Origin of the sequence: Pseudomonas sp. FP818 (assembly GCF_030687335.1) — a bacterium.
GTDB classification, from domain to species: domain Bacteria; phylum Pseudomonadota; class Gammaproteobacteria; order Pseudomonadales; family Pseudomonadaceae; genus Aquipseudomonas; species Aquipseudomonas shahriarae.
In genome coordinates this window covers 735,001-850,343 of record NZ_CP117427.1, presented here as the reverse complement: position 1 = coordinate 850,343, position 115,343 = coordinate 735,001, and the positions used below count along the sequence as shown (strand labels likewise).

At 59.4% G+C, this 115,343-nt stretch carries 93 protein-coding genes, 2 rRNA genes, 1 other RNA gene and 3 pseudogenes (2 of these 99 only partly in view); 47 read left to right on the top strand and 52 right to left on the bottom strand.

Going from position 1 to position 115,343, the window contains the following annotated elements:
* Nucleotides 1-521, bottom strand: partial view of an ATP-dependent zinc metalloprotease FtsH gene (ftsH, locus tag PSH80_RS03665; RefSeq protein ID WP_029298988.1) — the beginning only. 1,390 nt of this gene lie to the left of the window's left edge; only the first 521 of its 1,911 coding nucleotides appear in the window; its start codon is at nucleotides 519-521; the stop codon falls past the left edge of the window.
* A gap of 200 nt (nucleotides 522-721) precedes the next feature.
* Nucleotides 722-1,372, bottom strand: a complete 651-nt coding sequence (gene rlmE, locus PSH80_RS03660) for a 23S rRNA (uridine(2552)-2'-O)-methyltransferase RlmE (protein WP_038445965.1) — start codon at nucleotides 1,370-1,372, stop codon at nucleotides 722-724.
* 105 nt (nucleotides 1,373-1,477) lie between these two features.
* Between rlmE and PSH80_RS03655 the strand changes: the two genes are divergently transcribed.
* Nucleotides 1,478-1,786: a YhbY family RNA-binding protein gene (locus PSH80_RS03655; protein ID WP_029298992.1), complete on the top strand. Its 309-nt coding sequence runs from the start codon at nucleotides 1,478-1,480 to the stop codon at nucleotides 1,784-1,786.
* An 8-nt stretch (nucleotides 1,787-1,794) separates the two neighbouring features.
* Here the strand turns inward: PSH80_RS03655 and PSH80_RS03650 are convergent, their stop codons facing one another.
* From PSH80_RS03650 to grpE, 8 genes are all read right to left on the bottom strand, one after another.
* On the bottom strand, nucleotides 1,795-2,199 hold the full coding sequence (locus PSH80_RS03650; RefSeq protein ID WP_057444151.1) for a hypothetical protein: 405 nt from the start codon (nucleotides 2,197-2,199) through the stop codon (nucleotides 1,795-1,797).
* A 28-nt stretch (nucleotides 2,200-2,227) separates the two neighbouring features.
* On the bottom strand, nucleotides 2,228-2,704 hold the full coding sequence (greA, locus tag PSH80_RS03645; protein ID WP_032862903.1) for a transcription elongation factor GreA: 477 nt from the start codon (nucleotides 2,702-2,704) through the stop codon (nucleotides 2,228-2,230).
* Nucleotides 2,701-5,922, bottom strand: coding sequence for a carbamoyl-phosphate synthase large subunit (gene carB / locus PSH80_RS03640; RefSeq protein ID WP_057960660.1), 3,222 nt, complete (start codon nucleotides 5,920-5,922; stop codon nucleotides 2,701-2,703). The genes greA and carB overlap by 4 nt, the downstream gene beginning before the upstream one ends.
* Before the next feature lie 105 nt (nucleotides 5,923-6,027).
* Entirely contained in the window at nucleotides 6,028-7,164 is a 1,137-nt protein-coding gene (gene carA / locus PSH80_RS03635) for a glutamine-hydrolyzing carbamoyl-phosphate synthase small subunit (RefSeq protein WP_057440173.1), read from the bottom strand.
* A gap of 259 nt (nucleotides 7,165-7,423) precedes the next feature.
* Nucleotides 7,424-8,230, bottom strand: coding sequence for a 4-hydroxy-tetrahydrodipicolinate reductase (gene dapB / locus PSH80_RS03630; protein ID WP_057440174.1), 807 nt, complete (start codon nucleotides 8,228-8,230; stop codon nucleotides 7,424-7,426).
* A 10-nt stretch (nucleotides 8,231-8,240) separates the two neighbouring features.
* Nucleotides 8,241-9,365: a molecular chaperone DnaJ gene (gene dnaJ / locus PSH80_RS03625; protein ID WP_057440175.1), complete on the bottom strand. Its 1,125-nt coding sequence runs from the start codon at nucleotides 9,363-9,365 to the stop codon at nucleotides 8,241-8,243.
* Nucleotides 9,366-9,681: 316 nt separating this feature from the next.
* A complete protein-coding gene (dnaK, locus tag PSH80_RS03620) occupies nucleotides 9,682-11,604 on the bottom strand; it encodes a molecular chaperone DnaK (protein ID WP_057960662.1) in 1,923 nt (640 codons plus the stop codon).
* Between the two features lie 103 nt (nucleotides 11,605-11,707).
* Nucleotides 11,708-12,277: a nucleotide exchange factor GrpE gene (gene grpE / locus PSH80_RS03615; protein WP_038445951.1), complete on the bottom strand. Its 570-nt coding sequence runs from the start codon at nucleotides 12,275-12,277 to the stop codon at nucleotides 11,708-11,710.
* A 232-nt stretch (nucleotides 12,278-12,509) separates the two neighbouring features.
* On the opposite strand from grpE, the gene recN reads away from it, so the two are divergent.
* Nucleotides 12,510-14,183, top strand: a complete 1,674-nt coding sequence (recN, locus tag PSH80_RS03610) for a DNA repair protein RecN (protein ID WP_057440176.1) — start codon at nucleotides 12,510-12,512, stop codon at nucleotides 14,181-14,183.
* A gap of 96 nt (nucleotides 14,184-14,279) precedes the next feature.
* On the opposite strand, the gene fur is transcribed toward recN, so the two are convergent.
* The gene (fur, locus tag PSH80_RS03605) at nucleotides 14,280-14,684 is read right to left on the bottom strand and encodes a ferric iron uptake transcriptional regulator (protein WP_010562662.1); all 405 of its coding nucleotides are present in this window, start codon (nucleotides 14,682-14,684) and stop codon (nucleotides 14,280-14,282) included.
* Nucleotides 14,685-14,782: 98 nt separating this feature from the next.
* On the opposite strand from fur, the gene PSH80_RS03600 reads away from it, so the two are divergent.
* The gene (locus tag PSH80_RS03600) at nucleotides 14,783-15,310 is read left to right on the top strand and encodes an outer membrane protein assembly factor BamE (protein WP_128593141.1); all 528 of its coding nucleotides are present in this window, start codon (nucleotides 14,783-14,785) and stop codon (nucleotides 15,308-15,310) included.
* 61 nt (nucleotides 15,311-15,371) lie between these two features.
* On the opposite strand, the gene PSH80_RS03595 is transcribed toward PSH80_RS03600, so the two are convergent.
* Together PSH80_RS03595 and PSH80_RS03590 are read right to left on the bottom strand one after the other, a co-directional pair.
* On the bottom strand, nucleotides 15,372-15,686 hold the full coding sequence (locus PSH80_RS03595) for an RnfH family protein (protein WP_164844821.1): 315 nt from the start codon (nucleotides 15,684-15,686) through the stop codon (nucleotides 15,372-15,374).
* Entirely contained in the window at nucleotides 15,679-16,113 is a 435-nt protein-coding gene (locus PSH80_RS03590) for a type II toxin-antitoxin system RatA family toxin (protein ID WP_057440179.1), read from the bottom strand. Before PSH80_RS03590 ends, PSH80_RS03595 begins: the two co-directional genes overlap by 8 nt.
* 167 nt (nucleotides 16,114-16,280) lie before the next feature.
* Between PSH80_RS03590 and smpB the strand changes: the two genes are divergently transcribed.
* Nucleotides 16,281-16,763, top strand: coding sequence for an SsrA-binding protein SmpB (smpB, locus tag PSH80_RS03585; protein WP_029299012.1), 483 nt, complete (start codon nucleotides 16,281-16,283; stop codon nucleotides 16,761-16,763).
* 67 nt (nucleotides 16,764-16,830) lie between these two features.
* Here the strand turns inward: smpB and PSH80_RS03580 are convergent, their stop codons facing one another.
* The gene (locus PSH80_RS03580; RefSeq protein ID WP_057440180.1) at nucleotides 16,831-17,598 is read right to left on the bottom strand and encodes an FCD domain-containing protein; all 768 of its coding nucleotides are present in this window, start codon (nucleotides 17,596-17,598) and stop codon (nucleotides 16,831-16,833) included.
* Nucleotides 17,599-17,857: 259 nt separating this feature from the next.
* Between PSH80_RS03580 and PSH80_RS03575 the strand changes: the two genes are divergently transcribed.
* From PSH80_RS03575 to PSH80_RS03495, 17 genes and pseudogenes are all read left to right on the top strand, one after another.
* Nucleotides 17,858-19,552 (top strand): lactate permease LctP family transporter, encoded by a 1,695-nt coding sequence (locus PSH80_RS03575; RefSeq protein WP_057440181.1) that lies wholly within the window; start codon nucleotides 17,858-17,860, stop codon nucleotides 19,550-19,552.
* A 126-nt stretch (nucleotides 19,553-19,678) separates the two neighbouring features.
* Nucleotides 19,679-22,513, top strand: coding sequence for an FAD-binding and (Fe-S)-binding domain-containing protein (locus tag PSH80_RS03570; protein ID WP_305419237.1), 2,835 nt, complete (start codon nucleotides 19,679-19,681; stop codon nucleotides 22,511-22,513).
* A gap of 101 nt (nucleotides 22,514-22,614) precedes the next feature.
* Nucleotides 22,615-22,899, top strand: coding sequence for a hypothetical protein (locus PSH80_RS03565; protein ID WP_057440183.1), 285 nt, complete (start codon nucleotides 22,615-22,617; stop codon nucleotides 22,897-22,899).
* Nucleotides 22,900-23,001: 102 nt separating this feature from the next.
* Nucleotides 23,002-23,395: a transfer-messenger RNA gene (gene ssrA, locus PSH80_RS03560) on the top strand.
* Nucleotides 23,396-23,582: 187 nt separating this feature from the next.
* A complete protein-coding gene (locus tag PSH80_RS03555; RefSeq protein WP_305419234.1) occupies nucleotides 23,583-24,839 on the top strand; it encodes an integrase domain-containing protein in 1,257 nt (418 codons plus the stop codon).
* Nucleotides 24,840-25,006: 167 nt separating this feature from the next.
* The gene (locus tag PSH80_RS03550; protein ID WP_305419232.1) at nucleotides 25,007-27,508 is read left to right on the top strand and encodes an N-6 DNA methylase; all 2,502 of its coding nucleotides are present in this window, start codon (nucleotides 25,007-25,009) and stop codon (nucleotides 27,506-27,508) included.
* Nucleotides 27,501-28,829: a restriction endonuclease subunit S gene (locus PSH80_RS03545; RefSeq protein WP_305419230.1), complete on the top strand. Its 1,329-nt coding sequence runs from the start codon at nucleotides 27,501-27,503 to the stop codon at nucleotides 28,827-28,829. Before PSH80_RS03550 ends, PSH80_RS03545 begins: the two co-directional genes overlap by 8 nt.
* A complete protein-coding gene (locus PSH80_RS03540) occupies nucleotides 28,829-32,146 on the top strand; it encodes a type I restriction endonuclease subunit R (RefSeq protein ID WP_305419228.1) in 3,318 nt (1,105 codons plus the stop codon). The genes PSH80_RS03545 and PSH80_RS03540 overlap by 1 nt, the downstream gene beginning before the upstream one ends.
* Before the next feature lie 4 nt (nucleotides 32,147-32,150).
* Nucleotides 32,151-32,864 (top strand): M48 family metallopeptidase, encoded by a 714-nt coding sequence (locus PSH80_RS03535; protein ID WP_370693716.1) that lies wholly within the window; start codon nucleotides 32,151-32,153, stop codon nucleotides 32,862-32,864.
* A gap of 5 nt (nucleotides 32,865-32,869) precedes the next feature.
* Nucleotides 32,870-34,867, top strand: a complete 1,998-nt coding sequence (locus PSH80_RS03530) for an McrB family protein (RefSeq protein WP_305419224.1) — start codon at nucleotides 32,870-32,872, stop codon at nucleotides 34,865-34,867.
* Entirely contained in the window at nucleotides 34,791-35,252 is a 462-nt protein-coding gene (locus tag PSH80_RS03525; protein WP_305419223.1) for a hypothetical protein, read from the top strand. Before PSH80_RS03530 ends, PSH80_RS03525 begins: the two co-directional genes overlap by 77 nt.
* 15 nt (nucleotides 35,253-35,267) lie before the next feature.
* Nucleotides 35,268-36,623, top strand: a complete 1,356-nt coding sequence (locus PSH80_RS03520) for an McrC family protein (protein ID WP_305419222.1) — start codon at nucleotides 35,268-35,270, stop codon at nucleotides 36,621-36,623.
* 20 nt (nucleotides 36,624-36,643) lie between these two features.
* Nucleotides 36,644-36,964, top strand: a pseudogene (locus tag PSH80_RS03515) (integrase); the annotation flags it as partial.
* A 1,029-nt stretch (nucleotides 36,965-37,993) separates the two neighbouring features.
* The gene (locus PSH80_RS03510; RefSeq protein WP_305419220.1) at nucleotides 37,994-39,394 is read left to right on the top strand and encodes a YfjI family protein; all 1,401 of its coding nucleotides are present in this window, start codon (nucleotides 37,994-37,996) and stop codon (nucleotides 39,392-39,394) included.
* Nucleotides 39,378-39,737, top strand: coding sequence for a hypothetical protein (locus tag PSH80_RS03505; protein WP_305419218.1), 360 nt, complete (start codon nucleotides 39,378-39,380; stop codon nucleotides 39,735-39,737). The genes PSH80_RS03510 and PSH80_RS03505 overlap by 17 nt, the downstream gene beginning before the upstream one ends.
* Nucleotides 39,715-40,695, top strand: coding sequence for an integrase domain-containing protein (locus PSH80_RS03500; protein WP_305420535.1), 981 nt, complete (start codon nucleotides 39,715-39,717; stop codon nucleotides 40,693-40,695). The genes PSH80_RS03505 and PSH80_RS03500 overlap by 23 nt, the downstream gene beginning before the upstream one ends.
* On the top strand, nucleotides 40,692-40,988 hold the full coding sequence (locus tag PSH80_RS03495; protein WP_305419217.1) for a hypothetical protein: 297 nt from the start codon (nucleotides 40,692-40,694) through the stop codon (nucleotides 40,986-40,988). Before PSH80_RS03500 ends, PSH80_RS03495 begins: the two co-directional genes overlap by 4 nt.
* Before the next feature lie 287 nt (nucleotides 40,989-41,275).
* On the opposite strand, the gene PSH80_RS03490 is transcribed toward PSH80_RS03495, so the two are convergent.
* A complete protein-coding gene (locus tag PSH80_RS03490) occupies nucleotides 41,276-42,262 on the bottom strand; it encodes a hypothetical protein (RefSeq protein ID WP_305419216.1) in 987 nt (328 codons plus the stop codon).
* A 470-nt stretch (nucleotides 42,263-42,732) separates the two neighbouring features.
* On the bottom strand, nucleotides 42,733-43,902 hold the full coding sequence (locus PSH80_RS03485) for a hypothetical protein (protein ID WP_305419214.1): 1,170 nt from the start codon (nucleotides 43,900-43,902) through the stop codon (nucleotides 42,733-42,735).
* Between the two features lie 841 nt (nucleotides 43,903-44,743).
* On the opposite strand from PSH80_RS03485, the gene PSH80_RS03480 reads away from it, so the two are divergent.
* Nucleotides 44,744-45,466 carry a HEPN domain-containing protein gene (locus tag PSH80_RS03480; protein WP_305419212.1) on the top strand — a complete coding sequence of 241 codons (723 nt, stop codon included), beginning with the start codon at nucleotides 44,744-44,746 and terminating at the stop codon, nucleotides 45,464-45,466.
* Between the two features lie 178 nt (nucleotides 45,467-45,644).
* Here PSH80_RS03480 and PSH80_RS03475 read toward each other — a convergent pair whose 3' ends face one another.
* The 5 genes from PSH80_RS03475 to PSH80_RS03455 form a co-directional block, all read right to left on the bottom strand.
* Nucleotides 45,645-46,226: a hypothetical protein gene (locus tag PSH80_RS03475; RefSeq protein ID WP_305419210.1), complete on the bottom strand. Its 582-nt coding sequence runs from the start codon at nucleotides 46,224-46,226 to the stop codon at nucleotides 45,645-45,647.
* A gap of 125 nt (nucleotides 46,227-46,351) precedes the next feature.
* On the bottom strand, nucleotides 46,352-46,843 hold the full coding sequence (locus PSH80_RS03470) for a hypothetical protein (RefSeq protein WP_305419208.1): 492 nt from the start codon (nucleotides 46,841-46,843) through the stop codon (nucleotides 46,352-46,354).
* The gene (locus tag PSH80_RS03465; RefSeq protein ID WP_305419206.1) at nucleotides 46,840-48,024 is read right to left on the bottom strand and encodes a hypothetical protein; all 1,185 of its coding nucleotides are present in this window, start codon (nucleotides 48,022-48,024) and stop codon (nucleotides 46,840-46,842) included. The genes PSH80_RS03470 and PSH80_RS03465 overlap by 4 nt, the downstream gene beginning before the upstream one ends.
* 231 nt (nucleotides 48,025-48,255) lie before the next feature.
* Nucleotides 48,256-48,555: a hypothetical protein gene (locus PSH80_RS03460; protein ID WP_305419204.1), complete on the bottom strand. Its 300-nt coding sequence runs from the start codon at nucleotides 48,553-48,555 to the stop codon at nucleotides 48,256-48,258.
* Between the two features lie 275 nt (nucleotides 48,556-48,830).
* Nucleotides 48,831-49,685, bottom strand: coding sequence for an AraC family transcriptional regulator (locus PSH80_RS03455; protein WP_198818181.1), 855 nt, complete (start codon nucleotides 49,683-49,685; stop codon nucleotides 48,831-48,833).
* A gap of 157 nt (nucleotides 49,686-49,842) precedes the next feature.
* On the opposite strand from PSH80_RS03455, the gene PSH80_RS03450 reads away from it, so the two are divergent.
* The 9 genes from PSH80_RS03450 to PSH80_RS03410 all read left to right on the top strand — a co-directional run bounded on the left by PSH80_RS03450 (nucleotide 49,843) and on the right by PSH80_RS03410 (nucleotide 59,270).
* The gene (locus tag PSH80_RS03450) at nucleotides 49,843-50,454 is read left to right on the top strand and encodes a GNAT family N-acetyltransferase (protein ID WP_225923837.1); all 612 of its coding nucleotides are present in this window, start codon (nucleotides 49,843-49,845) and stop codon (nucleotides 50,452-50,454) included.
* Nucleotides 50,455-50,602: 148 nt separating this feature from the next.
* Nucleotides 50,603-51,652, top strand: a complete 1,050-nt coding sequence (selD, locus tag PSH80_RS03445) for a selenide, water dikinase SelD (protein ID WP_057960598.1) — start codon at nucleotides 50,603-50,605, stop codon at nucleotides 51,650-51,652.
* A gap of 1 nt (nucleotide 51,653) precedes the next feature.
* Entirely contained in the window at nucleotides 51,654-52,424 is a 771-nt protein-coding gene (locus PSH80_RS03440) for a sulfite exporter TauE/SafE family protein (protein WP_057960599.1), read from the top strand.
* A 73-nt stretch (nucleotides 52,425-52,497) separates the two neighbouring features.
* Entirely contained in the window at nucleotides 52,498-53,694 is a 1,197-nt protein-coding gene (locus tag PSH80_RS03435; protein ID WP_057960600.1) for a cysteine desulfurase family protein, read from the top strand.
* Nucleotides 53,691-54,632, top strand: coding sequence for a bifunctional oligoribonuclease/PAP phosphatase NrnA (locus tag PSH80_RS03430; protein ID WP_057960601.1), 942 nt, complete (start codon nucleotides 53,691-53,693; stop codon nucleotides 54,630-54,632). The genes PSH80_RS03435 and PSH80_RS03430 overlap by 4 nt, the downstream gene beginning before the upstream one ends.
* A gap of 262 nt (nucleotides 54,633-54,894) precedes the next feature.
* Nucleotides 54,895-56,238, top strand: a complete 1,344-nt coding sequence (locus tag PSH80_RS03425) for a gluconate:H+ symporter (protein WP_220172688.1) — start codon at nucleotides 54,895-54,897, stop codon at nucleotides 56,236-56,238.
* A gap of 26 nt (nucleotides 56,239-56,264) precedes the next feature.
* Nucleotides 56,265-57,620 carry a D-serine ammonia-lyase gene (locus tag PSH80_RS03420; protein WP_305419197.1) on the top strand — a complete coding sequence of 452 codons (1,356 nt, stop codon included), beginning with the start codon at nucleotides 56,265-56,267 and terminating at the stop codon, nucleotides 57,618-57,620.
* Between the two features lie 33 nt (nucleotides 57,621-57,653).
* Complete coding sequence (gene dsdC, locus PSH80_RS03415; RefSeq protein WP_057960604.1) at nucleotides 57,654-58,589, top strand: DNA-binding transcriptional regulator DsdC; 936 nt, start codon at nucleotides 57,654-57,656, stop codon at nucleotides 58,587-58,589.
* A 177-nt stretch (nucleotides 58,590-58,766) separates the two neighbouring features.
* Entirely contained in the window at nucleotides 58,767-59,270 is a 504-nt protein-coding gene (locus tag PSH80_RS03410) for a hypothetical protein (RefSeq protein WP_057960605.1), read from the top strand.
* On the opposite strand, the gene PSH80_RS03405 is transcribed toward PSH80_RS03410, so the two are convergent.
* The 3 genes from PSH80_RS03405 to PSH80_RS03395 form a co-directional block, all read right to left on the bottom strand.
* Nucleotides 59,267-60,469: a benzoate/H(+) symporter BenE family transporter gene (locus PSH80_RS03405; RefSeq protein WP_057960606.1), complete on the bottom strand. Its 1,203-nt coding sequence runs from the start codon at nucleotides 60,467-60,469 to the stop codon at nucleotides 59,267-59,269. The two genes, PSH80_RS03410 and PSH80_RS03405, sit on opposite strands and share 4 nt — an antisense overlap.
* A gap of 53 nt (nucleotides 60,470-60,522) precedes the next feature.
* The gene (locus PSH80_RS03400; protein WP_057960607.1) at nucleotides 60,523-62,025 is read right to left on the bottom strand and encodes a PLP-dependent aminotransferase family protein; all 1,503 of its coding nucleotides are present in this window, start codon (nucleotides 62,023-62,025) and stop codon (nucleotides 60,523-60,525) included.
* A 90-nt stretch (nucleotides 62,026-62,115) separates the two neighbouring features.
* Nucleotides 62,116-62,574: a GNAT family N-acetyltransferase gene (locus tag PSH80_RS03395; RefSeq protein ID WP_115127346.1), complete on the bottom strand. Its 459-nt coding sequence runs from the start codon at nucleotides 62,572-62,574 to the stop codon at nucleotides 62,116-62,118.
* A gap of 193 nt (nucleotides 62,575-62,767) precedes the next feature.
* Here PSH80_RS03395 and PSH80_RS03390 point away from each other — a divergent pair, with 193 nt between their 5' ends.
* Entirely contained in the window at nucleotides 62,768-64,180 is a 1,413-nt protein-coding gene (locus PSH80_RS03390; protein ID WP_305419195.1) for a glycosyltransferase family 39 protein, read from the top strand.
* Between the two features lie 3 nt (nucleotides 64,181-64,183).
* Here the strand turns inward: PSH80_RS03390 and PSH80_RS03385 are convergent, their stop codons facing one another.
* Complete coding sequence (locus tag PSH80_RS03385; protein ID WP_305419193.1) at nucleotides 64,184-65,407, bottom strand: OprD family porin; 1,224 nt, start codon at nucleotides 65,405-65,407, stop codon at nucleotides 64,184-64,186.
* 172 nt (nucleotides 65,408-65,579) lie between these two features.
* Between PSH80_RS03385 and PSH80_RS03380 the strand changes: the two genes are divergently transcribed.
* From PSH80_RS03380 to PSH80_RS27245, 5 genes and pseudogenes are all read left to right on the top strand, one after another.
* On the top strand, nucleotides 65,580-66,482 hold the full coding sequence (locus PSH80_RS03380) for a LysR substrate-binding domain-containing protein (RefSeq protein ID WP_305419191.1): 903 nt from the start codon (nucleotides 65,580-65,582) through the stop codon (nucleotides 66,480-66,482).
* A gap of 197 nt (nucleotides 66,483-66,679) precedes the next feature.
* Entirely contained in the window at nucleotides 66,680-68,119 is a 1,440-nt protein-coding gene (locus PSH80_RS03375) for a YfcC family protein (RefSeq protein WP_057440207.1), read from the top strand.
* A 19-nt stretch (nucleotides 68,120-68,138) separates the two neighbouring features.
* A complete protein-coding gene (locus PSH80_RS03370; protein ID WP_200660579.1) occupies nucleotides 68,139-69,959 on the top strand; it encodes a CocE/NonD family hydrolase in 1,821 nt (606 codons plus the stop codon).
* Between the two features lie 307 nt (nucleotides 69,960-70,266).
* Nucleotides 70,267-71,283: pseudogene (locus PSH80_RS27250) on the top strand (methyl-accepting chemotaxis protein); the annotation flags it as partial.
* Nucleotides 71,284-71,322: 39 nt separating this feature from the next.
* A complete protein-coding gene (locus PSH80_RS27245; RefSeq protein WP_370693730.1) occupies nucleotides 71,323-72,324 on the top strand; it encodes a methyl-accepting chemotaxis protein in 1,002 nt (333 codons plus the stop codon).
* Between the two features lie 18 nt (nucleotides 72,325-72,342).
* On the opposite strand, the gene PSH80_RS03360 is transcribed toward PSH80_RS27245, so the two are convergent.
* The 5 genes from PSH80_RS03360 to PSH80_RS03340 all read right to left on the bottom strand — a co-directional run bounded on the left by PSH80_RS03360 (nucleotide 72,343) and on the right by PSH80_RS03340 (nucleotide 77,034).
* Entirely contained in the window at nucleotides 72,343-72,711 is a 369-nt protein-coding gene (locus PSH80_RS03360) for a glyoxalase superfamily protein (RefSeq protein ID WP_057960612.1), read from the bottom strand.
* A gap of 89 nt (nucleotides 72,712-72,800) precedes the next feature.
* Entirely contained in the window at nucleotides 72,801-73,079 is a 279-nt protein-coding gene (locus tag PSH80_RS03355; protein WP_198800009.1) for a dermonecrotic toxin domain-containing protein, read from the bottom strand.
* A 199-nt stretch (nucleotides 73,080-73,278) separates the two neighbouring features.
* Nucleotides 73,279-74,742: an amidohydrolase family protein gene (locus PSH80_RS03350; protein WP_305419187.1), complete on the bottom strand. Its 1,464-nt coding sequence runs from the start codon at nucleotides 74,740-74,742 to the stop codon at nucleotides 73,279-73,281.
* A 1-nt stretch (nucleotide 74,743) separates the two neighbouring features.
* A complete protein-coding gene (locus tag PSH80_RS03345) occupies nucleotides 74,744-75,604 on the bottom strand; it encodes a MurR/RpiR family transcriptional regulator (protein WP_057960615.1) in 861 nt (286 codons plus the stop codon).
* Between the two features lie 26 nt (nucleotides 75,605-75,630).
* Complete coding sequence (locus PSH80_RS03340; protein ID WP_057440211.1) at nucleotides 75,631-77,034, bottom strand: gluconate:H+ symporter; 1,404 nt, start codon at nucleotides 77,032-77,034, stop codon at nucleotides 75,631-75,633.
* A gap of 195 nt (nucleotides 77,035-77,229) precedes the next feature.
* On the opposite strand from PSH80_RS03340, the gene PSH80_RS03335 reads away from it, so the two are divergent.
* Nucleotides 77,230-77,613, top strand: coding sequence for a lysozyme inhibitor LprI family protein (locus PSH80_RS03335; RefSeq protein ID WP_057960616.1), 384 nt, complete (start codon nucleotides 77,230-77,232; stop codon nucleotides 77,611-77,613).
* A 23-nt stretch (nucleotides 77,614-77,636) separates the two neighbouring features.
* Here the strand turns inward: PSH80_RS03335 and PSH80_RS03330 are convergent, their stop codons facing one another.
* The 4 genes from PSH80_RS03330 to PSH80_RS03315 form a co-directional block, all read right to left on the bottom strand.
* The gene (locus PSH80_RS03330; protein ID WP_057960617.1) at nucleotides 77,637-79,082 is read right to left on the bottom strand and encodes a SulP family inorganic anion transporter; all 1,446 of its coding nucleotides are present in this window, start codon (nucleotides 79,080-79,082) and stop codon (nucleotides 77,637-77,639) included.
* 76 nt (nucleotides 79,083-79,158) lie between these two features.
* Nucleotides 79,159-80,055 (bottom strand): LysR family transcriptional regulator, encoded by an 897-nt coding sequence (locus PSH80_RS03325; protein WP_115127336.1) that lies wholly within the window; start codon nucleotides 80,053-80,055, stop codon nucleotides 79,159-79,161.
* A 41-nt stretch (nucleotides 80,056-80,096) separates the two neighbouring features.
* The gene (locus tag PSH80_RS03320; protein ID WP_115127335.1) at nucleotides 80,097-80,687 is read right to left on the bottom strand and encodes an NAD(P)H-dependent oxidoreductase; all 591 of its coding nucleotides are present in this window, start codon (nucleotides 80,685-80,687) and stop codon (nucleotides 80,097-80,099) included.
* A 123-nt stretch (nucleotides 80,688-80,810) separates the two neighbouring features.
* On the bottom strand, nucleotides 80,811-81,575 hold the full coding sequence (locus PSH80_RS03315) for a sulfite exporter TauE/SafE family protein (RefSeq protein WP_305419181.1): 765 nt from the start codon (nucleotides 81,573-81,575) through the stop codon (nucleotides 80,811-80,813).
* A 191-nt stretch (nucleotides 81,576-81,766) separates the two neighbouring features.
* Between PSH80_RS03315 and PSH80_RS03310 the strand changes: the two genes are divergently transcribed.
* Complete coding sequence (locus tag PSH80_RS03310; protein WP_057960621.1) at nucleotides 81,767-82,663, top strand: LysR substrate-binding domain-containing protein; 897 nt, start codon at nucleotides 81,767-81,769, stop codon at nucleotides 82,661-82,663.
* On the opposite strand, the gene PSH80_RS03305 is transcribed toward PSH80_RS03310, so the two are convergent.
* Nucleotides 82,609-84,015 (bottom strand): amino acid permease, encoded by a 1,407-nt coding sequence (locus PSH80_RS03305; RefSeq protein WP_057439312.1) that lies wholly within the window; start codon nucleotides 84,013-84,015, stop codon nucleotides 82,609-82,611. The genes PSH80_RS03310 and PSH80_RS03305 overlap by 55 nt on opposite strands.
* 151 nt (nucleotides 84,016-84,166) lie before the next feature.
* A complete protein-coding gene (gene kynU / locus PSH80_RS03300) occupies nucleotides 84,167-85,417 on the bottom strand; it encodes a kynureninase (RefSeq protein ID WP_305419178.1) in 1,251 nt (416 codons plus the stop codon).
* Nucleotides 85,418-85,560: 143 nt separating this feature from the next.
* Between kynU and PSH80_RS03295 the strand changes: the two genes are divergently transcribed.
* A complete protein-coding gene (locus tag PSH80_RS03295; RefSeq protein ID WP_029299899.1) occupies nucleotides 85,561-86,034 on the top strand; it encodes an Lrp/AsnC family transcriptional regulator in 474 nt (157 codons plus the stop codon).
* A 153-nt stretch (nucleotides 86,035-86,187) separates the two neighbouring features.
* On the opposite strand, the gene catA is transcribed toward PSH80_RS03295, so the two are convergent.
* The 3 genes from catA to PSH80_RS03280 are packed head-to-tail and all read right to left on the bottom strand — an operon-like array spanning nucleotide 86,188 to nucleotide 88,591.
* Nucleotides 86,188-87,117, bottom strand: a complete 930-nt coding sequence (gene catA, locus PSH80_RS03290; RefSeq protein WP_057439314.1) for a catechol 1,2-dioxygenase — start codon at nucleotides 87,115-87,117, stop codon at nucleotides 86,188-86,190.
* Nucleotides 87,118-87,159: 42 nt separating this feature from the next.
* Nucleotides 87,160-87,450 carry a muconolactone Delta-isomerase gene (gene catC / locus PSH80_RS03285; protein ID WP_029299901.1) on the bottom strand — a complete coding sequence of 97 codons (291 nt, stop codon included), beginning with the start codon at nucleotides 87,448-87,450 and terminating at the stop codon, nucleotides 87,160-87,162.
* 13 nt (nucleotides 87,451-87,463) lie between these two features.
* The gene (locus PSH80_RS03280; protein ID WP_057439315.1) at nucleotides 87,464-88,591 is read right to left on the bottom strand and encodes a muconate cycloisomerase family protein; all 1,128 of its coding nucleotides are present in this window, start codon (nucleotides 88,589-88,591) and stop codon (nucleotides 87,464-87,466) included.
* 114 nt (nucleotides 88,592-88,705) lie between these two features.
* On the opposite strand from PSH80_RS03280, the gene PSH80_RS03275 reads away from it, so the two are divergent.
* On the top strand, nucleotides 88,706-89,581 hold the full coding sequence (locus PSH80_RS03275; RefSeq protein ID WP_057960624.1) for a LysR family transcriptional regulator: 876 nt from the start codon (nucleotides 88,706-88,708) through the stop codon (nucleotides 89,579-89,581).
* Nucleotides 89,582-89,625: 44 nt separating this feature from the next.
* On the opposite strand, the gene PSH80_RS03270 is transcribed toward PSH80_RS03275, so the two are convergent.
* On the bottom strand, nucleotides 89,626-90,627 hold the full coding sequence (locus tag PSH80_RS03270) for a helix-turn-helix domain-containing protein (protein WP_057439316.1): 1,002 nt from the start codon (nucleotides 90,625-90,627) through the stop codon (nucleotides 89,626-89,628).
* A 309-nt stretch (nucleotides 90,628-90,936) separates the two neighbouring features.
* On the opposite strand from PSH80_RS03270, the pseudogene antA reads away from it, so the two are divergent.
* The 4 genes and pseudogenes from antA to PSH80_RS03250 all read left to right on the top strand — a co-directional run bounded on the left by antA (nucleotide 90,937) and on the right by PSH80_RS03250 (nucleotide 95,363).
* A pseudogene (gene antA, locus PSH80_RS03265) lies at nucleotides 90,937-92,326 on the top strand (anthranilate 1,2-dioxygenase large subunit).
* Nucleotides 92,326-92,817 carry an anthranilate 1,2-dioxygenase small subunit gene (gene antB, locus PSH80_RS03260; RefSeq protein WP_057439317.1) on the top strand — a complete coding sequence of 164 codons (492 nt, stop codon included), beginning with the start codon at nucleotides 92,326-92,328 and terminating at the stop codon, nucleotides 92,815-92,817. Before antA ends, antB begins: the two are co-directional and overlap by 1 nt.
* Nucleotides 92,818-92,880: 63 nt before the next feature.
* Nucleotides 92,881-93,888, top strand: coding sequence for an anthranilate 1,2-dioxygenase electron transfer component AntC (gene antC / locus PSH80_RS03255; protein ID WP_057960626.1), 1,008 nt, complete (start codon nucleotides 92,881-92,883; stop codon nucleotides 93,886-93,888).
* 71 nt (nucleotides 93,889-93,959) lie between these two features.
* The gene (locus PSH80_RS03250; RefSeq protein ID WP_057439319.1) at nucleotides 93,960-95,363 is read left to right on the top strand and encodes an amino acid permease; all 1,404 of its coding nucleotides are present in this window, start codon (nucleotides 93,960-93,962) and stop codon (nucleotides 95,361-95,363) included.
* Nucleotides 95,364-95,569: 206 nt separating this feature from the next.
* Here PSH80_RS03250 and kynA read toward each other — a convergent pair whose 3' ends face one another.
* Both kynA and kynB read right to left on the bottom strand, forming a co-directional pair.
* The gene (gene kynA / locus PSH80_RS03245; protein WP_057960627.1) at nucleotides 95,570-96,427 is read right to left on the bottom strand and encodes a tryptophan 2,3-dioxygenase; all 858 of its coding nucleotides are present in this window, start codon (nucleotides 96,425-96,427) and stop codon (nucleotides 95,570-95,572) included.
* Nucleotides 96,424-97,074: an arylformamidase gene (gene kynB / locus PSH80_RS03240; RefSeq protein WP_057960628.1), complete on the bottom strand. Its 651-nt coding sequence runs from the start codon at nucleotides 97,072-97,074 to the stop codon at nucleotides 96,424-96,426. Before kynB ends, kynA begins: the two co-directional genes overlap by 4 nt.
* A 363-nt stretch (nucleotides 97,075-97,437) precedes the next feature.
* Here kynB and PSH80_RS03235 point away from each other — a divergent pair, with 363 nt between their 5' ends.
* Nucleotides 97,438-97,782 (top strand): cupin domain-containing protein, encoded by a 345-nt coding sequence (locus tag PSH80_RS03235; protein WP_057439321.1) that lies wholly within the window; start codon nucleotides 97,438-97,440, stop codon nucleotides 97,780-97,782.
* A gap of 48 nt (nucleotides 97,783-97,830) precedes the next feature.
* Here PSH80_RS03235 and mmsB read toward each other — a convergent pair whose 3' ends face one another.
* A complete protein-coding gene (gene mmsB / locus PSH80_RS03230; protein ID WP_305419170.1) occupies nucleotides 97,831-98,718 on the bottom strand; it encodes a 3-hydroxyisobutyrate dehydrogenase in 888 nt (295 codons plus the stop codon).
* Nucleotides 98,719-98,732: 14 nt separating this feature from the next.
* A complete protein-coding gene (locus PSH80_RS03225) occupies nucleotides 98,733-100,259 on the bottom strand; it encodes a CoA-acylating methylmalonate-semialdehyde dehydrogenase (protein ID WP_057439323.1) in 1,527 nt (508 codons plus the stop codon).
* Nucleotides 100,260-100,390: 131 nt separating this feature from the next.
* Here PSH80_RS03225 and PSH80_RS03220 point away from each other — a divergent pair, with 131 nt between their 5' ends.
* Nucleotides 100,391-101,338, top strand: a complete 948-nt coding sequence (locus PSH80_RS03220; protein ID WP_057439324.1) for a LysR family transcriptional regulator — start codon at nucleotides 100,391-100,393, stop codon at nucleotides 101,336-101,338.
* Between the two features lie 106 nt (nucleotides 101,339-101,444).
* Here PSH80_RS03220 and PSH80_RS03215 read toward each other — a convergent pair whose 3' ends face one another.
* The 8 genes from PSH80_RS03215 to PSH80_RS03180 all read right to left on the bottom strand — a co-directional run.
* Complete coding sequence (locus PSH80_RS03215; RefSeq protein WP_057960630.1) at nucleotides 101,445-101,960, bottom strand: OmpA family protein; 516 nt, start codon at nucleotides 101,958-101,960, stop codon at nucleotides 101,445-101,447.
* Nucleotides 101,941-103,209 (bottom strand): diguanylate cyclase domain-containing protein, encoded by a 1,269-nt coding sequence (locus PSH80_RS03210; protein ID WP_057960631.1) that lies wholly within the window; start codon nucleotides 103,207-103,209, stop codon nucleotides 101,941-101,943. Before PSH80_RS03210 ends, PSH80_RS03215 begins: the two co-directional genes overlap by 20 nt.
* Entirely contained in the window at nucleotides 103,206-103,778 is a 573-nt protein-coding gene (locus tag PSH80_RS03205; protein ID WP_057960632.1) for a YfiR family protein, read from the bottom strand. Before PSH80_RS03205 ends, PSH80_RS03210 begins: the two co-directional genes overlap by 4 nt.
* Before the next feature lie 139 nt (nucleotides 103,779-103,917).
* On the bottom strand, nucleotides 103,918-105,966 hold the full coding sequence (gene recD / locus PSH80_RS03200; protein ID WP_057960633.1) for an exodeoxyribonuclease V subunit alpha: 2,049 nt from the start codon (nucleotides 105,964-105,966) through the stop codon (nucleotides 103,918-103,920).
* A complete protein-coding gene (gene recB, locus PSH80_RS03195) occupies nucleotides 105,963-109,640 on the bottom strand; it encodes an exodeoxyribonuclease V subunit beta (protein ID WP_198800277.1) in 3,678 nt (1,225 codons plus the stop codon). The genes recD and recB overlap by 4 nt, the downstream gene beginning before the upstream one ends.
* Nucleotides 109,637-113,086: an exodeoxyribonuclease V subunit gamma gene (gene recC, locus PSH80_RS03190; RefSeq protein ID WP_305419161.1), complete on the bottom strand. Its 3,450-nt coding sequence runs from the start codon at nucleotides 113,084-113,086 to the stop codon at nucleotides 109,637-109,639. The genes recB and recC overlap by 4 nt, the downstream gene beginning before the upstream one ends.
* A gap of 155 nt (nucleotides 113,087-113,241) precedes the next feature.
* A 5S ribosomal RNA gene (rrf, locus tag PSH80_RS03185) occupies nucleotides 113,242-113,357 on the bottom strand.
* A 172-nt stretch (nucleotides 113,358-113,529) separates the two neighbouring features.
* Nucleotides 113,530-115,343 (bottom strand): 23S ribosomal RNA (locus PSH80_RS03180); it runs 1,071 nt beyond the window's last position.

Here is a 115,343-nt window from a genome sequence, read left to right as displayed (position 1 = left end):
CGCAGGAACTCGACCAACTCGCCAACTTCTTCCTTGGCTTCGTCGCAACCGGCAACGTCAGCCAGGGTGGTTTTTACCTGGTCTTCGGAAAGCAGGCGGGCCTTGCTCTTGCCGAAGCTCATCGGTCCGCCCTTGCCCCCTGCGCCGCCTTGCATCTGGCGCATGAAGAACATGAACACGGCGATAATCACCAGGATCGGGAAGCTGGCCACCAGGAGCTGGGTCCAGATGCTCTGCTGCTCAGGCTGCTTGCCCTCAACGACCACCTTGTTGTCCACCAGGTCGCCGATCAGACCATTGTCCTGGATCGCCGGACGGATGGTCTTGAAGCTGTCGCCATCGTTGCGCTTGCCAGTGATCACGTAGCCATCAACCGCTACGCGCTCGACCTTGCCATCCTTAACTTGCTGGATGAAGTCGGAATAGTTGAGGGTCTGCGGCTCGTTAGGGCTGGAGAAGTTGTTCATCACCGTCACCAGGACAGCCGCGATGATCAACCACAGGATCAGATTCTTTGCCATATCGTTCAATTAACTACCCTCTGAAGCAAGCTCCGCTACTGGCGCGCGCTTCGCATGATATTCACCGGCCTAACTTACTACATTACCTACAACTCTGGCAGGCGCCGTCTGTAACCCTTTGTGAAACTTTGACTACACAATATTCGTAAAGCTTCGTGACGAAAGCGATATAAAAAAACCTATCGACTCCCTTAAAACCTTTAAAGACGCTCATCACTGGCAGCGCCTTCGACACCGCGATAGCCGCGGCCCAGCAAATACTGCTCGCGAGACCTGTCCCTCGAGGAGTCAGGCTTGCGGGTCTGCACCTTGTCGAACAGCTTGCGCATGTTCTTGTGGTACTCGTCAAAACCTTCCCCAAGGAAGACCTTGACCAGAAAATCACCACCCGGACGCAGAACCCTTCCTGCCAGATCCAGTGCCAATTCGCACAGGAACATGGCGCGTGGCATATCCACGGCTGGTAATCCACTCATATTGGGGGCCATATCCGAAATCACAAGGTCTACCTGCGAATTTCCGACAGCCTCGAGGATCTGTGCCAGTACATCATCACGGGTAAAGTCGCCATGCACGAAGGTCACATCAGGGATGCTATCCATTTCCAGGATATCGGAAGCGATCAAACGGCCTTGCCCACCAATCAGACGACTGGTCACCTGGGACCAGCCACCGGGGGCTGCGCCGAGATCAATTACGCTCATGCCGGGACGGATCAACCGGTCCTTTTCCTGGATTTCCAGCAGCTTGTAGCTGGCCCGGGAACGGTAGCCATCCTTTTGCGCCTTTTTGACGTAAGGATCGTTGAAATGCTCTTTAAGCCAATTAAGGCTAGTTTTGGAACGGGCCACGGGCCACCTCGAAAATAAAACGGGTCGTGATTAACTGGGCGGTCCCGGACTCGCTCGGGTAAACTGGCCGCCGCTTTTTACAAGATCAGACGCAGGGGTCAGATTATGCCGCTCACTCAAGAGCAGAAGAAACAGTACAAATCCATTGGCCACCATCTGAAACCAGTTTTGATTGTGGCCGACAACGGTTTGACTGAAGGTGTGTTAGCCGAACTTGAACGCGCATTAGGCGATCACGAGCTGATCAAGATCAAGGTCAACATCCTTGATCGCGAAGCGCGCCTGGCCGCCATTGCAGAACTGTGCAAGGTGGGCAAAGCGGACCTGGTTCAGGTCATCGGCAAGATGGCGCTGCTGTATCGCAAGAATTTCAGCGCCAACAAGCAACTGTCGAACGTTCATCGCTTCAAATGATGCAAGGGTCACGGGCGCGCTTCGCGCGCCCTGCCACTCCATCCCGGCGCAGGCTGTACCACCAGCACCAAGCCAGAAAACCCTAGCACAAGATAGCTGAACAGCTGCCAGCGCAACGCTTCCGGCAGCAATATGCGCACCACGCAATACATTGCGCACGCATACAGCGCCATCAACAGCAGTTGCCCGCGCATATCCCGCCACAAACTCCCCAAGCCCTCGGCCTTGACCAGCACCAATGCCTGGAGAATCACGCACGCCGCCGCAAATCCCACCAGCAGCGCACTCAATAATCCGCCGATCTCATCGATCAGCAACGGCGCCAGGCCAATCATGCCCAGCACCGGCAATACACCAAGATGCAACAGCCATAGCCCGCCAACCCAAAGCATCTGGGCCAACTGCCAAAGCATGGCGCCCGCTCGAAGCGGGCGCCGTTTTTCAGATGTGACGAACTTCGACAATCTCGTACTCGATCACGCCACCGGGCGTCTTGACGGCCACCACATCACCCTCTTCCTTGGCAATCAAGGCGCGGGCCAGGGGCGAACCGACGGAGATCTTGCCGAGCTTGAAGTCAGCCTCGTCCTCACCCACGATGTGGTAAGTCACGCTTTCATCCGTCTCGACGTTGGCGATTTCTACAGTCGTGCCGAAAATCACCTTGCCGGTCTTGGGAATAGTCGTGACATCAATGATGACCGCATTCTGCATGCGCCCTTCGATATCACGGATCCGCGCCTCGACCATCCCCTGCTGCTCACGGGCAGCATGGTATTCGGCGTTTTCCTTCAAGTCGCCCAGCTCACGGGCCGTACCGATGTCCTGGCTCAGCTTTGGACGTACGACCTTGGTCAGATGGGCGTGCTCCTCTTCCAGGGCCTTGGCGCCCTGGACAGTCATTGGGTATTTGATCATGCCTTCAATCCTGCGTGTAAATCCTGCAAGCGACGCACGGTCTTTTCCGGACCGAACTTGAGCGCTTCACAGATGGCTTCGCCAGCAGCAATGGTGGTGGTGCAGTAGATCTTGTGCTGCAAGGCGTTACGACGAATGGAGTAGGAATCCGCGATCGACTGGCGACCTTCGGTGGTGTTGATGATCAGGGTGACTTCGTCATTCTTGATCATATCGACCACGTGCGGACGACCTTCCGTTACCTTGTTCACGCGACGCACTTTCAGGCCCGCGGCTTCAATCAGCTTGGCGGTCCCGGCGGTGGCCACGACTTCGAAGCCCAAGTTGATCAGATCACGGGCCACGCCTGCAACCAGCGGCTTGTCATCATCACGCACGCTGATAAACGCAGTACCGCCGGTCGGCAGCACTTCGCTGGCGCCCATCTGGGCCTTGGCGAATGCTTCGCCGAAGGTATCGCCCACGCCCATCACTTCACCGGTGGACTTCATCTCTGGGCCCAGGATCGGGTCCACACCAGGGAATTTGGCGAATGGGAATACCGCCTCTTTCACGCTGTAGAAGTTCGGGATGATTTCCTTGGTGAAGCCGATTTCCTTCAAGGTCTTACCGGCCATGACACGGGCGGCAATCATCGCCAGGGACACACCGATGCACTTGGAAACAAACGGCACGGTACGCGAAGCACGCGGGTTGACTTCGATGACGTAGATGTCTTCGCCTTGCAGCGCCAACTGTACGTTCATCAGGCCGACCACGCCCAGCTCCAGAGCCATTTTCTTGACCTGCTCGCGCATCTCGTCCTGGATGTGCAGCGGCAGCGAGTACGGCGGCAGGGAGCACGCGGAGTCACCGGAGTGAACACCCGCCTGCTCGATGTGCTGCATGATCGCGCCGATCACCACGTCGGTACCGTCGCAGACCGCATCCACATCCATCTCGATGGCGCAGTTGAGGAAGTGATCCAGCAGCACCGGGCTGTCGTTGGACACTTTCACCGCATCACGCAGGTAACGCTTGAGTTCTTCTTCTTCGTAGACGATTTCCATCGCCCGGCCGCCCAGCACGTAGGACGGACGCACCACCAACGGGTAGCCGATCTTGCTGGCTGCACGGATGGCTTCGTCTTCGCTGCGCACGGTCGCGTTTGGCGGCTGGCGCAGGTTCAGGCGTTCGACCATTTGCTGGAAGCGCTCACGGTCTTCGGCACGGTCGATGGCGTCAGGGCTGGTACCGATGATCGGCACGCCAGCCGCTTCCAGGGCACGCGCCAGTTTCAGCGGAGTTTGCCCGCCATACTGCACGATCACGCCTTTTGGCTTCTCGACGCGACAGATTTCCAGCACGTCTTCCAGCGTTACCGGCTCGAAGTACAGGCGGTCGGAAGTGTCGTAGTCAGTGGAAACAGTTTCCGGGTTGCAGTTGACCATGATGGTCTCGTACCCGTCTTCGCGCAGGGCGAGGGCGGCGTGTACGCAGCAGTAGTCGAACTCGATGCCCTGACCGATACGGTTTGGACCGCCGCCCAGGATGATGATCTTGTCGCGGCCCGACGGCGCGGCTTCGCACTCTTCCTCGTAGGTGGAGTACAGGTACGCGGTGTCGGTGGCGAACTCTGCGGCGCACGTGTCAACACGCTTGTAGACCGGGAAGATGTCCAGTTTGTGGCGGTGGGTGCGCAGGTTTTTCTCGGTCACGCCCAGCAGTTTGGCCAGACGCTGGTCGGAGAAGCCTTTGCGCTTGAGACGGAACATCAGGTCGCGGTCGATAGAGGAAAGACCCAGGGTCTTGACCTTCTCTTCTTCCTTGATCAGATCTTCGATCTGCACCAGGAACCACGGATCAATCATGTTCATGCCGAAGATGTCTTCGACGGTCATGCCCGCGCGGAAGGCGTCAGCCACGTACCAGATACGCTCGGCGCCCGGCACGGTCAGCTCGCGCTTGAGGATGCTCATGCTTTCCGGATTGCTCAGGTCGAGCTTCTCATCCAGACCGCAAACGCCCACTTCCAGGCCACGCAGGGCTTTCTGCAGGGACTCCTGGAATGTCCGGCCAATGGCCATGACTTCACCGACCGACTTCATCTGAGTGGTCAGGCGGGCGTCGGCTTTCGGGAACTTCTCGAAAGCGAAGCGTGGCAGCTTAGTGACTACGTAGTCGATCGACGGCTCAAAGGACGCCGGCGTAGCGCCGCCAGTGATTTCGTTTTGCAGCTCGTCCAAGGTGTAACCGATCGCCAGCTTGGCAGCGATGCGCGCAATCGGGAAGCCGGTAGCTTTTGATGCCAGCGCCGAAGAACGCGACACACGCGGGTTCATCTCGATCACGACCATACGGCCTGTGTTCGGGCAAATACCGAACTGAACGTTGGAACCACCGGTTTCAACGCCGATCTCACGCAGTACCGCCAACGAGGCGTTACGCATGATCTGGTATTCCTTGTCCGTCAGGGTTTGCGCAGGAGCAACGGTGATCGAGTCACCGGTGTGCACACCCATCGGGTCGAAGTTTTCGATCGAGCAGACGATGATGCAGTTGTCCTTTTTATCGCGGACAACTTCCATCTCGTACTCTTTCCAGCCGATCAGGGATTCGTCGATCAGCAGCTCTTTGGTCGGCGACAGATCCAGGCCGCGGGCGCAGATTTCTTCGAACTCTTCACGGTTGTAAGCGATACCGCCGCCGGTGCCGCCCATGGTGAAGGACGGCCGGATAATGCACGGGAAGCCGAGCTTTTCGAGAACCGCGTTGGCCTCTTCCATGCTGTGGGCGATACCCGAGCGCGGGCAATCAAGACCGATAGACTTCATGGCCTTGTCGAAACGCGAACGGTCTTCAGCCTTGTCGATGGTGTCGGCATTGGCGCCGATCATCTCTACGCCGAACTTTTCCAGGACGCCTTCGCGCTCCAGGTCCAGGGCGCAGTTCAGTGCAGTCTGGCCACCCATGGTCGGCAGCAGTGCGTCCGGACGCTCTTTCTCGATGATCTTGGCAACGGTCTGCCACTTGATCGGTTCGATGTAGGTGGCGTCGGCCATGTCCGGGTCGGTCATGATGGTGGCCGGGTTGGAGTTCACCAGGATGACGCGGTAACCCTCTTCGCGCAGGGCCTTGCAGGCCTGGGCGCCGGAGTAGTCGAATTCGCAGGCCTGGCCGATCACGATCGGGCCAGCGCCGAGAATCAGGATGCTTTTTATGTCTGTACGTTTTGGCATGGGTTTGTCACTCAAATCCGCAGGTCAGTCGGCAAGCCGTCTTGAACAATCTTTGAAGAGCCTGCGGGGGCCACCGAGAGTCGGGGCCGCCCGCAAGCCACTCAGTCAGCGTCGCTTGGCCATCTCATTGATGAAACGGTCGAACAGCGGCGCTACGTCGTTCGGGCCCGGGCTCGCTTCAGGGTGGCCCTGGAAGCTGAACGCGCTCTTGTCGGTGCGCTCGATACCCTGCAGGGAACCGTCGAACAGCGACTTGTGAATGGCACGCACGTTGGCCGGCAAGGTGGCTTCATCCACCGCAAAACCGTGGTTCTGGCTGGTGATCATCACGACACCGGTGTCCAGGTCTTGTACCGGGTGGTTGGCACCGTGATGGCCGTGGCCCATTTTCAGGGTCTTGGCGCCGGAGGCCAGGGCCAACAGCTGGTGGCCGAGGCAGATACCGAATACCGGGATCTCGGTGTCCAGCACTTCCTTGATGGCCTTGATCGCGTAGTCGCATGGCTCAGGGTCACCCGGGCCGTTGGACAGGAACACGCCATCCGGTTGCAGGGCCAGCACATCGCTGGCCGGGGTCTGGGCCGGGACCACGGTCACACGGCAACCGCGCTCGACCAGCATGCGCAGGATGTTGTACTTGATGCCGTAGTCGTAGGCCACGACGTGATACGGCAGCTCAGCCGCTTCGATGGTCGCGTGGCTGTCGGTCTTCAAGTCCCAGACAGTGGAGCGCCACTCGTACTTCTCTTTGGTGCTGACGACTTTCGCCAGGTCCATGCCTTTGAGGCCAGGGAAGCCCTGCGCTGCAGCAATTGCCGCTTCTTCGGAAATATTGTCACCGGCCATGATGCAGCCGTTCTGCGAGCCTTTTTCACGCAGGATGCGTGTCAGGCGGCGCGTATCGATACCGGCGATCGCCACAACATTGTTGGCTTTCAGGTAATCGGACAGCGACATCGTGTTACGCCAGTTGCTCGCAACCAGTGGCAGGTCACGAATCACCAGACCGGCCGACCAGACACGATCAGACTCGACGTCTTCCGGTGTAGTACCGGTGTTGCCGATATGTGGATAAGTCAGGGTAACGATCTGTTGGGCGTAGGAAGGATCGGTAAGGATTTCCTGATAGCCGGTCATGGCGGTGTTGAACACCACCTCTCCAACGGTCTGACCGTCGGCTCCAATGGCTTCGCCGCGAAAAATGCTGCCATCAGCAAGGGCGAGTATGGCTGGCTTAGTCAAGAAGACCTCCCGTAAATAAAGCCTGAAAGGGCGATCGCAGGTTGCAAAAAAGCGGAGTGACGTATGGACACGTCACCCCGCTTCTTCACTGAATTATTCTGCGCGCTTTTAGTGGACACACTAAAGCTGTAGCTTACAGAAAAAGGCTTTTTGGGTCCACCGCTAATGAGTCGAAAAGGCAGGAGAATGCGACAGGACGTCGCTTAGCGGGTAAAAACGGGGCCCTAGAGTAATCCTCCGGGCCCGTTTTTGCTACTGATTAACGCAGATCCAGCACGTCTTGCATGTCGTAGAGACCCGCTTCGCGGCCCTCCAGCCACAATGCGGCACGCACCGCGCCCTTGGCGAAGGTCATGCGACTGGAAGCCTTATGGGTAATCTCCAGGCGTTCACCTTCGGCAGCAAACAGCACCGTATGGTCACCCACCACATCACCACCGCGCACAGTGGCAAAGCCAATGGTTTCACGCTCGCGCGCCCCGGTATGACCTTCGCGACCATACACCGCGACCTTCGACAGATCACGCCCCAAGGCATCGGCAATCACTTCGCCCATGCGCATGGCAGTGCCCGATGGCGCATCGACCTTGTGCCGGTGATGCGCCTCGATGATCTCGATATCCGCGTCATCACCCAACACCCTTGCCGCCATGTCGAGCAACTTCAGCGACAGGTTGACGCCCACACTGAAGTTGGCGGCAAACACGATAGGAATGTCCTTGCCTGCCGCGACGAGCAATTGCTTTTGCTCGGCATTCAGGCCCGTGGTACCGATAACCATGGCTTTGCCCGCCTTGCGGCAGAACGCCAGGTTTTTCAGCATCACTTCGGGCAGGGTGAAGTCGATCAATACATCGAACTCATCAGCCACCTGCTCCAGGCTGCCGGACAATGACACACCGATCCGCCCCAGGGAGGCCAGCTCGCCAACATCGGCGCCAATCAGCGTACTGCCGGGGCGTACGATCGCCGCAGTCAGCCCCGACAGGGGCGAGCGCTGCTGCACCGCCTCCACCAGGTTCTTGCCCATGCGCCCGGCGGCGCCCATCACTGCTATACGTCGCATATCCACGTCCTTACAGGTCGCCGAAGAAGCGCTTCACGCCTTCGAACCAGCCAGCGGTCTTGGGCGAATGGGAGCCATCACCGGCCAGCGAACCGCGCAGCTCTTCGAGCAACTCACGCTGACGACGATCCAGGTTGACCGGCGTCTCGACAGCCACACGGCACATCAAGTCGCCCGCACCGCCACCGCGCACCGGCGCCACACCTTTGCCACGGATCCGGAACTGCTTGCCGGTCTGAGTCCCCTCGGGGATCTTCAGCTTGACCCGCCCTTCGAGGGTCGGAATCTCCAGCTCGCCACCCAGGGCCGCATCGACAAAACTGATCGGCACTTCGCAGAACAGGTGCTTGCCGTCACGCTGGAAGATCGCGTGCTCGCGCACATTGATCACCACGTACAGGTCGCCCGTCGGACCACCCTGCGCGCCGGCCTCGCCCTCGCCCGACAAACGGATACGGTCGCCAGTATCAACACCCGCCGGCACTTTCACCGACAGGGTCTTGTACTCTTCGACGCGCCCTTCGCCGTGGCAGGAATCGCACGGATCGGAAATGATCTTGCCCTGGCCATGGCAGCGCGGGCAGGTTTGCTGCACCGAGAAGAAACCCTGCTGCATGCGCACCTGGCCAATACCGCCACAGGTCGGGCAGGTGATCGGCGAGGAGCCTTTCTTGGCGCCCGAACCGTCACACGGCTTGCAATTGACCAGCGTCGGCACGCGGATATTGACGCTGGTGCCGCGTACGGCCTCTTCCAGATTCAGTTCCAGGGTGTAGCGCAAGTCGCTGCCACGCTGGGCACCGCCGCGCTGACCACCACGACCGCCGCCGAAGAAGTCGCTGAATACATCACCGAAAATATCGGAGAAGTTCTGCCCGCCAAAGCCAGCCCCGCCGCCGCCCATGCTTGGATCGACACCGGCATGGCCATACTGGTCGTAGGCTGCACGCTTGTTCGGATCACACAGGCATTCGTAGGCCTCATTGGCCTCTTTAAACAATTCTTCGGATTCTTTGTTATCCGGATTACGGTCCGGGTGGTGCTTCATCGCCAGGCGACGGTAAGCCTTCTTCAGGTCCGCCTCGCTGGAACCGCGCTCCACACCCAATACTTCGTAATAGTCACGCTTTGCCATAAGTCTTTGCACTCTTAAGGACGTCCGGCAAAACCCTCCTGAGCCTGCCAAACTCGTTGAGCCCCAATACAGGCCCGGACCCAACTCACGTCAAATTCAACGATCCTGGTCTTTACTGCTTTCAGCCGAGACCCAGCCAAAAACGCGGTGCCTGTCGATCGCAAAGCAGGAGCATTCCCGATCACACCGCCAACATCCGAACCTTGTCGCATGCTGTAAAAATTCGCGTACCCCAGACACGCCAACGCGGGAGCAAGCTCCCGCGCGGCGACATCCTACCAGTCACCGCTTGATAGCGGTCAACCGGGCGACCAAGTTACTTCTTCTGGTCTTCTTTTACTTCTTCGAACTCGGCATCGACAACGTCGTCGTGCTTGGCTTCAGGTTCTGCCTGTTGCGCAGCACCGTCACCTTGCGGAGCCTGCTCGGCGTACATCTTCTGAGCGACCGGCGCGGAGACTTTCGACAGTTCCTCAACCTTGGCTTCGATGGTGGCCTTGTCGTCGCCTTTAACAGCGGCTTCCAGGGCAACCACGGCGGCTTCGATTGCGGTCTTCTCTTCAGCAGTCACTTTGTCGCCAGCATCCGCGATCATTTTGCGAGTCGAGTGAACCAGTGCATCACCCTGGTTGCGGGCAGCGGCCAGCTCTTCGAACTTGCGATCTTCCTCGGCGTTCTTTTCAGCATCGTTGATCATCTGCTGAATTTCTTCCTCGGACAGACCGGAGTTGGCCTTGATCACGATCGACTGAGTCTTGCCAGTAGCCTTGTCCTTGGCGCCTACGTGCAGAATGCCGTTGGCGTCGATGTCAAAGGTCACTTCAATTTGTGGCACGCCACGTGGAGCGGGTGGAATCTCGGCCAGGTCGAACTTGCCCAGGGACTTGTTCTGTGCAGCCTGCTTACGCTCACCTTGCAGCACGTGAATGGTCACGGCGCCCTGGTTGTCATCGGCAGTCGAGAACACTTGCGATTTCTTGGTAGGAATCGTGGTGTTTTTCTCGATCAGCGCGGTCATCACGCCGCCCATGGTTTCGATACCCAGAGTCAGCGGGCTGACGTCCAGCAGCAGCACGTCTTTCACGTCGCCGGCCAGTACCGCACCCTGGATGGCAGCACCCATGGCAACAGCTTCGTCCGGGTTCACGTCTTTACGTGCTTCTTTACCGAAGAACTCGGTGACCTTCTGCTGTACCAGCGGCATACGGGTCTGACCGCCAACCAGGATCACGTCGTTGATCGAACCAACGTCGATACCCGAATCTTTCAGGGCGATGCGGCAAGGTTCGATAGTGCGCTGAACCAGGTCTTCAACCAGCGATTCCAGCTTGGCGCGCGAGATCTTCACGTTCAAGTGCTTAGGACCGGTGGCATCTGCAGTGATGTACGGCAGGTTCACGTCGGTCGAATTGCTCGAAGACAGTTCGATCTTGGCTTTTTCAGCAGCTTCTTTCAGGCGCTGCATCGCCAGCGGGTCACCTTTGAGGTTCATGCCGCTTTCTTTCTTGAATTCGTCAACGAGGTAGTCGATCAGACGAATGTCAAAGTCTTCACCACCCAGGAACGTGTCACCGTTGGTCGCCAACACTTCGAACTGGTGCTCGCCATCGACTTCAGCGATTTCGATCACGGAAACGTCGAAAGTACCGCCACCCAGGTCATAAACGATCACGGTGTGGTCGCCCTTGGCCTTGTCCATGCCGTAGGCCAGAGCGGCCGCGGTAGGTTCGTTGATGATACGTTTTACGTCCAGGCCCGCGATGCGGCCGGCGTCTTTGGTCGCCTGGCGCTGGCTGTCGTTGAAGTAGGCCGGAACGGTGATCACCGCTTCAGTCACTGCTTCACCGAGGTAGTCTTCGGCAGTCTTCTTCATCTTTTTCAAGATTTCAGCCGAGATTTGCGGTGGCGACATTTTCTGGCCGTTCACTTCAACCCAGGCGTCACCGTTGTCAGCCTTGGCGATTTTGTACGGCACCATCTTGATGTCTTTCTGTACGACTTCTTCGTCGAACTTACGACCGATCAAACGCTTCACCGCGTACAGGGTGTTATGCGGATTGGTCACAGCCTGACGCTTGGCGGACTGGCCTACCAGGATCTCGCCGTCGTTGGCGTAAGCCACGATGGACGGAGTGGTACGCGCGCCTTCTGCGTTTTCAATAACCTTGGATACGCCGTTTTCCAGCACGGAGACGCAGGAGTTGGTAGTCCCCAGGTCGATACCGATAATTTTGCCCATGATTCACTCTCCCGAAACTTTGGATTTGGTTGCCGCAGCAGTGGTGGCTAACTGCGGTAGCACTTAAACGCTTGACTTATAAATGGGGTCGTTACGAACGATTTCAAGCCTGCTCGTCAATCGACGGCGAAACCGGTGCGGGAGCCTTGCTCACCACCACCATCGCCGGGCGCAACAGGCGACCATTGAGCTGGTAGCCCTTCTGGAACACCTTCAACACGCTATTAGGCTCAAGGTCAGCATTTTCCTGCATGGCCATGGCCTGGTGATGCTCCGCGTTGAACGGCTCGCCGCCTTGCGGATCGATTGCTTCCAGCTGATAACGCTTCAGGGTGTCCTGGAACATTTTCAGGGTCAGTTCGATCCCTTCGCGCATGGCACGGATGTTTTCGTCGTCCGGACTGGACAGCTCCAGGCCACGCTCCAGGCTGTCGATGATCGGCAACAGATCACCGGCAAACTTCTCCAGCGCAAACTTGTGGGCTTTCTCTACATCCTGCTCGGCGCGGCGGCGGACGTTCTGCAGATCGGCAGCAACACGCAAAGCCTGATCCTGAGCGCCTGCCAGTTGCTCTTCGAGCACTTGCACACGAGCCGCCAGGTCTTCACCCGCTGCCTGCGAGGCCTGGTTGGCGTCTGGGTTTTGCGTATCCAGCGTCTGTTCGTCAGCCATAGTTTTCTCCTTTCGAAATCCTGCGCGAACTCAACTCGCGCTTCTGTTCCGGTATATGGGGCCACAATTTCCAGGTTCAAGGGCGGACATACCCCGACTCACACTTTCCCGCACATTCCACATAGAGCTAAAAAAACCCTTTATCCAAGCAAATTGAGCTAAGTCGCAGGATTGTCAGCGCCAAACAAAACACTGTATAAATAACCAGACCTAAAGCCTGGGAGCGGCCACTATGCTGGTTCACCTGTCCGTACATAACTACGCCATCGTTGAGCATCTGGATCTTGAACTGGATCGCGGGATGAGCGTAATCACAGGCGAAACCGGCGCCGGCAAGTCGATCATGCTCGACGCCCTGGGCCTGACCCTGGGTGATCGCGCCGACAGCGGTGTGGTTCGCCCCGGTGCAGACAAGGCCGACATCCTCGCGACCTTTGACCTGGCAGATATTCCGGAAGCCAGCGCCTGGCTGGCCGAGCGCGACCTTGACAGCGATAGCCCGTGCATTCTGCGCCGGGTGATTACCGCCGAAGGCCGCTCGCGGGGCTACATCAATGGCACGCCCTGCCCCCTCGGCGACCTGAAGGCCCTCGGCGAGTTGCTGATCGACATCCACAGCCAGCACGAACATCAATCCCTGCTGAAAACCGATACCCATCGCCGACTGCTGGATGAATACGCCGGCGCCACCGACCTCGCCCGCCAGGTGCAATTGGCTGCACAACGCTGGCGCCAGACCCGCCTGGAACTGGAGCGCCTATCCAATTCCGGCGACGAGCAACGCGCCCGCCACCAACTCCTCAGCTATCAGTTGGAAGAACTGGAAAGTCTGGGCCTGGGCGAAACCGAGCTGGAACAGCTGGAGCAGGAGCACAAGAACCTGACCAATGCCGAAACCCTGCTGGGCATCTGCCGCCAGGTTGTCGAGCAATGCAGCGAAAGTGACTCCGGCAATGTACTGAACGCACTGACGGCAAGCCTTAACCGCCTGTCGAGCGTAAACAGTGGCTCTGGCTCCCTGAATGAAGCCACCACCCTGCTGACCAGTGCGCAGATCCAGGTCGAAGAGGCCGTTGGTGAACTGAACCGCTTCCTTGACCACTTCGATGCTGACCCGGCCCGCCTGCAAGAGATCGAAGAGCGCCTCGACACTATTTATACCCTGGCGCGCAAACATCGGATCCAGCCGACCGAAGTGGCGGCCATGCAGCAAAAGCTGCTGGACGAGATCGAAACCCTGAATGCCAATGATGAATCCATCGAGCGCCTGGGCGATGAACTGGCTTCCTTTGCCCGTCATTATCAGGAAAAGGCCCGGGAACTGAGCGACCTGCGGCACCAGGCCGCGACCGGACTGGCCTGCGCCGTTGAGCAGGAGATCCAACGCCTGGGCATGCCGGGTGGACGCTTCACCATCGAGTTGCACGCCAACAGTGGCAACGAACTACAGCCCAATGGCCTGGAACAGGTCGAATTGCTGGTAAGCGCCAACCCGGGACAACCCCTGAAGGCTCTGGCCAAAGTCGCCTCCGGCGGCGAACTGTCACGAATCAGCCTGGCAATCCAGGTTATTACCGCCCAGACCTCGCGCGTACCGACCCTGGTCTTCGACGAAGTGGATGTGGGGATTGGCGGGCCGACCGCTGAAATTGTCGGCCAATTGTTGCGCCGCCTGGGTGAGCGCGGACAAGTGCTAACCGTTACCCACTTGCCACAAGTTGCAGCCCAAGGGCATCAGCATCTATTTGTGCACAAGGTACGGGGCAGCGACGCGACACATACCGCCGTGTCCAAGCTGAACAAGACCGAACGGGTGGAAGAAGTCGCGCGCATGCTTGGCGGCATCGACCTGACCAAGGAGTCCCTGGCCCACGCGAAGAAAATGGTGGTAACGGCGAAGGCTTGAATCCTTTTTTTTCGGATTTTCTCTGGCGGCAGATAGCATGAAGGCGACCCTAGGGTCGCCTTCGATCGTTGCGCAGAGCGAATCTGCAGCGCTTTTTTACTTTTTCTTACGGATGTACAACACAAGATTGTGGTCAACCAAATCGAATCCATGCTCCTCAGCGATTTCGTGCTGAAGCTTTTCGATTGCCGGGCTGGTGAACTCAATAACCTCATTGGTATCCAGGTCAACCATGTGGTCGTGATGACCACCGTCAGCCAATTCAAACACCGCATGACCGCCGTCGAAATTATGACGAACCACCAGCCCTGCGGCTTCGAACTGGGTCAGTACACGGTAAACCGTGGCCAGGCCGACGTCCTCGTTAGACTCCATCAGCGCCTTGTAAACATCCTCGGCACTCATGTGGCGCTGCTCGGCGGAATCGAGCATTTGTAGAATCTTGACTCGTGGCAGAGTCACTTTAAGACCGGCTTTGCGTAGTTCGCTATTTTCAACCATGGTTAGCTTTCTCGCGGATGCTGCTTCGCAGCTTCTCTTAATACGGGTATGATCGGCGTTTACGTTGTCCCAGCCAAGATAGTGGAAGTCGCCCACCGATGCAAAACACCAAGCTCTTGCTAACCAGTTTCACCCTTGTGGGACTGCTCGCACTCGCCGGTTGTTCATTCCCCGGGGTTTACAAAATCGACATCCAGCAGGGCAATGTCGTCACGCAGGACATGATAGACCAGTTACGCCCGGGAATGACCCGACGGCAAGTACGGTTTATTATGGGCAATCCCCTGCTGACCGACACATTCCATGCCGATCGCTGGGATTATCTCTATAGCCTGCAGCCTGGAGGCGGAGAGCGCCAACAGGAGCGCGTCAGTGTCATCTTTAATGGCAACGACCAACTGGTCAGCCTTTCCGGCGACTTCATGCCCGGCGTAAGCCGTGATGAAGCCCTGTTGGGCAAGGACAGCGGGACCAGCGTCACTGCGCCAGCGCAGAATGCTGAAAAACCCAAGTCCGAGGTGCCGGCCAAGCCTGGCTCCTTGCTGGATACCATCCAGAAAGACATCGACAGCGTGGAAACCGTTCCGGTGCCAACGCCAGAACCTCTGGATACAACCCCGCAATAATTTGTATCGCTCAACAAAAAGCCCGGCATGCCGGGCTTTTTGTTGCCTGCTATTTCACAGGTTATGAATTTTGCCGCCGGGCTTCAGCCGCTTTAGCTGCTCGCAGGCGCCTGACCTCTTTGGGATCCGCCAGCAAGGGGCGATAGATCTCGATGCGATCGCCGACCTGGACATTACGGGTTTCAGCGTCCGCCACAACCTTGCCGAAAATCCCCAAGGGGCAAGCGGCGATATCCAGCTCGGGAAACTGTGCCGCAATGCCCGACGCCAGCACCGCAGCCCTCAGGCTCGTACCCGGCGCAACCGCCAGGTTCAACAACCGTTGCCGGTCTACCGCAGCGTAGACCACCTCAATTTCGATCAACGACTCAGCCATGCAGTTGCTTGGCCCGCTGGCAAAACGCATCCACCAGGGTATTCGCCGCCTGATTGAACAGCGGCCCCAAGGTCGCGCGCACAATGGAGCCTGCGTAATCAAACGTCAGGTCCAGGCTGATCTTGCACGCCTTCTCCCCCAGCGGCTTGAACACCCAGACGCCGTGCAGTTGAGTGAACGGCCCTTCTTCGAGATTCATCTCAATCGACTGACCGGGAACCAGCACATTACTCGTTACAAACTTCTGACCAAGCCCACCCTTGGATACCTCCAGGCTCGCGCGCATATGCTCATCGCTGCTCTCCAGCACCGTGGATGAGGAGCACCAGGGCAGGAAATCCGGGTAGCTCGCCACGTCGTTGACCAGGTCATAGAGCGCTTGCGCCGGGTAAGGCAGCAGGGCCGAGCGTTGAATATGCGTCGTCATGGGAGCGTTATTTCCGAAGCTGAGCGGCAAACATCGCGAAAAGACTGCCCGATTCGCGAGAGAAAAAACCAGAAAACTGGCGGTATTGTCCGGGATTCATCCAACACGCTCAAGCACGCAGGTTGACCGTAGCCGACACGCTCGCAACTGCCTATAATGCCGCCCCTATGGCTAAACAAAAGAAACACCCAACAGGGACCATCGCGCAGAACAAAAAGGCGCGACACGATTACTTCATCGAACATCGGTTCGAGGCTGGTCTGGTCCTGGCCGGCTGGGAAGTAAAAAGTCTGCGCGCCAGCAAGTTGCAACTGGTCGACAGTTACGTGCTGCTCAAGGATGGCGAGGCCTGGCTGCTCGGCAGTCATATCACGCCGTTGATGACCGCCAGTACCCACGTCATTGCCGACCCGGTGCGCACACGCAAGCTGCTGCTCAATGCCCGCGAACTGGAAAAGCTCGCTGCTGCGGTCCAGCAGAAGGGTTATGCCTGCGTCTGCCTGTCGTGGTACTGGAGCAAGCACCTGGTCAAGTGCGAGATCGCACTGGGCAAGGGCAAGAAGGAATACGACAAGCGTGATACCGAGCGCGAACGCGACTCCAATCGAGAATTGCAGCGCGCCGTACGCAACAAGGGCAAGGAAGACTGATCTTCCCCCGCCTCTTGAAGCGAGCCGATGTGGCCAGGGAGCCTGCTCCCTGCGCCGCAATTGCAGGCTATATCCCCTTGCGCCGCTCTGCCCGAGCCATACGCTGCACTTCCTGACGCACCTCTTCCAACACTTCCTGCACGTACAGCAGGTGACGTGTTGAGACCTCGCGCGCCTGTTCCGCCCGCCCCTCGATAATCGCCAGATACAAATCCCGATGCTGGTTGATCAGCATATCCCGGGTTTCGGTGCGTTGCTGGTACATGCCGCCGATATTGGTCACCACGTTACGCTTGAGCAAATCAAACAAGCCCCGGATGGTGTGCAGCAATACCGCGTTATGGCTGGCTTCGGCGATAGCCAAGTGAAACCTGGCGTCGGCCGCGCCTTCCTCAATGCGACTCACCTCATCATCCCGTGCATAGCAATCCTGCAAGGCGTCAAAGGCGGCAGTCAGCCGTTCGCGATCCACTTCCGTGGCACGCAAGGCGGCGTAATAAGCGCAAGACGCTTCAAGCGTCTGACGAAATTCCAACAGATCACGCTGGGCTTCGGGGTTGCTTTCCAGCAGATGCAACAATGGATCGCTGAAGGTTGAACCCAGCGTCTCCACCACATAATTGCCGCCGCCCTGGCGACTGACCAGCAGCCCCTTGGCCGCCAGCTTCTGGATCGCCTCGCGCAATGACGGACGCGACACACCGAACTGTTCAGCCAGTGCGCGCTCGGCAGGCAATCGCTCACCCGACTTCAACGTGCCCTCAAGGATCATCCCCTCAAGCTGCTCGACAATATCGTCGGACAAACGGCGCTGACGCACCTGATCAAACGCCATAACTGACTCTCCACGATCCCGGCCACTCGCCGGGCCCTCTATTCTGGCCTATTGCGGCGGCGTCGGCACCTATCAGAACCCCTTTGATTGCACCGATCAGACCCCGCCCCGTCGACATACGACCAAAGTTTCTCAAGCGGCAAATTGACACGCCACCCCGAAGGCTCTTAACCTAGCCCACAGCGATTGTAAATTGGTCTTACCAATTATCCAAATCAGCTGAGCATGCATGACCAACAACAATTAGGGGCCACCCCATATGCAAACCTGGCAACAGCTCTACAGCCCACTCGGCAGCCTTGGCCTGTCCGCACTGGCCGCCGTTATCCCGATCATATTTTTCTTCCTGGCCCTGGCGGTGTTTCGCCTTAAAGGCCATGTTGCCGGGAGCATCACCCTGGCGCTGTCGATCCTGGTGGCGATATTTGCCTTCCAGATGCCGGTCGATATGGCATTCGCCGCTGCCGGCTATGGCTTTGCCTACGGCCTGTGGCCAATCGCCTGGATCATCGTCGCCGCGGTATTCCTCTACAAACTGACGGTCAAGAGTGGCCAGTTCGAAGTGATCCGCAGCTCGGTGCTGTCGATTACCGATGACCAGCGCCTGCAAGTGCTGCTGATCGGCTTCTGCTTCGGCGCATTCCTGGAAGGTGCCGCCGGTTTCGGCGCACCCGTGGCGATTACTGCCGCGCTGCTGGTCGGCCTGGGGTTCAACCCACTGTACGCCGCCGGCCTGTGCCTGATTGCCAACACCGCGCCAGTGGCGTTCGGCGCCCTGGGGATCCCGATCATCGTGGCCGGCCAGGTCACCGGCATCGACGCCTTCAAGATCGGCGCCATGACCGGTCGACAGCTGCCGCTGCTGTCGCTGTTCGTGCCGTTCTGGCTGGTGTTCATGATGGACGGCCTGCGCGGCGTCAAGGAAACCTGGCCTGCGGCACTGGTGGCCGGCTTGAGCTTTGCCATCACCCAGTACTTCACCTCCAACTTCATCGGCCCGGAACTGCCGGATATCACCTCGGCCCTGGCCAGCCTGATCTCCCTGACTCTGTTCCTGAAAGTCTGGCAGCCCAAGCGTACAGCGGGCGCACAGATTGCTGGTGCCACCTCCAGCGTTTCGGTTACCGGCAGCGTCGGCGGTTTCGGCCAGCCGCGCACTTCCGTGGCTTCGCCTTACAGCCTGATGGAGATTTTCAAAGCCTGGTCGCCGTTCCTGATCCTGACCGTGCTGGTGACCATCTGGACCCTCAAACCGTTCAAGGCGATGTTCGCCGCCGGCGGCTCGATGTACAGCTGGGTGTTCAACTTTGCGATTCCGCACCTGGACCAGATGGTGATCAAGGTTGCACCCATCGTCACCAACGCGACGGCCATTCCAGCAGTGTTCAAGCTGGACCCGATTTCCGCCACCGGCACGGCGATCTTCTTCTCCGCACTGATCTCCATGCTGGTGCTGAAGATCAATTTCAAAACTGGTCTGACCACTTTGAAAGAGACCTTCTACGAGTTGCGCTGGCCGATCCTGTCCATCGGCATGGTGCTGGCGTTCGCATTCGTGACCAACTACTCCGGCATGTCTTCGACCATGGCTCTGGTACTGGCCGGCACCGGCGCGGCATTCCCGTTCTTCTCGCCGTTCCTCGGCTGGCTGGGTGTGTTCCTCACGGGTTCCGATACCTCGTCCAACGCCCTGTTCAGCTCCCTGCAAGCTACCACCGCACACCAGATCGGCGTCAGCGACACCCTGCTGGTAGCGGCAAACACCAGTGGCGGCGTAACCGGCAAGATGATCTCGCCACAGTCGATCGCCGTGGCCTGTGCCGCGACCGGCCTGGTCGGCAAGGAATCCGACCTGTTCCGCTTTACCCTCAAGCACAGCCTGTTTTTCGCCACGATTGTCGGCCTGATCACCTACGCCCAGGCGTACTGGTTCACCGGCATGCTGGTGCATTAAGACCACAGGCAATACCGTAAGAACCGACGCCGCAACCGCTTTGCGGCGTCAGCTATTCACAACCCAGTCTGCAGGACCGTGGCGCCAAGGCTCCCCAGACTGGGTGCTGCTGATCCTGGAGGCCCCATGAGTCTGCCCATCGCGTTCCTGGATGCCGTCGCACGACTGATCCCGAAAGATCGACGCTTCGACGATCCTCTTTCCACCCTGGCTTTCGGCACCGACCCCAGTTTTTACCGACTGATCCCACAACTGGTGGTGCGCGTCGAATCGGAAGATGAAGTGGTCGAGTTGCTGCAACTGGCGCAACGTGACCGCGTACCAGTGACCTTTCGCGCAGCCGGCACCAGCCTCTCCGGCCAGGCCATCAGCGATTCAGTGCTGATTGTGCTCGGCGATAACTGGAACGGGCGCGAGATTCGTGGCCAGGGTACGCAAATCCGCCTGCAGCCCGGCGTCATTGGGGCCCAGGCCAACGCCTGGCTTGCGCCGTTCGGGCGTAAGATCGGTCCGGATCCAGCGTCAATCAACGCCTGCAAGATCGGTGGGATTGTCGCCAACAATGCCAGCGGCATGTGCTGCGGCACCGCCCAGAACACCTACCACACCCTGGCCGGGATTCGCCTGGTGCTGGCCGACGGTAGCCGCCTCGATACCGAGGACGCCACCAGCGTCGCGGCGTTCCGCCAACAACACAGCCAGTTGCTTGAGCGCCTGGCCACCCTGGGCCGCGAGACCCGGGCCAATCCTGAATTGGCGGCAAAAATTCGCCATAAATACCGTCTGAAAAACACCACCGGGCTGTCACTCAATGCCCTGGTGGATTTCGACGAGCCACTGGATATTCTCAGCCACCTGCTGGTGGGTTCCGAAGGCACTCTGGGCTTTATCAGCGCAGTGACCTACGACACCGTCATTGATCACCCGAACAAAGCTTCGGCGCTGATCGTATTCCCGGATGTAGAAACCTGCTGCAACGCCGTAACCGTGCTGAAAACCCAGCCGGTGTCAGCGGTTGAGCTTCTGGACCGACGCAGCATGCGCTCGGTGCAGGACAAACCCGGCATGCCCGCTTTCGTACAACAACTATCGGAAAGTGCCTGCGCGCTATTGATCGAATCCCGCGCCGCCTCGTCCACATTGCTGCATGAGCAACTGGCGCTGATCATGGCCTCGCTGGCCGACTTCCCCGTCGAGAAGCAAGTCGACTTCACCGAAGACCCGCTGGAAAACGCGCGCCTGTGGGCGATCCGCAAGGACACCTTCCCCGCCGTCGGCGCCGTACGCAAGACCGGCACCACGGTAATCATCGAAGACGTGACCTTCCCGGTGGAGCAGCTGGCCATTGGTGTGAACCGCTTGATCGAGCTGTTCGACAAACATCACTACGACGAAGCCATCCTTTTCGGACACGCCCTGGAAGGCAATCTGCACTTTGTGTTCACCCAAGGCTTCAACAGCGCCGAAGAAGTCACACGCTATCAAGCGTTCATGGATGACGTGGCACAACTGGTGGCCGTGGAGTTCGGCGGTTCGCTGAAAGCCGAACACGGCACCGGTCGTAACATGGCGCCCTTCGTCGAACTGGAGTGGGGCAGCGATGCCTATCAGTTGATGTGGCAACTCAAGCGCCTGCTCGATCCCAACGGCATTCTCAACCCAGACGTGGTGCTCAGCGAAGATCCGCAAATCCACCTTAAAAACCTCAAGCCCCTGCCCGCCGCCGATGAGATTGTGGATAAGTGCATCGAGTGCGGTTTCTGCGAGCCGGTATGCCCCTCCAAGGGCCTGACCCTGAGCCCGCGCCAACGCATCGTGATCTGGCGTGATATCCAGGCGCGCAAACGCGCCGGCATCGACACCACCGAGCTGGAAGCGGCGTATCACTATCAAGGCATCGACACCTGTGCCGCCACCGGGCTGTGCGCCCAGCGCTGCCCGGTAGGTATCAATACCGGCGACCTGGTGAAAAAACTGCGCAGCCGTGAAGCAGGCAGTACGAAAACCGCCGAGTGGCTGGCCAGCCACTTCTCCACCGCACTGCAAGGCGCACGCTTCACCCTGCATGTGGCCAACGGCGCCCGCATGCTACTGGGCGCGCCACGCCTGGCGAAACTTTCGGCCTCCATGACCAAGCTGTCCAAGGGGCAAATCCCGCAGTGGACCAGCGCCATGCCACAGCCGGAAAAAGCCATCCGCTTCAGCCCCGCCGTCAACGATGAACGCCCACGGGTGGTCTACCTCGCGGCCTGTGTATCGCGGGCAATGGGGCCGGCGGCCGGGGACAAAGAGCAAATGTCGCTGTACGACAAAACCCGCGGCCTGCTGGAAAAAGCCGGTTACCAGGTGGTCATCCCGGACAACCCGGACAGCCTCTGCTGCGGCCAGCCCTTCGCCTCCAAAGGCTACGCCGAACAGGCCGAACACAAACGCCAGGAACTGATCGGCGCCCTGCTCCACGCCAGCCGTGGCGGTCTCGACCCGATCTACTGCGACACCAGCCCCTGCACCCTGCGCCTGGTCCAGGACCTGGGGCAAACGCGCCTGGACCTCTACGACCCGGTGCGGTTTATCCGCACCCACCTGATGGACCGCCTGGACTTCACACCCCAGGATGCACCGATTGCCGTGCATGTGACCTGCAGCACCCAGCACCTGGGCGAAAGCCAGGCCCTGATCGACCTGGCCCGGCGTTGCAGCAACAACGTGGTAATCCCCGAAGGCATTCACTGCTGCGGGTTTGCCGGCGACAAAGGCTTCACCACGCCGGAGCTCAACGCCCACTCCCTGCGCTCCCTCAAGGACGCCGTGCAGTACTGCAGCGAAGGCATCTCCACCAGCCGCACCTGTGAGATCGGTCTGACCCAGCACGGTGGGATTGATTACCACGGCCTGGTCTACCTGGTTGACCGGGTGACCCAGGCCCGCGCAATAAAAACGAACCCCTGCGAACTGGCGTAGTCACTTGCTTAAGCCCCGGGCAACCGGGGCCGACCCATGACCTCGCCGGCTGCCCGCACGTACCGCGCAGCATCGAGACCTCTTTGCACAAGGAGATACCCATGAAGCGTTCCGTACTGGCTGGTGTATTCGTTACCGCTGCGATGCTGGCCTCCCCCGTGTTTGCCGCAGGCAACGAAGCAGATCTGTGTCAGATCAACCTGGATAAAATCAACAACGGCAAAGCACTGCTCGCCACGGACACCAGTGGCAAAAGCGGCGAGATCGACACGGCCGTCTCCCAAGCCAAAGCAGCCCACGCGGCCGGTGATGAGAAGAAGTGTATCGAGATCACCTCCAAAGCCCTGCAAGACCTGCAGAACCTGGACAAAGGCGGCAACCCATAACCCGCCAACCGCTCAAGGCCAACCTTTCGGGTTGGCCTTCTGTGACCGTTTGACGTACACTGCGCAGGCTTGTCGCTCACGATCACATCGAGCAACAAGCACGGGGCCGTTTAGGATTCGACGCCGGTTGCGAACCTTTAGGTGCATGCCGAGTTGGTAACAGAACTCGTAAATCCACTGTTGCAACTTTCTATAGTTGCCAATGACGAAACCTACGGGGAATACGCTCTCGCTGCGTAAGCAGCCTTAGCCCTTCCCTCCTGGTACCTTCGGGTCCAGCAATCACCAGGGGATGTCTGTAAACCCAAAGTGATTGTCATATAGAACAGAATCGCCGTGCAGTACGTTGTGGACGAAGCGGCTAAAACTTACACAACTCGCCCAAAGCACCCTGCCCTTCGGGTCGCTGAGGGTTAACTTAATAGAAACGGCTACGCATGTAGTACCGACAGCAGAGTACTGGCGGACGGGGGTTCAAATCCCCCCGGCTCCACCACTTCATCATCTAAAGACGTCCACGGACGTCTTTTTTTGTGCCAGAAATCCAGTGAATACGGGGGTTTCAGGGCTGCGGGGGGCTTTCCAGTTTTTTTGAGTTCCAGGCGGTTTGGTATTCCCAATGGTATTCCCGGCTACCCGGCGCTAATCTTGGGAATACCAAAAGGTGTCATGGAGTACTTCTCATGTGCGCTCAAACCACCCGCCTCTCCGACCGCCAGCTCAAGGCGGTCAAATCGAAAGACAAGGATTACGTCCTCACCGATGGCGACGGGCTCCAGCTGCGAGTCAGGGTCAATCGCTCGATGCAGTGGAATTTCAACTACCGGCATCCCGTCACCAAGAATCGAATCAACATGGCACTCGGCTCTTATCCCGAGGTTTCTCTTGCGCAAGCGAGGAAGAAAACCGTTGAGGCCAGAGAGCTGCTTGCACAGGGCATCGACCCAAAAGCTCAGCGCAATGAGCTGCAGGAAGCCAAACGAGCGGAAACGGAACACACCTTCGAGAACGTGGCCACCGCCTGGTTCGAGCTGAAGAAGGATTCCGTCACGCCGGCGTATGCCGAAGACATTTGGCGCTCCCTCACACTGCATGTTTTTCCGAGCATGAAATCAACGCCTCTCTCGGAAGTCAGCGCCCCAATGGTCATCAAGCTCCTTCGTCCTATTGAGGCCAAAGGCAGCCTCGAGACAGTTAAGCGAGTGAGCCAGCGCCTTAACGAGATCATGACCTACGGGGTCAATTCCGGAATGATCTTTGCCAACCCTCTCAGCGGCATTCGAGCGGTGTTCAAGAAACCTAAGAAAGAGAACATGGCAGCGCTACCACCAGATGAGCTTCCGGAGCTCATGATGGAAATCGCGAACGCCAGCATCAAGCGGACGACCCGCTGCCTGATCGAATGGCAGCTACACACTATGACCCGCCCTGCCGAAGCGGCGACCACCCGATGGGCAGACATCGACTTCGACAAGCGCATCTGGACCATCCCGCCGGAGCGCATGAAAAAACGTCGGCCGCACACCATCCCGCTGTCCGACCAGGCACTCGCGCTGCTGGAGACACTCAAGTCCCACAGCGGTCACAGGGAATACGTGTTCCCGGCAGATAGAAACCCGCGCACCCACGCTAACAGCCAGACCGCCAATATGGCGTTGAAACGCATGGGCTTCCAGGACCGCTTGGTCAGCCACGGCATGCGCTCAATGGCCAGCACCATCCTGAATGAGCATGGCTGGGATCCCGAGCTGATCGAAGTCGCTCTTGCCCATGTCGACAAAGACGAAGTCCGAAGCGCCTATAACCGTGCGGACTACATTGAGCGAAGACGCCCGATGATGGCCTGGTGGAGTGAGCATATTCAGAAGGCCGCAACGGGTAGCCTGTTGGCATCTGCGATCAATCAAATCAGGGACTCCAACGTCGTGCCGATACGCTAAGGGCTCACCTCACGCGCAGATGGCCGAAAAATGACGCATCAGAGAAAATGGTGACTTTTCTCAAGGTCTCGTTTAGGCATGAATTGCAATCGCCTTTGCGAATACACTGTCGACCTGAAAATGGCCTCAGTGTGATGGCTAGCAACGATCTGTCTGGATATCGACCAATGCCTTTGACCCTACCCCAACTAGAGCGCCACCTGTTTAAGGCCGCTGACATTCTGCGCGGCAAGATGGACGCCTCAGAATTCAAGGAATACATCTTCGGGATGCTATTCCTCAAGCGCTGCTCGGATATGTTTGAGCAACGTCGCGAGGAAGTGATTCGCCTTGAAATGGAAGGTGGTAAAAGCAAGGTTCAGGCGCAGGTCTCTTCCGAGATCTCGCGCTGGTACAAAATAGAGGGCTCGTTCTGGGTGCCTCCGCAGTCACGCTACGAATTCTTGCTCAACGACGCACATCAGAACGTCGGCGACTTCCTGAATAAGGCGCTGACCGGTATCGAGACAGCCAACACCAGCCTGTACGACGTACTCGAACATATCGATTTCACACGCAAGGTCGGCCAGAGCAAGATCTCCGACATCAAGCTGCGCCAGCTCATCACGCACTTTGGTGTGTTCCGCCTGCGCAACGAAGACTTCGAGTTCCCTGACTTGCTGGGTGCTGCTTACGAATACCTGATAGGCGAATTCGCCGATTCGGCGGGCAAAAAAGGTGGCGAGTTCTATACGCCGCGCTCGGTGGTACGGATGATGGTCCGGCTCATCAAACCCGAACTCAAGCACGATATTTACGACCCCTGCTGTGGTTCCGGCGGCATGCTGATCGCTGCAAAGGAATACATCGACGAGCACGGCGAAGATGGCCGCAAGGCGAACCTGTTCGGCCAGGAATTCAACGGCACAGTGTGGTCCATCGCCAAGATGAACATGCTGCTGCACGGCATCAGCAACGCCGATCTGCAAAACGAGGACACCCTAGCCGAGCCCCAGCACGTTGAGGGTGGCGAGTTGAAGCACTTCGACCGCGTGCTCACCAATCCGCCGTTTTCCATCCACTGGGGCAATACCGAAAAGGATGCTGACGGCAAGCCCGCCTGGAAGCCCAAGTTTGAAGCCGAGCGTTTCTCTTATGGCCAGGTGCCGCTGGGCGCCAAGAAGGCCGACATGATGTTCCTGCAACACATGCTGGCCGTCACGCGCGACGGAGGCATGGTGGCCACTGTTCTGCCCCACGGCGTACTGTTCCGGGGTGGTGAGGAAAGAACCATCAGAAAAGGCATCATTGAGGACGACTTGCTCGAAGCTGTCATCGGCGTCGCCCCCAATCTGTTCTACGGCACCGGTATTCCGGCCTGTATTCTGGTACTGCGCCAGCTGGTACAGAAAGGTGCCAACCGCGTCAGCGGCAAACCCGCCGAGCGACGAGGCAAGGTGTTGTTCATCAATGCCGACCGCGAACTATTCGAAGGCAGGGCCCAGAACTACCTCCTGCCGGAGCACATCGAAAAGATCGTCACCACCTTCGACGAGTTTCGTGCCATCGACGGATTCTCAGCCATCGTCGACAACGCCATACTTAAGGCGAACGACTACAACCTTAACATTCGCCGCTATGCCGATAACTCCCCACCACCCGAGCCGCATGACGTGCGCGCCCACTTGGTCGGCGGCATCCCAAAGGCCGAGGTGGCCGACAAAGCCGGACTGTTCAGCGCCCATGGCCTGAACCCGATGGACCTGCTGGTTGAGCGTGAGGCCAAGTATCTCGACTTCGCGCCTGTGTTCGACAAACGACAGGCCCTCAAACCGACCATAGAAAGCAATACCGGTCTGGTCGCCAAGGAAGCAGCCATCCGCACCGCCTTTGAGGAATGGTGGAAAGCCCACAGCGAACGCATCACGGCACTGTCCGGGCAAATGGACAATGCAGCCAGCCTGGTAGCTTTGCGCAACGACCTGTTGGCCAGTTTCAGCCAAAGCCTGGAGGCCATCGGTCTGCTCGACCCCTTCCAGGTGCGCGGCATCGTTGCTGGCTTCTGGTACCAGACCAAGTACGACTTCCTCACCCTGATGGCGCGCGGAGCCAAGGGCGTGGCCGATGCCTGGCGCACTAGCATCGTCACCGCGCTGGAAGACAAAGCCAGCAAAGAGAGACCGCTGGAGCACAAGCTCGTCAAGTTTCTGATGAGTGATTTCGTGGGGGCTATCACCGAGCTGGAAGCCAAGAAGGCCGAGCTGGACAGCCAGATCAAGGCCGCAAGCCCCAAGGATGCCGACACCGAGGACGGCGAAGCCGTCGAGGCAGCAGAAGACGGTGCCGACGAAGAAAACGTCGTGGACGAGGCCCAACTCAAGGCCTGGAAAAAGGAACTCACTGCTGTCAAGAAGCAGCTCAAAGCCAAGAACGACAGCTTCAAGCAGCACATCGACGCCGCCGTTGAGGGGCTGACGCCGGAAGCCGCCGCTGAGCTCCTGCTGACCATCCTGCACAACGACATGCAAGCCATTGTCGAGCGCTACATGGCCGCGCAGCGCAAGCAGATCGTGGCCGCATTTGAAAACTGGTGGGACAAGTATCGGGTGACTCTGACCGAAATTGAGGGCAAGCGGGACGAAGCCACAAAAGCGCTTCAGGGGTTCTTGAAGGAGTTGCGGTATGTCTGAACCTTGGAAATCAACAACGATCCGGCAGTGCCTCGTTGAATCATTCGCCGGAGAGTGGGGCAGCGATCCGAAGCCAGGCAACGCAAAGGTCCTTCGAGCAACGGATATTGATGACGATGGACACGTAGTTGGTCCAGGTGCGGTTCGTCAATTGCCCATTGGGAAGCTGACTTCAAAGCGACTGTTAGACGGCGACATCCTCCTTGAAGGATCTGGCGGTGGGCCCGGCAAACCCGTGGGTCGAGTCGCCTACTTTAAAGCCAACGACCACCATGAAGTGGCAGTCTGTTCCAACTTCTTCAAGACACTGCGCCCAAAACGTAGTGAAGTCGAACCACGTTTCCTGCTGCGTAAGCTTGCCTGGTTCTATAAACAACCGGCTTTGCTGACTTTCCAACAGCAAACTACGGGAATCATCAATCTGAAATTCGAGGAATATCTTTCAGCACAGATTGAAATCCCTGAAGCCATTATCGAACAGGAGAAACTTGCTCAAGTCCTGGACACCCTCGACACCACCATCCATGAAACCGAGGCCATCATCGGCAAGCTCAAGGCCGTCAAGCAGGGTCTGCTGGACGACCTGCTGACGCGCGGCGTCGACGCCAACGGCGAACTGCGCCTGCCATACGCCGAGGCGCCGCATCTCTACAAGGAGTCGCCGTTGGGGTGGATTCCGAAGGAGTGGGATGTCGTCACGCTTGAGTCGGTATCCAAGCTGGTCACCAGCGGGTCGCGCGATTGGGCGCGCTTCTATGCTGACAGCGGTGCGCTATTCGTGCGCATTGGTAACTTGACGCGAGAGCACATCAACTTCCGCTACGAATCGACAATCTATGTACGCCCACCTAGGAATGCGGACGGGCAGCGGACACGGCTAGAATCCGGCGACATCCTAATTTCTATCACGGCAGACCTGGGTATCATCGGGGTCGTTCCAGATGGCTTGAGCGAGGCGTACATCAACCAGCACATTGCTCTCGTACGCCCCGACCTCAATGTTGTTGATTCGCGATTCGTTGGCCATTATCTGGCCGGACCAATTGCACAAACCTACCTTAGCAAGCTGAACGATGGGGGCGCAAAAGCGGGCCTCAACCTGCCAACGATCCGGGGTTTAGTAACGACAAAGCCGCATCGTGCCGAACAGAATATGATTGCCACACGCCTGGATGAAATCGACAACCGCATACAGAATGCGATGACCGAGTCTGCCAAGCTGCAACACCTCAAGGATGGCCTTATGGACGACCTTCTCACCGGCCGAGTTCGCGTCACATCACTATTGTCCGATGCCCTAAACCATGAAGGAAACGCCTGATGGGATGGGAGCTCGATGATGTCGAAACACCATTCGTCGCCCAGTTACAGGCACTTGGTTGGACCTATAAGGCTGGCAGTATCGACGATCCGGCAATCACCGGCCGAAGCAGTTTTACTGAGGTGATACAAGAGGGATTGCTGCGCGAGCAACTACGCGCGTTGAACCCAGGTGCGAATGATGCGCCTTGGCTGGACGATGCGCGACTGTCGGAAGTCGTGGCAGCTATCACACGGCTGGGAACGCACAAGCTCATAGAGGCCAATGAGAAAGCCACTGGGCTCCTGATCAAAGGCCTGACTGTGGAAGGGTTGCCGGGCTGGGACGGCGGACGGGGCCAGACGATTCGCTACATCGACTGGGATACCCCCGCCAACAACCGCTTCACGGTGATCAACCAATACCGCGTCGATTGCCCGCCTGGCTTCAATAGTGGCAAGGCCTTCATCGTTCCTGACCTGGTGCTACTGGTGAACGGCATCCCGCTGGTGGTAGTGGAGTGCAAGAGCCCGTCCGTCCCTGAGCCGCTGACCGAGGCGGTGGACCAACTGCGGCGCTACACCAATCAGCGCAAAGCTGCGCTTGAGGTGGACGACAATGAGGGCAACGAGGCGCTATTTGCCACCAACCAGCTGCTGGTGGCAACCAGTTATGACGAGGCGCGCGTGGGGTGCGTGGGTGCAGCCTTTGAGCATTATGCTCAGTGGAAGACGGTGGTCGGCCCTGATGGCGCAGGCAGCGAGATGGAGGTGGCTCAGGCGTTAGGCAAGGCGGCTCTATCCGAGCAAGAGCGCTTGATCGCCGGACTGCTTTCGCCTTCGCATCTACTGGATGTGGTGAAGAACTTCATGTTGTTCATGCAGACAGGCGGCCAGACCATCAAGACCGTATGCCGCTACCAACAGTACCGGGCGGTAAACAGGGCAATTGCTCGCCTCAAGACCGGACAGACGCGGCTGCAGCACGGCGAACACGACCAGCGCGGCGGTATCATTTGGCACACTCAGGGTTCCGGCAAAAGTCTGACAATGGTGTTCCTGATTCGCAAAATGCGCACAGACGCGCGACTACGTCGCTTCAAGGTAGTCGTCGTCACGGACCGCAAAGACTTGCAGGGCCAGTTATCCACGACCGCCACGCTGACCGGCGAAGTGGTGGACGTAGCAGAGAGCACTGCGGGCATAAAAGCGCTGGCACGGCGCAAGGGCCCGGGACTGATCTTTGCCACGATCCAGAAATACCGTGACCCAGATAGCGCCGGTGATGCGCCGCTGACAGCGGACGATTTACCGAAACTGGAAGAGTCCAAGGCCATCTACAAGGCTGAAGAAAAATTTGAGGTACTGAACGAAGACGACAGCATCCTTGTGCTGGTGGACGAGGCGCACCGCACCCAGGCTGGCGACCTGCAAGCCAACCTGCTGGCGGGCCTGCCAAACTGCGCGCGCATCGGCTTTACCGGCACTCCAATCATTATGGGTGACAAGAAGCGCACCCATGAGATCTTTGGCGAGTTCATTGACCGCTACACCATCAAGGAAGCCGAGGCCGACGGCGCGACGGTCCCGGTGCTCTACGAGGGCCGCACGGCCAATGGAGCGATCAAGGACGGCGCCAGCCTGGACGAACTGTTCGAAGACCTGTTCCGCCAGCACCCCCCGGAAGAGCTGGAGGCGATTAAGAAAAAGTACGCCACTAAAGGCCACATCTTTGATGCCCCGGCGCTGATCGCCGACAAGGCCCGCGACATCATTCGTCACTACGTGACCAACATCCTGCCCAACGGCTACAAGGCGCAGGTAGTGGCGTACAGCCGGTTGGCCGCGATTCGTTATTTTGAAGCGCTACGGTCAGCCCGCGATGAGTTATTGGCCGAGGCGCAGGTACTCTCGCCCAAGGACAAGGCCCTAGATGACGAGGCCCTGTGCCAGCGCCCTTTGAGCGTGCAGGCGGTGGTGCAGGCCTGGCGGTACCGCGACACACTGGCGCGCATTGAGTTCGCGCCCATCATTTCGGGCAGCAACAATGACGACCCTGCATGGAAGCAATGGACAGACGGCGCGGCGCATGAGCAACTAACCAAGCGCTTCAAGAAGCCGCTGTTCAATGCCAAGCCGGAGAAGACCGACCCGCTGGCCTTCCTTGTCGTGAAGTCGATGCTGCTCACCGGCTTTGATGCGCCAATCGAAGGCGTGATGTACCTCGACCGTCCGATCCGCGAGGCGGAGTTGCTACAGGCGATTGCCCGCGTCAACCGTACCGGCTTCGGCAAGCGATGTGGCATCGTGGTGGACTACTACGGCGTGGCGCAGCATTTGAAGGAGGCGCTGGCAGCCTACGCCGATGAGGACGTGGACGGTGCGCTGGCCAGCCTAAAGGACGAAGTGCCGGTGCTGCGCGACAGGCACCTGCGCGTGGTGGACCTCTTCCGCCATCACGGTATCGAGTCGCTGGACGACACCGAAGCCTGCGTTGAGGCATTGGGCAGCGAGAAGTTGCGCGCCGAGTTCGCCGTCAAGCTCAAGGCTTTCTTGGGGTCCCTGGATACGGTGCTGCCGCGACCGGAAGGGTTGCCTTATTCAGGCGACGCAAAGCGCCTGGCGTACATCCATGCCCGCGCCCGCAATCGCTACAAGGACACGCCGGTACTGGGTAAGGATGTGGGTGCCAAGGTTCGTAAGCTGATCGACGATCATGTGATCTCGCTGGGCATCGACCCAAAGATCCCACCGATTCAGCTGACCGATGCCGAGTTCGATACACACCTTGCGCGTGCCGTAAACGACCGCGCCAAGGCTTCCGAGATGGAGCACGCGATTCGCTCGCACATCCGTAAGCACACCGATGAAGACCCGGTGCTGTACCGCAAGCTCTCCGAGCACTTGAACGACATTCTCAAAACACTAGGTGAAAAGTGGAACGAGGTGATCTCGCAACTGCAGAAGATTATCGACGAGTTGCGCACTGGCAAGGTGGGAGGTGCCGATACGCCGAGCGACTTGCCCGAACACTACGCACCGTTCCTCCGCACAGTCCTTGATGTCGTTTGTGCTGGCCAGACGCCAACTGCAGCCGAGTTGCTGCGCCTGAAGGATGTGACGGTTGAGCTGGTCGAATCTCTGGCTCAGGAACTGCAGAGCAACCGCAATATCTGGAGTCCGCACAAACGCGCCGCACAGGACGAGCTGAACGGCCAGTTATTCGACCAGCTAATGCGCCTTCGTCCGCCTCTGGTGGATGCGGACAAAGCCGGTGTGCTGGCCGACAAGCTGATGGAGCAGGCCCGCGCCAACCACGACAAGCTGGTGCAGGTGTAATCCGATGCTCGTATCTACGAGATCACCAGTACTCCAAGTGGACGACTTATTGCTCTCCATCCGACGCAGCGCACGTCGCAGAACGATGGAGATCACAGTAGAACGCAGTGGTAACTTGGTTCTGTCTGCTCCGCCGGAGGTTAGCGAAGCTCAGCTGCGCGAATTTGTCTTGGAGAAGCGCTTCTGGATCTACACCAAGATGGCTGAGAAGGAACGTTTGCAGCGCCAGATTCCGCACAAGGAGTTCGTCGGCGGCGAGGGTTTCCTGTACCTCGGGCGCAGCCACCGGTTGAAGGTGGTAGAGGAGCAGAATGTGCCGCTGAAGCTCGCGGGTGGTCGCTTCTGTATGCGCCGTGACGCCATACCCACCGCGCGCGCGCACTTCATCCAATGGTACAGCACACGTGCGAAGGTCTGGCTATCGAGCCGAGTGGCCGACTGCCAATCGCGGATGGAGGTGCGGCCAGCGGGCGTGAAGGTGCAAGACCTGGGTTATCGGTGGGGTTCCTGTGGCAAGGGCGACTGGCTGTACTTCCACTGGAAGGCGATCCTATTACCGACACGTATTGCTGAATACGTGGTGGTACACGAAATGGCTCACCTGCACGAGCCGCACCACACTCCCGCGTTCTGGTTACGCGTGGAGCGCGCCATGCCTGATTTCGCGCAGCGAAAGACTTGGTTGGCTGAACACGGAATTGATGTCGAAGGGATCTGAGAACCATGGCGGGCTATTTCACCACTGACCACTTCAAGCTGCTGAACAAATGGATGGGACAAAAGCGTGACGAATCAAACCCCGAGCAAAACCGCGCCTACGATGATCTGAAAAAGGCCTATGAGGTAACAGAGGAGTGGGCCAACAAGCTTAAGGCTGAGTTGTTTCCTGTGGGCCGCGTAGAGATTCGCAAACGGCCTACCAACCAAGGCAATAATTTCGCTGGCTACAATTGGGCAAAAATCTACCCTTCGCCCGAAGCGCCGAAGGAGTTGGCCTACACCGTAGGCATCGATGCCAACGACGGCTTCGTGGTCAAGATCGATACCGTCGGACTGGACGAATCGGATGCGACGCGAAGAGCCTATCTAACGCTGCGCGGCACCTATAACAACTCTTCCCCCTTTGTTACCAAACTGCCCGCAGGCGATGGTCTGGGAAAATCGCTGGACCAGCTCATTACGTGGAGTATTGAAGCGATCCGCAGCTTCAAGCTGCGCTACGACGAGGTAGTGACCAAGCTGGACCTGGGCATGACACTGAGTGACGAGGATCTCCTCAAGCACTTCGATAGTAAACCTGCATTCCAGACTTTCCGCGCCTCGTGGTCGCCACAAGACAAGGCGCTGTTCTGTCGATTAGCGCGAGCTGTCCACATGGCAGGTCTGGACTGGTGGCACATGAACAAAGGCGTCCAAGTGCGCTTTGGCCGCAAAAACCCCGGAAGTGAGCGCGCGGTCGGTGTGCTTGGCGTCATTCGGGGCACTCGGACCCGGAAGCTCTCATGGACACGGGAGGTGGGTGCGCTACCCAAGCTCCACCGCGAACCGTTGACGGAGGAACTCGTCTCGAAGATTGAAGCAGCCCTTTCAGCCGATCGTGGCTTACTCGACGACTGGACGGTACTTGAAACGGAGCGACCGGGACTGTGGCCAGATCAACTGCGTGACGATCCAGTGGAGCACGGCGATGATTCCGACGAAGACGAAACGCTCGATTCTGATGCAGTAAGGTTCCCGATTAATCGTATCTACTACGGTCCGCCCGGCACGGGGAAGACCTACGAGTTATCGAAGCTGCTTAAGCGAGAGTATGAGCAGGCCATGACTTCCGTATCCAGGGAAGAGTGGCAAAATCAGTTTGTGGGCGAAAAAACAGTGAGCCTTACCTGGTGGGAAGCAGCTGCGGCGGCTCTCTACCATCTGGGGGGGAAAGCGAGTGTCGACACACTGCTTGATCACCCGTTCATGAAAGCTATTGCCGCCGTGAAGAGTGCGAACAAGAATGTGCGAAACACCGTTTGGGGCGCACTGCAGTACCACACGATTGAATCATCTAAAACCGTCAAGATGAGCAAACGGATGGCGCCGGCAGTGTTCGACAAACTACCGGATTCGTCCTGGATACTTGCTGGGGATTGGGAGGACGCAGCAGCTGACCTGAAAAGGCTAGTGGACGAGTACGATGCCGGTCCACCCTCAGCCGAATACATCAAACGCTACAGTTTCGTCACCTTCCACCAATCTTACGGTTACGAAGAGTTCGTGGAGGGGCTCCGACCGGTTCTCGATGGCGATGCAGAGTCCGGTGAAATCCAATACGAGATCCGCGCGGGCGCCTTCAAGGATTTGTGCAGGAAGGCACGATTGGCACCGGATCAGAAATTCGCGATGGTGATTGACGAGATCAACCGAGGCAACATCAGCAAAATCTTTGGCGAGCTGATCACCTTGATCGAATCTGATAAACGCGAAGGAGCTATGAACGCCGTTTCTGTGTCTTTGCCGTATTCCGGCGAAAGTTTTTCGGTGCCAGCCAATGTCGACATTATCGGCACAATGAACACGGCAGACCGATCCCTTGCGTTGCTGGATACCGCGCTGCGTCGCCGTTTCGAGTTTGTGTCGGTGATGCCGGACGCTCGCGATGAGCCAGGTGCGCCGCTCGCAGGCCTTCGGGGTCAGCCTGGGCGAGCAGGTGGTCGATGTGCCTCGCATGCTTGATGCCATAAACCAGCGCATCGAGGTGCTCTACGACCGCGACCATTGTATCGGCCATGCGTACTTCACACCGTTGGCGCAAGTGCCTGATGGAGACGAACGATTTGTAGCATTGCAACAAGTGTTCAGCACCCGCATTCTGCCCCTGCTCGAAGAGTACTTTTTTGAGGACTGGCAAAAGATCCGTCTTGTATTGGCGGACAACCAGAAATCCCCCGCCGCACGTTTTGTTGTAGAGGGTCAAGATCAGGAGGACGATTTGGCTCGTCTGTTCGGCAGCGACCATGGCATGGACAGCTACTCCACCAAGCGCCATTACGCTGTGCAGGAGGCTGCGTTCTCTAATACGGATGCCTACATTGGCATCTACCATACGTTGTCGACCTGAATCGTGGGGGGGCGCGTGAGTGGTATCTCGATCTACGAATTTGACGTACTGATAGCAGCAACATCTGGGGACGCGTCTTCCGAGGGTTTGCACACAATCCCGGACCAGGTATACGGATGGCTTGAGCGCCAATGCCTGCGGGCCACCAATGAAAGTGGTGCGCAATGGCTGCGCCTGACTCAGCGGCGTGGGCATCGTGTCGTTCAGGTCACCAGTTTTGTCGGAGTGATCCGTGCGCCGGACGGTTACCAGATCGAGGTGCTTCCCAAGGTCGGCAAAGCGATAGGTGGCGGTGCAATGGAGGCGCGTCAACTTCTAATCGAGATGCTCTGCTGTCTTCAAGGCTTCCGCCACATTCAAACCGACAGCGCCAAGCTCTCGGCTGCACGAATGCCCTTGCTGGAAGTTTTTATTGTCGAGTTTCTGCGTACAGTAGGGCATATCGTCAAACGAGGGTTACGCAGCAACTACTCCTATCGGCAGGACAACCTGTTTGCACTTCGCGGCAAGCTGATGATCGCATCGCATCTGCGGAAAAACCTGTATAGGGCGGACCGTTTCTTTACAGAGCACGACGAGTTTTCGATTGATCGCCCGGAGAACCGCTTACTGCACGCCGCATTGCGACGAGTGCTGATGCTGTCGGCGTCTCAGGCTCATCAGCAACTGGCCCGTGAGTTGGAGTTCGTGTTTGCAGAGGTCCCGGTATCAGCGCAGCCACGGATCGATTTCCAGCAGGTGCGTCTCGATCGGGGCATGGGTTACTACGGCGATGCGTTGGCTTGGGCGAAGTTGATCCTAGACGAGCATTCCCCCCTGACAGGCAGCGGCGGTAACAATGCTCCGTCGCTGCTGTTCCCGATGGAGGCAGTATTCGAAGCGTTTGTATCCAAGCATCTCGCGAAACAACTGGCGCGGTCGCTTGTCCTGAAAACCCAAGCACGCAGTCATCACATGGTTCGCCATCGAGAGCAGAACTGGTTTTGTCTAAAGCCAGATCTTTTGATCCGGGATACCAACAAGGATCTGCTGGTCCTGGACGCAAAGTGGAAACTGCTGGATGGACTGAAGGCCAATGGCACGAGCAAGTACGGCCTCGCACAAGGCGACTTCTACCAGTTGCAGGCCTACGGCCAGAGCTACCTGAATGGAACGGGGGATGTGGTGCTGATTTACCCCAAGACGGCCGCATTCGACCGGCCGCTATCAGTATTCGAGTTCCCTAAAATAGAGGGTCTGCGATTATGGGTGCTGCCCTTTTGCCTGAAGTCACGCCAGCTTTTGGTTCCGGGCGGCGCGCCGTTTACTGCAGTGTTCAAGGACACGCAGAGGGAAACTACTTTCGGCCTCGACCTGTCGGTATTCGACTGACAACTGTTCCACTCGTAGATCGCCAGAGCAGCAATAGCCAAACCGCCAACATGGCCTTGAAACGCATGGGCTTCGAGGGCCGGTTGGTCAGCCGCGGCATGCACTCCATGGCCAGCAACATCCTAAACGAGCATGGGTGGGATACGGAGCTGATCGAAGTCGCGCTGGCGCATGTCGACAAGGACGAAGTCCGAAGTGCCTACAACCGAGCGGACTACATCGAACGCCGGAGACCGATGATGGCTTGGTGGAGTGAGCACATCCAGAAAGCAGCAACGGGCAGTCTGTCGGCAGCTGCCATCAATGACACCAGGAACTGCAATGTCGTGCCGATACGGTGAGCGCTCACCGGACGCCGCCGGTAACCGAAAATAACTCCCCAGATGGAGTGATGGTTGATTTGACGACAGCGGCGACACCGGCGACAACCCGCGTAATACCTGGTTTTCAGCATGGCGACAGAAGTGGCGACTGTCGCCGTTGCAAGCCTCTCTCTTGGGACTTTCTCGGCCAAGCCCACGCGAGCGGGAAGGCTCCGCATTCCCACTCGCATGGGCTCACATTAAAAACCGACGAACGACCACCCTGCCATGGAAAGCCACCGGCCTCCAAGGTCTTCCAGCGCTACCGATTGGCGCAACAGTCGCCCCCCAAAATACTGTTGACCGCGAGCAGAGCGAGCGCTAAACCAGAACTGTACAAGCACTGTCCTCGACAGCACCCAGGTAGCTAGAACCTTTGAGGCTACGCCACATTGTGGTGGTTCTCCCAAAGTGCGATTAACGTCCGGCGGCTCGCACGGTCACAGCGATGTGATGGATGCCACTTCTTCCAGAATGCCCACTGCGGCAACTCATGCCCCCTCCTGGCTGCTCTGCAGCAATTTATCCGCTTGGCCATTTCTTGCGCCAAGTTTTTGCCCGTCTCTTTGCCCCCTAAAGAGACGGGCGCTCCTACCACTGCTGCAGCCCTGCTCGCACGGGTCTTTGCGGCTTTCCCCATCGTGACAATCGGCGTGACAAACACCGAATGCTCACTCGCCACAGCGATGCCGATGACGGTGCCGCAGCCCACGGAACGGACTGCACCTGACTGACAGTCAGGCATGCCCCAGTCATCAAATCACTGCCTTCACACGACTCAGGATCTCGCGGCGCTGGTTTCGTCAGCCAGTGCAGCCTCCACCCGCCCACCGCTATCGGTGTTCAGGAGGCCGGATCATGAGATGCCCAAGCTCCCGGTCGTAAGGAGCCGTCAGTCCCGCGTGAGTGGACAAACCTCACAGGTCGCAGGGGCCTTGATCCCTGATAACACTCAACAACCGTGGCGGGATGAGTGAGGGCGAAGTCGATAATCTCAGGAGAATAGCTATGCAACTGTGCGAAGCGTTCGAGCCACCACAACCATTGCTGGAATACCAGCAGGCGCCACTGCCCTACCCGGTCGAAGCACTCGGGGATCTGTTGGGCCCTGCGGTCGAACGACTGGCCGAGGTGATCGGCGTGCCCAGCGCCATGGCTGCACAATCGGTGCTGGCCAGCGCTGCCCTAGTGAGCCAGGGCCATGCCAATGTCGAACTCGACGGTCGAACCTATCCGCTGTCCCTCTACCTACTGACGGTGGCATCCTCGGGTGATCGTAAAAGCGCGGTGGACCATCTGGCACTGAAAGCGGCGCGCGACTGGGAACGACAGCAGTGGACCCTGTATGCGGAAAAGCTCAAAGCCTACCGCGCAGCCACCAGCATCATGGCCAAACCCAAAACCTCAAAGAAACACGCGGAGGCGGAAGGCAGTGAGCTATCCGAGCCGGTACCGCCGAGACTGATCATTGCCGAACCCACCATTGAGGCTCTGGTCAAAAGCCTGTGCCATGGTTTGCCCAGCATGGGCTTGTTCAATGATGAAGGTGGCCAGTTCTTGGGCAGCAGCACCATGAGCAAAGAGAACCTGCTCAAGGCGATCACCACCTTGTCGACACTGTGGGATGGCAGCCCGATCGACCGGGCGCGTTCCATGGCCGGAGAAAGCCTGCGCGCCTATGACCGCCGCCTCAGTCTGCATCTGATGCTGCAGCCCTACCTGGCCAACCAACTGTTCAAAGACCCGGTGATCAATGGCCAAGGCATCCTCGGCCGTTGCCTGATCAGTTGGCCCGAGCGCCTGGCTGGCCAGCGACTCTACAAGGCAATCGACCTGACCCGAGATGCCAAAGTCCAGGGCTACCAACAGCGGATCACCGCCCTGCTGCAAAAGCCCTGGTCGCTTCACAAGGATGGCTCACTCAATCCCGCCACGCTCGAGCTGACCGCCCGTGCCCGTCGTGCCTGGATTGATATTCACGACACCATCGAGTGCCAGTCTGGCGAGTTCGGCGAGCTAGCCGGCGTCCAGCCTTTCGCGGGCAAAGCCCCGGCGAATGTGCTGCGCATCGCGGGCGTGCTGGCCATGGTTGAAGAGGCCAGTCAGTTGGATGAAGCACACATCCAGCGCGCCTCCACGTTGATGGATTACTACCTGGCCGAGATCCAGCGCCTGACCGAACAGGAGCCAGTCAATAGCCGACGCGAAGAGGCGGATCGGCTGTTGCGCTGGCTGGTGCAGAAAGGCTGGACCCACTTCACCATCCGCGACGTCAATCGCAACGGCCCTCGTTTTGCCCGCAAGAGCGCTGACCATACCGCCTCTTTATTGGTCGTGCTGATCACTCATCGCTGGCTGAGCAGTCGCGATGGAAGAACCTTCGAGGTACGCCATGTTCCGCCTCAATGACGCGGTGCGCCGCCACCAAGCGCAACATCAACCGCAGCCAGAATCGCAGCGTGTCGCCACCTCTGTCGCCACCCTGTCGCCGCACCCCAATCCAGAAAGGACGCGGGTTGTCGCCACTGTCGCCGCTGTCGCCACACCACCACTGCCCCCAGCCCACATCGCTCTGCTGATCGAGCAACTGCGTGAGGAAGGGGCACTGCTGCAATACCACAAGAACGCCCTTCTGATCCGCCCAACGCACTGGCAGCAGGTGGACAGGCTCAGCCCCCACTGGAAAGCCCTGCTGCACTTTCTGCAAGAAAACGAAAACGGTGATGATGATGGCCTTGGTTGGTCGGCGTGATGGTCGCAACTTTGGCTATGGCCGCCAGCTGAGCTACGCCGGCCCACAAGCGCTAAAGGATCTGTTTGCTGGCGGCCACTTCGCCACGGTCAAAGCGCATAGCGCTCGCTGGCAAGCTTTTGTGCGTTGGTGTCGGTCAGAGGACGGCCCCGGTTACAACGATGCGCGTCAGATCGATCGACGGACGCTGCAAGACTACGCCGCGTATCTGCGCCATCAGATCCAGCACGGAGAACTCTGCATCGCCACCGCGCAGAACCGCCTGAGTAGCGTTAACCGCACCCTCGCGGCGCTGCGCGGTGATCAGGACGTGAAGATCGCCAGCCCAAGTCAGGCGCTGGGACAGAAGCGCTCGACCGTACGCACCCGCGCGCCTGATGGCCAAGACCACCAACAGGTGCGGCGAGTACTCGAGGCGCTTGGCGAACAGCAACACGAGCGGGTGGCCGCGATTGTCCTGTTGGCCCGAACAACCGGTATGCGCCTGCGCGAATCGATCCTGGCTGACCTGCCACGACTGCACCGCGAGGCCGAACGCCTCGGCCGCATCAACATCCAGGACGGCACCAAAGGCGGCCGCTCAGGGGCATCAGCGCCGCGATGGGTCGTGGCCAATGAAGCGGTGAAGGCGGCGCTGCAGTTGGCTCGTCATGCGTCACCGCCGCACAGCCGCAACTTGCTGGGCCGAAACGAAAGCTATGCCGCATTCCTGCAACAGACCGTACTCCCCGCCCGTGAAACGCTGCATGAACACGGGCTGAAGGGTTTCCATGAACTGCGAGCGGCCTACGCCTGCGAGCGTTACGAGCAACTCACCGGGTACGCTGCACCGGTCAATGGTGGCCACTGCTATCGCATTGACCGCGACCTGGATCAACAGGCGCGTCAGCAGATCAGCCATGAACTCGGACACAGCCGGATTGATGTGGTGTCCGCCTACATTGGAGGTCGAGCGTGACCAAATCCTTCGATATGGCGCTGTTCCTGAGCGGCGTGCTGACCGGCTCAAAGGCCACTCAGCAACGCCACCTACGGCAAGCCCGAGCCATGCAAGCGGCCATTCAACAACGATGGCAGCGAGACAATCCCTGGTCCTGGCAGCTTAAGCATGTGCGCTGGTTTCTGGCTTACCACCTCAAGGATCATTCTGAGGTTACTCGGTATTACTATCGGCTCACCGCTCTGCTGATCTGGAGGCGAATGGGCAACAGCCAGCTTTGCGTTGATACTGGTGCCGACAGCATTAGCTGACGTCTCCGATATCGACTGGCTGCAACCCCCATAGCTGCCGTTCGTGGAGGGCAAAAATTGGCCGATTCTGTTGAAAAAGTCCGGCCGAGTTTCCATGGCTGGAAGGAATGGGTCTGAGATTGAAACCCTTACCTTAAGCAGCGGCTGCCCGGACTCGGGTTTCACGTAGCAGCGCGCAAAAAAGGAGTTTTCACCCACCGGTGTTCGAGCAGTTTGGGCAAAACGACATTTTCAACAGAATCGGCCAAAAGCAGACATTCGAAAATTGTCCCCGCCCCCGAGACCGTCTACCACGAAACAATAGGAGTGGGAGTGCCCCGCTGCGCGCTTACTTCTTGTATTACCTTTGTATATATAGCGGAAATCTCAGGCCTGACCAATACGTTATGTGCGTAATTGTGTAATTCTTTCACCGTAGAAAGACTCTGCAACTGGATTAAATCAATAACAGATTTGATGTACTCGTATATATCATCGCAGGACTTGTTTGGCTCATAGTCAAGCTCGTAAAAATCCTTACCGCCATGAACCAGTTTGTTACGGACCTCTGTATAGAGCTCGTCGTACCTGAGTAATATCTTTGAAAACTGTGATTTGTTTCCATGTGAAATTAGAGCAGCCAGATAGGTTCTGTGCTTCCACCCTTTCCATGCCTTTGGGTGTGCGAGCCCGTCAAGCGCAAAAACAAGATTGAGAAACTTTGACTCGTCCCCGAGCGCGTAGAAGGACTGCCTACACCCCCGAAGTGTCGTTCTTACGCTAATACCTAATTCATCACTGCGGCCAGCCATAATCCCAAGAAGTAGTGTGCGACTCGGCGATCCTTCAACTTCGAGTCCCAGCCAATTATTAGACATCGACATTGGCCGCGAGATGCCCGATAAGGAACATGCCTTCAGATGAGTGCTCCCATCCGGGATAATCTCGATAGCATATAGCCCGTTAGCCTGTTGACCCGCTGGATTCGGTGTAAATTCAGGTCTTACGAACGAGCAGAACTGATACCGGACGACATCCATTGCATGCTCGGCCAAGGATAGGCACTTGTTGATTACGATATCATTGTGAGCGACCGTTCTATTGATTCTGAGCAAGTCCGGGTAGCTAAGATTGGCATCAAACTCTAGGTATTCAGTATCAAAATCTCCCAAGCGCTCTTCTGGGAACTTATCGAATTCGCGTCTGCAAACAAAGCGGTAGTCGCCGATAGAGAATGATTTTTCAATAAAAAATGCATCCCAGCGGCACGATAATCGTGCACCGAACTTCTGCATCAGGTGCCAGTTCGGCTAGCTCGGTGTTTGCATCACCGCTGGTGCTCAGTTCGATTTCAAGCCAGGGGAATGCCTTCTTAAAGTCGCTAAGAATCTGATCTGCAGACTTTTCTTTCCCTTGGCAACTAAACGTCACACCATCTCCTTCGGGAAAGGGGCTCGCCCAATACCCCATCGCCGACAGCATCCCAAGGGACTGGTGGATCAGAGAGCTTTTACCTTTTATGTCCGTGGCATTCCACAGTAGGTTGCCATGGTAGTTTCCTCGCGGAGGAAGGAAGTTTTGACTTCATGTCGTTTAAAAGACCTTAGAATTGACTGAAAAAGTAAATCTATAAGCGCATGCGCTCACAATACTCATCACCTTGGCGGAACGTTTCGTCCTATGTGAGCTTACCTAATGACTATAAAATAGGATGGACTCCCCAGCCGATTTTAAAGTAATACGAACGCTCAAGCCCCTTGTGAATTTATTGCTCAACAATAGGCATTTGCCCGTTGCGTTCTGGAGGTGACGTATTTTGGCGGAGATAGTGCAACTCCTGCTTGAATGCCTTCGTGCGAGGTCTGGTTTTTTTACGAAATACCATTAGCTCCCATTCAATTGCACGTTTGTAGTTTGGTTGAATGGCATCGCTGAGGGTTTTGGAAACTTCCATTGGTATGGAGTCCTTCGCGGTTACGTCTAGAGCGTCAAGAAAGTGCTTAATGATACTCTTCAGTCTCTGGCCGTGAGCGTCGTGCCACGAGTAGCCCATTGTCGAGTTGTCAATGTCGACCTTAAAGCATCTTGCAGTATATTTTCGTGTACTGTATCTGCCAGAGAGTATTGTCTTTTCAATTTCCTCATAGACTTCTTTATATTTTTTTGAACAGCTTTTCGCGCCCACAACGATAAGTAGACCGTTATTCCTTAAGAATCGAGCGCAATTTTCGATTTCTTTTGAGAAACTGACTGTTTGCTCTTTGGTAGTGAGAAAATTACTGAATACAATCAGATCAAATCGGTGCCTTGTGATGTGCCTTAGGAAGTCTGAGTCACCGTTATCGTCCGTAAACCACTCGATTGACCTCTGATCAAACTCTAGATTCTTAAAGTCATAGAATGTGCCATGATGATAAGGGACAGCCCATTGCTTTTTTGTCGGAGAGTAGTAATTGGTAAATTCTGTAAAGTGATGCAGCCAATTTCTAAACTGCGAACTTCGTTCAACATAGTCGATAGAGAACGGAGTGTCGCGAAAATCTGAATTTTTGTTAATATTTATACCTAAAGCAGCGCTGTAAAAATCAGATACCGCAAACATCGACGGACCTGGACCAGTCCCTACGTCCAAAATCTTTAAGCCTGTACGGCGCATAGGCATGAGCTTTTTTTCGGAAAGTAGGCTGAAGATCAATTGAAAACGATGGTATCTGTCCAAAAAGTGCAATAGAGCGTAAGCTTCAGCAGTACCTTCTTCTTCGTAAGTAATTTGATCGCAGTTTTTTAAGACATTCAGTAACTGGCTCGCAATTGCTCTGGAAGCTTCTGGATCCTTCATCCGAGAAGATAAAAACTCCTTAATCAACATTTCCAATTCAAGAAACCGCTTTCCATTTGTTGAGCGCAGAGCTTCTGGCAAACGACGGGTAGACAACCAGTAACTCGCGAATCTACGAATCCTCTCGACAGATTGCTTAATTCGTTGCCGCCGCCATTGAATGTGTGTATTTTATAATTTCCCATCGTTTGGACAATTTTCTGAGGGTCGCCACCGTCTATTTCTCTATTCCAATGTGGTTAAACACTTAAATGATGACCTAGGCAAGTTAGGTCCTGCCAGAACAGTTAGGACTGATGAAGACCGAGACCAGACCTTAAAAGTTAAGCAACCACATTAGCTCAACGCCGACAGTATGTCCATTAGCACTAGACTCAAACGTCAGTTTTATAATCACGGATGGGAATCGCTGCGAGGCGAGCAACTTTTCTCAACCGGATAATCCGCAGCATATTGGCGAGGACTGCTCCTCTAGTTTTTTCAATGAACTTGTGCACTGACCGTAAGAGAGCATGTACAACTAATCTTGATAACGGACCGGGCGCAGGAGGTATATCGGCTATTAGCATACGTCGCGTCCAGCGACCGGCTTCCTTTGGCCAAGGCTGTGTAAAAACGTGTTTGAGCGTAAAAGGTACTCAGACCCGCACTTAAAATCGCGCTTCTACGCTAAATCTACATCTGTTGACTTGCCGATAAATCTCAGATTTATCGTAGACGCGTACACTTCAATTTTGGTGAGGCGTTTTTACACACTCTGGGCCGATTGCGGCCTGAGGTGACTGGCGTCAACCGACCCATAGCTGCCGGGCAGTTCCCGTCGTGGTCTCCCATGAGGTTTTACAAGATTGTATATGATTTTGTTCAAGTGCATTAATGGAATAATTTTAACCATGGTAAGCTGCGGGCAGGCTGTTTTAATTGCTAGGATTTAAATATGAATGATAAGAGCACATTAGAAGCGGAAGAAGTTGAGTTTGATTGGGAGGAAAACGAACGGGAGCTAGATGAGGCTTTAAAAGAAATTGATTACTGGGGCAAACAGTTAGAGGAGGGCGGCGAATGGATAGATTTATTGTTATCCATGGAGGGCACGCTTTTACGATTCAAAGAAAATATGGAGTCGCTAAGCATCGCATTCCCAGCTCTAGATAGCTCCGAAGAAAAAAACAATCAATTTCTTTGCGGAGTCATGATGGTCGGTATCGTCTCTGCATATGAGAGTGTTGTTCATGATTTGTTTTCGATAATTCTTAACAAATCGAGTCACTCTGAATTGGCGGCAAGCCAAATTCATAACCTAAGCAAAAAAGACAAATACCACCTAAAACTTAAAAGCTGTAAAACTGATGAGGAGTTGAGGGCCGCGTTGTCAAGAGCAACTCTCCATGATCCAAATCAAATTGCCCGGCTTTCTATGGTTCTATTCAACGTCCCACTTCCTAGTTTGCCAGAAAGCTTTTGCGCGAAACTTCTAAGAATTAGAAATGATTACTCCCATAATGGTGGCTATGACGGCGGCAAAAAACATCAGCTCTCACCTACAGTAGTGCTTGAGATGTTTAGGTTTATTATGGATTTGGTAAGCACTTACAATGATGCCGTCCTACAACATGCCGATGCTTTTTTTACGAAAGATGATGATGCAGAAAGTTCATGATGTTTTATGTGCTTCTAGAAACAATTTTTTGGCTTACTAGTGGATGCCGCCTTTAGGAATATGCCGCTTTTAGTCGGACGCGGCACCCTGGTTGAATCCACAACCGAAAGCGGTCAGTCACTGACGACTGCTTTCGGCCAAATCCGTGCGTTAGAGTCACCTTGCCTTGCGATCGCCATCAGTCGTACCACTCCAAGCAATTCGTGCGTTCAATGAAGGTACGCAAAACCTTGTCACAACCGACAACGAGGTGATGATCACGAAGTCCTTGAGGTGACTTGGCTCCATGGAAAAGGTTGCATCGGATACAATAGATCGTACGAAGTAGCTGCGGCCAGGTCGGGATGCTACCCGCAACCCACCCCTGCGGTTCGTGTTTAACAGCCTCGCGTCCAACCGCTGCCCAAAGTTCGTGATCACCGTACTTTTGGAGGGCATCTCGGCCTAACTTTCGGTTGACGTCACGAACATTAAGCACCGGCCACATTGAAGCCAAAGTTGATATGTCACTGCGAAAATCCGCATCCTGTTCCATCAGTTCATCATACGCGTCGATAAGTCGTATATGATCGGCGAATGCAGTAATCATCTGAGCATCGGTGCGGGCATCAGTTACGCACTCCATCCAGCCATTGAATCCCATCCATAGAGTCATGAAAGATGAAAACGCAGAGCGTTCGTGGGCATCAGCGTTGATGAGTTCACGTGCGAGATCAGCACTTTCCGGGTTGAGCATTCTGAAACTACTGAAAGTAACCATGAAAATTCCTTTTAGAGACGGGCTTAAAATTATTAGGAACGCGATTTTCGGTCCGATTCTGACTGTCAAACCGCTCTAAAGAGTTTTCATACAACCTCCGTCAGTAGCAGACGTAGCCGCTCTTATCAGGTATCCCAATCTTTCGCCCGTTTGCTTCTTTGTTTTTCCAGCACGTCCATAAAACTCAGATTAATTCTTATGGTGCTAACCAATGCACAGATCTGAAGGCCGCTTATGAAGAGAAGGCCGAACTGACAAACTCCAACAATCCACATTTTGGCATTAAAACCAAAGTTGCTTACCATACAGGTGAGGATCAATAGCATAACTGCCAGTATCATCGTTACCGCTGATTGTACGATAACGCTAATAATCTCTTTGAGTCTCGCGCTGTCTTCACCTCCAGCTGAAAAATCGACATTAACCAGATTCTCGCCCTTAAGCGTCTTCAGCACGTTGGGGTAGAGAAACGCGACCCAAATGCTCATGATCGTAAAAATGGCGCCTGCTATAGCGACAAGCAAGCTGAGTATATTGGACACCGAGCTAGATTCTATTTCAATACCAAAAAGAAGCATCAAGAGTGGAGCTATTAGGCAGGCAATAAGTGCTTTCATGCAGTCGTCCTGGTGGCCAATGCGGCAGGCTCGGTTGCATCTTCGGCACTGCTAGCGAGAGGCAAGTACGTATCCCGATCTTCTGACACCACTTTGTAAAGCTGATCACAACTGTACGCGTCGATCGTAGGCGGAAGTACAATGCGTTCCACTATCCGATGCTGCTTGATTGATGTGCCATTATCGTTTTCGTCAATGAATATGATATCTGCCCACCCGCTTTCATTAAAGCCAGATGAATAGTTTATTAGCTCCTTCATCTGCTCAATAGACGGTGTCGCTTCAAGCTTTATTTCGACTTTGCGAACGTTGCCATCTGTTTCTTTCGCTTTTGGGAAAAACTTCCCCATGAAGGATTGAAAGTAGTTAAATATTTCAATGTTGGCTTTGTCGAGTCCATCTTTTTCGGAAACTGATGCTTCCATCTCTGCGTCCTTTGCTCCATCGCTAACGATGACCTCATTGCGCAGGAGCATGTATTTGGTCGTCTCGCAGATTCGCTCTAGATGCTCTTCGCTCGTCTTGAAGATTTTTATATTGGTAGTAAATTTGTAAAGCAGATTATACGTTTCTGGGTTTGCGGGTGTGCTGAATGCGATCCTGGTTTCTGAGTCCCCAGGCTGACGCGAATTATAGCCGGAAAATTTCAGCCGATACCTTACGCAGTAATTCACCCACTTTTGCATTAGCTCCGAATCGCATTTCGAGTCATCAAACTTTACAGAAACAACCATATTTTTATCCGGGACAATCCAGTAATAACATGGATGTCCCCAGACGTAGTTTTCGCCGGTGCTCGATGCGCCATTTGTGATGTAGTTACCTGTCGGACGTCCATCAGTCCCGAGTTCTAAACCGCGGAACCCTCGGGTATCGGTTGGGTCGTGCTTCCACAGTACAACCATGAAGTCGCCATTTGGAAATTCTTTGATTTCTCGGCAGTAACACATGATTGAGTCGTTTCCGGACTCGCCCTTGCTGGGCCAGGGAGCCGTCTCTTTGAAGCCCCGACCTTTCACCCACTTCACAAGTGCTCGGAAGACCTCAGTGGTTCCAAGACCATGATTTTTAGAAATAAGCTCCTCTCCGGAGGATTTTCGTTGTACTCGATACAGCCCACTGCGCTCGATTTCAAAGAAATTGAGATAACCATAGTTGTGTTCGCGCTTGAACTTTGACATCAAAAAACCTACTTCCTTGAATTTCCATGGTTGAGAGTGTACTGAGCCGCTCAATAGTCCATTTAGGCCATCGTACGAAGGGTGCTTGAGAAGAGAATTCGACCGCCGGCTCATCTGATTATATGCATTGATAGCTACGGCTCGAAAGGTAACTGTTCATTGGGCCTTGCTCGCATAAGGCTAATGCAGCAGGGATGGTGTCTGGAAAGCGAGGTGAGCATCCGACGGGAGTCACAAACAACCTATCCTGACTGCTGCATTTTGGCCGATTACTGCAGAACCCCGTCGGTCGCCAGGAGAAAAATTTACTCCACCAGGTTTTCTCCAGGACATCGATACACGTGAATCCTGAAGAAAATCCGAGCGGCGCACGTTTTCAACTGAATGGTATTCCAATCGGTATTCCAGCCAAAAAATTAAATAAATATTAGCCATATAAATCAATAACATATAACACCTATTCAACTTACCCCGGCCATTTGAAACACCAAAGAAGCCCGCCAAATACGGTTTTCTCTGCATCTGGAACATTAGAAGCTCCTGAAAATCGTTGTGGGTTGATACAGATTCACGCAAGTCTCAGCAGCTTTTCAGCAACATCCATCTACGGCGTTCTGCCGACCGAACTCAATCCCTACTCCCCAAGCCCATCATAAGCCCGCTCACACGTCACTCCCCTACCTCGGCTTGGGTCCGCGCGCTTGAGCACGTCAGCAAACACCATGCCGGCGCGGGTAGGCGATAGCACGCAGGTTCTGCTGCCGCGCATTGTTCGTGCGCCTTCCCTCCGCTATTTCGACCGCAGGTCAGTCCTGCCCGCCCTCCTCCCTCTTGTGCTTACGGTAACGGGAGAGCGAAATCCCCGTTTGGCGCTTGAAGTAGCGACACAAGTAAGATGCGTCGGCGAAGTTCAGTTCGTCGGCCACACGGCCAATAGCCAAGTCACTGTATGAAAGGAGAGCCTTGATTTCCAAGGTTACCTGCCGATCGATCAGGCCCTTGGGGGTGTCATTGAAAAACGCTTTGGTCAACTGCGACAGGTAGAACGGTGTGATACTCAGTGCGTCGGCGTAGAACTTCACATCTCGGTGGCGGATGCAGTGTTTGCCTATCAATTCCCAGAAGCGCCAACTGAGCATTTCCTTCCTGCTGAATCCCCTGTTCTCTATTTGGTTGGCTGGAAGTTGCTCGGCTATTTTCAAAAAGAGGTTCTGCAGTTGATTGCGCAACATGATGCGTTGGTAGGTGGGGCAGGTCTGCGCAATGTTCCGCATCTGCGTCACCCACCCCTCTATCAGCGGCATGTCGTCCTTGGATGGGACGCAATGAGGATGGTCATGCAGAAATACGAACAAGGTATTTGGCAGTGGGTAGGCAACCTCCGCTGCAAAGTTTTTCGGCATAAGGCAGAAAAACACCTTGAAGCGGCGCGAGCGACGTTTGAGCAGGGCAATCGTGTCTTCAGCCAGCAGCATCACACCACCGCGCCTGACCGCATGCTCTTTGAAGTTGAGAGTGAAGTGGGCACTACCGCAGAGGCATACCAGCAGCGTCAAGTAAGCATGACCGAAGGAAAGCGGTAAACCTAGCCCTTGCGCGAGCGTGGTTTCTCCCATCCGCATCGATTCGTCAGGAGCGGAAAGTTTCGGAATGTGATGCATAGTGCCCCAGCGCTACAACAAACAAGTGCCACAATCGTATCAGCGCCTGGTGAAACTGTTTTGAAAAGTACCGAAAAAGCCGAGGTACTAGCGTGTACCGATGGTCTGTCTCCCAATACTCTGTCCCGAACGCACCAATCCATTACGAGTACAGGCCATGACACTTAAAACAGAACGCCTCTTGCTGCGTCCCTGGCAGGACACGGACGCCGCCGATCTATACGAATATGCCAAAGACACCCGAGTCGGCCCCATCGCTGGCTGGCCTCCGCACACCAGTGTGGAGAACAGTGCCGACATCATCCGCACAGTCTTCAATCACCCAGAGGTGTACGCGGTCGAATTGAAAGAAAATCGCCGTGCTGTTGGTTGTGTGGGCATTCTCATAGGTAGCAACAGCAATTTTGAAATCAGTGAGCAGGAAGGTGAAATAGCCTACTGGATCGGCGTGCCTTACTGGGGCAAAGGCCTGATTCCGGAAGCAGTGCGTGAAGTGATGCGACACGCTTTTGAAAACCTGAACCTCAAAGCACTTTGGTGTGGTTACTTCGCCGACAACATCCAATCCCATGCTGCTCAATCGAAGTGTGGCTTTCGCTTTCATCACACCGAAGAAAACAAATATAACCAGTTCCTCCAAGACTATCGGACGGAACACATCAGCCGCATCACCTACCAAGAATGGCTGGAACAGAAAATGACTGGGTCTGAAGTAACAAGAAACTCTGCCTACCCTGACCCCGCAGCCAAGCACACCATTGCTCGCTGACATCCACATGACATCGAAACACCCCCATTTCGTCATATTTCTGCAATGAAACCATGCGAGTTTTGTCGGCGGAAATAGGGCATAACAGTATGCTTTAGCACGCTAATACGCTGTTTTAATTATGGAAAATGGATTCTAAGGAAAGTCGATGTCGATGTTTTGTCAGATCATGGATAAATCTGAGAGTGGTGGGTGCGGGTGCAAGATCCCATCCAGTGTGTTAACGAAGATTCTGTCGCAAACTGCAGCAGCCAATACGGTTTCGGATGACAAGGTGGTGTTGGGCTTTGAGTCTTCTGACGATTGCGCCGTCTATGACGCAGGTGAAAAATATCTGTTATTCACCACCGATTTTTTCTCTCCGATAGTCAACGATCCTTATATCTTCGGCCAATTGGCAGCCAGCAATGCTGTAAGCGATATCTTTGCTTCAGGCGGGAGTCCGCTTATTGCCAACTCGATCATGGCGTTCGACCCGGAACAGGTTTCGGTCGAGCAAGTTACGCAGATGATCCTTGGCGCCCAGTCGGTGATGAACAGGTTCAATGTCAGCATCGTCGGTGGTCATACGATCAAGAACAGCCAGCCCTTGTACGGCTTCTCGATCATTGGCGAGGTGGAAAAACACCGTTTGAAGAAAAACAACACGGCCAGGGCCGGTGATTTGCTGGTCATGACGCGTCCGATCGGTGTCGGCATCCTCGCCAATGCCCTGAAGAGCGGAGTGATTGAACAAAAGGATATTGCTGCGTCGACGCTTGCCCAGATTACCGGCAACAACGCGTTTGGCCGCACGCTGAGCGAAAGCCCTGAGGTGAGCAGTTTGACTGATATCACGGGGTTCGGTTTGATCGGCCATATCAGTGAGATGGTCGGGCTGGGGCAACTGGATGTTGACCTGGATACAAGCGGTCTGGTTTTTTATGACGGCACAGAGTCATTGGCAGTGGCGGTGACTTCAGCTGACAGCGGTATTTTCTCTAACATTAAAAAGTACGCGCAGAACGTGGAGTACCTGACTGATCCTCCATTAGCTAGAAAGTTTCTGTTGCATGATCCGCAAACGAATGGCGGTTTGCTGTTCACGGTGAGTGCCGAAGGGTTTGAAAAGAACCATCAGAAGTGGCAGGCGCTTTGCCCTGATCTGATTGTTATCGGTCGGATGACGGAAGGGACCGGCAAGATCAAGGTCTGCTGAGATGGTAGCCGTGACAATCTACCCGGTTATGGTCGGTGTGGGCATGGTGGCTGGTTTCATGTCAGGTCTGTTCGGTATCGGTGGGGGCATCATCGTGACGCCCCTGTTGGTGCTGATTTACCCGATCTTGTCCGGTCAGAAACTGCCGATTGAAGTCGTGACGGGACTTTCTTCCGCACAAGGCTTCTTTTCGTCCCTCGTGTCGTTCGCGCTGCACCGCATCAAGTTTCAGCCGGATTGGCGAGTGATCAGAAGCTTTGCTGTACCGATGGCTGTCGCCAACTTTTTTGCCTCTCTCCATGCTGATGCATTCAGCGAAAACTTCATCCTGTTCGTCTTCGGGCTGCTGGGGTTGATGTCGCTGTTGGTGACGCATCTGTTCCATAGACCGGTGGCCCTGTTGTGCAACCATCAATCGCTGTCGTTGCCACTGATAGGGCTGGTGCTTGGCGTATTGTGCGGGCTGGTCGGCCAGGGCGGCGGGTTCATCTACCTGCCTGTACTGATCAGCTTGTTTGGTCTGCAGATAAAGCAGGCCATTTCGACCTCGGCGCTGATCGGAATCATCGGAGCAAGTGGGGCTTTACTCGGCAGAGTGGGCTCCACCATGGACTTTCTCGGCTACACCGGTGAATTGGTACTGGGGATAGTGGTGGGTGGTTTCCTCGGAGCCATGCTTTCTCATCGGCTGGACTCAGGGCATCTGAAACAGGCACTGAATGCTTTCGTTTTGCTGTGCTCGATCCAGCTCATGCTGCGCCTTATTGTTTGACCCGTGAGTCTCTGTTCGCATTATGCGAGCAGCATCCTGAATGACATAAAACAGAAAACTGGAAGTGTTTGATATGGATATTGCTGTGGATGCAGTTTATGCCGACGTCTGTGGTTCGGCACCGGTTTCAATGGCTGTCAGCAACATGCTTCAGGCGTTGTTCTCGACCCGCCAATGCGCCAACCCCAACGCCAATCACGCCCTCGGCGTTCAATTGCTCGAACGAGTCGAACGGGCGCGTGGCCGCATCGCCAGCCTTTTGAAAGTGGACGCCGACTGCCTGATTTTCAACAGCGGCTCCAGTGAGGGCTGTAGCCAGGTGTTTCATGATTTTTTCGAACGCTACAAACATGAGCAACCCTTGGTGCTGTACTCAGCGATCGAACACTCCTGCACCCTGCAGAACATAAACCGCTACGGTCTGGAAGGTCTGCAATCCATAGCGATCGGGCATCAAATGAACGGACTGCTCGACACTGCACAATTGGAACAGCTGCTCCGCACCCATGCAGGTCGCCCGACATTGGTTTGCGTTATGGCGGTGCATAACGAAACCGGCGTGATTCAACCGATCGAAGCAATCGCCCGACAAGTGAAGGCTGGGGGTGGTTTGCTATTTTCGGACATGACCCAGGCCATCGGCAAAATCCCTGTGGATCTGCACGCATCCGGCGTTGATTTCGCTATTGCGTCAGGACACAAGTTCGGAGCGTTGCCCGGTGCCGGTTTTCTATACGCCAGAAACCGCTACGGTTTGTCGCCATTAATTGTTGGCGGTGGCCAGGAAGGCGGGTTGCGCGGTGGTACTCAGAACTATCCGGGCATTCTTTCGATTGAAACTGCGTTGCAGGAGAAACAGCACAAATACGGCAACGGTAAAGTCGCGGTACAACAGAGCCGGGAAACATTTGAATCTAAGCTGCAAGCGATGCTGGGCGAAGTGGTCGTGATCGGTCAGCAAGCACCGCGTGTACCGTGTGTGAGCTTTATTGCATTGCCGGGCGTCAATACAAAAAAACTGCAGCTTGCCTTGAACAGGCAGTCGATCTACATAACCGGTGGGTCGGCATGCTCGGACAAGACACTCAGCCTGTCCAACACGGTTACACAACTGGGATATTCCGAGCAGATCGCCGGGGCCACGGTGCGCATTTCCATCGACGAAGAACATTGTCAATTCGCGTATGAGCGGATTCTGGAGGGGATCGCTCAAGCGCTGAAGCTGTCTTCAACTGTCTCGGCAGCTCACGCTGTGGCCCACGTGTTATGAGGGTGGTGACCTCAGGCTCGGCGTACCTGGACATCGATGCGTATGCCTGCTGCATTGCGTACGCCGAGCTGTTGAATCGCCAAGGCATTGAGGCTCGGGCCGTCAGTAGCGCCCCGCTCAATGCCAGCATCTCCAGGACTGTGCTCGGATGGCAGTCATCTCTGGATGACTATCTGCCGAGAGCGGGTGATGAGTTCGTGTTGGTGGATGTCTCCGACTACCACTATTTCGACCCGGTGGTGGTTCCTGAACAGGTGGTGGAAGTCATTGACCATCACCCAGGCTTTGAAAACTATTGGGCGCAGAAGCTCGGTTCTGCGGCAGACATCCTGCCAATCGGCGCAGCGGCGACCCTGATTTTTCAGCGTTGGGAAGCGTTGGAGCTGTTGCCGCTAATAAGCGAAAAAAGTGCTGCGTTGCTGGCCACGGCTATTCTGGACAATACCCTGAATTTCACCGGGCAGTTGACCACCCAATCGGATATCCGGGCTTATGAAGTCCTCGCACGGCGGGCGAAACTGGATGCGGGCTGGCCCGAGCGGTACTTGCGCGAGTGTCAAGCCACTATCGAGTCAGACTTGATTGGCGCGTTGGCGGTTGATATGAAGCGGCTGAAAGCCGATAGCAACCTGCCGCAGGTTTTCGCGCAGATGGCGGTGTGGGATGCCAGTGCGCTGATCCAAACGCATCGGTCAACGCTCGCCCACTGGATGGCCGCGCAGGGTGAAGACTGGCTGTTGAACGTCATCAGTATCAGCGAGTGCAAAAGCTACTTTCTGGCTGAGCCCTTGGCCAGCCAACAAAAGTTGAGCCATTTGCTGTCGATCCAATGGCAGGCCGGAATGGCTGTCCTTGAGTGCCCGCTACTGCGTAAGGAGCTGTTGAAGTTGGGGTTGGCGCGCACCTGCGTTGTTCCAACAAGCCTTCGCGGCAGTTAAAGAGGCTGCCGTGGCTGGGGATCATGCGCAATTTCATTGACGCCGCTGACGGTGCACCCCGTCAGGGCCAGGGCAATACATCCTCCTGTAATGACCTGACAATTACGCAGGCGCCGCGCATTGTCATGCAATCGGCCGCCCCTGGCCATAAGTGAACAGGCGTCAGCTAGCGCCTGACGAATCATCGTTTGTCCCCGCCATAGGCCTGAAATCTAATCCATCGCAAACAACTAACAATAACTGCGATGGAGCAGACCCACCCATGTCCCCTACCTTTTCTCTATTGATCCTTGGCGCGTCCATTCTGTTGATTGTCGTGCTGATCGGTAAATGCCGTGTGCATCCGTTCCTGGCCCTGATCGCCGCCAGTCTGCTGGTGGGGGTCGGCACGGGCATGACTCCCACCGCGATTGTCTCGGCATTTGAGAAGGGCATGGGCAGCACGCTCGGGTTTCTTGCCGGCATCATTGGGTTGGGCAGTATCCTCGGCAAGTTGCTGGAGGAGTCTGGCGGCGCCAAGCGCATTGCGACCACGCTGCTGCGGCTGCTGGGTGAGCAGAACGCCGCGTGGGCGATGATGCTGGTGGGCTTTATCGCCGGGATTCCGGTGTTCTTCGAGGTGGGATTTGTGCTGCTGATCCCGCTGATTTATGTGGTTGCCCGTCAGACTCGGATTAACCTGTTGTACCTGGGTGTACCGCTGGCGACTTCGCTGATGGTGGTGCATTGCATCCTGCCGCCGCACCCCGCCGCCACGGCCATTACCGGCATGCTCAATGCCGATATCGGCAAGGTGATTTTGTACGGGCTGATCGTCGGCTTGCCCACTGCCGTGATCGCCGGGCCGATCTGGGTCAAGCTGACTTGTGCGCGGCAGGCCCCGGCCAACCAGGCGCAGTTTTTGGCTGAGCGTGGTGAGGGGAGCATCGACGACAGCCAGGCCCCCAGTTTCGCGATGGCGATGATCACCGTGCTGTTGCCCTTGGCGCTGATGGTCGGCAAAACCCTGGCCATCCCCTTGCTGGCCAAAGGCTCGATGGCGTTTGAGTGGGTGTCTTTCATAGGTAACCCGCTGATTGCCCTGGCGCTGTCGATTTGCTTTGCCTACTGGTCCCTGGGCCTGCGCCGTGGGCTGGGCATGGGCGATTTGCTCGACCTGACCCACCGCTGCTTCCCGCCGCTGGCCGGTATTCTGCTGGTGATCGGCGCCGGCGGGGCGTTCAACGACATGCTGGTCGGCAGCGGCATCGGCAAAGTCCTGGCGGACGTGCTGGGCCAGTCCAACATCAACCCGATCATCCTCGCGTGGTTGATCGCCGGGCTGATGCACTTCGCCGTGGGCTCGGCCACCGTGGCCATGATCAGCACCGCCGGCATGGTGTTGCCGATCCTCGGGCAGAACCCGCAATACAGCCCCGAGATCCTGGTGATCGCCATCGGTGCCGGCGCCATCGGCTGGACCCACGTGACCGACTCGGCGTTCTGGGTCGTAAAAGAGTACCTGGGGATTTCCCTCTCCGAAGCCCTCAAGAAATTCACCGGCGCCACCGTGCTCGCCTCGGTGGCAGCCCTGGTCTTGACCCTCATCCTTTCCCGGTTTGTGTGATGAACCCCACTCCAAAGGCAGTTCCCATGATTCAAGGCAAAACCCTAGACGCCTGGTATGCAAGCCATCCCGTTATCCAGCAATTGGTCGCACTTGAGCCGGTCAGTTGGTTCAACCCCGCGATCGCCCCGGCCGCTGTAGCGCTTGAGGATGTCGGCCTGACCCTGGAGGATGTACAAGACGCCAGCGCGCGCCTGCTTCGCTTCGCGCCCTACCTCGCCAAGGTGTTCCCGGAGACGGCGGCGGCGGGTGGCATCATCGAGTCCGCGATCCAGCCGCTGAAGGCCATGCAGCACGCGCTGTTGAGCGAAGCCGCCCTCCCCGACTGCGGCGCGCTGTGGCTGAAAAAAGACTGCGACTTGCCGATCTCCGGCTCGATCAAGGCCCGGGGCGGTATTCATGAAGTCCTCAAGCACGCTGAAGACCTGGCCCTGCAGGCAGGCTTGATTACCCTCGACGATAACTACGCGGCCTTGGCCGACGAGCGCGCACTGGGGTTTTTCAGCCAGTACAAAATCGCCGTTGGCTCCACCGGCAACCTTGGCCTGTCCATCGGCATCATCAGCGCCACGCTGGGTTTCCAGGCGACGGTGCACATGTCCTCGGATGCGCGCCAATGGAAGAAGGACAAACTGCGCGCCAGCGGCGTGACGGTGGTGGAATACGCCTCCGACTACAGTGTTGCCGTGGAAAACGGCCGCCAACAGGCGCAAAACGATCCGGCCTGCTATTTCATCGACGATGAAAACTCGCCCCACCTGTTCCTTGGCTATGCCGTGGCCGCCGAGCGCCTGGCCCGGCAATTTGAAGTGGCCGGGGTGCGGGTGGACGCCGAGCATCCGCTGTTCGTGTATCTGCCCTGTGGTGTTGGCGGCGGCCCTGGTGGCGTGGCGTTTGGCTTGAAGCTGGCGTTTGGCGATGCCGTGCACTGTGTGTTTGCCGAACCGACCCACTCGCCGTGCATGCTGCTCGGTGTGTATACCGGGCTGCATGACCAGGTGAGCGTGCAGGACTTCGGCATTGACAATGTCACCGCGGCTGACGGCCTGGCAGTGGGCCGCCCCTCCGGCTTCGTCGGCAAGGCAATGCAGCGCCTGGTCGATGGCTACTACACCGTCACCGACGAAGAACTCTACCGCCTGATGTTCCTCGCCCACGAGCTTGAAGGGGTAAAACTCGAACCTTCGGCCCTGGCCGGCGCGCCAGGCATTGTGCGGGTGCTCAAGGACGCGCAGTATTTGCAGCGCATTGGCGTCTCGGCGGCACAGTTGGCCAGCGCCACGCACTTGATCTGGGGCACCGGCGGCAGCATGGTTCCCGCCGAAGAGTTCGCCACCTACCTGGATAAGGGGCGCGCACTGCAAACCACAATCCATCGTTGATCGCCGGCGGTTGACGCGAAGAGGGACACCCACATGGCAGCACTTGGCCTGGGCAAAGCGCCGAAGCTCACCGGCGCCCACCTGTCCAACCTGCATACCTTCCTGGTCGCCGCCCGCCACCTCAGCTTTGCCCGCGCCGCTGACGAGCTGTGCCTGACCGCCAGTGCGGTCAGTCACCGCATAGCGCGCCTGGAAGAAGAACTGTCGCTCAAGCTGTTCCATCGCTTGCCGCGCAAGGTCGACCTGACCGATGACGGCGAGCGGATTTTCAAGGTCATGCAGCACACCATGGACACCCTGTCCGAGGCCGTGCAAGAACGCTCCGACAGCCAGATCGAAGGCCAGCTGTGCTTTTACGCACGGCCCTCCGTCGCGCAATGCTGGCTGGTCCCCAGGCTGGCCGATTTCACCGCACGCTATCCCGGGATTCAACTGGATGTGCGGGTCGGCAACGAACCGATCGACTACCGCACCCGGCGCATCGACCTGGTGCTGTGCTACTCCAACGGCGAGCATCCGGGCCTGGAAAGCCTGCGCCTGATGCCCGAGCGGATTGCCCCGGTGTGCAGCCCGCAATATGCCCAGGCCCATGGCTTGATCGGGCATCCGGAACGCCTGGCACAGTGCACGGTGCTGCACGATGTGGCGGCGTGGGACAACATTTCATTTGATGCAGAATGGCGCTTATGGCTGGATGCCGTGGGCGACAGCAGCGAGTTGCCAAGCCGCTTCATGACCTTTGACCGCTCCGACTTGAGCACCCTCGCAGCGATCAACCATGCCGGCGTGGCCATTGGCCGCGAGCAACTGGTGCGCAAGCGTGTGCAAGATGGCGAACTGGTGCTGCCGTTCGGCGGGTTCAGGGAGGCGTTCAACTATGGCTACTATCTGGTCCACCCCGCCCACGAAACCCTGCCCAGACGGCTCAAGGCGCTGATCGACTGGCTGGTCGAACAAGCCCGGGGTTGAGGTGTGCCAAGGCAGCTAAACCCGAGAACAACGCGCGCGCCATCGCGGTGATTTCAGGCTGACAGCTAACGGCAAGCGTCCATGCCAAGCCCCTTGTTAGAGGCCCGGCGATGCTTATACTCCTGCGCTGTACCTGTCGCGTTTACGCCCTTTTGTTATGCATGGAAGCCATTTGAATTGAGAAGACCGCTGACCTCTACACGCCTGCTCGTCGGTCTGGGCGTACTACTTTTCGTGGCAACAATCGGGTTATGGGTGTTCTGGCTCGACCGCATCGTGTACTTCAATACGTTGAGCGTGATGATCTGCCTGGTGACATCGCCCCTTTTGGCTGCGGTGGCATTTGTGCTGGGGGTGCGGCGCAGGAATCCGCGCCTCAAATTTACAATAATGGACTCGCTGGAAGAGGCGATCTCGGCGCTCGCCGTTATCGCCGTGGCAGAATTTTTCGTGTTGTCATTGCTTGTGTTTTTTTCCAGCACAAGACCGGGTGATTACATCGCCCGCTACGAATACACCTCCGGCGGCAAGCGGTGCAGCGGGTTGCAGGTCTACGATCGAGAACTCGAAAAACATATAAAAATCTGCCACCCGGATGCGCTTAGGGCGGGTGGCAAGGTCAGGGTCGAAAAGCGCAGTGGCCCGTTGGGTATCACGGTGAAGCGCGCCGAACTCCTTTAGCCCGCCGCACGCGTCTCAACCCGGCGCCCACCGTGAATCACCCCATGCACCAGCAACCCCGCCACCAGCCCCCAGAACGCGCCGCCAATGCCCAGCAACGTGACATTGGCCGCCGTTGCCAAAAAGGTGATCAACGCGGTTTCCCGGGTGCGTGTATCGGCCATCGCATTGGCCAGGCTTGAACCGATGGCGCCGAGCAGCGCCAGGCCCGCCAAGGTGGTGATAAACGCGCGGGGCAGGACCATGAACAAGGTTGCCAACGTCACGCCAAACACCCCGACCAGGATGTACAGCGCCCCACACACCAACCCGGCGATGTAGCGTTTGGAAGGGTCCTGATGGGTATCGCGCCCGGTGCAGATCGCCGCCGTAATCGCTGCGACATTGAACGCGTGGGCGCCGAACGGTGCCATCAACAAAGACCCCAGGCCGGTGACGGTGATGATCGGGTTGGCGCTGGTCTTGAACCCATCGTTACGCAGCACCAGCATGCCGGGGATGTATTGCCCGGTCAGGGTAATCACGAACAGCGGCAAGGCCACGCCAAAAAACGCCGCGATGGAAAAGTGCGGCATTTCAAACACCGGGGCGGCCAGTTGCAGCTCCAGGCTGTGCAGGTCAAGGCGCTGTTGGGCGAGCAGCAGCCCCAGGCCAATCAACAGAATCCCGACCATCGCATACCGTGAAGTGAAGCGGCGCAGCACCGCGTAGGACACCACCAGAACAATCACCAGCAGCGGGTCCGCGCTGGCGCCACCAAACGCCGCCACACCAAATTGCAGGAGAATCCCCGCCAGCAAACCCGCCGCAATGCCACCGGGGATCAGCCGCACCAAGCGCTCGAACGCTCCGCTCAGTCCCAGCACGATAAAACCGAGGGCACACATCACATAGGCGCCGATCACTTCGGCATACGGTGTAAACGGCATGACCGTCGCCAGAAAGGCCACCCCCGGCGTCGACCACGCGGTGATGATCGGCTCGCGGTAGCGGTAGCTCAACCACGCGCCGGTCACGCCCACGCCGATACTCACCGACCAGACCCAGGAAGCGGTTTGCGCCGCGCTCAACTGCGCCAGGTGGGCAGCCTGGAACACCAGGACAAAGGTGCCCGCGTAATTGACGATGACCGAAATCAGCGCGCTGATGCTGGGGGACAGGTAGTCGGCGAGGCGTAGGCGTGGGGCGGGTCGGTTCATGGCGCGTTCCTTGTGTTGAGGCCGCACAGGCTAACAAGCACCGGCCCGCCCTTTCAGTCCACTTCGCCGCCTTGCGCCAGACCACTCTTGAGCACCTTGGCCAACTGCCGGCAGGCACTCTCGATTTCACTGGGCGTCAGCGCCGAGAACCCCAGCAGCCAGCCGCCCCGTGCCGGTGGCCGGGCATAAAGCCGCGTCAGGCCCGGCAACTGGATACCCACCCGCGCCGCCTGGCGAATCGTCTCCAGCTCCGACCATCCCTCATGCAGCACACAAGGCAACTGTAAGCCCCCGGGCGGCAAGCTGGCGGTGACCACATGGCTCAAGTGGCGCTCCACCGCCTCGGCCATGGCATCACGTCGCTCGCCGTAGATTTTGCGCATTGCGCGGATATGGCTGCCGAAATGCCCGTCGTTCATAAACCGCGCCAGGGTCAGTTGGGCGATTTGCGGGGTATGGCCGTCGAGGATGCTGCGGGCGTAGGTCATGGGTTTGACCAACTCCCGGGGCAGCACCATAAAGCCCATGCGCAAGCCGGGGTACAGGGATTTGCTGAAGGTGCCGAGGTAGATCGTGCGCTGGGAGCTGTCCAGGCCCTGCACACAGGCGGTCGGCAAACCTTCATAGTGAAACTGGCTGTCGTAGTCGTCCTCGATAATCCAGCCTTGGCGCTGCTCGGCCCAGGCGATCAGGTCCAGGCGCCGCTCCAGCGCCAGGGTGGCGCCTGTGGGGTATTGATGGGACGGCGTGACATACACGGCGTTGGCGCCGCTGCGGTCGGCGCGCAGGGCGTCGATACACAGGCCTTTGGCGTCCACCGCAACCGGTACCACCTTGAGCTGGGACATTTCAAACGCCTTGCGGGCACCGAAGTAACCGGGGTCTTCCATCAGGATCGGCTGGCCTTCATCCACCAGCACCTGCGCGCACAAATACAGGGCCTGACGCGTGCTCGACAGCACCAGCACCTGATCCGGCGTGACCCGCGCCCCGCGTTCCAGGTTCAGGTAGTCGGCGATGGCCTGGCGCAGGGGTTCGGCGCCTTGCGGGTCGCCATGCAATAGCAGGTTCGGGCGGTAATCCTTCAATGCCTGGCGGTGCAGGCGCTCCCAGATGCCCACGGGGAAGGTGCGCGTTTCCGGCAGCCCTGTGGCAAACGCCTTGACCACCTGCTGGTCGGTCACCCCGCCGCTGGCAAGGATCTGCGCGCCCCTGGCACTCAGCGCCGCAACCTGGTTCGCCACCACTGGCTGGCGCTTGCGTGCGCCCAGCAAGCTCGGCCCGATCTTCTCGGAAACGTAGCTACCCGAACCTTCACGCCGGCACAGGTAACCGTCCAGTTGCAGTTGGACGTAGGCCATTTCTACGGTATCCCGGGAAATGCCCAGTGACTTGCCCAACGTACGCGTGGCGGGCAACCGACTGCCGGGCGCAAGAATGCCCTCCAGGATCAGCTGACGCAGCACGCGCTGCACCCGCACACGCAAATCCAGGGAGGCCAGCTTGGGGTCCGTCAGGCGGATCTTCAGCGTGTCCAGTTCAAGGTTGTGGGTCATTGACTTGGCCCAGGGGTAAAAAAGCATGCATCTTTGTGCGATGCCGCCGATATGTCCACGAGCAATATCGGCGAGCTTTGCCGTCGGGTGTTACAGAGCCATCCGATACTCGATGCAGCCCGAGTCCTCGGCGATCCAGTTGTAGAGTTTCTGCGCACGCTTGTTGGTCTGCTGGGTATGCCAGTACAACCGGGCGCAGCCGTGGTGTTGCGCATAGCGCTGGACCCATTCGATCAACAGTTTGCCGGTGCCGCCGCCGCGCACCGTGGGGGCCACGTACAGGTCTTCGAGGTAGCAGAAGTCGGCGACCGCCCAGGTCGAACGATGCAACAGCGCATGCACCAGCCCCACCAACTCATCCCCCTGCACCGCCACGGCACAGGCCATGGCTTCATTGGTATCGAGCAAGCGGCTGAAGGCAGTGCGGGTGGTGGTCTCATCCAGGCTGACTTGATAAAAGTCCTGGTAGGCCAGCCACAGTTGCAGCCATTGCTCATAGTCTTCAGGTTGCACTGCCCTGACCACGATTGCCTGTGGATCGTTACTCATCGCGTTCTCCTATCGGGAAGCCCGTTCCGGGATGGATCGGGACCCGCCAATGGTAGGTTTCCAAGGCGGCGGCGAACCGACCACTTCCAGACCACCTGGCAGGCCAATCCGCAACGGGCACTCCGTTCACAATTCGTTAAGGATTGCCTTCGTATACTCCAACGCTGCCCCCTAGCATCCGGTAACTCACCCCATGACACGCCCTGCCCCGCTGTTGCTGCTTGCCGGTCTGCTGTTCTTCGTGGCCCTGGGCAATCACGAGTTGCAAGGCTCCACCGAAGCCCGAGTGGCCGGGATTGCCATGGCCATGCACCTGGATAACGACTGGGTGGTGCCGCGCCTGTTCGGTGAGCCCTTCCTGGAAAAACCACCCCTGAGCCTATGGCTGGATGCCGGGGCGATCCGCCTGTTTGGCGCCAGCACCGGCGCGGTACGACTGGCCTCGGCGTTTGCCGGGTTGTTCAGTGTGATGCTGCTGTACGGCATGCTGCGCCGCTTCGGCCGGCCTACGTCCCTGGCGTTTGGCGCCGCGCTGGTGCTGGCGACCATGGCCAGTTACTGGAGCAACGTGCGCGGCGTGGGTGAGGATGCGTTGCTCAGCCTCGGCGTGACCCTGGCGCTGCTCGCCTTCTACCAGGCCACCCGCCCGGAGTCCCAGCCCGGCGCCAATATCGGCACATGGCTGCTGTTTACCTTGGGGATGGCCATCGCCACCTTGAGCAAAGGCGTGCTGGGCCTGGCGATGCCGGGCATTGTGATTTTTGCCTACCTGGCCTGCACCAGCCTGTTGGACAAGCGCGTGCGGCCCGGCCAATGGCTGCGCCCGGGCATGTTCACCTTACTGGCGCTGGTGCCGTTGTTTATCTGGCTGGGTTTTCTGTATCAACGGGGTGGGATGCAGGCGGTCGGTGAGGTGTTGTGGACCAACAGTGTCGGACGTTTCAGCGGCTCCTTCGTCGAAGCCGGGCATTACGAGCCGATCTACTACTACCTGGCCAAACTGCCCGAGGCCTTTTTGCCGTGGAATATCCTGGTGTACCTGGGCCTGTGGCACTTTCGCAAAAGCCTGGCGAGCAATCGTTACCTGCTGTTTTTCAGCCTGTGGCTGGTGGCGCAATTTACCCTGCTGACCTTCGCCTCGAGCAAACGCATCGTGTATCTGATGGCCCTGACCCCGGCGGCGGCGGTCCTCGCGGCCGAATATGGCGCGGTTCTGCTCAGCCGCGTGCCCGCCTATCGCCGTGGCTTGATCAGCGGCGTGTTTGCCGTGGTGATTGCCTGCTACCTGGGCGCTGCTCTCTGGTATGCGCCCAAGGCCGACCGGCGTGAGTCCTTTGTACCGCTGACCCACCAAATCCAGGCATTTCAGGCCCAAGGCCACACGGTGGTGCTGTACCAGCCCAACGAGCGTGTGGCCGGCGCCACCGTGTTTTACACCCAGAACAACTTGCCGATCCTGCAGACCGAGGCACAACTGCGTGCCTATCTCGATGCCAGGCCGGGCAACCTGGCGTTGCTGGACCGCATTGAGCAACTGACCACCCCGGTCACCGCTCTCAAGCAGATCACCGTGGGCAGCCGGCCCTACTCCTTTGTCGAACAGTAAGGCCTACCAAAGCGCCAAATCGTACGTCAGGTAGACCCGGTAGTTATCGCGGTCACTGGCATAGGTGGAACGGTAGGTGGCCTTGCGCAACTCCACGCCCAGGCCTTTGAGGGTGCTGTCCTGGATCACGTAGCGCAGGTGGGTGTCGGACTCCCACTCACGGGCTTCGTGGCCCTTGAAGTCGCCGTTCTGGCCCTTGTAGTAACGGGTCATAAAGCTCAGGCCCGGCAGCACGGCGGCAAAATCGTAGTCATAGCGCAGCATCCAGGTTTGCTCACCGGCCTGGATAAACTTGCCGACCCCAGCGTTGCTGAACGAGTACACGGTGGACACGCTGGCATAGGGCAGCGCGGTGTCGCCACTGACCTTTTGGTAGCCCACACCCAACGCCTGTGGCCCCAGCCGATAGGTGAACAGACCACTGAACATGTCGCTGTCGACCTTGCCGTTACGCGCCTCGCCGGCCTCATTGCTGATGAAGTAGCGCAAGTCACTGGTCAGGCTCCCCGCGCCCAACGGCTGCTTATGCACCAGGCCGAGGAATTGCTGGCGATAGAACTCGCGCATTTCCCCGTAGTACCAGGTGCCGCTGAGCGTAGGCGTGAAGGCATAGGTGGCGCCCGCGAAATCGAAGTCGCTGCCCTTCTTGCCGCTGTAGCCCTGTGGATAAATATCCACGCTGTCGCTGGAGTTACGCAGTTTGAATTGATCCAGGTGCCCGCTGTGCAGGTACAGGTTGCGGATGCCTGTGTATTCGACCTGGGTGCCGCGAAATGTCTGGGGCAGCAGGCGCCCATCGTTATGCACCAGTACCGGGATCTTGGGCAGCAAGGTGCCGGTTTTCACCACGGCCGCGCCGATGCGCATTTTTGCGGTCACGCCGAGGCTGGAGAATTCATTGGCGGCGCGCCCATCATCGTGGACCGGCAACAAACCGGTGCCGGCGTGGGTGCGGCTGGAGTCGAGCTTGATCCCCGACAGCCCCTGGGCATCCAGGCCAAAGCCGACGGTGCCCTCGGTGTAGCCCGACTGCAGGTTGAGCAAAAAGCCTTGCGCCCATTCCTTGCGGTCCTCGCCACCGTCGCGATAACCGTCGTTGAAATAGTAATTGCGCAGGGTCAGCTTGCCATGGGAATCCTCCCAGAACCCCTGGGCCATCAGCGACGGCGACAGACTCGCCAGCACCCCGACGGTGACCACGCCACCCCTGGTGAAAAGCTCACGCATAACTGTTTCCTCAATGCCGTATTGTCGATTTTTATGGGCAGTTGCTCCGTGTGCCAGGCTGGACGCCAGGTCACATTGGGGCGGACACTAACGGCTTGCCGAACGCCCCACAACGTTATGCGAGAAGCGCATGACGCTATGCGCAAAGCCGCCCTTCGACAGGAAATCCACGGTGAATCTCAAGCAACTCGAAGCCTTCAAGGCAATCATGTCCACCGGCTCGACCATCGGCGCAGCCACCCGTATGGGCTTGTCGCAGTCTGCGGTCAGCCGCCTGTTGAGCCAGTTGGAAGACGCCCTGGGGTTTGCCCTGTTCCTGCGCAAAAAGGGCCGGTTGATGGCCACGCCAGAGGCCGAGGAACTGCTCACCGAAGTCGCCGGTCTGGTGGACGGCATGCAGCGGATCCAGCGTCTGGCGGACGAAATGCGCGTCGGCCGCTCGCGCAAAAGCCTGCTTAAAGTCGGCGTGCCCACCAGCATGACCCAGGAGTTGTTGCCGCGTATTGTTGCGGACTTTCTCAAGGACCATGACGACACCGTGGTCGAGCTGCTGACCGGTTCCTACGACATGATCGAGCGCGCCGTGCTGGACCGCTCCGCCGACCTGGGTTTTGTGCGCCTGCCCACCGAGATCCCCGACTTTGATATCGAGCCGGTACTGCACACCGAAGGCGTGTGCGTGATGCCGGCCGACCATCCACTGAGCCGCCACCCGTTCATCGAGGTGCAGCATCTGCGCAATGTGCCGTTGGTGATGCTGGGCCGGCAACGGGCGGTACGTACCGAGTTGAACCAGATGTTCCGCGCCGCCAACCTGACGCCCCAGGTACGGGTCGAAGTGCACTCGGTGGGCACCGCCTGCAGCTTTGTCGCCGAAGGCCTGGGAGTGTCGATCGTCAATGGCCTGCTGGCCAGCCACTTCATGCACCTGCCGATTGTCAGCCGGCCGTTTCGCCCGGCGTTGCCCTATGAATTTGGCCTGGCATTTCGTGCCGACGAGCCGCGCCCGCAGTTGGTAACGGCATTTGCCGAGCACCTCAAGCAGCGCCTGAATTCCATTGCGAAAATCCCGTAGCCCTCTGCGCGGTCGGAGACCAGAATCCCCTCTCGGCATCCCGAGCGCTGCGTAAAACGCATACCCCAACCCGCCCCACGCATAACGTTGTGGGCCTGCGCGCGATGCCCTAGTGTCCGCCCAACCAAGCGTCACTACCCACAACAATAACAGCGCACGCACCCCGCTCAGACGGGGGCCGTGCCGGGGCCGCCAGCATGACCGAACCGCAGATCCTCCGTACCCCGTCGCCCACCGAGGCGGCCGCAGACAAACCCGTGCAACGCAAGCAAATCAACCCGGCGATCATTCTGCTGAGTATCGTCCTGCTCGCCGTCGCCTTCACCTACGCGGTGAATGCCGGCAAGTTCCAGCGTCAGAATGGCCTGGTGGTGCCGGGCTCGTATCAAGTGCTGGAAAAGCAGGATTCCTTCAGCCAACTGTTCTCCCTGGAACCCCGCAAGGCCGGCGACACAACGGCCCGCCCGGTATCGTTGGTGGAAGGTTTCATGGCCATTCCCCAAGGCATCGAAAAGCGGGCGGCGCTGATTTTCATGGTGCTGTTCATCGGCGGCATGTTCGGCGTGCTGAACAAGGCCGGGGTGATCGACGCCGGGCTGGAGCGCCTGCTAGGCATGACACGAGGCAATATCTACGTGCTGGTGCCGAGCCTGATGCTGGTGTTTTCCGCTGGCAGTACCTTTATGGGGCTGGCCAAGGAATTCATCCTGATCGTGCCGTTGATGGTGGCCATGGCCAACCGCCTGGGGCTGTCGAACCTGATTGGCCTGGCCATCGTCACCATCTCGGTGAAGATCGGCTACCTGGCGTCCATCTCCAACCCGGTGGCCTTGTCCGTGGCCCAGCCGATGGTCGGCCTGCCGATCTTCAGCGGCTTGAGCATGCGCGTCGCGGCCTATTGCACCTTCCTGTTGGTGGGTATCGCGTTTGTGCTGTGGAGCATTCGCAAGCACGGCTTTGATGCCAGCGCGCAGATCACCTTCGAAAGCAAACCCCTGCCGATTCGCCACCTGTTGAACCTGCTGGTGCTGGGCGGCGGCATCGGCTTCCTGGTGTATGCCTCGAACCGCTGGGGCTGGAAATACCATGAGCTGTCGGCGTTCTACCTGCTGCTGACCGTGGCCTTCGCCGTGATCGCCGGCCTGGCCGCGAGCACCGCCGCCAGCGCGTTTGTCGATGGCATGAAGAAGGTGCTGATCGCCGGCGTCCTGATCGGCCTGGCGACCGCCGTGGAAATCATCCTCAGCACCGGCCAGGTGCTGGACACCATCGTCAACAGCCTGGCCAACCTGGTGGGCGACCACGGGCCGGTGGTCTCGGCCTACGGCATGTTCTTCGCACAACTGGGGCTGGACGTGCTGATCCCCTCCACCTCCGGCCAGGCCGCGGTGACCATGCCGATCTTCGGGCCACTGGGCCAGTTGTCCGGGGTCAGCCCGCAAACCACGGTGTTTGCCTTTTTGATGGGCAACGGCCTGACCAACATGATCACCCCGACCTCCAGTGGCCTGCTGGTGCTGCTGGCCACCGCCAACGTCGGCTGGGGCCAATGGGCGCGCTACATCCTGCCGCTGTTCCTGATCTATGCGGTACTGGCGATGGTGCTGCTGGCCATTGCCGTGCAAACCGGATACTGAGTCGATGAGTGTTTTACCTATGCAAACCCTGCACAACCAGATGATCGCCATGCGCGACGGCATCCACCTGGCCACCGATATCTACCTGCCGGCGGGCGGCGAAGGGCCGTATCCGGTGGTGATCGAACGTACGCCCTATGACAAGTGCAAACCGTCGCGCTCGGAAAAACAGCTCGACGGCCAGCACATCTCCCGCGAGCAAATGGCGGCGCGTTTTACCGCCCAGGGGTTTGTCGCGATCTTCCAGGATTGTCGCGGGCGCTACGCCTCCGAAGGGGTGTTCACCAAGTACACCGCCGAGGGCGAAGACGGTTTCGACACCCTGGCCTGGATCGTTCGCCAGCCATGGTGCAACGGCAAGATCGGCAGCATGGGCCTGTCCTACGCGGCCCACACCCAACTGGCGATGGCCTGCCTGCATCCGCCGGGCCTGGGCAGCATGGTGCTCGACAGCGGCGGCTTCGCCAACGCCTACCAATGCGGGATTCGCCAGGGCGGTGCGTTTGAACTCAAGCAGGCCACCTGGGCGTTTCGCCAGGCCAAAGAAAGCCCGCTCGCCCTGGCCGACCCGCAGGTGCGCCAGGCGCTGGAAGACGAAGACATCCATGAATGGTTCCGCCGCATGCCCTGGCAGGCGGGCCAATCGCCGTTGCGTCATGTGCCCGAGTACGAAGCCTATCTGCTGGAGCAGTGGGCCCAGGGCACCTTCGGCCCCTACTGGCAGAAATCGGGAATTTATGCCGAAGGTCACTACGGGCGCTTGCCGGATATTCCGGTGCTGTTCATGTCCAGTTGGTACGACGCCTATGTCAGCTCGACCCTGGCCAACTACACCGCCTTCAACCGCGCCAGCAGCGCGCCGCAACGGTTGATCATGGGGCCGTGGTTGCACGGTGACCGCAATATCAGCCATAGCGGCGATGTGGAGTTCGGCGCCCAGGCCGCGTTTGACGGCCAGGTGGCGCAGGATTGGTTGAGTTGTCGCCTGCAATGGTTCGAGCAATCACTCAAGCCCGGGACGCAGCCACCGCCGGCCCAGGTGCAGGTGTTCTTGATGGGCGGTGGCAGCGGTTTGCCGGATGAGCAGGGCCGCCTGCAACATGGCGGTCGCTGGCTGCAGGGCGAGCAATGGCCACTGCCTGGCACCCAGTCGCTGACCTTGTACCTGGATGCGCAACGGCAACTGACCGAGGTTGCGCCCAGCGCTGACGAAGCTGTGTTGGGTTACTACGCCGACCCGGCCAACCCGGTGCCGACCGTGGGCGGTGCATTGACATCCGGCGCGCCGATTTTTGTCGGCGGCGCCTTCGACCAGCGTGAACGCCCGGACTTTTTTGGCACCCGGGGTGACAATCGCCCCCTGTGCGAGCGCGACGATGTGCTGAGCTTTCAGACCGCGCCCCTGAGCGAAGACCTGATCGTCGCCGGGACGGTGCAGATCGAGCTGTGGATCGACAGCGACGCGCCGGACACCGACTTCACCGCCAAGCTGGTGGATGTCTACCCGCCGAGCGCCGCTTACCCGGAAGGCTTTGCGATGAACATCACCGACGGCATCCGCCGCTGCCGCTATCGTGACGATTGGGAGCAGCCCAGACCGCTGACACCCGGTGAGCGGGTGAAGGTGAACATCGAGCCATTTGCCACCTGCAATCTGTTCAAACAGGGCCATCGCCTGCGCTTGGACATTTCCAGTAGCAATTTCCCGCGCTTCGACGTCAACCCCAACAGCGGCGAGAACGAGGGCCAGGCCAGCCATCCGCGCATCGCGCACAATCGCCTGCACCTGAGCCGGGATGCAGCGTCGTGCCTGGTCCTGAGCATCCTGCCCAAAAGCTGATCCCCCTATCCCCCTGACCAGCGGCCGTGTTGTGCCGAGCGGGCTTGTTGTGGCGAGCGGGCTTGCCCGCGTTGGACTGCGCAGCAGTCCCCTCTCCTGGGTAGGGCGCTACGCCCCCCAACGCGGGCAAGCCCGCTCGCCACAAAGGGAAGTCCGCTTTTTAAAAGTGACCACTCATCCACGAATCCCACATTGATTAAAAAACCGTTTCAGCTCTCGCCCTGCCTGCCGATATCCCCAGACTATCCATCGGCTGGGCGACCTTCCAGCAACTGATGTACACGCAATCTGTTCCTGGAGGAATTCGATGAATACATGGTTTGGCAACATCAGCGTCAACTTGAAACTGGGCCTGGGCTTTGGCCTGGTGCTCGTGCTCACCTCGATCCTCGCACTCACCGGCTGGACCAGCCTGGGCAGCCTGATCGACCGCAGCAACTGGATGAGCGACATCACCCAGCTCAATGCATCGCTGACCAAACTGCGCATCGTGCGCCTGCAGTACATGCTCGCCAACGGCGACGAAGCCGTGGCGCAGAATGTGCAGACCACCCTCGACAGTTTTGCCGCGCAGCAGCAACAGTTGGTCAACAGCTTCAAGAGCCCGGAAAACCTCAAGCTGCTCAACGAACAGAAAGACACCATCACCGCCTACCGGCAGTCGCTGAACAAAATGCGCGAGGCCTACCGCAACGGTAACGCCGCACGCCAGACCATGGGCGAGCGCGCCGACGCCGCCGGCCTGGTGATTGCAGCCCTGGACCGCAGCGTGCGGCAGATGCCAGAAAGCAGTGAGCGCTTCGCCCAGTACGAAGCCGTCAACCACGCCAAGCAAGAGTTCCAGGTGGCGCGCTATGAAGTGCGCGGCTACACCGGCAACGTCAACCCAGACACCGAAGCCCGCGCAGAGGCGCAAATCGAATCGGCGATCAATGGCCTCAAAGGTTTGAAGAACGTGTTCGGTGAAGCCCAACGAACCGAGCTGACCGCCCTGGAAAACGCCCTGGGCGCCTACCGCACTGCGCTGCAGGCGTATAAAGCCGCCAACGCCAATATCGTTCTCGCCCGCCAGGAAATGACTGTGCAGGGCGCCGATATCGTGTCGCACAGCGAAGCGCTGTATAACATCCAACTGCAACGCCGCGACGCCGAAAGCGTCCAGGCTCGCAGCCTGCAACTGATCAGCACCGTGCTCGCCCTGTTGGTGGGGATTATCGCCGCGCTGGTCATCACCCGGCAGATCACCCGCCCGCTGCAGGAAACCCTGGCAGTGGTCGAGCGCATCGCTTCCGGCGACCTGAGCCACAACATCCAGGTGACCCGTCGCGATGAGCTGGGCGTGCTGCAACAAGGCATCCAGCGCATGGGCAGCACCTTGCGCGAGCTGATTTCCGGTATCCGCGACGGCGTCACGCAGATCGCCAGCGCTGCCGAAGAGCTGTCGGCCGTGACCGAGCAGACCAGCGCCGGGGTCAACAGCCAGAAGATCGAGACCGATCAAGTGGCCACCGCGATGCATGAGATGACCGCCACCGTGCAGGAAGTGGCGCGCAACGCCGAACAGGCTTCCCAGGCCGCATCCACCGCCGATGGCCAGGCCCGCGAAGGCGACAAGGTGGTGGCCGAAGCCATCGCCCAGATCGAACGCCTGGCCGACGAAGTGGCGCGTTCCACCGACGCCATGGCGCACCTGCAACAAGAGAGCAACAAGATCGGCAGTGTGATGGACGTGATCAAGGCCGTGGCCGAACAGACCAACCTGCTGGCGCTCAACGCCGCCATCGAAGCCGCACGTGCCGGTGAAGCCGGCCGCGGGTTTGCCGTGGTCGCCGACGAGGTCCGCGGCCTGGCCCAGCGCACGCAGAAGTCCACCGAAGAAATCGAAGGCCTGGTCGCCGGTTTGCAGAACGGCACCCAGCAAGTGGCCACGGTGATGAACAACAGCCGCAGCCTGACCGACAGCAGCGTCGAACTGACCCGCAAGGCCGGCGTCTCCCTGGAGAACATCACCCGCACGGTGTCGAACATCCAGTCGATGAACCAACAGATCGCCGCCGCCGCCGAACAGCAAAGCGCCGTGGCCGAAGAAATCAGCCGCAGCATCGTCAATGTGCGTGATGTGTCGGAGCAGACCGCAACGGCCAGCGACGAGACCGCCAAGTCCAGCGTCGAACTGGCACGACTGGGGCAGCCAGTTGCAGCAGATGGTCAGCCATTTCCGGGTGTAAACAAAAAGCCGCCCCGGCCGAAACCGGGGCGGCTCCACTTCTCAGGCCTTGACGGTCATCGAAGCTGTCTCGCAGGAATCGCCAGACGTGCTAAACACGCAGGCCATTCACCACGAGGTGTGACAAACAGCGGCTGATGCCCTGCCATTTGTCGATCAGGCCTGGCCTTCCTCGACAAACACCAGCCGATTACCAAACGGGTCCTTGATGCTCATCTCCCGCGAGCCCCAGGGTGTTTCCTCGACGCCCGGCTTGGCAAAGCGATAATTCTTGGCCTGCAACTGCTGCTGGAACCCATCCACCCCTGGGGCCTGGATCCGCACCGCCGCACCCGGCGAGGCGTCGCCATGGTGCTCGGATAGATGCAGCACGCACTCGCCCAGCGACACTTGCAGGTACAACGGAAAATTCGCTTCGAACCGATGCTGCCAATCCACCTTGAACCCCAGGAAGTCGACGTAGAACTCCAGCGCCTTGGCCTCGTCGAAAATCCGCAGGATGGGGGTGACTTTTCCTAACTGCATAAGGCTCTCCAAATCCACAAAACGTCCTGTTGTCAGGCCACCACCCTACCCCAAGGCGAGCGTGCCGTGAACGCCAGTCGAGGCTGGATTCAACCGTGGGCCCTGCCGGCGGTGCCATAGCGCTGTGCCGAAAAGAAATCGCTGGCGACCGCCTCGGTGAGGGTCATGGAGGACTCGGGCGTGCCGCTATGCGCCCAGCCGGTCACCGCGCCACTGCTGTGCGTGCTGTTGGCGGACGAGAATTTATGCAGGTAGACCTTGTCAGGGTCGATCCATTGATGGGTCAGGCTCCAGACTTTTTCCTGGATCCAGCCTTTGATCGTATCCCGGGGAAAAGGAAAGGTGGCCAGCGTGTTGGCGGCTGGCACATTAGCTTCGCCCGTATGGTCACCGACGCGCACCGAGGCAGTGAAGATGGATGGGTTACCGAAATGACTGACGCTTCATATTGATTGTGCATACAGGCTCTCCGTAAGAAGTCCCGTCCATCTTAGATAGCGCTCCCACAGCCACAACCTGCGTTTTGTAAGCCCTCATTGAGCACAATCTGACACACCTCATGGCCTGTCACACCTGGGCAAAACCCCGCCGCAAATCACCACTGCGCGCCAGGAAGCGCCCCGCCCGCTGGCCGTTCGCCTGCCCGTCGCAGTAGCTCAACACACCATTGACCCACACCCCATCAATGCCCTCGGCGGCACGTTGCGGGTCCTTGAAGTCCGCCACATCCCTTACCCGCAACGGGTCGAACAGCACCAGGTCGGCCCAATGCCCCTCGCGGATTTCCCCGCGTTCGGCCAGGCCAAAGCGCGCGGCCGACAAGCCGGTCATTTTGTGTACCGCTGTGTGCAGCGGGAAAAGTCCCAGGTCACGACTGAAATGTCCGAGTACCCGCGGGAATGCGCCCCACAAGCGCGGATGGGGGAACGGGTCTTCCGGCAAGCCGTCGGAGCCCACCATCGACAGCGGATGGGCAAGGATGCGTTGCACATCGGCCTCATCCATTCCGTAGTACACCGCCCCCGCCGGTTGCAGGCGACGGGCAGCGTCCAGCAGGGATACCCCCCACTCGGCGGCGATGTCCTGCAAGTCACGCCCGCCCACTTCCGGGTACGGCGTGGACCAGGTGATGGTGATGCGGAAGGCATCGGTGACTTGCTTGAGGTCCAGGGTCGAGGAACTGGCGGCATAGGGATAACAATCGCAGCCCACCGGATGGGTCTTCGCCGCCTGCTCCAGGGACGCCAGCAATTGCGGGCTGCGCCCCCAGTTGCCGGCGCCGGCACATTTGAGGTGGGAAATAATCACCGGTGCCTGGGCATGGCGGCCGATCAGAAACGCCTCGTCCATGGCCTCCAGCACCGGCTCGAATTCACTGCGCAGATGGGTGGTGTACACCGCGCCAAACGCCGTCAGTTCTTCACTCAGTTGCAGCACTTCGTCGGTGTCAGCGTTGAACGCGCTGGCGTAGGCCAGACCTGTGGACAAGCCGAGGGCACCCGCTTCGAGGCTTTCCTGCAGTTGCTCGCGCATCGCCGCGATTTCGGTGGCGGTGGCGGTGCGGTGCAGGTCGTCCATATGGTTACTGCGCAAAGCGGTATGGCCAATCAATGCTGCGACATTGAGGGCCGGGTGAGCGTTTTCCACCGCCGCGCGGTAATCGAGGAAACGCGGATAGGCAAACGCCTCGGCATTGCCCAGCAGGTTCATCGGGTCTGGCGGATCGCCACGCAGGCTGACCGGCGAGGCGCTGATGCCGCAGTTGCCGACGATCACCGTGGTCACGCCCTGGCTGAGCTTGGGCAGCATCTGCGGCTGGCGGATCACCACCGTGTCATCGTGGGTGTGGACGTCGATAAAACCCGGCGCCAGTACACGCCCATCGGCTTGGATTTCATGCTCGCCCTGGGCCGCCGACAAGTCGCCGATCTTCTCGATACGCCCCGCGCGCAGCCCCACGTCAGCGAGATACCCCGGCGTGTTGCTGCCATCAATGATCAGCGCCTGGCGAATCAGCGTGTGGTACTTCATCTCAATCTCCCAGCGGCAGGCTGTCAGGGCCGCCGCGATAGTCGTCCAGGGCCAGCTTGATCCGGCGCAGGCGCTCCTGGTTGTCGTCCGGCATGGCCAGGGCCAGTTCAGTGGCGAGCAAATCAATGGCCAGCAGCATGCCGTAGCGCGCCGCCGTGGGTTTGTAGATAAAACTGGTTTCGGCCGGTTGCAGCGGCAGCAGCACGTCGGCCAACTGTGCCAGCGGCGAGTCGGCCAGGGTGATGGCGACAATCCGTGCGCCATAGTTGCGGGCCAGTTCCACCACGCCCAGCAGCTCGGGTGTGAGGCCGGTCAGGGAGCAGACAATCAGGGCGTGCTCGGCACTCAATGTGGCGGCCGTGACCCGCATCATCACCGGATCGCGGCAGGCAGCAATCGAATAGCCCAGGCGCACCAGACGCACTTGCAACTCTTCACTGCACAGGCTCGAGGGGCCGCCCATGCCAAAGGCGTGGATCATCCGCGCCTTGCCCAGCAGGTTCACCGCATCGACAAAACCAGCCTGATTGAAGCCGGACAGGTGCTGGCGCAGCGTCCCTTCGATATCGCCGAGGATCTGCCGATGAAACGCCGACTGCTCGGGCAACCCCGCCGGGTCGAGGAAGCGACTGCCCACACCGCTGGCCTGGGCCAGTTGCAGGCGCAGGTCGCGCAAATCACGGCAGCCGACGCTGCGGGCAAATCGCGACAAGGTCGCGGTGCTGACCTCGGCCCGCTGGGACAACTCTTCCAGGCTGGCGGATGCGGCAAAACCCACATCATCGAGCATCAGCCGGGCGATACGCCCTTCGCCAGCGCTGAAGGAATCCTGGCGGGCGCGGATCTGGTAGAGGATGTCCATGGGGTCTCCGGGTTACAGGATGAGGCTCATAAAACAAGAGACAGGCCGTAGGTCAGACCGAAGGCGACCAGCGAAATCAAAGTCTCCAGTACGGTCCAGGTCTTGAAGGTCTGGATCACCGTCATATTGAAGTATTCCTTGATCAGCCAGAAGCCGCCGTCGTTGACGTGGGAAAAGATCACCGAACCGGCACCGGTCGCCAGCACCAGCAATTCCGGGTGTGGATAACCCAGGCCCAGGGCCACCGGGGCGACAACGCCCGACGCGGTGGTCATGGCCACGGTGGCCGAGCCGGTGGCGATGCGCATCAGCGCGGCAAACAACCAGCCCATCACCAGTGGCGACAGGTTGAAGGCGTTGGCCATGCCGAGGATTTCATGGGTCACGCCGGCGTCCACCAGGATCCGGTTCAAGCCGCCGCCCGCGCCCACCAGCAGGGTGATACTGGCGGTCGGCGCCAGGCACTCGTTGGTGAACTTGAGGATCGACTCGCGGTTGAAGCCCTGGGCCAGGCCCAGGGTCCAGAAGCTGACCAGGGTCGCCAACAGCAAGGCGATCACCGAGTTCCCGATAAACAACAGGAACTGGTTGAAGCCGCTGCCGGGCGTGGAGATCAGGTTGGCCCAACCGCCGATCATCATCAGCACCACTGGCAACAGGATGGTGCCCATGGTCAGGCCGAAGCTAGGCAGGCGGGTGCGCGGTTCGCGCTCGATAAACTGGCGTTCCAGCGGGTTTTCGGCGGGCAGGTGGATGCGCGGCACGATGAACTTGGCGTACACCGGGCCGGCGATGATCGCGGTGGGGATGCCGATCAAAATCGCATACAACACGGTCTGCCCGACCGAGGCGTTATACGCCAGCACCGCCATCATTGCCGCCGGGTGTGGCGGCACCAGGGCATGCACCACTGACAGACCGGCGACCATCGGCAAACCGACCATCAGGATCGACACGCCCACGCGCCGGGCCACGGTAAAGGCAATCGGCACCAGCAATACAAAACCGACCTCGAAAAACAGCGGCAGCCCCACCAGAAAGGCAATGCACACCATGGCCCAGTGGGCATTGCGCTCGCCGAAACGGTTGATCAGGGTGCGCGCCACCTGCTCGGCGCCGCCGGACTCGGCCATCATCTTGCCGAGCATGGTGCCCAGGGCCACCACCAGCGCGATATGCCCCAGGGTCTTGCCAACCCCCGCCTCGTAGGAACCCATGATCGTATCCGCCGGCATCCCGGCCAGCAGCGCCAGGCCGATGGACACCAGGGTGATGACGATAAACGGGTTGAGCCGGTAACGTGCAATCAGCACGATCAATGCAATGATGGCGATGGCAGCGTATGCCAATAGCCAGACGCCCGGTGATGCGGCCATGCGGTACTCCTCGGAAAGGGTCACGTCGAATTGGTTGTGAAACTCATAAATCATTACCGAGGAGCATTTTCAAATTTTATGAAAGTAATTTTCGCCCACAGATAAGCGCTGTCGCTTTGGGACATGCCCGCAGACGCAGGATGAAAATCAGGGGATCGTTCTTACATGCAGGCCGGGCCCAATGCGGGAAACTCAACGGCCACTGTCCGGTCTCAGATTGCACACCGAATCATCTTCAGGAAGCCCGTCATGAACCGTAGAACCCTTACCCTCAGCGCGTTACTGCTGGCCTTGTCCGGCACCGCAACGGCCGCCGACAGCAGCCCGGCCCTGCAAAAGTGCCTGGACGCCGCCAACACCACGGCCGCGATGGTCGGCTGCAACGCCCAGGAAACCAAGGTGCAGGACAAGCGCCTGAACAGCGCCTACCAAACCGCACTGCAGGCCCAGCAAGGCCCGCGCAAGCAGCAACTGCAAGATGTACAGCGCCTGTGGATCAAATACCGGGATGCCAATTGCGCCTTCGCCGGCTCCGCGACCGGCGGCAGTATTGACCAGGTCAACGGCTCGGGTTGTGTGCTGGACATGACCCAGACCCGCGCCGATGAACTGGAAAACCTCGTCGGCCCATAACTCCCTCGCCTACACCAGCAGGATCAGTCGTGCTGCACTCGCGCGCGCTTGAGCAGCTTCTTGCAGCGCTCCGACAAATGCAGCACCCGCAGGTGCTTGCCGGCCTTGCTGTAGCGTTCGCGCAGGGTCATCAGCGCGGCAATCGCTGAATAGTCGACAAAACTCAGGTGACGGCAATCCAGCGTTACCTGGGCCGGATCGTTGGCCGGGTCGAACTGGTTCAGAAAGGGTGTGGTCGAGGCAAAGAACAGGGTGCCGTGCAGCCGGTAGAGCTTGCTGCCATCGGCCTCCAGATGTTCATCGGCGTACAACTCCCGCGCCTGCTGCCAGGCAAAGTTGAGCGCGGCAATCACAATCCCGCACAGCACCGCCGTGGCCAGGTCGGTGAACACCGTGATCACCGTCACCGCGATGATCACCAGCACATCATTGAGCGGCACTTTGTTGATCACCCGCAGCGACGCCCAGGCAAAGGTCTGCTGGGACACCACAAACATCACCCCCACCAGCGCCGCCAGGGGAATGCGCTCGATCAGCGGCGATAGGAACAAAATAAACAGCAGGATCATCACCCCGGCAAACACCCCGGAGAAACGCCCGCGCCCGCCCGAGCTGAGGTTGATCACCGTCTGCCCGATCATCGCGCAGCCGCCCATGCCGCCAAACACCCCGCTGACCATATTCGCCGCGCCCAGGGCCACGCTTTCGCGGTCGGGGTAACCACGGGTCTCGGTGATTTCGTCGGTGAGGTTGAGGGTCAACAGGGTTTCCAGCAGCCCGACCATGGCCATCAGGAAAGCGTAAGGCGCGATGATGCCCAGGGTTTCCAGGGTCCAGGGGATCTGCGGCAGGGCAAAAGTCGGCAGGCCGCCGGCGATATGGGCCATATCGCCCAGCGTGCGGGTGGGCAAGCCCAGCAGGTACACCGCCAGCCCCACACCGAGAATCGCCACCAGCGCCGGCGGCACCGCGCGGGTCAGGCGGGGCAGCAGGTAGACGATGGCCATGGTCGCCACCACCAACCCCGTCATCACATACAACGGCGTGCCGCTGAGCCAGGTCTCACCGCTCTTGAAATGCTCCAGTTGCGCCAGGGCGATGATGATCGCCAGGCCGTTGACGAAACCGAGCATCACCGGGTGCGGCACCATGCGCACCAGCTTGCCCAGGCGCAGCAGGCCGAAGGCAATCATGATCAGACCGCCGAGCAACACCGTCGCCAGCAGGTACTCCACGCCGTGTTGCACCACCAGCGCGACGATCACCACCGCCATCGACCCCGCCGCCCCCGAGACCATCCCCGGCCGGCCGCCGAACAACGCGGTCAGGGTGCAGATGATAAAAGCGCCATACAGGCCCATCAGCGGGTTGAGGTGGGCCACCAGGGCAAAGGCGATGCATTCGGGCAACAAGGCAAAAGACGTGGTGAGTCCGGCCAGGGCGTCAGCGCGCAGACGAGAGAGTTTCATAGGTTTACCGGGGGCGTTGCAGGAAATGAGGGGGCGATGGTACGGAAAACCACCACCCGGGACCAGTAGGAGCCGGTCAACAGGCGTAGCGCGCGAGCTTTGCCTGGATAAAGTCCAAAAAGCACTGGATACGCAGGGCCAGTTGCGAGTTGCGGTAGTACACCGCGTTGATCGGTTGGCGATAGCCACTGTTGAACGGTGTCAGGATCGACTGCAGGCGGCCGGCGTTGATGTCTTCGATGGTCATGAAGTGCGACAGGCAGGCAATCCCCTGCCCCTCCAACGCCAGTTGGCGCAGGGTTTCCCCGCTGGACGCAGCAATGCCCGGCTCGATCTGCCAGCGGTCGCCCTGCACATGGCGCAACGGCCAGTGGTTGAGGGTTTCGGTCTGGGTAAAGCCGAGCAAGGTGTGATTGGCCAGGTCCGCCACTGTGGTTGGCGTGCCGTGCTGCTCAAGGTACGCCGGGCTGGCGAGGATATGCAGCGGGCTGCAGCCCAGGGAGCGAGCATGCAGGGTCGAGTCCGCCAGGGCACCGATGCGGATAGCAATGTCGGTGCTCTGTTCCAGCAAGTCGATGATCAGGTCGTTGCTGTTGAGCTCCAGCTGGATATCCGGGTACAGACGGCGGAACTCGGCGACGTACGGCACGATGGCATGCAGCATGAACGGCGAGGCGGCGTTGATCCGCAAGCGCCCGGACGGGGTTTTCTGCCGTGACGACAGGCGCTCTTCCAGCTCGTCCATCTGCTCCAGGATCAGCTTGGCCTGCTCGAAGAAGTACTTGCCCTCTTCGGTCAGGTCCATGCGCCGCGTGGTGCGGTTGATCAGGGTGGTGTCGAGCTTGGCTTCGAGCCGCGACAAAGTGCGGCTGACCGCCGAAGGCGTCTGCCCGACTTGTTCGGCGGCAGCGGAAATCGAACCGCATTCAATCACGCAGACGAAGATCTGGAGCTCATCGGATCGGGCTTTCAACGTGAATCCTCGTGAATACGGCTGCGTGGATACTAGCCGTATTACAGCGTCAGGTTAAACACCTGGGCCAGATGCTGCTCATAGCGCAGCACATCAGCCTCGATGGAGGGGCGCTTCATCACGTCCACACACAGGAACGTCGGCAGACCACTCATACCGAGGAACTGGTTGGCCTTGTGGAACGGGAAGTACACCGCATCCACGCCCTTGGCTTCGAAGAAGTCGCTCGGGTCATCGAATGCTGCCTGTGGTGCATTCCAGGTCAGCGACAACATGTACTGCTTGCCCTGGATCAGGCCGCCGCTGCCGTACTTCTGCGACGCGTCGGAACGGGTGCGGCCATCGCTGGCGTACAGGCTGCCGTGGCCTTCGGTGAAGACTTCGTCGATGTACTTCTTGACGATCCATGGGGCGCCCATCCACCAGCCGGGCATCTGGTAGATGATCACGTCGGCCCAGAGGAACTTGGCGACTTCTTCGGCCACGTCGTAACCGGCGTCGATATGGGTGACTTTCACGTCGAGCCCACCCCGGTCCAGCACGGCCAGCGCCGCATCATGCAGGGTGTTGTTGTAGCGGCCATCGGAGTGGGCGAATTTCTTGCCGCCGTTGAGCAACAGAACTTTTTTCATGGGGTTGTACCTGAAGGTTGAAAATGGATGAGCGCAGGCTACGGGCAACCCCTCGGGTGAGTAAGCCACGGACCGGCAAAACACTTTTGACCCTCAGGCACGAGTAACCATCTGATTATTGCGTCAACCACCCATCAGCAGGTGCCCGCCCAGGGCCGCCATTCCCATAAAGAACACGCGCTTGAACAGCGCAGCACTGATGCACTGGCGCAGCTTTTGCCCCAGCCACATGCCCAGCAGCGCCGGCACCAACGCCAGCAGCGAGGCATTCAGTTCGCCGGCACCGAGATTGCCGCGCCAGAACAGCCCGGCGGCCAGGGCCAGGGTGGACACGCTGAAGGACAGGCCCAGCGCCTGCACCAGTTGGTCACGGTGCAAGCCCAGTGCTTGCAAGTAGGGCACGGCCGGGATCACGAAGACGCCGGTGGCCGAAGTGACGATCCCCGTCAGCAGACCACACAGCGGGCCCAGCCAACGCTCGCTGCCGGCGGGCACCCGCAACGTCGGCAGCAACAGCCCGCACAGCGCATACACCAGCAACGCCCCGCCCAAGGCCCGCACCACCCAGGGACCGCCGTCCATGCCCAGCCACAGCGAACCGAGCCCGGTCCCCAGAAAAATCAGCAGCAGCATGGGCCACAGGCGTTTGCTCAGTGCGCCCAAGTGCCCACCGAAGCTCAGTTGCCAGAGGTTGGTGATGGTCGAAGGAATGATCAGCAGGGCCGCAGCCTGCGCCGGCAACATAGCCAGACCGAGCAGGCCCATGGCGACGGTGGGCAGGCCCAGGCCAATCACGCCCTTGACGGTGCCGGCCAGCAGGAAGGTGCCGATCACCAGTAGGGTCAGGGCTGGGCCGAGGTGTTGGTAGAACGCGAGGAAGGTTGTCATGGGGGGGAGTTTGCGGGTTTGGCGTGGGGTTGGAAATTCGCCATATACTGAGGCAGCCTCTTGTTTTGCGTGAGGCTGAGACCGCTATCGCAGGCAAGCCAGCTCCCACATTCTGAATGTGATCACCCCTCCAAATGTGGGAGCTGGCTTGCCTGCGATAAGGCCCGTCCAGGCACCCGAGAACCCCGGCCATGCACTTTGACCTGATCGACCTGCGCCTCTACCTGCACATCCTCGACACCGGCAACATCACCGCCGGCGCCGCCCGCAGCCACCTATCCCTGGCCGCCGCCAGTGCGCGCATTCGCGCAATGGAGGCTTCACTGGGCGTCGAGTTCCTGCAGCGCGGCCGCCGAGGCGTGACCCCGACGGCCGCCGGCAACGCCCTGGCCCGCCACGCACGCCTGCTGTTGCAACAGGCCGAACGTCTGCAACAGGAGCTGGCGGAGTACGCCAACGGCGTCAAAGGCCAGGTGCGCCTGCTGTGCAACACCACCGCCCTCAGCGAATACCTGCCGGAGTTGCTGGCGGATTTTCTCTGCACCCACCCCAACCTCGATATCGACCTGCAGGAACTGCCCAGCCTGCGCATCACCCACGCCTTGCGCCAGGGCGCGGCGGACCTGGGGATTATTTCCGATGCAGTGGACAGCCACGGCTTGCAGACCCGGCCGTTTCGCGACGACCCGTTGGTGCTGATCCTGCCGACAGGCCACCCACTGACGGCCGGCGCAGTGAGTTTTATCGACAGCCTGCCCTACGACTATGTAGGCCTGGCCGCCGACAGCGCGTTGGCGGTGTACCTGGAGGAACAGGCGCTGCACGCGGGTTTTCGCTTGCAGACCCGGGTGCGGGCCGATGGCTTTGATGGGGTGATGCGCATGGTCGCCCGTGGCGCGGGCCTGGGAATCGTGCCGCTGGCCGCGTTACAACGCTGGCCCCACGCGCAGCCATTCCAGGCCCAGCCGCTGACGGAAGACTGGGCCTGTCGCAGACTGCTGTTGTGCGCGCGTTCGTTCGAGCAATTGCCGGCTTACGCCAAGGCCTTGCTCGATGCCTTGTCCGTGCCTTTACGGAAAAACACGTAATACACCACCGAGAGAATCAGCAGGAACGGCACGCCAAACACCAGGGTCATCTTGAACGCCTCGGTGAAGTACGTGGTGATCATCACCGCGCCCATCAGCACCAGCCCCAGCAGCGTGCTGTAGGGAAACAGCCGCAGTTGGAAGGACAACTTCGGCCCGCCGTGGCGCTTGCGGTAGCGGCGGAAGAACAGGTGCGTGAGGAAGATCATGAACCAGGTGAAGATCGCGCCAAACATCGAGATGGCCATCATCAAGGTGAAGGAGCTTTCCGGGTACACCACGTTGAGCAGGGTCGCCAGGGCGATGCCCGAACTGGACAGCAACAGGGCATTGAGCGGGATCCCGCTCTTGCTCAGGGCGCCCATGGATTTTGGCGCAAAGCCGGCGCGGGACAGGCTGAACATCATGCGCGTGGTGATGTAGAGCTGGCTGTTCATGGCCGACAGCGCGGCAATCAGGATCACGAAGTTCATCACCCCGGTGGCGCCGGGAATGCCGATGGTCTGCATCACCGTGACAAACGGGCTCTGGCTCTGCCCGGACTGGTTCCACGGCACGATGGCCAGCATCAGCGCCAGGGTCAGCAGGTAGAACACCACCAGCCGCACAATCGTCGCGCGGAAGGCTTTTTTCACCGCCTGCTCCGGGTCGGCCGCTTCACCCGCCGCCACCGCGATCATCTCCACGCTCAGGTAGCTGAAGATCGACACAATCACCGCGATCCACATGCCACTCAGGCCATTGGGGAAAAACCCGCCGTGGGCCGTGTAGTTCTGCACACCGTAATCCGGGTTGCCAGAGCCGAACACCACATACACCGCAAGGATGATAAAGCCGACAATCGCGCTGATCTTGATCGTCGAAAACCAGTATTCGAAGTTGCCGAAGGTCTTGACGCTGATGGCGTTAAGCACGATCAGCACGCTGGAGAACGAGACGATCCACACCCACTCCGGCACATTGGCGAACCAGTACTTCATGTACATCGCCACCGCCGTGACCTCGGCGCCCACCGCCAGCACAATCGCCGCCCAGTAGGCATAGCGCACCAGGAACCCGGCCAGGGGGCTGATATAGAACTCGGCGTAGGCGCCAAAGGAGCCGGAGGTGGAATGGGCCACCGTCATTTCCGCCAGGCAGCCCATCAACAGCAGGGTGATCAACGCGCCGATGGCGTAGCTGACCAGCACGCTGGGCCCGGCATAGCCGATGGCATAGGCGCTGCCCATAAACAGCCCGGTGCCAATGGCGCCACCGATGGCGATCATGCTCATCTGCCCGGAAGTGAGCTGGCGCCGCAGGCCCAGTTCGCGGTTGGTGATTGCTGCAAAGCCGTTGTCTGGCGTGGTCACGTGCGTGCCCCTTTTATTATTGTGATTGTTACTGCTGGCCAAGCACCTGTGGGAGCTGGCTTGCCTGCGATGCAGACACCTCGGTAGGTCAGTGCGACCGAGGCGATTTCATCGCAGGCAAGCCAGCTCCTACAGGGGTTTTGTGGTGTTTTCAGGTGACGCTGTGGCGCACTTTGAATTGCGGCTGGTCCCAGGATTTCTCATCGAGGATTTCGCCAAGGATTTCTACTGCATCCCACACCTCGGTGAAGCTGGTGTACAGCGGGGTGAAGCCAAAGCGCATGATCTTCGGCTCACGGTAATCACCAATCACGCCACGGGCGATCAGGGCCTGGACAATGGCGTAGCCTTCGGGGTGTTCAAAGCTCACATGACTGCCGCGCTTGGCATGCTCGAGCGGGGTGATCAGCGTCAGGTCATGGGCGGCGCAGCGGCTTTGTACCAGCTCGATAAACAGGTCGGTGAGCGCCAGGGATTTGCGGCGCAGGCTGGCCATGTCGGTCTGGGCGAAGATATCCAGCCCGCACTCGACCATCGCCAGCGAGGTGATCGGCTGGGTGCCGCACAGGTAGCGAGTGATGCCCTTGCCGGCCACGTAGTTGGACTCCATGGCGAACTGGCGGCTATGGCCGAACCAGCCCGACAACGGCTGCGTCACCAACTCCACCAGCGCCGGGTTGACCCAGACAAACGCCTGGGAACCTGGGCCGCCGTTGAGGTATTTGTAGGTGCAGCCAATGGCGTAGTCGGCGCCGGCCTGGTGCAGGTCAATCGGCACCGCGCCCGCCGAGTGCGCCAGGTCCCAGATCGCCAGCGCGCCGCACTCATGGCTCAGGGCGGTCAGCGCTTGCATGTCGTGCATGTAGCCGGTCTTGTAGTTGACGTGGGTGATCATCACCACGGCAGTGTCCTGGTCGATGGCCGCCGGCAGTTCGTCGGGGCTGTTCACCAGGCGCAGGCTGTAGCCCTGTTGCAGCAGCGCCGCCAGGCCTTCGGCGATGTACAGGTCGGTGGGGAAGTTGCTTCCCTCGCTGACAATCACCTTGCGCTGCGGCTGGCGTTGGCGCTGCACGCTCAAGGCGGCGCTGAGCACCTTGAACAGGTTGATCGAGGTGGTATCGGTAATCACCACTTCAGCCTCACCCGCGCCGATCAGCGGCGCCAGGCGGTTGCCCAGGCGCTGGGACAGGTCGGCCCAGCCGGCGCTGTTCCAGCTGCGGATCAACCCATTGCCCCACTCCTCGGCAATCACCGCTTGTGCCCGCGCAAGCGCCGCCACCGGACGTGCGCCGAGGGAGTTGCCATCGAGGTAGATCACCCCTTCCGGCAGGGCGAATTGATCGCGCAGGGGCGCCAGCGGGTCTTGGGCGTCGAGGGTCTGGCAATGAGTTCGGCTGGTCATGGAAAGTCCTGTTTTTATAGATGACGATGGACCAAATAATGAACGAAGATTTGCAGAATTTTCGTGCAAAGTGCGCTACAACTGGCTTAATAAGCTGTAGGAAATTCGAATTTAACCTCTAAATACGCGGATTAATTCTAAGCATGATTCTCGACGCCACCGACCTGCGCCTCCTGCATTTCCTGCAACAGGATGGCCGTATCAGCAACCAGGAACTGGCGGAGAAAGTCGCCCTGTCGCCGTCCGCCTGCCTGCGCCGCTTGCGCCTGCTGGAGAGTGAGGGGGTGATCAGCGGGTATCGCGCGGTGCTCAATGCCGAGCAATTGGGGATCGAGCTGGAAGCCATCGTCCACCTGTCGTTGCGCCAAGACATGGAGGACTGGCACGAGACCTTTATCAAGAAGGTCCAGGGCTGGCCGGAAGTGGCCAGTGCCTATGTGATCACCGGCGCCAGCAACTACGTGCTGCGGGTGCAGGCGCGCAACCTCAAGCACTTTTCCGACTTTATCGTGAACCACCTCAACCGCACGGCGGGGGTGATGGATATCCGTTCGGAGATCGTGTTGCAGAAGATCAAGGACCGGGATGAGGTGCTGGACCTGGTCGTACGCAAATAGGCAAAGCACTGCTGATCAACTGTGGGCGCTGGCTTTTGTGGGAGCCGGGCTTGCCCGCGATACAGACCCCTCGGTTTATCTGCACTACCGAGGCGAGGCTATCGCAGGCAAGCCAGCTCCCACAAAAGCCAGCGCCCACATTTTTGACCGTATTCAGTCTTCGAGGGCGCGCACGCGTTGCATGCGTTTTTGCTCGACCGGTGCCACCGCCGGCTGCAACTCGAAGTCAAAGTCGATCTGCGCAAACTTGCCCTCCACGCCAAACTCCCGCGCCAGTTGCGGGTCTTCGCTGAAGCGAATTTCGGCAATCAGCTCATCCCGAGTGGCGTAGGCAAAGTCATCATGCAGGTACGGATCATCCGACAGGTTGATCTGCGTGGTCAGGTGCCGATGCCCCGGTGCCGAGATAAAGAAGTGGATATGCGCTGGCCGCTGGCCGTGACGCCCCAGTTGATCGAGCAACTGCTGGGTCGGGCCGGTCGGTGGGCAGCCGTAGCCTGACGGCACGATGCTACGGAAACGATAATTGCCCTGGGCATCGGTCTCGATCCGGCGACGCAGGTTGAACTCCGATTGCGATGGGTCGAACCAGGAGTAAGTGCCGCCGGTATTGGCCTGCCACACATCCACAATCGCCCCGGCCAACGGCTTGCCGTTGATGTCGCGCACTTGCCCGCGCATAAACAGCGGCACGGCCGCATCCAGGCCATCGTCCAGGCGTGCTTCGTATTTGGACAGCGGCGCACCCGCCACGTACAGCGGCCCTTCGATGGTGCGCGGGGTGCCGCCGGACTTGCCGGCTTCCTCGTCGGCGGCGTCCATCAACAGGTCCAGGTAATGCTCCAGGCCCAGGCCCGCGGCCAGCAGCCCGGCTTCCTGGTTTTTGCCCAGTTCGTTGAGGTAGTTGACCGCCTTCCAGAACTCTTCCGGGGTCACTTCCAGGTCTTCGATGATATTCACCGTATCGCGCAGGATCCGGTAGATCAGCGCCTTGGCCCGTGGGTTGCCGGCGTCATTGAGGTTACCGCTGGCTTCTTCGAGGAAGCGCTGGGCGTGGGCAGTCTGGGACAGTCGAATGGACATGGTGCAATCCTCATCTTGTAATTATTAGGGGGCTAGACAGGCTCAGCGGTCATCCTCATGGATCGACGACGGATGCCGGCACAGGGCATTCACTTCAATGGCCATGTAGGGATAGAGCGGCAGTTGCATCAGCAGGTCATGCAGTTCCTGCACGCTGTCGACATCAAACACGCTGTAGTTGGCGTACAGTCCGGCGATGCGCCACAGGTGGCGCCACTTGCCTTGCGCTTGCAGGCGTTGGGCCAGGGCTTTTTCGTCGGCCTTGAGGGCCGCTGCGCGCTCGGGGTTCATATCGACAGGCAGGTTTACGGTCATCTTTACGTGGAACAACATCGCAGGCGTCCTCTTAATGTTTGTCGCGACGGAAGAACGCCAGGCGCTCCTCATCAATGGCCAGGCCCAGGCCCGGGGCGGTCGAGACATGCAGGTGGAAATCGCGATACAGCAGCGGCTCGGTAAGAATGTCTTCGGTGAGCAGCAGCGGCCCGAACAGCTCGGTGTCCCACGCCAGTTTATTGAGGGTGAGAAACGCGTGGGCCGAGGCCAGGGTGCCGATACCGCCTTCAAGCATAGTGCCGCCATACAGGCCAATACCCGCCGCCTCGGCAATCGCCGCCGTGCGCAGTACGGCACGCGGGCCGCCGTTTTTCGCGATCTTCAAGGCGAACACCGAGGCCGCACCTTCGCGGGCCAGGTTGAAGGCATCTTCGACACACTCGATGGACTCGTCGGCCATGATCGGCGCCGGGCTCGAGAGGTTGAGCCGGGCCATGCCGCCACGGTTATTGCGCGAGATCGGCTGTTCGATCAGGTCGATAGCGTTATCGCCCAACACCTTGCAAGCGCGTAGGGCCACGGCTTCGTCCCAGGCCTGGTTGACGTCGACGCGCACGCTGGCGCGCTCGCCCAGGGCTTTTTTGATCGCAATCACATGGGCCAGGTCCTGGCTGACTTCACCGGCGCCGATCTTCAACTTGAAGATGCGGTGGCGGCGCAGGTCGAGCATCTTCTCGGCTTCGTCGATGTCCTTTTGCGTATTGCCGCTGGCCAACGTCCAGGCCACCGGCAGGGCATCGCGCACGCGGCCGCCGAGCAGCTCGCTGACCGGCAGGTTCAGGCGCTTGCCGAGGGCATCGAGCAAGGCGCTTTCGATGCCGGACTTGGCAAACGTGTTGCCACGGATGCTGCGTTCCAGGCGCAACATGGCGGCGTTGATGTTGCTGGCATCCTGGCCAATCAACAGTGGCGCAAAGTGTTGGTCGATATTGATCTTGATGCTATCGGGGCTTTCGTTGCCGTAGCTCAGGCCACCGATGGTGGTGGACTCGCCGATCCCTTCGATACCGTCGGCGCACCGCACGCGGATGATCACCAGGGTCTGGTTTTGCATGGTGTGCATCGCCAGCTTGTGCGGGCGGATGGTGGGGAGATCGACGATGATGGTCTCGATCGACTCGATGGCGCAAATCGGCATGGCAATACCCGTTGGGTTCTTTATAGGTCTTGCCCGATTCTGTCGCCCATTGTTGCTGGCTTCCAATATAGAATTGGTCTCGAACAATACCCTCAAGGTATGAGAGGAATCCGTATGGAACTGCGCCACCTGCGTTATTTCCAGGTGCTGGGGGAAACCCTGAACTTCACACGCGCCGCCGAACGCCTGCACATCGCCCAGCCGCCGTTGAGCCGGCAGATCCAGCAATTGGAAGATGAGTTGGGTGTGGTGCTGCTGGAGCGTGGCCGGCCGTTGCGGCTGACCGAGGCCGGGCGGTACTTCTATGAACACGCCAATGTGCTGCTGGAGCAGTTGGCCAAGACCTGCGACAACACCCGGCGCATCGGCCTGGGGCAGAAGACCTGGCTGGGCATCGGCTTTGCCCCCTCGACCCTGTATGGCGTGCTGCCGGAACTGATCCGCCGCCTGCGCAGCCATGACGCGCTGGAGCTGGAGCTGGGGCTGTCGGAGATGACCACCCTGCAACAGGTCGAAGCGCTCAAGGCCGGGCGCATTGATGTGGGCTTCGGGCGGATTCGCATTGATGACCCGGCCATTGTCCAGCGGGTGTTGGTCGAGGATCGGCTGGTGGCGGTGTTGCCGGCCGGGCACCCGCTGCTGGGCGCACCGGTGACCCTTGCGCAGTTGGCCGCCGAACCGCTGGTGCTGTACCCCGGCAACCCGCGCCCCAGCTATGCCGACCACGTGATCGCACTGTTCGACACCCATGGCCTGGCGATCAAGGTCGCGCAATGGACCAATGAGTTGCAGACCGCCATCGGCCTGGTCGGGGCCGGCATGGGGGTGACGCTGGTGCCGGCGTCGGTGCAGATACTGCATCGGGCGGATATCGGCTATACGCCGATTGTCGAGGTTACGGCGACCTCGCCGATCATTCTCAGCCGGCGGATCAATGATCAGTCGCCGGGGCTGGGTCATTGCCTGCAACTGGTAGAAGAACTGATCTGAAATCTCCCAGTCACCTCCAATACCCTGTGGGAGCTGCATTGTGTTCAGGCACCCCGCATGCGCCGCGCATCGTTGCGCTGCAGCGTCTGGCTGGGGGATTCGTCGAACAGCTTGCGGTACTCCGCCGAAAACCTTCCCAGGTGGGTAAAGCCCCAGCCCAGGGCGATTTCGGAGATGGTGCGGGTGGCGCCATGCTCGAGAATTTCCTGGCGCACCGCGCTCAAGCGGTACTTCTTCAAGTAGGCCATGGGCGACAGCGCGAAGTATTTGCGAAACGCATCGAACAGCTTGAACCGCGACACCCCGGTGGCCGCCTCGAGGTCTTCCAGGTGCAGCGCTTCGCGGGCGTTGGCGTGGATGTACTGGCGGGCGCGGATCAGGTAGTGGGGCAGCTTGACCCCCAGCACGTCGCGCAGTTCTTCGGAATAGTTGTTCGGCTGGGCCAGGATCAGGCCCTTGATCAGCGAGCTTTCCAGGTCGCGGGTAAACGCGGCCTGGTCATACAGTTCGCTGCTGTGCTCCAGCTCCGCGATGAAGTGCCTTGCCATACGCCACCACGCTGCCGGCGCGCCCTGCACCGCATCCATCACCGACTCAAAGCGCAGCGGCGCATCAATCGGCCGCTGCAACAAGCCCTCCAGGGTTTCGCTCATCGCCGCACGGGTGATCACCACTTGCAGCTTGCGGCAGTCGCCGGAGATCGCCAGCACCTGGTGTTCATTGGGCGAAATGATCACGCCCTGGTCGCGATTGGAACTCAGGCGCTGGCCACCCTTGCTCAGCTCCTGCTCGCCCACCAGCGGCAGGCTCAGACTGTAGCTGCTGAAGTGCTCGGCGTCTTCGATGTCGATGGTCACGTCGGTGCCGTATTCGATCACCCCCAGGGTGGTGGCGCGGGACTTGAACACATTGGCACTGTGGTGGAAGCGCAGGCGCTCCGGGGTGGCGGTTTCCAGCCGGTGGGGCCCGCAGATGCCGGACATCCAGCTGCGGGCGCCTTCAAGGTCGAAACGTTCAATACGGATATCGCGTGTATGGCTACTCATCAGGGTGCACTCACGGCGGTTGTGGCCAGCGCGCTCTGACGGCGCGTCCGGTGGATCAAGGCAAGTTCTGCGCCACGTCGCGCACTTGGCCACTGGGTGGATAGTGAGCGTCGACTATGTGGATAAGAAGCCGGCTTTTTCGACAATTGCCTAGCCTGACAGTAGCGCATTCCCCGGCGTCGTTGCACGGATGTGGGTATTTGCGCCCCAACTATGCGGCCCATCTTCCCCCATTAAGCGGATAGCTGGCCGCCCCCCTGCCCGCCTCTAATGAACCACCGATTAGCTACCCAATAAAAGGTGCCTCCCATGAGTGGTGCAAGAAGCGTCGAGCAATGGAAAACGTTTATCGAAAGCTGCCTGGATTTCCGTCCGGCCGAGGGTGTGTTCCGCATCGCCCGGGACATGTTCACCGAACCTGAGCTGTTCGACCTGGAGATGGAACTGATCTTCGAAAAGAACTGGATCTACGCCTGCCACGAAAGCGAACTGGCCAATAACCACGACTTCGTAACCATGCGCGCCGGGCGCCAGCCGATGATCATCACCCGTGACGGTGAAGGCCAGCTCAACGCCCTGATCAACGCCTGCCAGCATCGCGGCACCACCCTGACCCGGGTCGGCAAGGGCAACCAGTCGACCTTTACCTGCCCGTTCCACGCCTGGTGCTACAAGAGCGACGGCCGCCTGGTGAAGGTCAAGGCGCCGGGGGAATACCCGGAAGGTTTCGACAAGGCCACCCGCGGCCTGAAGAAGGCGCGCATCGAAAGCTACAAGGGCTTTGTGTTTATCAGCCTCGACGTGCACGGCAGCAACAGCCTGCAAGACTTCCTCGGCGACTCCAAAGTGTTCTTCGACATGATGGTCGCGCAGTCCGCCACCGGCGAGCTGGAAGTGCTGCCCGGCAAGTCGGCCTACACCTACGACGGCAACTGGAAGCTGCAGAACGAAAACGGCCTGGACGGTTACCACGTCAGCACCGTGCACTATAACTACGTGGCCACGGTGCAGCATCGCCAGCAGGTCAATACGGAAAACGGCAGCGCCTCCGGCAGCACCCTGGACTACAGCAAACTCGGCGCCGGCGATGCCAATACCGATGACGGCTGGTTTGCCTTCAACAACGGCCACAGCGTGTTGTTCTGCGATGCCCAACCCCAGCGTGCGCTCCGGCTACGCCACCATCATGCCGCGCCTGGTGGCAGAACACGGCCAGCAAAAGGCCGAGTGGATGATGCACCGCCTGCGCAACCTCAACGTGTACCCCAGCCTGTTCTTTCTCGACCAGATCAGCTCGCAACTGCGCATCATCCGCCCGGTGGCGTGGAACAAGACCGAGATCATCAGCCAGTGCCTGGGGGTCAAGCACGAGTCCGACGCCGACCGCGAAAACCGTATCCGCCAGTTTGAAGACTTTTTCAACGTGTCCGGCATGGGCACCCCGGATGACCTGGTGGAATTTCGCGAAGCCCAGCGCGGCTTCCAGGGCCGCCTGGAACGCTGGAGCGATATCTCCCGGGGCAGCCATCGCTGGGAAACCGGGCCGACGCCCAACAGCGAGGCCATCGGCATCCAGCCGGCCATGACCGGCACCGAGTTCACCCACGAAGGGTTGTACGTCAACCAGCACCGCAACTGGCAGACATTCCTGCTGGACGGGCTTGAGGCGCAATCGTTGAAACTGCACGAGGTGAAATGATGAACGCGCAATTGCAGTATCAGATCGAGCAGTTTTTCTACCGCAAGTCCGAACTGTGCGACGCCCAGGACTGGGACGCCTACGTGCAGTTGTTCGACCCGCAGAGTGAGTTCCACCTGCCGCAATGGGACTCGGAACACGTCTACACCCGCGACCCCAAGCGCGAAATGTCGCTGATCTACTACGCCAACCGCTCGGGCCTGGAAGATCGGGTGTTCCGCCTGCGCACCGGCAAGGCCGCGTCCGCCACGCCGATGCCGCGCACCTTGCACCTGATCAATAACGTACGGATTGCCGAGCAGGCTGATGGCTGCCTGGAGGTGCGGTTGAACTGGCACACGCTGTTTTATCGGCTGGCGATGTCGGAGCAGTTCTATGGCCACGCCACCTACAGCCTCAAGCCCCATGGCGACAGTTGGCTGATCACGCGCAAGCATGCGCTGCTGCTCAACGACACCATCAACTCGGTGCTGGACTTCTATCACCTCTGACCGTGCCCCTGTGGCGAGGGGCAACCTCGCCAGTCATCAATCTATCTACGCGGAGTGCGGTGGATGAATCACAAAGTGGCCTTCAGTTTTGCCGACGGCAAGACCTTGTTCTTTCCGGTGGCCAGCAACGAAATCCTGCTGGACGCGGCGTTGCGCAACGGCATCAAGATCCCCCTGGATTGCCGCGAAGGCGTGTGCGGCACCTGCCAGGGACGCTGCGAGTCCGGCGACTACAGCCAGGACTATGTGGATGACGAGGCCCTGTCCAGCCTCGACCTGCAACAACGCAAGATGCTCAGTTGCCAGACCCGGGTCCAATCCGACGCGGCGTTTTACTTCGATTTCGACTCAAGCCTGTGCAACGCACCGGGCCCGGAACAACTCAGCGCCACGGTGTGCGAGGTGCAGCAGGTGTCGGCCAGCACCGCGATCCTGTCGGTGCAACTGGAGCGCGCCCTGGACTTTCTGCCGGGGCAATATGCGCGGCTGTCGATCCCCGGTACCGAGCATCAGCGTTCCTACTCCTTCGCCAACCGCCCGGGCAACCGCTTGCAGTTCCTGATCCGCTTGCTGCCGGACGGGGTGATGAGCAATTACGTGCGCGAGCGCTGCCAGGTCGGCGATGAAATCAAGCTGCAGGCACCGCTGGGCGCGTTTTATCTGCGACACGTCACCCAGCCCCTGGTGCTGGTGGCCGGCGGCACCGGGTTGTCGGCACTGTTGGGGATGCTCGATGAATTGGCCGAGCGCGGCTGCGAGCAACCGGTGCATCTGTACTACGGGGTGCGCGGGGCCGAGGATTTGTGCGAGGCCGAGCGCATCAAGGCGTATGCACAAACGATCCGTGGTTTTCGCTACACCGAAGTGCTCAGCGACCCATCGCCGCAGTGGTCTGGCAAGCGCGGTTATCTGACCGAACATTTCGACGTGGCCGAATTGCGGGATAGATCGGCCGATATGTACGTGTGCGGCCCCCCTCCAATGGTCGAATCCATCAAGAACTGGCTGCAAGATCAGGCACTTGATGGCGTTCAGCTGTATTACGAAAAGTTTACCGAGAGTAATATCTGACCCCTCAGCAGTGAGGGGCGGATCTGGCGTGCAGGATCAACCCTGAAAAAAACAAGTAGAAGGGAATGTTAATGGCGGATGACATGGTTAACCCGGTTGGCCTCAAGCGTGGCCTGAAAAACCGGCATATTCAGCTGATTGCCCTGGGCGGGGCGATTGGTACGGGTTTGTTCCTCGGTTCGGCCGGGGTGCTGAAATCGGCGGGGCCGTCGATGATCCTGGGCTATGCGATAGCCGGGTTTATCGCATTCCTGATCATGCGCCAGTTGGGCGAGATGATCGTCGAGGAACCGGTCGCCGGTTCCTTCAGCCACTTCGCCCACAAGTACTGGGGCGGCTATGCCGGCTTCCTCGCCGGCTGGAACTACTGGGTGCTGTATGTACTGGTGGGCATGGCCGAGCTGACAGCGGTGGGCAAGTACATCCAGTTCTGGTGGCCTGAAGTGCCGACCTGGGTCAGCGCAGTGGTGTTCTTCGTTGCGGTGAACCTGATCAACACCCTGAACGTGAAGTTCTTCGGTGAGACCGAGTTCTGGTTCGCGATCATCAAGGTGGTGGCGATCATCGGCATGATCGTGCTCGGCTGCTACCTGCTGTTCAGCGGTACCGGTGGCCCGCAAGCCTCGATCAGCAACCTGTGGGACCACGGCGGTTTCTTCCCTAACGGCGGCATGGGCCTGCTGATGGCAATGGCGTTCATCATGTTCTCGTTCGGCGGCCTGGAGCTGGTGGGTATTACGGCTGCCGAAGCCAGCGAGCCGCGCAAGGTGATCCCCAAGGCGATCAACCAGGTGGTGTACCGGATCCTGATTTTCTACGTCGGCGCCCTGACCGTGCTGCTGTCGTTGTACCCATGGGATCAACTGCTGCAAACCCTCGGCGCGTCCGGCGATGCCTACAGTGCCAGCCCGTTCGTGCAGATCTTCTCGTTGATCGGTAACGACACCGCCGCGCACATCCTCAACTTCGTGGTGCTGACCGCGGCACTGTCCGTGTACAACAGCGGCGTGTACTGCAACAGCCGCATGCTGTTCGGCCTGGCCGAGCAAGGCGACGCGCCCAAGGCGCTGATGAAGCTCAACAAGCAAGGCGTACCGTTGCGCGCCCTGGGCATTTCGGCCCTGGTGACGTTGCTGTGCGTGGTGATCAACTACGTGGCACCCAAGGATGCACTGGTGCTGTTGTTTGCCCTTGTGGTTGCTTCGCTGATGATCAACTGGGCGCTGATCAGCCTGACGCACATCAAGTTCCGCAAGGCCATGGGCGAGCAAGGCGTGGTGCCGTCGTTCAAGACCTTCTGGTTCCCGTTCAGCAACTACCTGTGCCTGGCGTTCATGCTGGTGATCGTTGGCGTGATGCTGGCAATCCCGGACATGCGCCCATCGGTGTATGCGATGCCGGTGTGGGTGGGGATTCTCTTCCTGGCGTACTGGTTGCGCTCCAGGAAGAACAAGGCCCTGGCTGTCGCGCAATAACCTGTGTAGAAGCCGGCTTGTGCAGGAGCTGGCTTATGTGGGAGCTGGCTTGCCTGCGATGGCATCGACTCGGTCTAACTGAATGACCGAGCCGCCTGCATCGCGGGCAAGCCCGGCTCCCCCATGAACAGGGTCACAATAGGTATGCATTGCCAACAAAAAGCCCCGGTACTCAATGAGTGCCGGGGCTTTTTGTTGGGTTTCAATCAGAGCGTCGAACGCACCCGCCACAGCTCGGGGAACAGCACGGTGTCGAGCATCTTGCGCAGGTACCCCACGCCCTCAGTGCCACCGGTGCCCGGCTGGAAGCCGATGATCCGCTCCACCGTGGTCACATGGCGGAAGCGCCATTGGCGGAACGAGTCTTCCAGGTCGATAAACTTCTCGGCCAACTGATACAGGTCCCAGTAACGGGTCGGGTCGCGGTACACCTCGCGCCACGCCGCCTCCACGGATTCGTCATGAACCGTAGGCGCCGTAGGGTCGCGTTGCGCACGCTGCGGGTCAATCGCCAGGCCCGCCTTGATCATCAGGTTGATCGCTTCGTCATACAGCGACGGCGTGGCGATCGCCACTTGCAGCTCCTTGAGCAACTCCGGGCGATGGGCGTGGGGCCGCAACAGCGCCGCGCTTTTATTGCCGAGGATGAACTCGATTTCCCGGTACTGGAACGACTGGAAGCCCGACGACTGCCCCAGGTACGGGCGGATCGCCTTGTATTCCGACGGCGTCATGGTCGCCAGGACCGCCCAGGCGTGCACCAGTTGGTCGAAAATCCGCGACACCCGCGCCAGCATCTTGAACGCCGGCGCCAGCTCACCCAGGCGCACATGCTCGCGGGCAGCCTTGAGTTCGTGGAGCATCAGCTTCATCCACAGCTCGGAGGTCTGGTGCTGGATGATAAACAGCATCTCGTTGTGGTCCGGCGACAGCGGGTGCTGGGCCGTGAGCACTTTGCCCAGGTCCAGGTAGTCGCCATAGCTCATGGACTCGGAAAAATTCAGCTCGGCGTTATGCCATTCTTCCGGCGGCTGGTAATCAGGGGAGAAAGGACACTGGCTCATCGCGTGGGCTCCTTGAGCGGGCGCAGGATTGCTCGTACCGGGCTGGCATCGAGGTTGGCAAAGCGCAGCGGCAGCGCGATCAACTCGTAATCGCCCTGCGGGACGTCGTCGAGCACGATGCCTTCGAGAATCGCCATGCCATGACGGGCGACGGCGTTGTGGGCATCCATGGTCTTGGACTGTTGCGGGTCCAGGGACGGCGTGTCGATGCCGATCAGGCGCACGCCGAGGCTGGCCAGCAGCTCGATTGTTTCCTTGGCGACGGCGGTGAAGTTCGCGTCCCAGGTGGTCAACGGCGCCTGTTGATAAGTGCGCAGCAGCACGCGCTCCGGCAGGTTATCCAGGCGACCTTGCAACTGCTCGGGCTGCACCAGCGCGCCGCTGTCCAGGCAATACAGCACCCGACACGGCCCCAGGTACACATCCAGCGAGACTTCGCCGATGGGCGCACCGTCGACGCTGTAATGCAACGGCGCATCGACATGGGCGCCAGTGTGGGGCGACAGCGTAATGCGGCCGACGTTGACCGGGCATTCGGGGCCGAACTGCCAGACGCGCTCTTCCTGGAAGGGCGTATCGCCCGGCCAGGTCGGGGTGGCGGTGCTCAAGGGTGGGCTGATATCCCACCACGTTTTTATTGGGTTCATACGAGGCTCTCGGTCGTTTCTAAGGTGAATGATACGAGGGCCAGCGGTAAATATTCTTGCGAATTCCAGCGCGAAGGCTGATTTCTTTCGTAGTTACTGCGAAGAAACGCCTGATTATTGAATGGATCCATCAGCCACCCCAGATCAAATGTGGGAGCGGGCTTGCCCGCGATAGCAGTGGACCAGTGAAAAATGCGTCACCTGACACACCGCCATCGCGGGCAAGCCCGCTCCCACAGGGACGGTGTAGGTTTTAAGATCGTATTCCGATGCGCTTCTGGGCATCCCAGTGTCGAGTTCAGACCACTGGCATCCGACCTGGGGTTATAGGGTAGAACTTCATTTCCCTGCCTTGGAGCCATCATGTCCCAGCCGATCACCGTACTGCGCGATACCCATCCCCTACCGGTCCTGGATGCCTGCAAGTGGGAGAAGCTCGAAGGTGACCCGCACACCGTCAACCTCAACGCCTACACCAGCGAAGACGGCAGCAAGATCATGGGCACCTGGATCTGCACTCCGGGCAAGTGGTACGTGGAGTACGTGAAGTGGGAATACTGCCATTTCCAGGAAGGCTACTGCGTGATCACCCCGGACGGCCTGGAGCCGATCCATTTGCGCGCTGGGGATATCTTTGTGGTGGAGCCCGGCATGAAGGGCACGTGGGAAGTGGTCGAGACGGTACGTAAGTACTTCGTGTTTGCCTGAGCACGAAAAACCCGGGAGCCCACCCGACGCGGGCTCCCGGAAAATCCCCTATTGGGGCTTGCGATAGCTGTTGATGATCGCCGAGAAGTCCTTGCCCCCTTCCCCACGCTGGCTCATCGCTTGATACAACTGCTGCGCCACCGCCCCCAGGATCACCGGCTGGTGCGCCTGGCGTGCCGCTTCGGTCGCCAGGCCCAGGTCCTTGAGCATCAGGTCAGCGCCAAACCCCCCGGTATAACCCCGGGATGACGGCGCGGTCTCGATCACGCCCGGCCATGGGTTGTAGGTGTCGGAGCTCCAGCAGCGCCCGGTGGAGCTGTTGATGATGCCGGCCAGCACCTGGGTGTCGATGCCCAGCGCATCGCCCAGGGCCATGGCCTCGCTGACGCCGACCATGCTGATGCCCAGCAGCAGGTTGTTGCAGATCTTGGCGATCTGCCCGGTGCCGACTTCACCGCAATGCACGATGTTGCGGCCCATCTGCGCCAGCACCGGTTGCAGGGTGGCGAACAGTTCCGGGGTGGCGCCGACCATAAAGGTCAGCGTCCCCGCCTGCGCCCCGCCCGTGCCGCCGGAGACCGGCGCATCGGCCATCGCCACGCCGTGCTTGGCTGCCGCTGCCGCCACATCGCGGGCGGTCTGAGGGTCAATGGTGCTGCAATCCACGGCCGGCACGCCTGTGCCGATACCGGCGAGCACGCCGTCTTCACTCAGCCAGACGCCGCGCACATGGGCGGCAGCGGGCAGCATAGTCAACACCAGTTCGGCGCCTTCTGCTGCTGCGCGTGGTGAGGCACTGATGGTGCCGCCCAATTCGGCCAGTTCCTTGAGCACGGTCTCGTTCAGGTCAAACAGGTTCAGCGCGTGGCCAGCCTTGATCAGGTTGCGGGCCATGGGTGCGCCCATGTTGCCCAGGCCGATAAATGCAATTTTCATGGTCGTCTCCTTGATCAACGCAGGTTGATGGTGGTGTTGACGCCATCATTGACGCTGTCGTCGTCGAACCAGCGGCTGGTGACGGTTTTGGTCTGGGTGTAGAACTGCACCACTTGCTTGCCGTACGGGCCCAGGTCGCCGAGTTTCGAACCACGGGAACCGGTGAAGCTGAAGATCGGCACTGGCACTGGGATCGGGATGTTGATGCCGACCTGGCCGACGTCGATTTCGCTCTGGAACTTGCGCGCCGCCGCACCGCTCTGGGTGAACAGGCCGGTGCCGTTGCCGAACGGGTTGGCGTTGACCAGGGCGATGGCTTCGTCGAGGGTATCGACTTCCAGCACCACCAGCACCGGGCCGAAGATTTCCTGGGTGTAGATCTGCATATCGGTGGTCACGCCCGAGAACAGGGTCGGGCCGACGAAGTTGCCTTGCTCGAAGCCCGGCACCTGGATGTCGCGGCCGTCCAGTTCCAGCTTGGCGCCTTCTTTCACACCGCTTTCGATCAGGTCGAGGATACGCGCCTTGGCGCGCTTGGAAATCACTGGGCCCACGTCGGTCCCGGCTTCGCTGCCGGCGTTGACTTTAAGCTTCAGCGCCAGGGCCTTGAGGTCCGGCAGCCACTGCTTGGCCGCGCCCACCAGCACCACCACCGAGGTGGCCATGCAGCGCTGGCCGGCCGCGCCGAAACCAGCGCCAACCAGTGCGTTAAGCGTCTGTTCACGGTTGGCATCGGGCAGCACCACCGCATGGTTCTTCGCGCCCATCATCGACTGCACGCGCTTGCCGTGCTTGCCCGCCAGGTCGTAGACGTGGGTGCCGACGGCGGTCGAGCCGACAAAGGACACGGCCTTGATATCTTTGTGGGTGCACAGAGCATCCACCACATCCTTGCCACCGTGGACCACGTTCAACACACCGGCCGGCACCCCGGCTTCCAGCGCCAGTTCCACCAGCATCAGGGTCGACAGCGGATCCTGTTCCGAAGGCTTGAGCACGAAGGTGTTGCCGCAGGCGATGGCCATCGGGAACATCCACAGCGGGATCATCGCCGGGAAGTTGAACGGGGTGATGCCGGCGCAGACGCCGATGGGTTGGCGCAGGGTGTAGGTGTCGACGCCACCGGCGACGTTCTCGGCGAACTCGCCCATTTGCAGGGTGCCGATGGAGCACGCGTGCTCGACCACTTCCAGGCCACGGAAAATATCACCCTCGGCATCGGCAATGGTCTTGCCCTGCTCGGCACTGAGGACTACGGCAATGCGTTTGGAGTGTTCACGAATCAGCGCCTGCAGCTTGAGCATGATGCGCATGCGCGCGCCGATCGGCGTCAGCTTCCAGGTCTGGAAGGCGCGATGGGCAGCGTCGATGGCCGCGTTGACTTCATCGGCCGTGGCAAAGGGCACACGGGCCAGGACTTGTTGGGTCGCCGGGTTGACGATGTCTTGCCATTCGGTGGTCTTGGACTCGACCCATTCACCGTTGATCAACAGTTTGGCCTGTTTGACGGTGGTATCGGCAGACGTAAGCGATGCGTTCATTGTGGTCTCCAGATCTTGTAGTTATGCAGAGAGCCAAGGCGTGAAGCGCCTTGAGGATGAGGCGTTCGGACGATTTTTGGAGTATAGATGTGCAAACTTCCAATAAGAACCCACATAAAAGCCGGTCCAACATGCAAAAAAACATCACGTCTTTAGGCTCGCTGAACTGGGATGACCTGAAGTTTTTCCTCGAAGTGGCGCGTACCCGCAAGGCCAGCGTCGCTGCCAAGCGCCTGGCGGTGGACTACACCACCGTGTCGCGGCGCATCAGCTCGCTGGAAGGCTCGCTGGGCACCCTGCTGTTCGAGAAATCCCGGACCAGCGGGTTTGTGCTGACCAATGAAGGCCAGCGTTTACTGGGTTACGCCGAGTCCATCGAAAGCACCCTGCACATGGCCTGCGAACAAGTATCGGGCTCCGGCGTGGCGCTGTCGGGGCATGTGCGCATGGGCTGTACCGAAGGGTTCGGTAGTTTTTTCGTCACCCCGCAACTGAGCCACTTCGTCGATACCTACCCGGCGATCTCGGTCGACATCCTGCCCCTGCCCCACTTCATCAGCCTGTCCAAGCGCGAAGCCGACATCGTCATCGCCCTGGAACGCCCGGAACACGGGCCCTACGTGTGCTGCAAACTGTGCGACTACAAGTTGCAGCTGTACGCGACCCAGGAATACCTCGACCAGCACCCGCCCATCCGCCGCCCGGCCGATTTGGCCGACCATCCGTTTATCAGCTACGTGGATGACCTGGCGTTCAGCTCAGAGCTGCTGTACCTGGCCAATGTCGTCCCGGGCGCCAGCGCCAGCCTGCGCAGCACCAGCGTGATTGCGCAGTACGTGGCGGCGCAGCAGGGGCGCTCGCTGGCGATCTTGCCGTGCTTCCTGGCCGCGCAGGACTCGCGGTTGCTGCCGGTGTTGGGAGAGGAGATCAATATTACGCGGCAGTTCTGGATGTATTGCCGCGAAGACCTGCGCAAGCTCAAGCGGATTACCCTGTTGTGGGATTACATCCGGGAGGTGACGGAGCAGAACCAGGGGTTGTTGATGGGGGAGACGCGGGAGATGGTGTTTGCAGACTGAATGGCTGCTGCGGGCGCAGAACGTTGGGTCGGCACTGATAAGTGTGGGAGCGGGCTTGCCCGCTCCCAAAGTTGAGCGTGTTTGAAATTCAGACCGGCCTGTCGGCTCAGTCGGCGATCACTACAATCGACACCCGGCGATTCTCGGTACGGCCCGCAGAAGTGCTGTTGGAGGCCACCGGCTCGCTGCTGCCCAGGCCGCGCAGTTGCACGTTTTCTTCCTTCATACCCACGTCCACCAAGACCTTGCCCACGCTTTTCGCCCGGCGCAGGGACAGTTGCTGGTTGTAGGCTTCCTTGCCCGAGGCATCGGTGTGGCCGTCTACGCGCACGCGTTCGATGCCCACGCCGGTGAGGGCCTTGCCGATGCGTTCGACGATCTCGGTGCTGGGCGTGTTGAGTTTTTCGACGTCGCTGCCAAACAGCACTTTGCCCGACAGGCCAAACGCCCAACCTTCGTCGGTCAGTTCGAAGCCTTGTTGTTTGAGCACCGCCACTTGCACCGGGGTCAGGCCTTTGGGGGGGGGAGTCTGGCAGCCACTCAGGGCCAGTAGCGCAATAAACAAGGTGATAAACAGAACGCGTGTGTTAGCAAACAAGGGATCAACTCCTGTGTTGAACATTGGCAGCGGGGTGCTCCGACTCCGCCGTGTGCTGGCCGCCCTGGGAAAGGCGTTTGGCCTGGTACATCGCCACATCGGCGGCATTGAGCAAGGCGCCGGGAGTGGCACCATGATCGGGATATACCGCGATACCGATACTGAGTGAGGTCAACACTTCGGTGTTGCCCGGCAGCGGGATGGGCTGGTCCATGCTGGCGATGATTTTGTCGGCGATGCGCTGGGCATCTTCGAGCTTGTGCAGGGGCGAGAGCAGGATGGCGAACTCGTCACCGCCCAGGCGGGCCACCAGGTCGCTCTCGCGCAGTTGCGCCCGCACGCGCGCGGCGACCGCAACCAGGACGGCGTCACCGGCGGCATGCCCGAAATTGTCGTTGATGTCTTTGAAGCGGTCACTGTCGAGGAACAGCACCGCCACTCGCTCGTTGAGCTTGGCCGCGCTGCGCAAGGCGCGAATCAGGCGGCCCTCAAAGAAGGCGCGGTTGGGCAGCCCGGTCAGGCTGTCATGGCTGGCCTGGTGGGCAAGGGTTTCGTTTTCGCTTTGCAGGTGGGTTTGCCAGGCTTCCAGCTCGTCAAGCAGGGCATTGAAGTCGTTGCCCAGGCTGTCGAGCTCGGCGATCTGCGCCGGCGGCACACGGCGGTCGAAGGCCCGCTCGCTGCGCGCAGCGTGGGCGACGTCGGCCAGGCTGTGCAGGGGGCCGATAATGCCGCGCAACATGCGCCGTGCCAGGTAAATCGCGACCCAGCCACTGATAGCGGTACAGATGATGATCCCCGCCAGGCCACTGAGCAAAAAGCGCAACAGGCTACCGCCGTGGCCACTCAACTCGACGGTGCCAATTTTCTGGCCTTGATGCAGGATCGGCTGGCTGATGGGCTCTTCCAGCAGCGTGTGGGCCAACTCCAGCTCGATCCTGGACAGCACCCCCGTTTCCGGACGCACCCAATGGGCCAGGGTGTTGCCGTTGAGGTCCAGCACCCGGGCTTCAGCGACTTCTTCAGTGGAGGCAATCAGCGCCAGGGCTTCGGTGGCCGCCACGCGGTCCTTGAACACCACTGCGGCTCCTACGGTGTAGTTGATCGAGCGGGCGATCAGGTGCAGGTTGTGGTCGGCATATACCCGTAGGGCCAGCACCCCCAGCAGGGTCAGGGAGACGCTGGCCATGGCTACGGCCACCAGCGCCACACTCAGGTGCCCGCGACCAAGGACCGAACGTAATGTAGGGCGGGTTTTGGCGTTACGCAGCTTCATGGCTCCGGCGCCCGACGACGGGATAACTGCAGGACGCTGGGATGGATGCGCACACCGCTGCGGGCGACGGAGTCGAGGTTGACCTCGAACGAGACTTGCTCATCAGTGACCCGCAGGCAAAACAGGCTTCCCACAGTGCATTGATCGCCGCCTTCGCTGATGCTCAGCACCGGATGGCCAGTCAACGCGGTGAACAGGCGGCCACGCTCGTCAGGAGTGAGCTTGCCGATGTACAGCGCGTCGCACGCATTGACGATATTGGGGTTGTCCGCCAGCAAGCGCTGGACCACCACCGGCCGGCCGGTGGCCTGGGTGGTACCCTTGACCAGGTCGTCGGTGTATTGGGTCGGGCCAACGATGCACAACCGCAGTTGTGCGGGCTCCACCGGCCAACGGGCGTAGCTGAGAATCCCCAGTACCACCTGGGTGACGGCCTGGGCCCGCTGGTCGGCTGCACTGGCTGTGGGCGCCTGGGCAAAAGCCAGAGGCGTGACGAGACACAAAACGGCCGATAGCAGCAATCGTCTCCAGCTCCAACTACGCTCTGCGGGCGAGACAGCCACGTTCATGCAGCGATTCTCTATGATCTTCTCGGGATAATGCCGCAACGATAGCATATTGGCGGAAACCCCATCGAGACGGGCTCTAGGTAGATTCTGCCATTCATCACGAAAAACCCGACATATCGGTCAGGTTTTTCCCACATTCTCACGCACCCAACTCCAACATCAGCCCGCTCAACCGTTTTACCTTGCGCCGCACCGCCTCTTCGAAAACCCCGCCACGGGTCTCGATCAAGCTGAAGCGATCCTTGGCGCGGGTGATGCCGGTGTAGATCAGCTCCTTGGTCAGTACCGGGTTCAGTGCATCCGGCAAGATCAAGGCCGTGTGGGCAAACTCCGAGCCCTGGGACTTGTGCACGGTCATGGCGTAGACGGTTTCCACATCATTGAGGCGGCTGGGCAGCACAAAGCGCACTCCGCCCTGGCCATCGTTGCGCGGGAAGGCCACGCGCAGCACCTGCGGCCCACCGTCGCTTTCGGGCAGCTTCAAGGCGATACCAATGTCACCGTTCATCAAGCCCAGGCCATAGTCGTTGCGGGTCATCAGCACCGGGCGGCCTTCGTACCATTGCTGGTCGCTGTCGATCAGCCGGGCCTTGAGCAGCGCCGCGGTGATGCGCTGGTTGAGGCCTTCCACGCCCCAAGGGCCCTTGCGCACCGCGCACAGCAACTGGAAGGCATCGAAGGCTTGCAACAACTGGCGCGCCCAGTCGGTCCAGCGCGAGTCGTCGCGGGGTGTCTCGGCTGCCGGGCGCGTGGTGCGCAACAGGTTCAGGTAGTAGCGATAGCCCTGGGCATCGCTGCCCTGCCCGTCCAGCACCAGGCGCTCCAGGGCGCGGTCATGCTCGCCCTTGAGGTGCAGGCAAAACAGGTCGTGGCTGCCGGCGTCCAGCAGTTGGCGAGCCTGCTCGGGGTTTTGCTGGTTGACCCAGCGCGCCAGTTGGCCGATGCCGCTGCCTTCGCCGAAACGCCGGGAATAACGCAGCATGACCACTTGTTGCGCCAGCGGATGACTGGCCTCGAGATCCTCCAGCAGGCCGCTGCCCGCCAGGGTCTCGCCACTGACGTTTTCCAGCCATTGGCGGGTGTCGGGGCTGTACCAACCCGCTTCGGCATCGCGGCACAAATCGCCGAGCACCGCGCCGGCTTCCACCGAGGCCAATTGGTCCTTGTCCCCCAACAGTACCAGGCGCGCATGGGGCGGCAAGGCATCCAGCAGGTTGGCCATCATTTCCAGGTCGATCATCGAGGCTTCATCCACCACCAGCACATCCAGCGGCAACAGGTTGCCCGCGTGATGGCGGAAATGCCGGGTGCCGGGGCGGCTACCCAACAGGCGGTGCACGGTGGTGACCTCGGTGGGGATTTTTTCGCGCACAGCGTCGGGCACTTGCAGCGAGCGTACTTGCTGGCTGATGGATTCGGTCAAGCGTGCCGCCGCCTTGCCGGTAGGCGCCGCCAGGCGGATGCGCAAGGCCGTGCCCTGCTCCACTGCGGGTGCCTGCAGCAAGGCCAACAGGCGCACCACCGTGGTGGTCTTGCCGGTGCCGGGGCCGCCGGTGACGATGCTGAACGCACCGCGCGTGGCCAGGGCACAGGCGAGTTTCTGCCAATCGACCACGCCGTCCGGGGGCGGTTGGTCGAACAGGCCATTCAAGCGCTGGGGCAGGTCGGCCGAGACCGCTTCCTGCACGGCAAGACGCTGACGCAAGGCGCTGTCGATGCGTCGCTCATAGGTCCAGTAACGCCGCAGATACAGGCGCTTGCCCGACAATACCAATGGCCGGCTTTGCGCCGCCGCACTGCCATCGACGGCCAGCGCCACCAGCGGGCTTGCGGCCAGGGCATGGCACCAATGGGCGCCGTCCAGGCCCTCGAGCAATTGCGAGGGCAGCAGCATCACGCCACTTGAAAGATCCCCTTCTGGGGGCAGCGACAGAGCGAAATCCGGGGCCTTCAGGGTTTCGAACAGGTCCAGGCACACATGGCCGTGGCCCAGTTGGTGACTGGTCAGGGCGGCGGCCAGCAGCACCAGGGGATCGGCCTGTGGATCCAGTTCGTGGAGAAAGCCGACGAACGCCTTGTCCAGCGCCCGCAGCCAGCCGCGCTCGACCCAGCGCTCCAGCAGGTGCATCAGGTCGTCAGCGCGATCCAGCGGTGCCAGTGCCTCCAGCGGCATTGTCGAGAGGCTCATAGCAGGACTCCTTGTTCCCAGGCCGGTTCGACCTTGGGCGGTTGCGGCTTGCCCTGGAACAGCAGGTCCAGGCGTTCGATCAGCTCCCGTGGCGGCCGGGTGAAATACGCGCCCTGGCTCACGGCTTGGCTACCGCGCAGGAACAGATAGAGCGCGCCGCCCACATGCCGGTCGTAATCGTAATCCGGCAGGCGCGCCTTGAGTTGGCGATGCAGGGCCAGCAGGTAGAGGACATATTGCAGGTCGTAGCGATGGTCGAGAATCGACTGTTCCATGGCCTCACGGGTGTAGGCCGCGTCGTCGGCGCCGAGCCAGTTGGATTTGTAGTCAGCCACGTAGTAGCGGCCGTCATGTTCGAAGGTCAGGTCGATAAAGCCCTTGAACATGCCATTGAGCAACACCGGCTCGGCGGCGACCCGCGACACGCCGTCATGGGTGTATTGGCAGACCAGTTGGTCGAGGGCGAGCACATCGACTTTGTGGCTGGCGAACCAGAACTCCATTTCAATCTGATAGTGCTGCAGGTCGCTCAGGGTCACAGATGCCTGCCCATGGCCCAGGCCCAACGGCAGTTGCAACAGGTGCCCGAGCCAGCCGCTGAGGGTGCCGATCCAGCCTTCCCAGCCACGTCGGTTGCAGCGCCGGGCAACGGCATCTTCGATGGCTTCGGCCGTTACGTTGAAGCCTTCGTTACCGGCCCACTCCAGCAGGCCGTGGAGAAAGGTCCCGGGGTTGGGGCCCCGTGGGAAACGGTGAATATCCCCGCCAGACGCGGCGACTTCGCGCGGTGCATCCGGGTCCAGGCGTTCGTCGTCGAACAGCTTCTGTGCCTGGGGGCTTTCCGGGGCTTCCAGGCTGGCGGCGCTCATGCTTTCGCCGATGCGCAGGGCGCTGTAGGACGCGATCCACCAGTTTTCCGCGGCCTTGCGCTTGGGCAGCAGCGGCGCGAGCAAGGTCGCGTCATTGCGCGGTGGTTGGTAGGTACTGGTGTCAGCTTCCGGCATTTGCCCGTAGGCAATCGCCGCGCAGCCGTCCTGCAAATCCATCAGCCAGCGGGCCAGGGCTGCGGACTCACCCAGGGCCGCGCCGCCGCCCAGCAGATAGCCCAGGGCTGACAGGTGCAACACCGAACTGTTGTTATTGCCGCGTTTGAGGTCGGCCACGCCCAGCCAACAGGCATGCTTGGCCCGAGTCAGCGCCACATAGAACAGACGCAGGTCTTCGGCCAGGCGCTCGTCATCAGCCTGGGCGATCAGTTCGACGGTGGGTTTCAGGCTGACCTGGGACTTGCCGTTGGCATCGTGGTAATGCAGCGGCAGGCGGCTGCCGTCGACCGGCTTGGCCGAGCAGATAAACGGCAGGAAGACCAGGTCGTATTCCAGGCCCTTGGACTTGTGAATAGTCACCACTTTGACCAGTTGCTCATCGCTTTCCAGGCGCAGGATCTGCTCTTCGCCGGCCTGGCCCGACAGCGCCAGGTGCTCCGCAAGATGGCGGATCAGCGCTTGTTCGCCGTCCAGCTCTGCGGCGGCCTGTTGCAGCAACTCGCACAGGTGCAGCAGGTTGGTCAGCACCCGCTCGCCATCGCTGCGGGCAATCAGGGTTTGCGGCAACTTGAAGTCATGCAGCAGACGCCGCAGCATCGGCAGCACGCCCTGGGTGCGCCAGATCACGCGGTAATCGCGGAACTGCATGACTCGCTGCTCCCAGACCAGTTCGTCCTGGTTCAGTTGTTCCAGCTCGGGCAGCGACAGGTTGAGGGTGACGCAGGCCAGGGCCGCGCGCAGCGGGCGCTCGACATCCGGTTCGGCACAGGCTTTGAGCCAGGCGAGCAGGTCATGGGCTTCCTGGGAGGCGAATACCGAGTCCTTATCGGACAGGTACACGCTGCGCACACCCCGCGCGGCCAGCTCACCGCGTACGGCCTGGGCTTCCTTGCCGTCACGCACAAGGATGGCGATGTTCGACGGTTGCACGGGAGTGAAGTCTGCCCCCTTGATAAACCCTGCCGTGCCCTGCTGACCGCCATTGAGCAACGCGACAATCTGGCTGGCGCACGCGCCTGCCAATTGCTGGCGATACCGCACATTGGAGACCGGCTGGTCGGTGGGCAGGTGCCAGATATTCAGGGCTGGCAGTATGTGGCCATCGACCTGCAACTGCTCCTTGCGACCCTGGGACGACACTGGCTGGAAAGGCACCGGGTTGTCGCCGTCGGGCGTACGAAACAGAAACGCCCCACGCCCGGACTCCGCACGCTCGAACACGTGGTTGACCGCCTCGACCATCGCATGACTGGAGCGAAAGTTGGTGCCCAGGGTATGCAAGCGCCCGGCGGTGGCCTGGCGGGCGCGCAGGTAGGTGTAGATATCGGCGCCGCGAAACGCATAAATCGCCTGCTTGGGGTCGCCGATCAGGAACAGGCCGCTGCGCGGGCTGTTGTCTTCGATGCGGTAGATGCTTTCGAAGATCCGGTACTGCACCGGGTCGGTGTCCTGGAATTCGTCGATCAGGGCCACCGGGAACTGCTCGCGGATTACGCTTGCCAGACGTTCGCCACCCTCGGTTTGCAGGGCGGCGTCGAGGCGGATGAGCATGTCGTCAAAACCCATCTCGGCACGCCGGCGTTTCTCTTCTTCAAAGCGTTTGCCGACCCAGGCCGCCGCGTGTTGCAACACTGCAGCATCGGGCGTGGGCAAGGCGTCGAGGCTGGCTTTGAGGCCCGCCATGGCATCCAGGCCGGGGTGACGGGGGGCGTCGCCCTTCCAGGCTTCGGCCATACCCTCGGGGGTCAGGCGGGTGAAGCCGGTGCCGATGTCCAGTTGTTCCAGGGTTTCGTCAGCGGCCCAGGCGCTGATTTTCTCGAACCAGGGCTCGAAATAACGGGCCTGCATCTTGCGGCCGTCCACAGCCTTGGCGGCGACAGCTTGCAGGCAGATCTCGCGCAACTCGGCGGCCCATTGCTGCCAGGGGGCCTTGAGCGCCACCAGGGCCTCGCGGCGCTCGTGCAAGCAGGCCTCGATCAACTCGGCGGGCTCACGGGGTTCATCACCGGGGCGCTCGCTACCGAACAACGCGCGCACTCGGGGCATCAGCGCCGCAGGGCCACCCCAGTTGCTGCGGACCCAGTTCAGGGCATCGCCGTGCATCGGGTAGCAGAACAGCCGCCAGTAGTCGCGCAACACTTCGCCAAGCAAGTCGCTGTGGTCGGTTTCCAGGGTCTGGGTAAACAGGCTGCCACTGTCGAAAGCGTGCTCGCGCAGCATGCGCTGGCACCAACTGTGGATGGTCGAGACGGCGGCCTCGTCCATCCATTGCGCGGCGATGTCGAGGCGGTTGGCGCAACCCTGCCACTGCTCGGCGCTGTACTGATCACGCAGCTCGGCGATCAGGGCATCGGGCTGTTCGATTTCGTCACGAAAGAAACGCGCCGCTTGTGCCAGGCGGGTGCGGATGCGTTCACGCAGCTCTTTGGTGGCGGCATCGGTGAAGGTCACCACGAGGATTTGCGGCGGCAGCAATTCGCGGCCAAAACCCGCCTCATCGCCACCGTGGCCCAGAACCAGGCGCAGGTATAACGCGGAGATGGTGAAGGTCTTGCCGGTACCGGCGCTGGCTTCGATCAGTTGGCTGCCACGCAGGGGGAAGGCCAGGGCCAGGGGTTTGGTGCTCATGAGCGGGCCTCCTCGCTGGTCAGTGATCGCCAGGGGGCGGTGATGAGTGGGCGGTACAGGGTTTCGCACCAGCCTTCGAAATCTTCACTGGCGACCAGGGCCGCGTAGTCGGGGAATTGCCGGGTGAGGGCCGGGCTTTCGCGGCGCTCGCCATCGCTGGTGATGCCATCGCCTTCGTAGGCTTTAAGGGCGGCGGTCTGGGCTTTGTCCGGGTCAGTCTGGCCGAGCCAGGCGAAGGCGGTCTTCACCGCGATCGGTAGTGGTTCGCTCATGCCGGCCCGCCAGGCCAGGAGCAGGTTGCCAAGCACATCCTGGGCAAGGTTTTGCTCCAGTGGCGCCAGTAGGAGCGTGTCATCACTCGCCACCAGGCCGGTGCTCAAGGGCAGGCCACAGGCGCAGGCCACCAGGTGGTTGACCCATGGGCGGATCAGGCGATGCCACTTGCGGGTCTTGATCGAGCCGATGCTGTTGGGGATGGTGGTCACGCTGAGCAAGCCGCCATCTCTGCGCCGGTGCAAGCCGCTGACCCAGCCGTCGAGTTGAATACCCTGGTGCGCGAAGCTGACGGGCTCCGCCGTATTGTGTGGCGTGGGCCAGAGTGCCAGGAGTTGCTGGTAGCGTTGCAGCAAGTCAGGCAAGGGTTCGATCAGCTCGTTGCGCAGGCATTCGCCGAAACCGACCATGGGCAGCAGGCCACTGCCTTGAAGACGTTGCGCTTGGGCCTGCAGGGCTTGTTCGAGATGATCCGGGTCGGTCAGCGCGGCGGCGAGCAGGCTGTCGCTCAAGGTGTAGCGCTGCAAGGCGTCGAGGACGAAGGGTTCTTCATCGGCCAGGGGCACTTCAGCGGCTTCGAAAAATACTTTGAGGCGCTGGCTGAAGAAATGCCTGACAGGGTTACGCAAAAAGTCCTGCAACTGACCCAGGCTCAGGGGTTCTTCCTGGATGTGGGGTGCCAGACCGGTCGTTTCGAGGGGCTGGTCTTGAACTTCGTGTAACAGTTGCCATTCGCGGGCGTAGCTGAACAGTGGATCGCCCTCGTGGAAGTAACGCGCACTGAAGGGTTGCAATGGGTGCTCCTGGGTCATCGCCTCCAGCAACGGTTGCTCCTGGGCATGCTGCCAGCCGCTGGCGAGGTGATCGCGCAGTTGGCCGATCAGCACGGACGCCGGGCGCTCGCTGTTATCGCGGATGCTGCGGCCGACCCAACTGATGTAGAGCTGGTCGCGCGCCGAGAGCAGGGCTTCGAGCAGCAGGTATCGGTCGTCTTCACGCCGGGAGCGGTCGCCGGGGCGGTAGTCGCTGCCCATCAGGTCGAAATCCAGCGGCGGTTGCGCGCGGGGATAGTCGCCGTCGTTCATGCCCAGCAGGCACACCAGCTTGAAGGGGATGGCCCGCATCGGCATCAGGGTGCAGAAGTTCACGGCACCGGCGAGAAAGCGCTGGGACAAGCGGCCCTGATCGAGACCGGCGAGCCAGGCCTCACGCACGACAGTCAGCGGTAATTCGTCGTACAGGCCGACGGACTCGCAGGTCTCCAGCCAGTCTTCCCGCAATTGCTCCAACTGACCCAGCAGATAGTCATCGTGTTCATTGCTGGGCAGGAAGAAGCGCTGCATCAAGTCTTGCAGGCGTGTGCCCCAGGCTTGCGGGGTCGCGGGCTGTGACAGGGCTTGGTGGGCATCGTGCAATGCGTCAAGCAGGGCGACCAAGGGCCCGATCAGCGCCGCGTCGAGGCCGCCGATTTCGTCATAGGGCTCAATGCCGGCGCAGGCTGCGCCACTGCCGACCGCGTAGCCCAGCAGCATGCGGCGCAGGCCGAATCTCCAGCTGTTCTGCTCCAGCGCACTGGGCAGGCCCAGGCCTGCGCGCTGTTCAGCATCGAGCCCCCAACGGATGCCTGCGCCTTCTATCCAACGGTGCAGCGTGGGCAGGTCGCGCTCCTGGATGGCGAAGCGTTCGCGCAAGGCGGGAACGTCCAGCAAGTCGAGGATTTCGCTGACGGGGAAACGGCTGTCCGGGAGTTTCAGCAGGTGTTCGACGGCGATCAACAGCGGGTCGCGGCCCCGTTGGCCCTGGTCCGTCAGGGTGAAGGGGATGAAACGTGGGTCTTTCTTGTCCAACTGGCCGAACACCGCACGGATATGCGGTGCATAGCTGTCAACGTCCGGGACCATGACGATAACGTCGCGGGGGCGCAACGTCGGGTCCGCGCTGAAGCGTTGGAGCAGTTGGTCGTGAAGGATTTCCACTTCGCGCTGGGCGCTGTGGGCGATGTGGAAGCGGATCGAGGTGTCGTGCTGCAGATCGACGGCCGGCCAGCGCTCGCGGGTTTCCGGGAGCGGGCGCAGTTCGAGGATATCGTCCTGTAGCTGGTTGAGAATGGTGGTCGGCTCGCTGTCGCTGAACAGGTCGATGCGCCCGTCACGGAAGGCCGACCGGTAGCTGTTGGGATCGTCGTAGCTGTCCAGCAGGTTGATGTAGTCGCGACCTTGCTTGCCCCAGGCGGCCAGCAAGGGGTGGGCGTGCTGGTGCAAAGTTTGCGGGTCGATGGTGACAGGCATCCCGGTCTTGCGCGCCTGGCGTTTGTATTCGTTTCGCAGGAGGTCTTTGTCGGCGACGATGTCGGACCAATGGTGACGGCAAGGGTTGTGCACGCAGAGCAACACCTGGCTGAAACGGGCCAGACCGGCCAGGGCTTCAAGGGCCTGGGCGGGCAAGGAAGAAATGCCAAACACGATGACGCGGGACGGCAGGCCTTGGGGGGCGGTGTCCAGGTTATTAATGCGTTCGATAAAACGCTGGTGAACCCCGGCACGGCTTTGCGCCATGCCTTCCTCACCCAAGTCCAGCAGCAACGCGCGCCATAACTCGGCCTGCCAGCAGTTGGCCGGGCTCAAGGGCTTGGCTTCGCCTCGGCCATTGCGCAACTGGTGGCGGCCAGCGGCCCAGTCTTCCAGCCAGTCGGCACGGTACACCTGATATTGATCGAACAGGTCGGCCAGGCGCTCCGCCAGTTGGTAGCGTTTACGCAGGTCAGTGTCATGGGTGAGGAAGCGTTGCAGGGGCTCGAAGTGCGGCTGGTCGATCAGCTCGGGCAACAGGCGCATCAGGCGCCACGTCAGTGGGGCTTTATCCAGCAAGGATTTGGCCGGGATTTCATCGCGGCCCAGGACCATGCGATAGAGCTGCCACATAAAGCTGCCGGGCAGTTGCACGTCGATTGCCGCGGCTATGCCGCACCCTCCCAGATCGTCCTCTTCCGGGTCTTCAGCAAGGGCCAGCTTGAGCCATTGGGCGATGCCGTTGCTTTGCACCAGAGCGATTTCGTTTTCCAGGGGAGCCAATGGATAACGACGCATCCAACTGACGACCAGGCTGCGCAGTTCATCCAGGCGATTGCCGTGGACGACCATAAATCCAGCACTGAGGGACGTTGCATCCGGCATAACGGCTTCCTTGGGAAAAGCAAAATCGAGGGAGCGACTTTAGCATTGAAGGGCGTTACAGGCGGAGTTGGACTGCGCGCCAAATCGCCTCAGCGCTTTTCGCCCGCCCAAAACAAAACCCCAACTGCTTTCGCAATTGGGGTTTCGGAATTTAATCTTGACGATGACCTACTCTCACATGGGGAAACCCCACACTACCATCGGCGATGCATCGTTTCACTACTGAGTTCGGGATGGGATCAGGTGGTTCCAATGCTCTATGGTCGTCAAGAAATTCGGGTACTGAGTCGTGACCAAATGGTCTCGCTTCAGCAAATTGGGTATGTGATAGCTTTCGGTGTTTTGTGAGATTCGAACTTTCGGTTCATTTCGTCTTCACACACCGCAATCTGATGCTTTTGCTTGTTTCCAAGTCAAGAGTAGTCAAATTGCTTGGGTGTTATATGGTCAAGCCTCACGGGCAATTAGTATTGGTTAGCTCAACGCCTCACAGCGCTTACACACCCAACCTATCAACGTCGTAGTCTTCGACGGCCCTTTAGGGAACTCAAGGTTCCAGTGAGATCTCATCTTGAGGCTAGTTTCCCGCTTAGATGCTTTCAGCGGTTATCTATTCCGAACATAGCTACCCGGCAATGCCACTGGCGTGACAACCGGAACACCAGAGGTTCGTCCACTCCGGTCCTCTCGTACTAGGAGCAGCCCCTCTCAAATCTCAAACGTCCACGGCAGATAGGGACCGAACTGTCTCACGACGTTCTAAACCCAGCTCGCGTACCACTTTAAATGGCGAACAGCCATACCCTTGGGACCGGCTTCAGCCCCAGGATGTGATGAGCCGACATCGAGGTGCCAAACACCGCCGTCGATATGAACTCTTGGGCGGTATCAGCCTGTTATCCCCGGAGTACCTTTTATCCGTTGAGCGATGGCCCTTCCATACAGAACCACCGGATCACTAAGACCTACTTTCGTACCTGCTCGACGTGTCTGTCTCGCAGTCAAGCGCGCTTTTGCCTTTATACTCTACGACCGATTTCCGACCGGTCTGAGCGCACCTTCGTACTCCTCCGTTACTCTTTAGGAGGAGACCGCCCCAGTCAAACTACCCACCATACACTGTCCTCGATCCGGATAACGGACCTGAGTTAGAACCTCAAAGTTGCCAGGGTGGTATTTCAAGGTTGGCTCCACGCGAACTGGCGTCCACGCTTCAAAGCCTCCCACCTATCCTACACAAGCAAATTCAAAGTCCAGTGCAAAGCTATAGTAAAGGTTCACGGGGTCTTTCCGTCTAGCCGCGGATACACTGCATCTTCACAGCGATTTCAATTTCACTGAGTCTCGGGTGGAGACAGCGCCGCCATCGTTACGCCATTCGTGCAGGTCGGAACTTACCCGACAAGGAATTTCGCTACCTTAGGACCGTTATAGTTACGGCCGCCGTTTACCGGGGCTTCGATCAAGAGCTTCGCGTTAGCTAACCCCATCAATTAACCTTCCGGCACCGGGCAGGCGTCACACCCTATACGTCCACTTTCGTGTTTGCAGAGTGCTGTGTTTTTAATAAACAGTCGCAGCGGCCTGGTATCTTCGACCGGCATGAGCTTACGGAGCAAGTCCTTCACCCTCACCGGCGCACCTTCTCCCGAAGTTACGGTGCCATTTTGCCTAGTTCCTTCACCCGAGTTCTCTCAAGCGCCTTGGTATTCTCTACCCAACCACCTGTGTCGGTTTGGGGTACGGTTCCTGGTTACCTGAAGCTTAGAAGCTTTTCTTGGAAGCATGGCATCAACCACTTCGTTAACTAAAAGTTAACTCGTCATCAGCTCTCGGCCTTAGAATCCCGGATTTACCTAAGATTCCAGCCTACCACCTTAAACTTGGACAACCAACGCCAAGCTGGCCTAGCCTTCTCCGTCCCTCCATCGCAATAACCAGAAGTACAGGAATATTAACCTTTTTCCATCGACTACGCTTTTCAGCCTCGCCTTAGGGACCGACTAACCCTGCGTCGATTAACGTTGCGCAGGAAACCTTGGTCTTTCGGCGTGGGTGTTTTTCACACCCATTGTCGTTACTCATGTCAGCATTCGCACTTCTGATACCTCCAGCAAGCTTCTCAACTCACCTTCACAGGCTTACAGAACGCTCCTCTACCGCATCATCCTAAGTGATACCCGTAGCTTCGGTGTATGGTTTGAGCCCCGTTACATCTTCCGCGCAGGCCGACTCGACTAGTGAGCTATTACGCTTT

Coding starts and splice junctions, on each gene's coding strand:
- kynU (WP_305419178.1), bottom strand. CDS start 85,417: ATGACCAGCCGAACTCATTGCCAGACCCTCGACGCCCAAGACCCGCTG.
- PSH80_RS03600 (WP_128593141.1), top strand. CDS start 14,783: ATGCAAAACACCAAGCTCTTGCTAACCAGTTTCACCCTTGTGGGACTG.
- dsdC (WP_057960604.1), top strand. CDS start 57,654: ATGGCAGCACTTGGCCTGGGCAAAGCGCCGAAGCTCACCGGCGCCCAC.
- PSH80_RS03455 (WP_198818181.1), bottom strand. CDS start 49,685: ATGCATCACATTCCGAAACTTTCCGCTCCTGACGAATCGATGCGGATG.
- dnaJ (WP_057440175.1), bottom strand. CDS start 9,365: ATGGCAAAGCGTGACTATTACGAAGTATTGGGTGTGGAGCGCGGTTCC.
- PSH80_RS03565 (WP_057440183.1), top strand. CDS start 22,615: ATGAAGCGTTCCGTACTGGCTGGTGTATTCGTTACCGCTGCGATGCTG.
- dnaK (WP_057960662.1), bottom strand. CDS start 11,604: ATGGGCAAAATTATCGGTATCGACCTGGGGACTACCAACTCCTGCGTC.
- PSH80_RS03655 (WP_029298992.1), top strand. CDS start 1,478: ATGCCGCTCACTCAAGAGCAGAAGAAACAGTACAAATCCATTGGCCAC.
- PSH80_RS03420 (WP_305419197.1), top strand. CDS start 56,265: ATGATTCAAGGCAAAACCCTAGACGCCTGGTATGCAAGCCATCCCGTT.
- PSH80_RS03385 (WP_305419193.1), bottom strand. CDS start 65,407: ATGCGTGAGCTTTTCACCAGGGGTGGCGTGGTCACCGTCGGGGTGCTG.
- PSH80_RS03595 (WP_164844821.1), bottom strand. CDS start 15,686: ATGGCTGAGTCGTTGATCGAAATTGAGGTGGTCTACGCTGCGGTAGAC.
- PSH80_RS03535 (WP_370693716.1), top strand. CDS start 32,151: ATGCTCGTATCTACGAGATCACCAGTACTCCAAGTGGACGACTTATTG.
- PSH80_RS03430 (WP_057960601.1), top strand. CDS start 53,691: ATGAGGGTGGTGACCTCAGGCTCGGCGTACCTGGACATCGATGCGTAT.
- PSH80_RS03250 (WP_057439319.1), top strand. CDS start 93,960: ATGGCGGATGACATGGTTAACCCGGTTGGCCTCAAGCGTGGCCTGAAA.
- PSH80_RS03400 (WP_057960607.1), bottom strand. CDS start 62,025: ATGACCCACAACCTTGAACTGGACACGCTGAAGATCCGCCTGACGGAC.
- catC (WP_029299901.1), bottom strand. CDS start 87,450: ATGTTGTTCCACGTAAAGATGACCGTAAACCTGCCTGTCGATATGAAC.
- PSH80_RS03210 (WP_057960631.1), bottom strand. CDS start 103,209: ATGAAGCTGCGTAACGCCAAAACCCGCCCTACATTACGTTCGGTCCTT.
- PSH80_RS03545 (WP_305419230.1), top strand. CDS start 27,501: ATGTCTGAACCTTGGAAATCAACAACGATCCGGCAGTGCCTCGTTGAA.
- PSH80_RS03505 (WP_305419218.1), top strand. CDS start 39,378: ATGTTCCGCCTCAATGACGCGGTGCGCCGCCACCAAGCGCAACATCAA.
- PSH80_RS03270 (WP_057439316.1), bottom strand. CDS start 90,627: ATGAGTAGCCATACACGCGATATCCGTATTGAACGTTTCGACCTTGAA.
- PSH80_RS03350 (WP_305419187.1), bottom strand. CDS start 74,742: ATGAAGTACCACACGCTGATTCGCCAGGCGCTGATCATTGATGGCAGC.
- PSH80_RS03390 (WP_305419195.1), top strand. CDS start 62,768: ATGACACGCCCTGCCCCGCTGTTGCTGCTTGCCGGTCTGCTGTTCTTC.
- PSH80_RS03490 (WP_305419216.1), bottom strand. CDS start 42,262: ATGCAGAAGTTCGGTGCACGATTATCGTGCCGCTGGGATGCATTTTTT.
- PSH80_RS03225 (WP_057439323.1), bottom strand. CDS start 100,259: ATGAACGCATCGCTTACGTCTGCCGATACCACCGTCAAACAGGCCAAA.
- kynA (WP_057960627.1), bottom strand. CDS start 96,427: ATGAGCCAGTGTCCTTTCTCCCCTGATTACCAGCCGCCGGAAGAATGG.
- PSH80_RS03360 (WP_057960612.1), bottom strand. CDS start 72,711: ATGCAGTTAGGAAAAGTCACCCCCATCCTGCGGATTTTCGACGAGGCC.
- PSH80_RS03580 (WP_057440180.1), bottom strand. CDS start 17,598: ATGGCGTTTGATCAGGTGCGTCAGCGCCGTTTGTCCGACGATATTGTC.
- PSH80_RS03475 (WP_305419210.1), bottom strand. CDS start 46,226: ATGGTTACTTTCAGTAGTTTCAGAATGCTCAACCCGGAAAGTGCTGAT.
- catA (WP_057439314.1), bottom strand. CDS start 87,117: ATGTCCATTCGACTGTCCCAGACTGCCCACGCCCAGCGCTTCCTCGAA.
- grpE (WP_038445951.1), bottom strand. CDS start 12,277: ATGGCTGACGAACAGACGCTGGATACGCAAAACCCAGACGCCAACCAG.
- carB (WP_057960660.1), bottom strand. CDS start 5,922: ATGCCAAAACGTACAGACATAAAAAGCATCCTGATTCTCGGCGCTGGC.
- PSH80_RS03510 (WP_305419220.1), top strand. CDS start 37,994: ATGCAACTGTGCGAAGCGTTCGAGCCACCACAACCATTGCTGGAATAC.
- PSH80_RS03440 (WP_057960599.1), top strand. CDS start 51,654: ATGGTAGCCGTGACAATCTACCCGGTTATGGTCGGTGTGGGCATGGTG.
- PSH80_RS03215 (WP_057960630.1), bottom strand. CDS start 101,960: ATGTTCAACACAGGAGTTGATCCCTTGTTTGCTAACACACGCGTTCTG.
- kynB (WP_057960628.1), bottom strand. CDS start 97,074: ATGAACCCAATAAAAACGTGGTGGGATATCAGCCCACCCTTGAGCACC.
- recN (WP_057440176.1), top strand. CDS start 12,510: ATGCTGGTTCACCTGTCCGTACATAACTACGCCATCGTTGAGCATCTG.
- PSH80_RS03335 (WP_057960616.1), top strand. CDS start 77,230: ATGAACCGTAGAACCCTTACCCTCAGCGCGTTACTGCTGGCCTTGTCC.
- PSH80_RS03575 (WP_057440181.1), top strand. CDS start 17,858: ATGCAAACCTGGCAACAGCTCTACAGCCCACTCGGCAGCCTTGGCCTG.
- PSH80_RS03550 (WP_305419232.1), top strand. CDS start 25,007: ATGCCTTTGACCCTACCCCAACTAGAGCGCCACCTGTTTAAGGCCGCT.
- PSH80_RS03330 (WP_057960617.1), bottom strand. CDS start 79,082: ATGAAACTCTCTCGTCTGCGCGCTGACGCCCTGGCCGGACTCACCACG.
- PSH80_RS03345 (WP_057960615.1), bottom strand. CDS start 75,604: ATGGACATCCTCTACCAGATCCGCGCCCGCCAGGATTCCTTCAGCGCT.
- PSH80_RS03235 (WP_057439321.1), top strand. CDS start 97,438: ATGTCCCAGCCGATCACCGTACTGCGCGATACCCATCCCCTACCGGTC.
- PSH80_RS03530 (WP_305419224.1), top strand. CDS start 32,870: ATGGCGGGCTATTTCACCACTGACCACTTCAAGCTGCTGAACAAATGG.
- recD (WP_057960633.1), bottom strand. CDS start 105,966: ATGAGCCTCTCGACAATGCCGCTGGAGGCACTGGCACCGCTGGATCGC.
- recB (WP_198800277.1), bottom strand. CDS start 109,640: ATGAGCACCAAACCCCTGGCCCTGGCCTTCCCCCTGCGTGGCAGCCAA.
- PSH80_RS03220 (WP_057439324.1), top strand. CDS start 100,391: ATGCAAAAAAACATCACGTCTTTAGGCTCGCTGAACTGGGATGACCTG.
- PSH80_RS03650 (WP_057444151.1), bottom strand. CDS start 2,199: ATGCTTTGGCAGTTGGCCCAGATGCTTTGGGTTGGCGGGCTATGGCTG.
- PSH80_RS03315 (WP_305419181.1), bottom strand. CDS start 81,575: ATGACAACCTTCCTCGCGTTCTACCAACACCTCGGCCCAGCCCTGACC.
- PSH80_RS03320 (WP_115127335.1), bottom strand. CDS start 80,687: ATGAAAAAAGTTCTGTTGCTCAACGGCGGCAAGAAATTCGCCCACTCC.
- PSH80_RS03570 (WP_305419237.1), top strand. CDS start 19,679: ATGAGTCTGCCCATCGCGTTCCTGGATGCCGTCGCACGACTGATCCCG.
- fur (WP_010562662.1), bottom strand. CDS start 14,684: ATGGTTGAAAATAGCGAACTACGCAAAGCCGGTCTTAAAGTGACTCTG.
- mmsB (WP_305419170.1), bottom strand. CDS start 98,718: ATGAAAATTGCATTTATCGGCCTGGGCAACATGGGCGCACCCATGGCC.
- PSH80_RS03460 (WP_305419204.1), bottom strand. CDS start 48,555: ATGTTCCAGATGCAGAGAAAACCGTATTTGGCGGGCTTCTTTGGTGTT.
- recC (WP_305419161.1), bottom strand. CDS start 113,086: ATGCCGGATGCAACGTCCCTCAGTGCTGGATTTATGGTCGTCCACGGC.
- PSH80_RS03480 (WP_305419212.1), top strand. CDS start 44,744: ATGAATGATAAGAGCACATTAGAAGCGGAAGAAGTTGAGTTTGATTGG.
- antC (WP_057960626.1), top strand. CDS start 92,881: ATGAATCACAAAGTGGCCTTCAGTTTTGCCGACGGCAAGACCTTGTTC.
- PSH80_RS27245 (WP_370693730.1), top strand. CDS start 71,323: ATGGGCAGCACCTTGCGCGAGCTGATTTCCGGTATCCGCGACGGCGTC.
- PSH80_RS03450 (WP_225923837.1), top strand. CDS start 49,843: ATGACACTTAAAACAGAACGCCTCTTGCTGCGTCCCTGGCAGGACACG.
- PSH80_RS03555 (WP_305419234.1), top strand. CDS start 23,583: ATGTGCGCTCAAACCACCCGCCTCTCCGACCGCCAGCTCAAGGCGGTC.
- PSH80_RS03465 (WP_305419206.1), bottom strand. CDS start 48,024: ATGTCAAAGTTCAAGCGCGAACACAACTATGGTTATCTCAATTTCTTT.
- PSH80_RS03525 (WP_305419223.1), top strand. CDS start 34,791: ATGAGCCAGGTGCGCCGCTCGCAGGCCTTCGGGGTCAGCCTGGGCGAG.
- PSH80_RS03425 (WP_220172688.1), top strand. CDS start 54,895: ATGTCCCCTACCTTTTCTCTATTGATCCTTGGCGCGTCCATTCTGTTG.
- antB (WP_057439317.1), top strand. CDS start 92,326: ATGAACGCGCAATTGCAGTATCAGATCGAGCAGTTTTTCTACCGCAAG.
- PSH80_RS03590 (WP_057440179.1), bottom strand. CDS start 16,113: ATGACGACGCATATTCAACGCTCGGCCCTGCTGCCTTACCCGGCGCAA.
- PSH80_RS03205 (WP_057960632.1), bottom strand. CDS start 103,778: ATGAACGTGGCTGTCTCGCCCGCAGAGCGTAGTTGGAGCTGGAGACGA.
- PSH80_RS03340 (WP_057440211.1), bottom strand. CDS start 77,034: ATGATTTATGAGTTTCACAACCAATTCGACGTGACCCTTTCCGAGGAG.
- PSH80_RS03500 (WP_305420535.1), top strand. CDS start 39,715: ATGGCCTTGGTTGGTCGGCGTGATGGTCGCAACTTTGGCTATGGCCGC.
- PSH80_RS03310 (WP_057960621.1), top strand. CDS start 81,767: ATGCACTTTGACCTGATCGACCTGCGCCTCTACCTGCACATCCTCGAC.
- PSH80_RS03395 (WP_115127346.1), bottom strand. CDS start 62,574: ATGAGTAACGATCCACAGGCAATCGTGGTCAGGGCAGTGCAACCTGAA.
- PSH80_RS03280 (WP_057439315.1), bottom strand. CDS start 88,591: ATGCCGATTTGCGCCATCGAGTCGATCGAGACCATCATCGTCGATCTC.
- PSH80_RS03435 (WP_057960600.1), top strand. CDS start 52,498: ATGGATATTGCTGTGGATGCAGTTTATGCCGACGTCTGTGGTTCGGCA.
- selD (WP_057960598.1), top strand. CDS start 50,603: ATGTCGATGTTTTGTCAGATCATGGATAAATCTGAGAGTGGTGGGTGC.
- smpB (WP_029299012.1), top strand. CDS start 16,281: ATGGCTAAACAAAAGAAACACCCAACAGGGACCATCGCGCAGAACAAA.
- PSH80_RS03405 (WP_057960606.1), bottom strand. CDS start 60,469: ATGAACCGACCCGCCCCACGCCTACGCCTCGCCGACTACCTGTCCCCC.
- PSH80_RS03470 (WP_305419208.1), bottom strand. CDS start 46,843: ATGAAAGCACTTATTGCCTGCCTAATAGCTCCACTCTTGATGCTTCTT.
- PSH80_RS03275 (WP_057960624.1), top strand. CDS start 88,706: ATGGAACTGCGCCACCTGCGTTATTTCCAGGTGCTGGGGGAAACCCTG.
- dapB (WP_057440174.1), bottom strand. CDS start 8,230: ATGCGACGTATAGCAGTGATGGGCGCCGCCGGGCGCATGGGCAAGAAC.
- PSH80_RS03370 (WP_200660579.1), top strand. CDS start 68,139: ATGCAAACCCTGCACAACCAGATGATCGCCATGCGCGACGGCATCCAC.
- greA (WP_032862903.1), bottom strand. CDS start 2,704: ATGATCAAATACCCAATGACTGTCCAGGGCGCCAAGGCCCTGGAAGAG.
- PSH80_RS03295 (WP_029299899.1), top strand. CDS start 85,561: ATGATTCTCGACGCCACCGACCTGCGCCTCCTGCATTTCCTGCAACAG.
- PSH80_RS03540 (WP_305419228.1), top strand. CDS start 28,829: ATGGGATGGGAGCTCGATGATGTCGAAACACCATTCGTCGCCCAGTTA.
- PSH80_RS03375 (WP_057440207.1), top strand. CDS start 66,680: ATGACCGAACCGCAGATCCTCCGTACCCCGTCGCCCACCGAGGCGGCC.